The following is a 115343-nucleotide window of genomic DNA, read 5'->3' on the forward strand; positions in this document are numbered from 1 at the left end:
ATTTACCAGCCGGTAGGCGTAAACCTGGCTGGCGTTTCCATTTTCCTTACCGGGCATGAGGTGGTTGAGATCAGAGCCATCAGCGTAAAACCGTTGTTGGCGGTTGAAGCCGGGAATATTGACCACGGGAATAGCGACCACCGTTCCTCTCAGGGTTTCGACGTCCAGGTCAGCGAACAAGCGTTGGATGACGGAAATACCGTTCAGTTCGTCGCCGTGAATGGCAGCGGTCAGGCCCAGGACGGGGCCGTCATCAAGGCCACGGGCCACCATCAGAGGCACCAGCATCGGGTTCCCCATTCCGTCGCTGGCCAGTCGTAGCCAGTAATGACGGATAGATCCCGGAGGAGTGTCCTCTAAGTTAAAAGAAAGCACAATCGGCAGGTCATTAAAGCCTTTCGTTGAGATACTCGTAGATTCCATTGATGGTTTGTTGCAGAATTGGTCGGCCCGTTTGCGCTTCCGCCTGGGGGAAACCGCCAATACTGTTGGTATTTAATTCGGACAGGACGCGTTTTCCGTCATCGTCCATTAAGGTGTCTGCTCCGAAGATAACAATGCCCTTTTTCAGCAAAACAGGAGCAATTGCCGCAATCATTTCTTTCTCTTCCGGGCTGGCTTCGGCGGGTACGGAAGAACCACCCTGAGCGACATTACACAGCCACTGTCCGGGAGCAGGCAAACGGAGGCTGGCGCCCAATATCTGACCGTTAACCACCAGAATGCGTTTATCTCCGGCAGAAACGTTTTTGAGGTACTTCATGGCCAGATAGTTCCCCGCTTCAAGGTCATTGGTGGCAGATTCGAGCCAGTCATCGAGGGGGAATGAATGCCCATTTACCTCTGCGGTACCGTTCATAATCCGCACTAACCCTCTGCCGCCGTATTCCTGCAGGGGCTTAAGGACGATGGGGTGTTGGGCGGCAAAACGCTGCACCTCCAACTTACTTTGCACCCTGCGCACCGCCGCCGTAAAACCAGGAAAATTGTGCAAGAAAGCCTTACTGCCCGTTTCCAGAATTCCGGCCGGATTATTAATAATAACTGGTCCTGAAGATGGCGCATCCGTGGTCACAGAGCCTGCTGAATGTGCTGGCACAATGGACGATAAACGGGCAAAGAAAGCCTCATCCGCCGGAGGCGGTAGCCGAAGCCAGATCACATCTGCCTCCGCAGCCGTAAACTGCCTGTCCTCCCCGCAAAACTGATCACCAGAGGGGTCGTAGTTGAAGTGTTCGCTTGCCTCGCACCCAAAAAGAGGAGCCTTAAGTTCGCCGGCAAAAAAGGCCCGATTGCGTTCATCTCCCCTGCTGGCTACGAAGACAAATGCCGTGCGCGGGTCCTTCGCTAGCTTCCGGGTCAGCGCATAAAGAGAATTTTGATCGCTGTGCCCACGATGATCGGTCAGGATCAGAAACTGGTATTTCCTCATAAGAGAACTTCATTGAGCAGCGCAGCATCGTCATTCAGGCTCTTAAAGAGCCGCATACTGAACTTCCCTTTTTTAGTGTAAAGCTGCTTCGCCATTTTATCAATGGCGATTGTGGAAAGTACCGTCTGGATATAGGCTTCGATTAAATCGTCTAAACCCACGCCCATACGATTGAAATCGCGCCGATCCATCAGCAACAGCCGGTTAACGTCACTTGACCATTGGTTATCTCCTAGTTTTTCAGAGAGGTTAGTGCCCAGCATCGCCCAGGAATCGTCATTATCCGTCAGCGAGTCTGCCAGGGGTTTTCTAGCTCTGCGACTGTAGCAGGCCAAGGGCCGGATACCATTTGCCGTGCTGCTGACCATCAGCCGGATATCACAAACGTGCGTCTTCCCTTGTTTATTGGGAATGGTCCCAACGTGAAAATAACGCCCCGAGCTACTATTCGAACTCCACTGGTAATTTCCGATGAGGCTCTGAACGATATAGCGATCATAGTGAATATCTGTGTCCATAAAGGCTGCTAACTCCTGCTCATTGGTAATGGTGTACACGCCCTGCCCGGCATTGCTGTAAGGGATTTTCACCACCGCCAACCCGCCCCAGCGGGCAACCCATAGCGGAATCTCTGCTTTAGCCACATCCCGGATAGTTTCCGGCGCATGAATTCTGAGGCCGCTGCCGCTAAGTTCACCATTGAAGAAATCGTAAGCCTTTGCAGCAACCATTTTGTTCCGGCCACCGGCCAGGCAGGCTACAATCGGGTTGAGTATTTTGGTCCGGCAATTCAAGGGCAGGCGGTTCCAGGGCTTCTGCGTAACGTAGCGGAAGGCAGCCCGCAAAGGCACCCATTGCTCCTCCACTCTGGCAAAGAGCTGGTTATTTTCCAGTTTCAGGTTGCGGGAGGAAGCTCCGTCGTAATCAGTGATCAGCAGTACGTCTTCTTTAAACACATCAGCGATGATGGCTGCATAGCCCGTCGTTTCCATGGGGTTCTTATCGTAGATCACGGCCAGGCGACCTTCCACCTTTGGGCCACCGGTCTTTCGGTTTACGTAAGGAAGGAAGGTTCGCTCCACGAGGCGGCGATAGCCGCCTTCTTCTTCATGGTCATCAAGTAATGGCATCGACTTTTGCCCGCTGGGGCAAGAGTTATTCTCAATAACTACCATTCGCCGGTTCCCTTCCGCCGTAGTGGCGTGAATGAGGTCGGCACCACTCCACAAAAAGTGACGACATTCATAGTTCAGCAAGTCCAGCAATACTGCCTTATCCGTTTTGGGATTAAGGTGGCAATACCTGCTGACAATTCGCTCGGTGGATAAATTAAGGAAGAAACTTACGAGGGGGTGAATGGTAGCGTTTAACGCTTTAGGATACCAATGCGCTTCGGCTTCGAAGCTACCCGGGGTGATAGCCCGGACAATTTTGTTTTCTGTCACTTTACGTGTTTGATTAGGGACTACAAAGCTACGCGGGGTTTTCTATTAAAACTGCTTTTTTTTGCCCTGACTTTTCCCTTTCTTCACCATGAGCTTTTCCCCTTTTTCATCAGGGATTTATTATGGCCATTCGCAGGCAGGTAATTGTCTTGACAGCATAACATCTAAGCCAGGTCCATAGAATCAATTGCTTCTATGCTTACCTTAGGCTCTACCTTCTATGACCGCTAACCCCAATGCCACCCGCGCCACCCGTGCGTTGTTTCAAAACCTGCGCGAGCTGGCTAAAACAAGTACGCTCTTCGGTCATCAGGACTCCCTTGCCTATGGCGTGAAGTGGAAAGACTGGCACGAATTCCGTACCGACATAAGTGACGTTTGCGGCCAACACCCTGCTGTCTTTGGCTGGGACCTCGGCTGGATGGGTAAAACCAACCACAATCTGGACGACGTCCCCTTCAAGGCCATGATGGTCTGGATGCGTGAAGTTCACCATCGCGGAGGCATCAACACCGTCTCCTGGCATATGGACAACTTCCACGATGGCACGGCCTGGTCCATCAGCCGGCGGGTCGTGGCCAGTATTCTCCCCGGCGGCAGCAAACATCAGGACTATCTCGATAAACTGGATGCCTTTGCCGGCTTTGTTGATGAGCTGGAATTGGGCACCATCATTACCCGCGACATTCCCCTCATCTTCCGCCCCTTTCATGAACATACGGGCAGCTGGTTCTGGTGGGGAAACGCCCACTGCACCAAAGAAGAATACGTCGCTCTTTGGCGGTTCACCTTTCATTATCTGACCGACGAAAAAGGACTCAACAACCTTCTCTGGGCCTATTCTCCGGACATCTTCGAAGACGAAAAAGATTACCTGGAGCGCTATCCGGGCGATGACTACGTCGACGTGCTGGGCCTCGACGACTACCATGACGTAGGGCCCGGCGGCCAGCCAATAGAATTCCTCCGGCGGCTCCGCCTGCTGGTGAGCATGGCCGAATCGCGCGGCAAGCTCGCCGCGCTGACCGAAACAGGTGCTGAGGCCATCCCGGATCCCTGCTGGTGGACCCAAACGCTCCTCCCCGCCATTGCCGAAGATCCCGTCGCTTCCCGTATTGCCTGGGCACTGCTCTGGCGCAATGACCGGCCGACGCATCATTACGGGCCGTATCCGGGGCACGCCAGCGTCCCGGACTTCAAGGTTTTCAGCGAGCATTCAGCTATCTTTTTCCGGGACGACCTGGACAAAATTTACCGCTTACGAATAGAGCCAAAGGCCTGAGGTTTACGGCTAAATCAAATATCACCTATCGCCAATCGCTTATCGCATATCCCTTTCCTACCTTCGCCCCCATGAAAACCCAATCCGACATTCTTGCCAAGCTGGGCATTGAGAAACTCAACCCCATGCAGGAAGAGGCCCGCAAGGCTATTCTGAAAAACCCGGAGGTAGTACTCCTCTCCCCTACAGGTACGGGTAAGACGCTGGCTTTCCTGCTGCCGATTATTGAAGAACTGAAGAAGAAAACGGAGCAGGTACAGGCGATGGTAATCGTGCCTTCCCGCGAGCTGGCCATTCAGATTGAGCAGGTACTGCGGCAGATGGGGAGTGGTTGGAAAGTCAATGCATTTTACGGCGGTCGGGCAGGAGCACAAGACCGGGCGGAGCTGAAAACACCCCCGGCCATACTGATCGGCACCCCGGGACGAATCGCCGATCATTTCCGCCGCAAGAACATCAATACGGATTATGTGCGCACTCTCGTGCTTGATGAATTTGACAAATCGCTTGAGGTGGGCTTTGACGACGAGATGAAAACAATCATTGACGGCCTGCCTAACCTGCAGAAAAAAATACTCACCTCCGCTACTCAGGGAATCGAGATCCCGGAATTCCTGGGCTTAGAAGACGCCCTGACGATCAACTATCTCGGTAGCCACAGCAGTAAATTATCGCTACGCAGTGTGGCATCGCCGGACAAAGACAAGCTCTCTACGCTCCGGGCCCTGGTTGCCAATACCCGGGAAGGCAGCGGAATTGTTTTCTGCAACTTCAAAGCGACGATTGATTTTGTGAGTGATTACTTCGACGAGCACGACATCGAGCACAGCCTCTTCCACGGCGGCATGGAACAGATTGACCGCGAGCGGGCCCTGGTACAGTTTCGCAACGGCACCCACCGGGTTTTACTGGCAACCGACCTTGCCGCCCGCGGAATTGACGTGCCGGAACTCGACTACATCATCCACTACCAGATGCCGGCCCGGGAGCCGGAGTTTACCCACCGTAATGGCCGGACGGCAAGGATGCACGCCAGCGGAACGGCTTACCTGATGCATTGGGAAAAAACACCACTGCCTGACTTTGTTGAAGGAGCCATCCCGCTGGAGCTAAGTAAAAAAGTACCCGCTATCAAAGCCAGCAAGTGGGACACAATCCATGTTTCCGGGGGAAGGAAAGACAAGATATCCAAAGGGGATCTGGCGGGGCTTTTCTTCAAGCAGGGCGGCCTTAAAAAAGGAGAACTGGGTGTTATTGAGTTAGGCTCTCAACACTCCTACGTTGCCGTACCACGAGCGAAATCGCTCGCGCTGGTAAAGAAGCTCAACAACCAGAAAGTAAAAGGACGGAAGGTTCGGGTTTCGGTAATTGACTGAGTTTGTGGAGCAACATGAGTAAAAAGGACGTGATTAATTGACTTGTTGCGAGTTCGCTTTCCGAGCGAGCGACGGCAGGTTTTGTTCTGAACAAGGCGCGAAAAGGGAGCCTGGCCTAAGCCAGATGACCGATGATGCAACGCAGTTCAGGATAAAATTGGCGAATCGCAGCCGGCAGGGTGAGCTCGCAACAAGTCTAATACCATTAATTGGTAAAATACTACCAGTCAATACTTGTTAGCGGCATTTACTTTCCAAGGGTTAACAAAGAGTCGTAATTTTTCGCCAGCCTAGGATATGTTTCCGGCCCCTCACCTTTTGCCTTATGCGCTACATCAGCTTGCTTTTACTTTTTAGCAGTCAACTTTTGCTCGCCCAGGTAAGCGGCCGGGTAATTGATGCCGATAGTGGCCAGGGAGTTGAGTATGCGACGGTGAGCGTGCTAAGTGCGGTGGATTCCAGTGTTATCGGCGGCGCGGTCGCAGGTGCCATGGGAGCCTTTAAAATGAGCAAAGTAAAGGGCCGCGACGGCTGGCTGCTTCGCGCCAGCTTTATTGGTTATGACGACAGCTTCAGCGAGGTTTTTGCCGGAGGGGCTTCTTTGCCACCCAACTTCACTTTGCGCCTGCGCTCCGGCGCCCAAATTCTGGAGGAAGTACGGGTGACGGGCAAACAACTGACCGATATTCATCGCCTCGACAAACAGATCTTCGATGCCGAACAATTTACCAACGCCCGCGGCGGCTCCGCCACTGATGCCATCGCTAACCTCCCCGCCGTCAGCGTCAATTCTGCCGGAGAGATAAACGTGCGCGGCAGTACCGGCTTCACCCTGATGATCGACGGCCGCCCCGTACAAACCGACCCCGCCACCGTGTTGGCCCAGCTACCGGCTAACGCAGTGGAAAAGATTGAAATCATCACCACGCCCGGCGCGAAATACGACCCTGACGGCAAGGCGGGCATCCTCAACATCACCACCCGAAAAGGCACAACCGATGGCTGGAGCCTGGCGGCCAACGTCAGCCTGGGTGCGCCCCGCATCCGCAACTACGACAATAAGGCCGAGCCCCGCCGCTACGGTGCTGACCTGGGCGCCACCTACCGCCGCGGCGACTGGGATATTGGCGTTGGCCTCGACTATCGCCGTGACGACAACAACGGCCGCCGCGAAGGCTACGTTAATACCCTGACCGGCAATGTGCTCACTGAATTCCCCTCCGACGGAGAGCGGAGCCACGACCGCGAAAGCTACTCCGCCCGCCTGTCCGTGGCTCAGCAACTCAGCAAAACCCAAAGCCTCCGGGCAGGCTTTCTGGCGGGGAAGCGTACCGTGTGGCGCACAGCAGATATTCTCTATCAAAACCAACGGCGGGCCACCGTTAACCCCGCTGCCGTAGACCTTGAAAGCCTCTATGACCGTTTTCTGGCCAGCGGAGACGTCTCCTCCGAAGGAGAAGAAATCAACCGGCTCACTTACTACAACGAAAACCTTCGGGTTCGTCGCGGAGACTTTCTCATCGGCACACTTGACTACTCGGCAGACTTGGGGAACGATCGGAAATTAAGCCTCTCCGGGCTCTACGAACGCACCATTCTCGGCGGACCAACCAATAATGATGTCTTTGGCGGCCCTACTCTCGACGTTCCGCTGCAACAACAGTTCAACACCAATGATAATCCACTCGATGGGTTCCGGCTTAACGCTGATTATGAAGCCATGGTCGGTAACCTGAAATGGGAAACCGGCTACCAGTTTCGCTACCTGAAGCACCCGGGCGATTTCCTTTATCAGGACCGCGACCTGGAGAATAATGTCTGGATTGACAATCCCGAATTCACGAATGGGATCCTGCTGCGGCGAGACATTCACTCGGCCTACAGCCAATTCAGCGGCAGCAGCGAGCAATGGCAGTACAGCGCCGGTTTGCGGCTCGAATATTTTGATCGCTCCGTGGAACTCGACCGACCAGCCACCACCTTTACGCTTGACCGACTGAGCCTCTATCCGTCCGCCAACGCCAAGTACCGCATGAGTGAGCAACTCTCCGCCCGCGCCGGCTACAGCCGGCGTATTGACCGGACGACAACCTTCAAGATGACCCCCTTCCCCGAACGGGAACACAATGAAACCCTGGAGCAGGGCGACGCCGAATTACTTCCCGAGCTAACGGACCTGGTCGAGCTCGGCCTGATCGGTAATTTTGGCGATAATTCCCTCTTCGCCACGGCCTATTACCGTCGCACGACCGACGTCATCAACCGGGTAAACACCGTCTATAACGACACCATCCTCAACCGCATTTACACCAATGTCGGCAAAGCCGACGCCCTCGGGCTCGAACTCGGTGCCACCCTCTACCCTACTGAAGCCTGGCGGCTGTACGTTGGTGGTAATGTCTACCGCTACGCCATTGTCGGTGACCTCTTCGGTGACCGGATTGACACCAACAACTGGATCTATTCCGTCAATGCCACAAGCGATATCTCCTTCGGTAAAAACCTGGATTTTCAGTTGGGCATCAACTACCTCTCCAGGCGTGTAACGGCTCAGGGCGAAGACGGGCGCTTCTTCAACCCTTATCTCAACGTTAGCCGGGACTTTCCGAAGCAACGACTAGCCATCCGTTTACAGTGGCAGCACTTTGGCCTTGGCCTGTGGGACAACAACGAGCAGCGCATCACGACGGTCCGGGACAACTTTTTCACCACAACAAATTACGTCTATGAGACAGATCGAATACGGCTGAATGTAGCTTATCGGTTCACCAGGCTGAAGGGGGAAGTCAGGAAGGTAAAGAGTGAGTTTGGGGATAAGGAGTTTTGATGGACTGCTTCGCAGTTTTAGGAGGGAGATGTTCCATCGCCAAAGTCGGTTGGGAGTGTTCACTGAACTGTGTCTAGGTTTATTCAATATGTTGAGTAAATCTAATTCCGTGTGACCGCATGAGTTCCCGTCGAATGCTTGCCCAGCTCTGAACAGTCTTATTCCAACTGCCCTTTTTTCTTTCTAAAGATAAGAAGAGTTGAATAAGCAGTGATTTATCACTTGGCCATCCTCCTTTTGTCTTGGTGACTCGTCGGATCTCTCTATTCAGATTCTCAATAGCATTAGTGGTGTAGGTGAGCTTTTTGAGCGCAGGGCTTAAGTCCATACAGCCCATCAAGTCCGACCAATCTTTCTTCCATAAGTCTACGACCACATCATATTTGCCCTCCCAGTATTCTCCAAAGTCTTCCAGCTTACGTTTTGCTTCAGCTTCGTTGACAGCATTGTAGACATCTTTGAGTTGACGCATTACCTGTCTGGAGTCCTTTTCGTCTAGGAGTCGGAAGCAGTTACGTATTTTATGAACCATACAACGTTGAATATTGGCTTGTGGGAACGCTTCTGCTATTACATCTCGCAACCCAGCCAGGCCATCGCTACAGACATAAAAAACATCTTGTAATCCGCGATTCTTAAGCTGCTGCAAGCAACGGCTCCACTCCGTCGCGCTTTCAGAGCCCTGACCAGGAATAAGGGCTATAATGTCTCGCTTACCCTCTGTTGTAATGCCATAAATGACGTAAAGAGCCACTTTGCGCATTTGTCCGTCTCGACGAACTAGAACATGGACAGCATCAATAAACATTACGACATAACAAGTATCTAAGGGACGGTTTTGCCATTTTTCGACAAGCTCCCATACTTGGTTGATGACACCTGAAATACGAGCCTGACTCATCTCTGCACCATACATCTTTATCAAATGCAGGCGAATGTCTTCGATGGAGTTACTCATCGCATAAAGCTCAAGGATCTGATTGTCGAAGCCCAATCCCATCTGCTTTTGTCGCTTCTTAACGGTAATGGGCTCAAAGCTGCCATTACGATCACGTTGGTAGGTGATATCTACTGGCCCAGACTCCGTACGGAGCTCTTTACTTGCCAGACCGTTACGTTTATTGGCAATCCCTAAAGCTTCGTCTTCTGCTAAATGATCGGTTAGTTCTGCGGCTAAGGCACCTTCTACGAAGTTAGCGATTAGGGGCTTCAGCAAACCCTCGTCTCCCGTAAGCTTTTTTCCACTCATTAGGCCCTTGATAACCTCTTGACGATAGCTATCAAAGTCGAAGGCATCATCTTCAACATTCGCTTTTTTAGTATTCTTTTTCTTGGACATAATCTAAGATCGTGTTTTTGATCCAGACACAGTTCAGTGAACACTCCCGTCGCTTTGCTCCTTACCTCTTCGGAGCTGGAGCTCCTCCGCCCAAAACATTCCTTAGTGACAGTAGCCACCCAATTAAACCTTTCCTTTTCTCGTTCATCCAACATCCGTAAATCACCAATCTATGACCGATCACGCTAAAATTCATCATCTCTACCGTCGGGCAGGATTTGGTCTCAGTCCGCAGGAGTGGCTAAAGCTGCGAGAGATGACGTTCAAGGATGCACTCGAGGATCTTTTTGCGCGGACGCAGGTGCCAGCAAAGGTTTTACAAGCAGGGCAAACACCTGATTATACCCGAAAGAACATCAGCCCGAAGGAGCGGATGGAATTACAAAAGCAGGAGCGAAAAGACGTTTCCTTAATCAACGTGCGATGGCTAAAGCGTATGGCCAGCCCAAAGGAGGATGCGCTACTGGAAAAAATGTGTTTGTTCTGGCACGGTCATTTTGCCTGTGAGACTAAGTTCAGTCTGCTGGCCACTCAGCAACTCAATACCCTTCGAAAATATGCGCTGGGTAACTTCAGGGACCTTTTACTGGCTATTGCCCGGGACCCATCGATGATCCGCTACCTCAACAATCAGCAAAACCGAAAGCTTTCCCCCAACGAAAACTTTGCCCGTGAAGTAATGGAACTCTTCACGCTTGGCCGGGGAAACTACACGGAGACGGACGTAAAAGAAGCTGCACGGGCCTTCACGGGTTGGTCCAGTAACCTGAAGGGAGAATTTTTCTTTCGGGCCCGGTTACACGATTACGGAACGAAAACCTTTTTGGGTAAAACCGGAGAGTTCGACGGAACCGATATCCTTGACATGATCCTCGAGCAGCCTGCGGCTGCAGTATTCATCTGCCGCAAAATTTACCGCTACTTCGTCAATGAAGAAGTAGACGAAGTCAGGGTGCAAGAGCTTGCGGACAGCTTCCGTCAGAATTATGACATCGGTCAACTGATGCGGACCATTTTTAGCAGCGACTGGTTTTATGCCCCGAACAACATTGGCAACAAAATTAAAAGCCCCGTTGAATTGCTTGCGGGCTTAATGCGGCAGCTCAACGTCAGTGATATTTCGCCACAGGGCATCATTATTTTACAACTGGCGCTGGGGCAGGTGCTCTTCCGCCCGCCCAATGTGGCGGGCTGGCCGGGTGGGCGATACTGGATCGACAACTCTACCCTCTTGCTACGGCTCAATCTGGCCGCAGCCATCTTCCAGGCCGGAGAGTTCAACTTCGAACTTGCCCCCGAGTTGGAACAGGATAATAAGCGCCAGCTTAAAAAATTGGGGGCCGTGATGAACCTGGAACCCCTGAAGCAACTGGCAGCAATATCTTCCGCTGAACTATCGGAGCTTTTGCTTGCCGCCACTTCATCACCAAGTCTGAAGCTTAGTCCCGCATCCGATCTGCAAGCTCTCCAACTAATGAGTTCTCCCGAATATCAGGTCTGCTAAAACCCGAACAATATGAAACGAAGAGATTTCCTCCGAAACTCCACGCTGGCCTCCACGGCGATGTTTACCCCGAACTTCCTTCGGAGCTCGGCCATGGCTAATGCCAGCAGACTCGCCTCGCGCTCGGGCAAAATCCTGATCGTATTACAACTCTCCGGTGGCAACGACGGCCTCAATACAGTCATCCCATTTGGCGATGATCTTTATTACCAGAACCGTCCGGTCTTGGGTATCCCCCGAAAGGAAGTACTGGGCCTCAATGATCATCAGGGCTTACATCCTGCACTTTTGCCTTTACGCAAGCTGTACGACCGGGGAGAAATGACCATCATCAACAGTGTGGGTTACCCCAATCCGGACCGCTCCCATTTCCGGTCTATGGACATATGGCAAACGGGTAGCCCGGCTACTGAAAGTTGGTCTACCGGTTGGATCGGCCGCCACCTGGACACTGCAGCCGCCGGCAAGCCTGCCTACCACGCTCTGGAAGTAGATGATGGTCTGAGCCTGGCGATGAAGGGAGCCACCCGGACGGGTTTTGCCATGAGCCGGCCTGACCGGTTGCGACAGGCGGTCCGTAACCAACGGCTGCACGGCCTGACGGCAGACCACACCGCCGGCAACCCTTCCCTGGGTTACCTCTACAAAACGCTCACCGAAACAACGGAAGCAGCGGGGTACCTCTTCGAGCAATCCAAGGTAAAGAAGGCTACTGCGGACTATCCTAAAGGAGCCTTCGGCAGAGACCTCAAGCAGATCGCCGAGCTCATCACAGCAGATACTGCTACCAATATTTATTACGCCAGCCTCGGCGGATTTGATACCCACGTACAACAGCAAAACCGCCAGCAGCGACTACTCGCTCAATACGCTCAGTCCGTTGCGGCCCTCGTGGAAGACCTGAAGGCGAACAACCTTTTCAACGATGTGCTCATCATGACCTTTTCCGAGTTCGGTCGCCGCCTGAAGCAAAATGCCTCCGGCGGAACGGATCACGGCACGGCCAACAATGTCTTCCTGATGGGGGGTAAACTGAAGACGGCGGGCATTTTCAATAATGCTCCTAACCTCTCCACCCTTGACCGGGGAGATATCATTCACGAAATAGATTTCAGACGATGCTATGCAACCTTGATTGACGACTGGCTGGAAGGCGATTCTATGGCAGTACTGGGACAGAAATTTGCGAGCTTAGGGGTAGTGTAGCCTATATATTCATTGGGAGGAGGAGCTCCAGCTTCGACCAGGCAAGGGAGCGAAGCGGCTTTGCCCCTGCAACACCTGTTCCCTAAGGTCGCTACCGCTATTGCTCGGTTCGGGAGCCTTTGGCCCCGTTCGCCGTCGGAGCAGGAGCTTCTCCGCCCAACAACTCCATCACCCCGCCTCCAGCATTCGACGATGATAATTGATCTGCCCCAGGTGGTAGCTCAGGTGACCAGCCAGGTGTACAAGGAAGTATTCCGTCGTTGTCTTTTCAGCGAAGACTAACTGCGGATAATCCTGAAGAAGTTGTTCTTCCGCTACTTCGTCTAAACCCTTATTTACGTCGACGATGGTACGATCAATCATAACGAGTAACTCAGCAACGGGAATATCTTTCCCGGCAAACTCATGCGCGCGATCCCGGACGTAGCCCGTACCGCCAAACTCCGCAGCAATGTAAGTATTCAGATTTCCGATCAGGTGCAAACAGAGATTACCTCCGGAATTGGTGGTACCAGGAGCTACCCGCCAGAGGTTTTCTTCGTTTTCATAGCGGGAGATCTCCTCCCGAAGCTTTGTCAAGTCTCTGGTAAAAAGAATCTTCAGAACACCAATGAGAGAGGAAGCCATAGTTCGGTTTTTGGCGAAAGGTAAGCCATCCCCGCTTTTCAACCACCCTTGCACCTGCACGCTTGCCAGATTCTGTGACCACGTCCAGCTCCCTTTTCTTTTGCCCTAAACCTACACCAATAGTTCTCCTGGTGTCTTAAGGGTTACCCGTTCTGTGCCCAGCAAGGTGCGCTTTTGCCCGGAAGTCCGGGTGAAGATATACTGGAAGAAGAAGTTAGCGGTGTGAATTTTAGACTGGTAGAAATTAGCCTCATCCTGTCCGTCAGCGGTGGGAGCCGCCTTAGCGGCGGCCACTGCCTGCCGCAGCCAAAGCCAGCCCAGCACGTGCAGGCTGAAGTAGTCAAGGAAGATCGTCGCGTCGGCCAGGAAGACTTTTGGGTCTTCACTTTGCGCTAATCCCATCAGATGCCCCAGAACTTGTTGTACTCCCCCGAGGCTTTTGCCGAGGGTTTCCGCCATACTGCGGGTTTCGTCGTGGTTAACGGCAGTGGAGATCGTTTCCTGCATTTCCTCCGTGAGGAATTGCAGGGCTTTACCCTTATGCATCATCAGTTTACGCCCCAGAAGGTCAAGGCCGTGAATGGTCGTGGTTCCTTCGTAGATGGCATTTACGCGAATGTCGCGGTAGATCTGTTCCAGCGGAAAATCATCAGTGTAACCGGCACCACCGAGCACCTGCATACCCTGGCTGACGGCCTCGGTGCCGTACTCACTGGGGAATGATTTAGCGATGGGCGTCAGCAACTCCATCAACAGGTGAGTACGTTCTTTTTCGGCTGGGTCCTGGCTGACCTTACTGATGTCTTCCCAGAGGGAACACTGTAGCAGGAGATCAACGCTACCTTCCACGACGGCCTTCTGGAAAAGCAACATCCGGCGAACGTCGGCGTGCTCAATGATGAGCACCTGCCCGGTGTTGACGTCTTTGTTTCCGGGATGGCGCCCCTGCGGGCGCTCTTTAGCGTACTGCAGGCTGGCGTAGTAGGCCGCTGAGGCCGAGGCGGCGGCCATAACGCCCGTGCCGATCCGGGCTTCGTTCATCATCTGGAACATATTGTTCAGCCCACGGAACTCCTCTCCCACCAGGTAGCCTTTCGTCTGTCCCTGTTCGCCGTACATAAGGTGAGCGGCGACGTAGCCTTTCTGTCCCATTTTACCGTAGATGCCGGCGGTGGTAACGTGATTATCCACCAGGCCATTTTCCGTAGGCAGGTGCTTGGGCACCACGAAAAGGCTGACGCCCTTCATGCCTTTGGGGCCATCTTTTTTGCGGGCCAACAGCAGGTGAACAACATTCTCCGTTGCGTTATGATCTCCGCCGCTGATGTAGATTTTTTGTCCCTTGATGGCGTAGCTGCCATCACCGAGATCCTCGTAAGAAGTAGTGATATCTGATAACGAAGAGCCGGCCTGCGGCTCGGTCAGAGCCATGGTTCCCTGCCATTCACCGGCGGCCATTTTCTCCAGGTAGGTAGCCTTCAGCTCGTCGGAGCCAAAATTGAGAATCAGGTTAGCGGCGCCCGTGGTGAGGAAGCTGTAAGCAGCCATATTTCCGTTGGCAGCCTGAAAGATCAGCCCCGCGGCATTCAGAATGACCGTAGGCATTTGTTGTCCGTTATTTTCATAAGGCCAGGCTGCGTTCAACCAACCGGCGGCGCCCATGGCCCGCATACCCTCTCCTACTTCCGGCAATACGTGGACCTCTCCATCTTTATAGTAAGCTTTCTTTTTGTCCATCTCCCGATAGTAGGGAAACAAGTATTTATCCGACAGCTCCTTGGCGGCATCCAGGGTCATTTCGGTGGCCTCATGGTCAAAAGCTTCGTGAGCTTCGAAGGAGCGGATTTTTTTCAGGTCCAACACTTCATTCAGGATGAAACGAAGGTTACGGGTGGAGATATATTGCATGATGTTTTCGTTGGGGCGGTGAAGATAGGGAGGAGTTAGCGAATTTTCGCTGGAAGGGACAAAATTTAGGGCGCGGACGCGGGATGCAGGGGGGAGGTTGGGGGGCGGGGGAGTCACAACCAACTCACTCAACGGTAAAAACCCGCAGCCCATCCAACACCATCCCTGGCTGAGAATTACCACCATTCCAGAAGGAGACGACAACCTGATCGGCTCCAGCATCGGGGACTTTAGAGTCGATGTGTACGCTACGGCGCCAGTCGTGATTGAGGACCCGGTGCATCCGGATCATCCGGCGCTTTACCTCTACGCCGTTACGGCGGAAGGCGATGATCATCTGGGCGGAGTTGTCGCGGTTACCGCGCGGCTGATCGATTTTAACGTCGACGGAGGCACGAATCCAGGTGCGGGGAGGCAGGTCGATGTCGGTGATAAAATCCGGACTGTTCTGTTGTTTAGCCACCAGGCATAATGCACCGTTACCCGTTACGGGAGTCAGGCCACAGTCGTCGGTGGAGCGGTCCTCGAAGTCGTTCTCGTAGAGAAGCTGACCGATGGTCGCTTCCCCCGGGAAAAACTCGGGGGTGTCGAGAGCGAGGCGGTCATCATAGTTTTTGTCGAAGGTGTAAAGTGTCCGCCAAAAATAAGTTTCCGTCATCTGCTCCGTCAGGAAGAGTCCGCCCCGATGAGCCTGATGCGTGAACCAGAGGTTGTGCCAGGTGAAGAGGAGGAGCAAACCTCCTATGAAAAAGGGAAGGATTTTGGCGGAAGTTTTTCCTTGCTCCTTAGCTACGCCTTGCACCTGCGGTTGCGCCCCAAGACCCTGGACGCTCGAAGGTCCCTCTGCTCCTTCGTCGCTCCGGGACGCTTCGAGGTCCTTCTCCCAACCAAAAACCCATCCCAGAAAGGCTGCGAGCGGGAAAGACAGCGTTACGTAAGCCTGCACCATCGTCCGCTGCCCCAGACTTCCGCCATACCACCAAACACTCCAGGCGAAGGCGACGTAAATGAAAAGCACCGCGTGGAGGAAAGTCGGGAAGAAGATTTCTCTCCGCTGAAAAAAGAGCGGCAGGAAGCCCAGAGCCCCAAAAGCCATCAGCGGCGTATACACCAGCCAGCCCGCTTTATAACTGAATAGACCGTGGTAAATGTGTGCCTTCAGCCAGTCAAAACCCTGATCCTGATAACTGTATACGATCCAGTCTCCGCTGACGTATTTCCAGTAAAACAGCTGTAAAGAACCAATGGCAAGTGTCACAGCTGCCGCGCCCACCAGCTTGGCCCAATGCTGGCCAAAGAAAGCCAATCGCTCCTGAATGGCGCCCTTCTTCGTCAGGTCTAACCCCCATAGAATCGGCAGTAAAGCCGCAATGATTTCCGTCGGTCGGGTAAGCGCCATCAAGCCGATACACCCCCCAATCAGCAGCGCGCGCCGCCAGCTCGCCTTAGTGTAGAACCGGTGAGTGGTGAGCAACAAAAGCGCGTAGAGTGTGAAAACATTGTTGTGGGTCATGGCCCCGTCAATGGCCGAATAGTTCAGGTAATTCGTTCCAAAAGCGATGCAAAGCAGCGTAAGGGCCACCGCTTCTTCCCGGAAGTAGTGCCGGAGTAAAACCATCAGCCAGTACAAGCCCAGAAAACTAACGAGCAGACTCCCCAACGAGATCATGAACTGATAGGGATGAGAAAAACCATCTGCGGGATAGATTTCACTCACGCTCGCCCACCCATGTGCCACGGCAAAAAACGGCAGGTACATGACCGACTGCCCGAGGCTGTATTTCATGACCCGGTTACCACTCTCATGGGTAAAAGCCTGGTAAGGGTCACTGGTGGGACGATAATCACTGATTACGTCGTCCAGAAACTTAACTTCCTTAAGGTCCTGATAAATGAAGGCAGCCGGTAAGTACATATAGTAGCCGCTCACATCATAACTGATGGTCGCCTCGGCCCCCGCCTGCTGCCACTTGGGGTAATAGCAGAAATGTACCAGGCTAATGAGCAGGTAAGAAGCAAGAAGGGCGAGGGTGGCGGATCGCATGGGGGCGAAGATAGAGAATGGAGGAATGGGAGAATGCCAACGGGTGAGTTGGATTCTTAGAATGAGAAAAAGGATTTGTAGGATTTAAAAGCTATACCATCGAAACTAGAGTTTTCCCCCAGTAATTCCGCAGGAATTACGGCTAATAAAGGAGCTGATTGTAGAGGCATAAAGGACTAACCATCATCTCTAGCGGAGGCGGTCGGACGGATCATTTCGACGAGCGCCCTCCAGCGCAGCGAAGAGGGAGAGAGGAGAAATCTCCGACCGCTCGTAGTGGAATCGGAGGAAAAGGCCAACCGCTCTTGATGTTACATACCGGAACGGAAAACTACGGCGGCCCCGTCGTTACCGCTGGCGGACTCCTCTTCATCGCCGCCACCGGCGACCCGATGTTCAAAGCCTATAACAAGCGGACGGGCGAGCTACTCTGGAAATACAAGCTTCCGGCAGCGGGCTTTGCTACGCCTGCGATGTATGAGATTGATGGGAAGCAGATCGTGGTGATTGCCTGCGGGGGTGGGAAACTGAATACGCTGGCGGGGGATGGGTATGTAGCGTTTGGGTTAGCGGAATGAGGGAATGGGTGAATGAAGAAATGAGTGAATGAAGGAATGAGTGAATGGGAGAATGACAGTATTTCGTCTGTCCCGAAAATCATTTTCGCGCTCCCAAGGTTGTCAACACCCTCGCCCGCTCCTCCGGCGTATTCGCATTTGAAATCGGCGTTTCGTCTTCGATTTCCAGCAGCGCGACGTCGCTGTTGATGAGCATCTTGCGGGGGCAGGCCCGGCCGAGGCTCAGGAATTGCAGCAGGCGGGAATAGGCTCTTGGCTCGTAGATGGCGACGAGGGGCTCGGGGAAAGGCTTGCTGGCGCCCTTGATGGCGGTGGCAAATTTGCGGGAATCGCGGGCAGAGATTAAAGCATTTAAAGTGTCAGTTTCCAGGAGGGGAAGATCACAGGCGAGGACGAGCCAGGCGGTGTCAGGCTCCATTAGTAGGGCCGTACAGATGGCGCCCATGGGGCCCATTCCCGCGAAACGGTCGGTGATCTGGGGTACAGCAGCGTCTGCGGAATCGGTGACGGCGGCTACGGAGAGGTAGGGCTCCAGTCCGGCGGTGCGGCACATAGCGATCATCCGATCTACTTCGCTGGTTTCCTGGCGGTACACGAGCTGGCTTTTATCGGTTCCCATCCGGGAGCTTTTGCCGCCGGTGAGGATGAGGGCTTTGAGTGGTGGGCGGTGGGCAGTGGCTTCCGACCGGAGGAGGGGAAGCAACAGATTATGGCTGTCTTCGAATTTCCCTTGCACCCGCGGTCCCGCGGCTAAATGTTCCTGCAGCCAGTCGGGCATTTCCTCCGCACCGGGGCAAAAAATGACAGCAGCTACATCCGTCAACTGCTCTTTTCTACGCGCTAAAGTTCCTGCCTTTTTCGGGTCCACGAAGACGATCTGCCGTGCCGCCGGGTAGTGATTGCCATTCACCAGCACAAGGTCATACTCCTTGCCCAGCAGCTGATCGTCGTATTCATTCCAGGTGGAAGGGCTGTCGTTCATCAGTTTCTCCCCCACCCGACGGGCATCGTGGCCGGGCAAATCTCCGTGCTTCCCGCTAACGGTAAGCACCCGAAAAGATTCACTCAACTGCGGCAACCATTCTTCCAGCAGCCCGTCAATACGCGCACAGGTAGTGCCCACTAATGCGAACTCCGCACGCGCATAATTCCCCAATTGCGGGCGAAGAAGCTTGGGGTGTTTCTGATGTGTTTTCTCCGTGGACATGATGAAGCATTATTTTCTGGAAGGGTAACAGCCTGAAGGCCTTAATGGATGGATGGGCGCAGCACGCAGGTGCCATGAAAGCCTTAAAAGCAAGGGGATGCACTCCCGGAAATCAAAGTCTCAACACCCGGAACACTTCTCCCGCCGCGAATTCCGCCCGCTCCGCCGGCAGTTCCAAAAAACCATCGGAGCGCAGCAAACTGGCGGCATCCCCTGAGCCGGCGTGCGGCGTTGGGGTGGCGAGCAATTGTCCACTTTCCGGATCAGCCTTCAGGGAAACCAGCTGAAACAGCGTTAATGAAGGCTTGAAAGTAAGGGCCTCCGTTAGTGCGGCAAAAACGGTGTTTGGTTCCGTCATGTGTAATCGCTGCCGCAGAAAAGGCATTACCATTCCGAGCGTACAGTTCACGCTGGAGATGGGGTTTCCCGGCAGTCCGAAAACCATCGTGTCTCCCAGTCGACCCGCCCAGAGCGGTTTGCCGGGTCGCTGCGCGACCCCATGAAAGAGTTTCTCTACGCCCAACTCCTGCAATATACCGGGCACATAGTCCAGCTTACCCTTAGACACCCCTCCGCTGAGCATAACTAATTCGTTGTTGCGGACGATAGCGGACAGCGACTCCCGCAGCCTTTCCGGCTCGTCCGGCAAATGGTGCAAGGCAGGCTCAATGCCCAATCCCCGGAGCACCTCCCGCAGTTGAAACAGGTTGGACATCCGAATCTGGTGCGGCAGCGGCCTGGCCGCAACGTCCACCAGCTCATTACCGGTAGCAATAATAGCCGTTCGCGGCAGCGCACTTACTTCCACTTCGGCGTAGCCGCAGGTAGCCAGCATTCCGATCTCCGCTATGCCAATGCGACAACCGGGAGTAGCCAGCTCCGCCCCTTCCTCAATATCTTTACCGCGGTAATGGATGCTTTTGCCATCTTCCACTCCTTCCGGCAGGTGAAAACCGCCACCCTCCGCCCGTAAATCTTCGTAGCGGATAACGGTGGTGGCTCCCTCGGGCAGGGCAGCGCCGGTCATGATTTCAATGCACTTGGTGGCATCCGTTAAAGCGCGGGGGCTTTGCCCCGCTGCCTGCATCCAGGCTACGGGAAAGAAACGCTGCCCGGCGGCGTAGGCAGCGTAATCAATGCAGATGCCATCCATCGCCACACGGTTGAAGGGCGGTTGGTCGCGGTCGGCCCGTAGGGTCTGCCTCAACACCCGGCCTGCGGCCTGGCCTAAAGCAACGGTCTCGGTTCCCCAATCGGGGTCTTGTTGGGCTAGTATGTCGGTGGCCTCGGTGTGCGTAATGAGCATGGGGGCGAAGTTAGGGATTTGCTGCGCAGTACTTCGTGCTCTCGAGTTTCATTTCCGTACGGCAATATGTGATAGGTGATAAAATCGAACACCTGCCTCCAAGCTCCAAATAGGACGCTGAATTTAGCGCAATGAATAGTTTCTAGTCCCGATAGGGACGGGCCAGCCTCTTAGCGAGGTACGCAAGAGCCGCGCAGCGGGCGATGGAGTGCCTCGCTGGTCAGGTATTCATTTTAATCCAACCAACTACCGCAGTTAAACGGTCCGAGAGCTTGTGCCCCCGTTCGCGCTCAACGCATAAGCGTCTCGACCAACAAAAACGGGCCGCTGGCATTTGCCAACGGCCCGACTATCACACACATTCATTCACAATTCTTAGCAAGTCTGTTAGCACGCTTGCTATGTTGAACAAACCCATTTGCCTCCCAGGATGTTTGGTAAGGGTAAGGGAATAACTTAGCCGTAACAATTCCCCTTCCGTTTTGGGTAAACCTTAACGATCTCACTGGCCTTCCCCATAACGCCCATTCTTTTTATCTTCGCCTTCGTATGCTGAATAAGACACTCGCCGGATTTTTCGCCTTCTTCCTGGGTATATTTGGAGTCCACTATTTCTATATCGGGAAATGGTGGAAAGGGGTGTTACAGATGGGGGCCTTTTGGCTATTCGTTTTTCTTGAAGGAGCAGGAAACGGACAACCTAGAGACCTTTTCGGCATACTCATCGCCATTACGGTCCTCTCTGCGGTTATTACCGGCATCACCTGGTGGGCGATGCCCGAGGAGAAGTGGAGAAAGAAGTACGACCCGGAATCATTGGCCGGGGAACGGGGCTTTGGCGCTATGGGCCTGCCCGCGCCCAGTAAGAACACGAAGGCCTTGAAAGCTGAAGGTATTCGCTACTACCGTAGTGCGGACTATGACCTGGCCATCGAAGCCTTCCTCGAAGCCGCTGACGCAGACATTGCTGACCCCGGCACCCACTTCAATCTGGCCTGCTCCTACGCCCAGCTCGGACAATACCCGGAATCCATGCGGCATTTAGAGCTGTCCGTCACCTTTGGCCTGCCAAAACCGGAACGGATCGAAAAGCACCCGGCCCTGGCGGCCATGCGTAAGCATACGGCCTTCAAGAATTTCCGGGAGAACAATTACCGCCGGCTCAACCTCCTCGAAGGTGGCCCGAAAGCAGCAGAAGCACCGACCGTAATTCCCAAAGAAGAAACCCTCGAAGACTTCGCTACTCCTCCGCCCACTGTCAGTGACGCTCCGCCACGCGAGGCTTTTTCTGCTGACACACCGCCGCCTCAGCCCGACCTGCTGGAGCAAATCACCCGTTTGCGGGAACTGCACGATGCCGGCGTGCTCACTCAACTGGAATATCAGAAGCAAAAAGAGCGGTTATTGGGTTAACCGGGGCTTTGCACGCGGAGCGTGCAAGAAAACCTTCGGCACATAGAATGTGCAGCCTCCCGACAAAAAATCCACCCTGCCTCCGCTATCTTTGCCCAATGCAAAGGAAACTTCTTTTCCCCTCTATTTTCATTCTCCTCCTGCTCTCCTTCTCAGGAGCGGCACAAGGGTTAGCCGGTGCCAAAAACCTGGATCGTGCGGTACTGATGCACCTTGGCTACGGGCCAATATTCAGCAGCGGAGACCTGCAGGATCGCTTCGGTAATGGCTTTTCGCTGGATGGCGGCCTTACCTGGCTGCCCGCTAACTCAAATCTGGAGCTCGGCTTTCGCGTACAGTTTGGCTTTGGAGATCAGGTGAAAGAAGATGTCCTGGCAGGTTTACGGACCAGCAATGGCTTCGTCATCGGGAATCAGCGGGAACCCGCTGATATTCAACTTCGGCAGCGGCAGATCTTTCTCGGACCGGCCCTTGGCTACACGCTCAAGATCGGTAAAAACCAGCGAGCTGGCCTCCACCTCAAAACGAGTGTTGGCTATTTTTTCCACCGGATCCGCCTGCAGGAGGATGCCGTACAAAATGTCCCCCAGCTTAATGATGAATTGAGTGCCGGTTATGACCGGCTGACGGGCGGGCTGGCCATCCATCAATTCATTGGTTATCAGCAACTGGCCTTTGACCGAAGGCTCAACTTTTACCTGGGCGCAGAAATGACGGCAGGCTTTACCAAAGGTCTGCGGACCTTCGATATTCCGCTGGGAACTCCTCCCTCTTCGGAAGGGCGAACCGATATTGTCCTCGGCCTGAAGGCAGGTTTAATCATTCCGTTTTACTTCGGGGAGGGGCGCGAGATTTTTTATAGATAAAGTCCTTCTACCTCACATGCCCATTCTCTACCGCCTAGGAACTGCCCTATACCACACGGCCATACGGCTGGCGGGAGCAGTAGGCAACCCCAAAGCAAAGGAATGGGTACAGGGCCGCAAAAACGCGGCTCCCCTACCCGACCATCTCCGCCCCGAGCGGCGGAAAGCCGGGGAGAAACTCCTTTGGGTCCACTGTGCAAGCCTTGGAGAGTGGGAACAGGGTCGCCCCGTAGTGGAAGCACTACAGGCCGCTAACCCCGGCTGGAAGACGGTGCTGACCTTCTACAGCCCCAGTGGATATCAACGCTGCAAGAACAGCGAAATAGTCGATTTTGTGACCTACCTGCCTCCGGATAGTCCCCGAAACGCAGACCAGTGGCAGCGGGAGCTGCGGCCCGACCTGGCCGTGTTCGTCAAATACGAGTTCTGGTATTACCATCTGGAAGCCCTGTTCAGCTACAAGGTGCCCACTTTTTTGGTAGCGGCCAGCTTCCGGGCCGATCAACGGTTCTTCAGCAAATCCGGTGACTGGTGGCGGGGGGTACTTCAATTGTTTACGGGCATCATTACCCAGACGGAGTCAGACGCCAGTTTGCTCATGAATCGCGGCGGAGTCCCCGCAGAAATCGTTCGGGTGGGCGGAGACCCGCGCATGGACCGGACGCTGGCGCTGGCGGAAGCCCCCTTCGAAGATCCCCTGCTGGCGGCCTTTACGGCTCCGGCGGTAACAACGATTATTGCGGGCTCCGTCTGGCCGGACGATCTTAAGGCACTGTGGTTAGCTTGGGATAAGCTGCCGGACACAGTACGCATCATTCTGGCGCCCCACGAGCTGCATAAGCAGGAGCTGGCGCAAACGCAGGTGCAATGGAGTGCTAAGCGATATACGCAGTCGCAGGCCGAAGAGCTCACCGACGCCCGCGTTCTTTTGTTAGACACCATTGGCATCCTCAGCAGGGCCTACCGCTACGGAGAGCTGGCCTACGTGGGCGGTGCCTTCCGCACCGGCCTCCACAACACCCTGGAGCCGCTGGCCTATGGCCTGCCGACGGTATTTGGCCCCAAGCACCAAAAATTCCCCGAAGCCGCCGCAGCGATAGCGGGCGGCGGAGCCTTTTCCGTTACCTCCGGAGGAGAGCTGGCCGTCGTGCTGGAAGAATTGCTCGATGAGGAAAATCGAGCCCGGGCCAGCAAAGCCCAGCGGGCACTGGCCGGGGCTAACGCTGGTGCGGCTGCGCGCACCGCCCAACTCATCAATAATTGGGACCATGACTAAGCCACTATCACCTTGCTCTTTTTGGTCCTTTCTCTGCACCTGCGGCATCGCCCTGCTGATCTCCTTTCCACTGAGTGGCCAGCCGCTCTCTCCGGAAGCCAGCCTCAACCGGGCCTTCGAAAAAGGTAATCTCATGGTGGCCATCTCCGCCCAGAGCTGGCGCCCCGGGCTCTGCATGGCCGCCGCACGGGTACAAACCGGCAAAAGTGTAAGCCTCTCGCTGAGCCTTAGCGCCCGGAAGAGCTATACTTTTATCTCCACCGCCGAGCAGGAATCGACGGACGTAGACCTCTATTTACGGGATCAGGACGGAAAAATCATCGCCAGCGATAGCGAAACCGACGGTACTCCGGTGATCGAATTTCGCGTTCCCGAAACCGGAAACTACCAGCTTCAGCTACATATCCCTGCTTCGGACCAAGGGACGAATTTTGTCTCACTGAGCCTTTTGGAAAGCAGCGGACGACAGATCATCGAGGAGGAGTACCGGAACCTGACGGCCAGTTTCTTCGCCAGCAGCGAAGAGATCATATCGGCTTACCCCAAGGTTCGCTGGCAGTCAACTATTAACCAGTGGTGTCTCTTCGGTTTTTCGTTGGATCAAAAGGAAGGACACACCTTCCAGCAACTGCGCCTGGATGCTGCCCGCTACTACTTTGCCGCTGCCGGAGGGCCTGCATGTCAGAACATTGACCTATATTTAGCCAACCAGAAAAATGAAATTGTTGCTCTGGACAAAGCCCCCGACGCACTGCCCTTACTGGAATATGTCAGCAATAACAGTCAATCGTGTAATCTGCGAATCGAGGTCAAACGTTCCTCCGGGCCCGGCTTCATTTTACTTGGTCTCTTTCATCAGTAAACCTGATCGGGCATTTACCCCGGTCGCAATACTCCCTTTTTATTATGGCTAAAGTCCTCAAAGTAATCGAAGTACTCGCAGAAAGTAGCGACAGCTACGAAGATGCCATCCGCAACGCCGTAGAGAGCACCTCCAAGTCCGTTCGTCACGTACGTTCTGCTTACATCAATGAGCAATCCGTCACCGTGAAGGATGGCAAGGTGGATAAGTTCCGCGTCAACGTGAAAATCACTTTCGAAGTGGATGTTTAGGGAAAACAAGCTCCCTTAGCAAAAAAAACGCCACCTACTGTCATTCAGTGGGTGGCGTTTTTTTGGGGGTAGCATTGGCTTTACTTAGCGGCCAGTCGTTTGATCACTCTATCGACTTCCTCTTCCCGGCCTTTCTCGTAACCCGTAAAGGACTTAACGATATTCCCTTTTCCGTCCAGAATATACATCTGTGGGATGCTTCGGAATCCGAGCTTGCCCTGCAGTTTACCGTCCGTATCCACCAGAATGTCGTATTTCCATCCCTTGCGCTTTACGAGCGGGTTAATGCGGTTGATCATGTGCCGTTGGTCAACACTGACAGCTACGAAGCGGGCACCGTATTCGCTTTGCCACTTATTGAGGTAAGACTTCATGTGATCCAGCTCCATGTGACAGGGCATACACCAGGTTGCCCAAACGGCAATGACGGTTGGCTTACCGTCACCAACATAATCCGCCAGAGAGGCTGGTTGCTGGCTGACCGTCACGAGATCAGGAGTAGGAAAAGCTTTTTGGGCGTTAAGGCCCGCCGTCATACAAAGCAGTAGCAACGGCAACAGTAAGTTCTTGAACATCTTATTTCTTTTACGGAGAGTAAACGTCCACTCCCCGTATTAATGTTACCCGAAGATAGGTTATTGTTATCTTAATGTGTTAATACATGGAACCTATCCCATCTCCTGAACCACTTCTTTAACCTGTGGCATCATCCGCTTCAGCATTGACTCAATTCCGGACTTCAGGGTAACCGTTGAGCTCGGACAGCCGCTGCAGGAGCCCTGCATGATCACGGTCACCACACCTTCATGGTAGCTTTTGAATTCGATGTTACCACCATCCATTTCTACGGCTGGTTTCACGTAGGTATCGATGAGATCTTTGATTTGCTTGACGGTTTCCGCATCGTCTTCGCTGTAATCATAGCTATCACCACGCTCAGCTTCCAGGCGGGCGACCTCTTCGGCAAAACCTTCTTTGATGATGGCTTTATCTTCCTGCAGGTATTCTTTGATGAATTCCTTGAGCTTAAGCATGATATCGTCCCAGGAGTAGTTGAACTCCTTCGTCAGGGTCACATAGTTATTGGCGATGTATACCTTTTGTACGTAAGGAAAATCGTAGAGGGCCGATGCCAGCTCCGACCATTCCCGGGCGAAGGATTCTTCCTTAAACTCTGCCGTACCGTTGAAAAGCATACGGTTGGTGACGAACTTGAGGCTCTCCGGATTAGGCGTTTGCTCGGTATAGAGTAGTACGGGGCGCTTTTTGGTGGCGACTTCGCTCATAATATTTTTTTTGTGCCTGAAGGGGCGTTTGGCTGGTAAACGCCTGTTCCACCAAGAGGGTTTAATGCCCGTTTGCCCGAGAATTAAACAAAGGCCAACCATTTCCCGTACTTATCCCATCTTTACACCAAAATATACCTTCTAATGCGTCACTTTTTATTGCTGATTCTTCCCCTGGCTTTCTCCCTTTCTATCTCCGCTCAGGAGTTTAGTGGAGGTTTTCGTGCCGGTCTTAACTTTATTAGTTTTTCTGGCGATCAGGAAATGAGTTCTGTTACAGATGCTACATATGAGACCTTTAACCGCACCACCGGTTTCCACGTTGGGGCCACTTTCGCGTTGGCATTCACGGATCTGGTAGGCATTAAAGCAGACCTCATGTACAGCCAAAAAGGAGGAGAGATCCGGTATGAAGGCCCTTCTTACTTTTACCTTTATGCCAATCAGGATGACCTGGAGGGATCGGTTATCTTTGGTGACCGCAGCAGTGAATACGACGTCGTCAATAGCTTCATCGATATTCCCCTGACGGCCTACTACCGGCTTGGCCCGCTGGAAATTGAAGGCGGCCTGAGCGCTGCCTTCATGGTCAATAGCCGGGTCTCCGGCGGAGCGACCTACAACACGAATACTTTCGGAATCGACAACGACATTGTCTTTAACGTAGATGGCAATTATTTTCAGGACAGAGCCGGCGGAGGTGGTATTATCTCCCGATCCTCCACTCCGCTACCACGTACGGATGTATTCCCTCCCGACGTTATTTCGGCCTATTACAATTCTAACAGCGACGAGAAACTGTACAGACGGCTTGATTTTGCCGCCGTTATCGGTCTTAGTTTCTACCTCAATAACGGACTCTTCATTGGTGCTCGTTACCAACACGGCCTAACGGACGCTACTCTGGGTGAAAATGACCTCCGGATAACTAACGAAGACTTAGTTGGTGGCCGGGAGTTTAACACCGAAGACACTGACAACAGCCGGGTTATTCAGGCTAGTGTCGGTTTCCGGTTTTAGGCTCTCCTCCAATATTTCGATTCCAGTGCCCCGATTACCGGCTCTTGTGCATCTGAATAGCCTGTGCTAACTGCTCCACCTTCAGGTTCTTGGCCACAATCTTGCGGTCCGGGCCAAGCAGATAAAGCTCCGGCGTATTGTCTACATAATAGGTCTTAAAGATACTCCGATTGGTGGGGTCAAACACGTTAGTGAATGGCTGCAAACGATAAGCCTGCACGAAGCCTTTCCATTTAGCGGCATCCGTGTCAAGGGCGATGGCGTATACATCCAGATCATTCTTCAGGCTCTGATAAGCCTGCGTTAGTTTGGGAGTCTGCTCAATACAGTGATCACACTCCGGGTTGTACATAAAGACTGCGATGTAAGGCTTTTTAAGGTCGTACAGACGCTTGCCTTTACCGTCCAGCCCCGGAACGGTGATGTCAGGTCCGGCTTGCCCCTTCAGACTGTAAGCCATCTGGTCTGCGCGTTGTTGCAGTCCGAAGACAGTCATACTATCTGACCAGAACGCCCGCTCACGGGTGAAGTAGTTCTGAATCATGTGAACGTGAATGGCCTCGGCGTCCATTACCGTAGACTTTCCCGGTTCATACTGCAGGGTAATCCAGTTAGCGAAGAATTTGAAGAAGTCCGGTTTATCAATGGCTTTGGCTATCAGGAAGTCGCTGGCCGCCTTAATGGAATCGGCGTTCTGTGGCGTCAGTTCTTTGATGTACCGCTTAAGCTTATTGAAAATAACCGGCGTCCGCAGCAGGCGGTCGTCATTGAAGTTGACGCCGTTCCAAAAGTCCCGCCGGAAGGCGACCACCTGCCCTTCTTCATCAACCTGACCATCGGGTCGGCGAATATCTCTTAGTTGTGGATTTTGCCCGCCACGCTTAAAGGAGGTAAACAGAGAATTTGGTGCCTGTTTATAAAGCCCCTCCAGATGAGCCATCCGCTGATCGACTAAAGCCCGACGTTCAGCCTGTAGTCTGTCGTAATCAGGGCTACCCTTGCTTGCGGAGCGTAGCTGCGCCCCAAGATTCCGGAACTGATCCTGCTGACTGTTTTCGTACCGAAGGGCCTCGTACAAAAGCTCATTGTCCTGGCTACCTTTCACGACCATAGTTCCAACGGCATCCGGCATACTGGCCGTCATGGTGAAAGTCTGGTCCTCCGTAATCAGCATCTGCACTCCGGAGCCGTCCGAAAAGTAAGCATAGTAATGCCCCTGAGGATAGGGTTCGCTTCGCTGAAACACGATGGCGTTACCGTCAATTCTCGCCGTATCTACCCGGTATTGTTGTTCCATCAACTGACCGATCAGTAGTGCTCCGGGAAGCGGAGCGCCAGCCACTTCCACTCGTATATTAGGAGATTCCAGATTAGCAGAACCCGGCGCGGACGCTGGTGCAGTGGACGCTCCCGAGGAAGCAGAAACCGTTCCTCCCGTATCGCCACAGGCCAGGAGTAAAAGAATGGGTAGAAGTAAAGCGTAGAAGCGCATAATTTTCAATTGTGGGGCAAAGGTACGGAAGGGGGAGAATTGATATCCTGCCCTTAGTGTTCGAAGTATAAATGCTTCTATTAACTCGATATCGGAGAGGGCCCAGGCCAAATCCAGACCCTCAAAGGAACTCAGTCCTCCGCTACGCTTCGTGCTGAGCACCTTCGAGGTCTTAAAACATTGGGTAATTGTCAAGGACCTCGAAGGTGTTGGCCCGTAGCCGGAGGCGGAGTAGCCAACTCCTTTGAGGGTCCGGCTTTGGGGCATGCGATGACTCCTTCGTCGTGATCGCTTACGCTCTGAGTTCGAACAATTACGACAAAGAAAAGCTTCCCTTCCCAAAACGCACAAGGGCCATCATCCCGGAGGATAACGGCCCTTTGACGCGTAGTGGAGCGGATTACAAGATGACTCCTTCGTCGTGATCGCTTACGCTCTGAGTTCGAACAATTACGACAAAGAAAAGCTCCCCTTCCCCAAACGCACAAGGGCCATCATCCCGGAGGATAACGGCCCTTTGACGCGTAGTGGAGCGGATTACAAGATTCGAACCTGCGACCTCAACCTTGGCAAGGTTGCGCTCTACCAACTGAGCTAAATCCGCGTCTGCTGGCTGCTCAGCCAAGTGCTCTATTGCTAAAGCGATGCAAATATAGGGCGTTTCAAAAGACCCTTGCAAGTAAAATGGCTTAAAAGAGAATAAAAGTTGCAGCGAAATGAGGCAATTTATTGATTATCAATTTAATGGAAGACAAAAAAAAATCATCCTACATTTGAGCCATGCCGAAAGAATACCCAAAGTATGCTTTTTACCTGCTCATAGTTGCTGGTTTCAGCCTGTGGGTAATTAATTGGTGGGCGGGCCGCCCACTCTTCATTGATGAGGCCAACGTAGCCCGTAATTTATATGATCGCTCCTTTAGCGGGCTGTTCCACCCGTTAGACCACCAGCAGTATGCTGCACCGCTTTATCTGGTGATGGCAAAAGCCTGCGGAGAACTTCTCGGATACGGAGAACTGTCGCTCCGCCTCCCGGCCATGCTGGGTGGTGGTCTGGCCGCTCTGGGGCTCTGGCTCGCCGGACGAACGCTGAAGCTCGGGTGGTGGGCGCTTCTGCCCCTGGCCCTACTGTTCGTCAATCCCTACGTCCTTCGCTACGTAGGAGAGATAAAGCCCTACGCCATTGATCTCGGGCTGGCCTCCCTGCTCATCGCCTTCGCGCTGAAGAATCCGCAGCCGGACGGGAAGTGGCTACTCATTGGTTTGTTGGCTCCCTGGATTTCTTTGCCCGCCACCTTCGTTTTGGCAGCGGTGGGGATCAGCTCTTTCCTCAGGGTGCTGATCAAACCGTCCGCGCCCCGGGCTGAGCTACCCCAGCATAACAGAAGGTCCGTGCTTAAGTGGATAGGACTCGCCGTAATTTGGCTCTTCTCCTTCGCTGTCTTGTATACATTGGTAATCCAGGCATCAATCGGCAACCAATACCTGCATCATTATCATGGTCGTTATTTCTTCCCGCCCCTTAGTGGTGAGGCAAATTTGCTCAAAGCACTTGGTCTGCTCTATTCACTACCCAAACTGGCCTTTGGCTTTACGGGCATAGCCATCGTTGTGGGTGTTCTCCTGGCCGGCCTGGGCCTGTTCAAAAAGTATAGCGACCAGAAGCTACTGCTATTTCTTCCGCTTCTCATCGTAACCATTGCCTCCTACTTCACCCTTTATAGTCTCATCCCCCGCCTGCTCCTCTTCACCCTTCCGGGCTGGTGGCTCCTGGCAGCCATCGGGAGCAAGGAACTGTGGGAAGATTACAGCGGCCGCCCCGTAATAATGTATGGTCTGCCACTTAGCTGGGTCTTCGTATTGGGGTCCACTAATGTAGCACGCCACTTCCTGCAACCGATGACTTTTTCGGATTCCCGGGACTTAGTTACACAGATAAGCGAAGGATATGTCCCCGTTATCCACCGCAGTGTGCAGCCTGCCTGGGACTACTACCGGCGCATACATCCGGCATTTAAGGACCGCCTGGAAGAAGAAGTTCCCGCAACGGAGATTGAACAGCAAACCTTCCCGGGCAAATACGTCCTGCTGTATACGGTGCTTACACAGCAGAGCATCCGGGATCGTTTGGAAACGGATAGAATCTGGGCGACGGAGCGCGGGTGCAAGGTGAGGACAGAGGCCATATATCGGGCCGCTGCGGTATATCTGGACTGTGAATGACCGAATAGGCTGTCTACCCTACTCTTCCAATAAACGCTGAACGCTCACATCTTCGAGCACCGGGCCTACCCGACTTAGTTTTAACTCGGCCATCGCGCGTCCGGCTCTTGTGCAACACTCCCAGCCTAAGCCTTCGTTGTAGCTGGCCAGGAATCCCGACCAGAAGGCATCTCCGGCACCGGTGGTGTCTTTGACGTCCACTTTTCTGGCGGGCAGGTGAAAGGTTCCCTCATCGTGCATCACGAACACGCCGTCTTCTCCCAAAGTCAGGCAAACGAGATGTGCGCCCATATCTTTAATTTTCTTTGCGGCGGAGTGATAATCAATCACCATTTCACCGAAGAGGCGCTCGAAGTCTACTTCGCTGACTTTTACCATCGCACCGAGTCCCGCCAGTTCCTCCAGTGTTTTGCGACCGAGGGCTACGTTGTCCAGCCAGATTTTGTCGGCATAATTGAAGTCGGTGCTCAGGCGAATGCCTTTGGCCGCAGCCTCCCGCATGGTGATCAGGATACTGGTACGGGCGGGGTCCTGGCTGAGGGCGAAAGCAGTGGTGTGCAAAACTCTGGCGGCAGACAAATCCAGCGCTCTGAGTTGTTCCAGCGTGATCTGTCGGTCGGCCAGCCGGTAGGGTTCGAAATTGCTCACGGCCCGGGACTTGGTTACGAGGATGAGCGTGGTCGGGTCTTCATGACGGGCAACGGCAGAGGTATCTGCACCGGATTCTTCTACGGCGTCAATCAGGAGGCTGCCGGCGTCGTCTTGCCCGACGGTGGCGACCAGGCTCACCGGCTGGCCCAGCCGGGCCAGGTTCATGGCCAGGTTGGCCGGGCTGCCTCCGGGCAACCGCTGGTAACGGTCCGCCGAGCGGAAGTCATCAGTATACTCCGTACTGATCAGGTCAATGAGGAGTTCACCTACGCATATAATTTCTGAAGGGGGCATGTCGGGGGGAAGGCTTATGAAGGGCTAACTTACGGAATAGGTGGCGTACGTACTGCTTCGCAAACAAGCTCGTGTGTATAACAAGCTCTACATTCGTAGCGCGGCTGGAAGCCGCTTTGGCCGGTCGCTGCTGGAAGCAGCGTACACCGGTAACCTCACCCTGCACCTGCGGCCGCGCCTGCAAGCTACTGAAAGCCTTATTCCCACTAAACACGGGATGACACAGAACAATTAACCGTCCATTGTGCTTTTGTCTCTATATTCAACGTAAAGACAAAGCGGCATGAAAGCTACTTCCAAAAGAAGCCAGAAACTAGAAAAACTACGGACACATTCTTTTGACCTCCTGGTCATCGGTGGTGGCATCACCGGTGCCGGCGTAGCCCTGGACGCCGCCAGTCGCGGTCTCGATGTTCTGCTCGTTGAACGGCATGATTTTGCTTCCGGCACCAGCTCTAAATCCACCAAGCTGATTCACGGCGGATTGCGTTACCTCAAGAATCTGGAAATTGGCCTCGTCCGCGAAGTAGGGCAAGAGCGCGCCGTTGTTCATGAAATTGCGCCCCACCTCGTCCGCCCCGAAAAGATGCTACTCCCTTTGGTTGAGGGAGGTTCACTGGGCAAGATGACCACCAGCATGGCACTCTGGGTCTATGATTTTCTGGCCGATGTGGAAGGCGATGATAAGCGGGTCATGCTGACCAAAGAAGAGACCGCTGAATACGAACCGCTGGTACGCACAGACATTCTCAAAGGAGGAGGCTTCTACGCCGAATACCGGACCGATGATGCCCGACTAACCATCGAAAACATCAAAACCGCCGAAAAGCACGGCGCGACCGCCCTCAACTACGTAGAGGCGACCGAATTTGTCTACGATGATGACGGGCAAATCACCGCCGTCATCTGCCACGACCGTTTCAGCGGCGAGCACATCACCGTACAAACGAGCCACGTCATCAGCTCCACCGGGCCCTGGGTCGATGAGCTCCGGACCGTCGACAAAAGCATGACCGACCGCCACGTATTTCTCTCCAAAGGAGTGCACATCGTGGTGTCCCGGGAACGACTCCCCCTGAAGCATGCGGTTTACTTTGACGTGCCGGACGGGCGAATGTTCTTCGCCATTCCCAGACTCCGCTGCACCTACATTGGCACAACGGACACCGCCTACAAGGGAGACCCCGACGCTATCCCGACTTACCTCGAAGATGTGGAGTACATCCTGCACGGTACGAACCTGATCTTCCCGACGGTCAACCTGAAGCTGGAAGACGTGGAGTCCAGCTGGGCCGGCGTTCGCCCCCTGATTTATGAAGAGGGTAAGTCCGGCGCAGAAATGTCCCGCAAAGACGAAATTTTTGAGTCCGAGTCCGGTCTGCTCTCCATTGCCGGCGGCAAATTAACCGGCTACCGGAAAATGGCGGAACGGGTTGTTGACCGTGTCGGCAAACAAATGAAAGAAGACGGCAAGAAGCTGAAGCACACCACCACCAAAGACATTGACCTCACCGGTGGCCCGTTCAAAGACTTTGCGGCCGTATTGGCCTACGAAAAAGAGATTGCCGCGCTGCTGGAAGCAGCGAGCCTGTCCCCTGACCGTGCCGCCTATCTGGTGAGCAACTACGGCAAGCAATCCCCCGAAATCATTGAAGCGGCTACTCACCGTAAGGAAGGTACCGACGTTGGCCGGCTGGCCGCCGCAGAAGCTGCCTGGTGCATCGAGCACGAGTTAGCCCTCTACCCCATTGACTGGGTCGAGCGGCGCAGCGGCCGCCTGTATTTCGACATGCCAAGCATCGAGCCCGTGCTCGAGGAAGTGCTGGCCGTCTTCGCCGAAGCCTACCAATACACCGAAGAAGACACCAATCGGGAGCGCGAGCGTATCCGCAAAGCCATCAAGTGGGTGAGTGAGTTTGAGGCTGCCCCGGAAGGAGTGGTGGTGCCGGAGATTGTGGCGGTTTAAGGATAAACCTCTCCCCACCCCCTCTCCGAAAAGCCTTGCCTCCGGCGCGACGGAGAGGGGCTATGAAAACGCCGGGCGTTTTTGGTGGTAGACCATTGGAATTTCGTAGAAAAAACAGCTCGAAGAGCTTCGTAACACAGCACCGACTTTAGTCGGCTGGAATATTGAAATCAACGTGGTAATGATCATCGTGTAGATCGTCCACCAACTTAGGTAGTGCTTTAGCTAAATAAATGCCTCTGGCACGTACCGCTTGTCCGCTTTTCGTAGCGTAAAAGTCATCCTTGAGATCGATCTTGAGGATGACTTTTTTTATGCGCAGACCATTCTTTCGGGCCGCATCATCGAGCGCGAGAATATGCTTACCCATGGTTTCAAAATCGATGGCTACGTTTTCACTCCACCGTCCTTTTTCGTCGAAGGAGAGCAGGTAATGCCACACGCCTAGCCGGTCCAGCCAACGGTATTGTTGCCCGTTCTTGATCTTAGGCACCATAAAATCCACCGACATTCCGATCTGATGCGTGCGGTGCGGCCAAAGCCGCCCACCACAGCAACGGGCGCTTTCCATAATCCTAAACTGAATGCCGGGGCAACTCGTCTCGCAGGCAGCATACGCCTCCACTACCGTTTGATGGACTTTGTGGTGGGCGTAGCCCCGATCCAGTACGAAATAACTCAGCGAACTGAAGTACCGGAAGTTCTCACCTGACCATGGCAGCAGCCAGCCATTTTCCAGGGTCCCACCGGAGACGGAGCCTTTGGAAGCACTCTTGCCTTCGTTTTGGTGAAGGAGTTCCGGAAGGGATAATACAATAAGGAGAATGGCGAATACTGCCAGGGCAATCTTTTTACGCTTAGTCATGCGGGGGGGGGAAGGCTCTGCTAGCTAAACGTCTGCCGGGAAGCCATAGTGCCCCATTACTAAATCAGCGACTTCATCAGCAGTCAGCGATTCATTGTTGATCTTAAATATTTTACGCTCCGGCATTTCTCCCGGCAACGTATTCTCCCGATAGTTTTCATCATCGGACAAAAGGCACTTTTCGGAATGAGCGATGTTTCTTTTCGAAGGTTTCTCCGCCAGACGATCCGGATGCCGGTTCCGCTTCAGTCTGGTTGCCTGACTGGCCGTTAACTCAACATAATGGACTTTAGCCCCGGCATCGGTGAAGATTTTCACTATTTGATCTACGTACTTTCTGTCCTCCGGCAAGCCCATTGCCCAGCAAAAGGTAAAGATGAAGCCGGGCAAATCGCTGTCGGCTACCACCTCGAAGACGCCAAACCGGACCAATCGATCAATCTTCCGGAACGGATCGGTTCCGAAGTCGAAGAAGCGGTTAGCCAGTTCCAGCGAGACGTGGTTATGCATCAGCTTATAGCCCGTTTTGGCGGCCAGAGCTTTACCGACGGTCATCTTGCCAACGGCGGGAGGGCCGAAAATGAGGATGAAGTTCATGCTGTTGGATGTCGGGAATGAGCCATAAAGTTGCGAATCGCACCGGCGTACGCTGCTTCCAGCAGCGACCGGCCAAAGTGACTTCCAGCCGCGCTGCCAATTTTATTGCGCGCGCAGAGCGCTCTTTGGCCCGTTCGCGCGCGGAGCGGCGCGTACGCCGCAACATTCCCTCACACGGTTTATCTTTGCGCCCCGATACCAACAGTTTAAAACTACCAACCTTTGCTCGACCAGCTCGCCGCCATCTTTCATCGCTTCAAGAACCTCGAGGAACAACTCTCTGACCCGGAGGTAATCACCGATGCCAGTAAGTTTACCAAAGTCAACAAAGAGTACGGTAAGCTACGGCCCATCGCGGACACCTACCTGGAGTACAAGGACCTGCTCGACAACCTGGAGAGCGCCGAGTCCATGCGCAAAGACCCCGACCCGGAGATGCGGGAAATGGCCCAGATGGAATTCGAAGAACTCCGCGACCGTAAAGAAGTGATGGACGAGGAGATCAAAGTAATGCTCATCCCGAAAGATCCGGAAGATGAGCGGGACATCATCATGGAGATCCGCTCCGGAGCGGGCGGCGACGAAGCCGCCATCTTCGCCGGCGATCTCTACGATATGTACAAGCGCTACTGCGAAGGGAAGGGCTGGAAACTGGAAGTCATCGATGAAAACGAAGGCACCGCCGGCGGTTACTCGAAGCTCGTCTTCGAGGTCCATGGCGATGATGTGTACTCTCACCTGAAGTTTGAATCCGGTGCTCACCGCGTACAACGCGTTCCTAAGACGGAGAGCCAGGGCCGGGTGCATACCTCTGCCGCCACGGTAGCCGTCTTACCCAAGATGGAGGAAGAGGACATCAACATCAACAAGGCCGATCTGAAGATCGACACCTTCCGCGCCTCCGGCGCGGGTGGGCAGCACGTCAACAAGACGGAATCCGCCATCCGGATTACCCACCTGCCTACGGGCATCGTCAGCGAAAGCCAGGATGGCCGTAGCCAGCACAAGAATAAGGAGATTGCCATGGCGCAGCTCTACCAGCGCATCAAGGACGCCCAGGACTCCGCCGCCCAGAGTGAACTCTCTGCGGCGAGAAAATCCCTCGTCGGCAGCGGTGACCGCTCCGAGAAAATCCGCACCTACAACTACCCCCAGAACCGGGTAACCGATCATCGCATCAACCTCACCCTGCACAGCCTGGACAAGATTGTCGCCGGCGGGCTGGAGCCCGTTATCGAAGGCTTGCAGGTAGCGGAGAATGCTACGAAGTTGAAGGAAGGAGGAAGTGTGGGAGAAGGGTGATATTTCGGATGTAGAAGTTTCGACTTACTCCCCCAGCGTATTAAGGTATAGCGCCAGCACTAAGCCAATGGCGGTAGCCAGCCCGGTCCAGTACTTATCATCTTTGAAGGCCTTCGGGAAAACCTCCAGTGCAAGCGAGCCGACCACTGCTCCTCCCGCAAAACACTTGATGTAATTAAGGTACTCGCTGGGAACATCCGTTAGCAGATAATGTCCCAACAGCGCTGAGGCAGAAAGAATTACTGCCGTAAACACCCAAAGGAAAAGGATTTTCTTTTTGGAATGCTGGTTCTCCGCCATTTCCTTAGCGCCACCCGCTGCCTCCGGCAGGTTAGACAACAGGATTGACCCCGACAAAGCAGCAACGGAAGCCGGGCCGGCACTAATGAGAGCTACGCCCAAAGCCAGATTTTCCGGGATGCCATCAAGGGTAATGGCGGCAAGTAAGCCGCCGCCACTGTCAGAGCCCCATTTTTCTTTGACCAAATAGTCCAATACCGTAAAAGTGACGGCTCCGGCAAAAACGGCAGCCAGGGTAATGGGTACCGAATTTTCCTCGAGTGCAGGATTGATCAATTCCAGTAAAGCCGAAACTAAAAGCGCTCCGCCGGCTAAAGCGACCAAAAAGCCCTCCAATTGCTTAGACAGGCTTCCGTAAATGCCCCAGATTGCGCCTGCAATCAGTGCTCCGGAGACAACAATTATTACTATGGCGGTCATCATTATTGCAGCGTTTATAGCGGTCTGTCTGATAAGTTCCAACGCAACATTAAAGATAGATGTTCCGAATTAGGGCCGTACCCAAAATGCCCAATCAAAGCGTTTATGATTCTCACTGCTTCCCCCACCCTACCCTGCAGTTTTGCTGAAAGAAACCCTTGCACCTGCGGTCCCGCGCCCCTCCAACCAACCCCTCTCCTTATCATAGCGTTCTCTAGGTATGCGTATTTATCTAACGGGCTTCATGGGTTGCGGAAAGAGCTGGACGGGCCGTCGGCTGGCCAAGCTGATCGGCTGTGATTTTGTGGACCTGGACGACTGGATCGAGATTGCCGCCGGGCAATCCATCAACGAAATATTTGCCACTCAGGGAGAAGAAGCCTTCCGGGAATGGGAACGCAGCTCCCTGCGGCAGCTGGCTGAAAAGACCTCCTTCGTGATGGCCACGGGTGGCGGAGCGCCTTGTTTTCATGGCAATATGGACTGGATGAACGAGCATGGCACCACCGTTTTCCTCGACCCTCCGCTGGAATGGATGCTCGAACGACTGGAAAAAGGCCGTGCTCACCGCCCCTTACTGCAAACCAGCGAAGAACTCGCTGATTTCGTCCGCCAAAAACTGGCCGACCGGCGCCCCGTTTACGAAAAAGCCCACATTCACTTGCAGCCGACAGACCCAAATACCTACATTCCGCGTTTGCTCTACGACCAATTGCTGTCCAGTACGTAATACCTGTCAGCTGTCCATCAAACACGAATTAAGCTACTACACAACTTATGCGTTTATTATTCGCCAGCCTTCTTGGCCTCTGCCTACTCTCCTCCACCCTCTCCGCCCAAAAAGAAACCACCGAAACCGGGATGTACTTCATCGGCTTCTCCGATAAAAAAGATACTCCCCATACCCTGGAGGATCCTTCAACTTACCTGAGTGAAAAGGCGCTGATTCGCCGCGCGCTGCACGATAGCCAGGTGAACGAAATGGATCTCCCCGTCAGCCCTGCCTACGTGACGGCCATCGCAGAAACGGGGGCTAAAATCTGGCTGACCACCAAATGGATGAACGGTGTGGTGGTGGCCGCTGCCGGACCACAGGTGGAGGACATCCGGAAACTTTCCTTCGTCGAAAAGACGGAGTTGGTCGCTCCGGTACAATATGACCGTCCCTCCGCCAGGCCCGTCATCCCGAACATGGACCGTCCGGCGCCCGAACTGGAGCCCGTCCCCGTCCGGAAAAACTTGTACGGTTACGGCTGGAAGAACCTGGACCAGATGGAAGGTGACAGTCTGCACATGTGGGGTTTCCGGGGAGAGGGCGTGCTGGTGGCCGTGTTCGACGGAGGCTTCCCTTACGTAAACTACAAAGACTTTCTGGGCTATCCGGATGCCTCCATGGTCCCCGCCAGCTACGACGTAGTGGAGCAGGACAGCACTGCCTACGACAGCGGAACCCACGGCGCTACGGTGCTGAGTACGATGGCGGCTTACCACCCTTTCTTCTTCATCGGGACGGCTCCGGATGCCCGCTACATCCTCTTCAAAACGGAGAACGGCAAAGGGGAGCACCGGCTGGAGGAGATCAACTACGTGGCCGCACTGGAAATTGCTGACAGCATCGGGGTAGACGTCGTGAACAGCTCTTTGGGCTACACCACCTTTGGGATCAAGGAAATGAATTACACGAAGAAGGACCTGGACGGAAAAACCAGTCCGGCCAGTATCGCCATTGACCACGCCTTTGAACGGGGAATGATCATCGTCACCAGCGCGGGCAACAGTGGCAATGACAAATGGAAGTACATCTCTACGCCGGCCGATGCCAAGCATGCTTTTTCCATCGGAGCACTTAATTCAGACGGCAGCCGGGCCTATTTCAGCAGCTTTGGCCCGACGGCTGACGGACGGATCAAGCCCGACGTTAGTGCCCTCGGCGTTGACGTAACCGCCATCACGGCCTCAGGCCGTGGCATTACCAAGGCTAATGGTACGAGCCTGGCCTCTCCGCTGGTGGCGGGTTTGATTGCCTGCCTGCGGCAGGCAGTGCCCGGTGCGACTAATCAGGAATTACTGGATGCCATCCGGCAAACGGCTAATCAGGCGGATGAGCCGGACAATGAAAGAGGCTACGGGCGCCCTGACTTTGCCGCTGCTTACCGACTGCTGATGATGAGCCGGAAGTAGTCTTCAGCCCCGAATAACCAACAAAGTTATAAGCCAGAAAAAAGGATCAAGCAATGGGTTGCTCGTAAATTGCTTACACCGGTCGCCGAAAAAAATCTTTGCAGATTTTAGAGGCCCGTAAACGGGGCAGATTAAGACATTAAGCTTTTTCAACATACCTAAAAAGCTAATTTAAAGCTCTTTAATCAAAAAAATTACATCCTGTCTTTGGGGCTTTGTTCGTCATTTTTTCGCCCGCTAATTTGGGTAGCCGCAACGGTTGTGTTAGTTTTACCCTACGATAGTGATCAACCTTCTGCAAAACCAGCAGTTAGCTTAGCACCATCGATTAAAGTATTCGGCGTTTCGCCGTCAAGCCTTTATTTGGTATCAGTAAGTTGGAACGAGCCCCGCCGGTATATCTGGCGGGGTTCTTTGTTTTTTTGGCTCATAGCCAGAACACGGACGCTCGCAGGTTGCTTCGCGACGCTACGAGGTCCTAACAAAAGAGCCAGAAGACCTCGTAGCCTCCTGAAAGGACCTTCGAGCGGTCCCGGTGGGAAGGCAATACTAGCCTCCCAGCGGGAAACATGAGGTTACCTACCGATCAAAAGCCAGCCGCTCCCCTTTAATTTCTTCAAAGAAGAGTCCCCGATCGTAGGCGAGGTGGCCGGACACGATCGTCTGCCGAACCCGACCCGTGAGATTCCAACCTTCGATGGGAGACCAGCCTACCTTGTAGAAGATATTGTCCTGAGCCACCGTCCACTTTTCTTTAGGATCGTAAATAACGACATCAGCCCACATGCCTTCGTCGAGGTAACCACGGCGGTCTACCTGAAAGCAGATCGCGGGCGCGTGGCACATTTTTTCGACGATCTTTTCCAATGAAATATCACCGGCCTGCTCCAGTCGCATCATCATGTCAAGCGAATGCTGCACCAGCGGCAGGCCACCGGGGGCTTTGAAGTAATCCGTCCGGGCTTTCTCCTCGGCGGTGTGTGGGGCGTGATCGGTAGCGATGACGTCGAAATGGTCGTCGAGCAGGGCGGGTAGCAGCGCTTTGCGGTGCTCTTCGGCCTTGATGGCGGGGTTGCATTTGATCTTATTGCCGAGGGTCAGGTAATCCTCCGCGTTGAAGGTCAGGTGGTGGACACAGACTTCAGCGGTGATGCGCTTTTCTTCCAGCGGGATATCGTTGCGGAAGAGGGCTACTTCATCGGCCGTACTGATATGCAGAATGTGCAGGCGGGTGTTGTGTCGCTTAGCCAACTCGATGGCCAGTGAGCTACTTTTCAGGCAGCCTTCCGCTGAGCGGATGATGGGGTGCTGGGTGACGGGAATCTCGTCGCCGAAGCGTTCTTTTGCCGCAGCGGCATTGGCCCGGATGGTGGCTTCATCTTCGCAGTGTGTAGCGATGAGCAGCGGGCTCTGTGAGAAAAGACCGTCGAGGGTTTTCTCATTGTCAACCAGCATATTACCGGTGCTGCTTCCCATGAAAATTTTGAGCCCGCAAACCCTGGTGGGGTCCGTCTTCAGGGCCTGTTCCAGGTTATCGTTAGAGGCCCCCATGTAGAAGCTGTAGTTAGCGGGGCTGACGGCTGCGCCGATGTCGTACTTGGCCTGCAGCAATTCCTGGGTAAGCGAAGCGGGCTTGGTGTTGGGCATCTCCATGAAGGAGGTGGTACCGCCGGCTACCGCGGCCCGGCTTTCCGTTTTAATGTTCGCTTTATGCGTCAGACCGGGTTCCCGGAAGTGCACCTGATCATCGATTATACCCGGCAGGACGAAGCAACCCTCGGCATTGATCTCCCGGTCTGCGGGCCGGTCGATGGAGCTGGCAACGGCTTCGATGAAGCCGTCTTTAATAAATACGTCCGCCACCTGTCGCTGTCCGCGGTTAACGATGGTTCCTCCTTTGATGAGAATAGTGCCTTTGCGCATGAGTTGCTTGTTTGACGGCGAAGGTAATATGCAGGGGGGCGGGGTGCAAGTTGCAGGGTGGAGGTTGCGGGTTGCAGGTTGCAGGTTGCAAGTTGCAGGATGCAGGGGGCATGGTGCAAGTTGCAGGATGCGGGCAGGGAAAGGATAAATTGGCGGCGCGTCCGCAGGTGCAGGGGGAGTTGCAGGGTGCAGGGGGTAGGTTCCAGGTTGGAGGGTACAGGTTATTGAACACCCTCGAACACTTCCTCATTCACTCAGCTGGCGGACCGACGACCTTCGTTCCTCAGGAATCGGGCCGACGGCTTTGGAGCAGGTGAAGCCGTCCACCGGCTCGAAGCGCAGCGTAGGCCGTCGGCCGGCTGGGCGGAATTCACGATGCGACCTTCACTCCGCCTATTGTCTGCAAAAACGACATTCACGTTTACTGAAATTTGGGCGGGTAGATTATTCTCCGTTAGCTCAATAAAGCCCTCATACCTGTTGCCACTTACATCGCCAACGTAGTCATTGCATAAACTTAGGTTCTGATGTTCGTCACATCCAACGGATAAGCAGGCAACAGACATCATCACGGCAAAAATTATCTTCACTCTTCTATCTAAGTTAATGTGTCCGATATTCCAGATCAGATTAGGAAAATTATTCAGCAAAGCCCCTAAGTCCCTCCCCTGCACCTGCGGCCCCGCGCCCGTGGGAACCAATTTTCAGGTTGCAAGTTGCAGGTTGACGCCCCCCGAAACCTGCAACTTGCAACCTGCAACCCGCAACCCGCACCTTGAAACCTGCAACCTAAGACACCTTAACCTCTCCTTAATTGCCCACCCCTAAGATTTTAACAGTCAAATGTGCAACCTTTGGCCATCGGTAACCGCCCTTATCAGCAAATCACCCGAAACTATGCCTTTGGCCTGATGGTCCACCGGCTCTCGTTTTGCCCCTTACTTTAAACCTTACAACCATTAAAACTCACTTCCATGAGACTTCTGACTGTTCTTTGCTTTTGCCTTTTTGCTACATCGTTTGTTTCCGCCCAGAATGAGGGATATGCTGAAACAACGGTACTGGCCCATCAGGCCCAGGAAACCACATACGACGCCGACCTTGGTCTTCACCAGGGACGTGAGCGCACGCTGTTGGGCGATCTCGACCTCAGCGGTGCCTGGGGTGGCCCGACTTACAATTACTCCATGACCGGAGACGACTGGGCGCTGGTTCGCGGTGGCTTCGGCGGACTGGAGTTCGGCGAAGAGTTCTTCCTCGGCTACGGTGGTTGGAAAGGCCGTGAATCCTTCACGGTGGACAACCCTACGGATGCTTCCCCTGATTTTCAGTTCCAACATTCCGGTTTTATCCTCGCCTACTCTCCCCTTAGCGATAAAGTGATTCACCCACGGATCACCACCATCATCGGCCCCGGTAAGATTGATATTAACCCACAGTTTGTACCTGCGGGGGAAGACAGCCGCGACCGTATGCTGGTCGGCCAGGCTATGGTCGGCTTCGAGCTCAACCTCTTCCAGTGGTTCCGCCTTGGTGTTGACGGTGGTTACCGTTTTGCTTCCGGAGTTGATACCCCGACCATTACGGCTCAGGATGTTTCCGGCACCGTACTGCAGATCGAAGCCCGCTTCGGCTTTAGCTGGTAACGTTACGAGTGCTTTAAACACAAAATCGCCCTAACCTGCTGAAGCAAGGTTAGGGCGATTTTTTTTTGGCCCAGGATTAGTGGCTCACCAGGAGTAGGGTGTTCCATCGGGTTTTTACCACGATTCCGGAGGAATCGGGGCCGGAAAAAGGCCAAATTACAGAGGCAAGGCATGCCTTGCCTCTGCAATCTCCGTCCCTTCCGTCAGTGGTCCTACCTCGCCACCGTAAACCGAGCCGTAGCCTGATAAGCCTGCTGGCCATCGATCCGGAGCAGGTAGGCACCTGTGGGCAGGTTCCCGACGGGAACGCCAAGACGTTGATTGCCGGCGCTCAGCTCCATCTTCTGCTGTAAAAGTGTACGACCACGCAGATCAACAATGCGGAGAGTGGCTGGCCCGGAAGCAGCTGTCGTCAGGTCAACGTTAACCTGATCTGAAGCGGGGTTCGGGAACAGTGTCAACTGCTCCATGACCGTGGAGGTGGTAAGCGGAGTATCGTCCTCAATGGCCTGTCCTTCTTCCGTTAGCAAAGCGACACAAGAGCTGCCTTCATAGATACGGATATTGCGGAAGTAAGACGTACCGTTCTGCGCGCCGCCGTCATGGTCAGCCGTAAAGAACAAGCGGTTAAAATCGCCCCGGTAAAACTGGCCGACGGGAATAGTGAAAGATTCCCAGGTTCCGATGTTCGTGTAGGTGTCAAAATTACCCCGCCCCCAGGTTTGGCTACCATAGAGCCGGAAAGTCTGGTTAGAGCTGATCCTGTTATCATTATCAAAACCGATGCCATGAATTTCTCCCTGGCGGGTTGATCCGAATTCAAATTCAATGATCGTGTTGGCGGTCACTGTATAGTCCAGCATCAAAGCTTTCCAGGCGTTATTCTCCAAGCGGATGGTGGTACTGTTCATAACAGTCACCGGACCGCGGTCCTGGCTGGAGCCGTAAGAAACAGGTGGGTAGTCAATGAAGCTGATAGCGTTACAGGCAGTATCATCGCCGCCATTATCGTCATCACCACCTTCATCTCCACCACCGTCGCCGTCGCCATTGCCGTCATCGCCGGAGTTGGTGATACAGAAGTTTTCCGTCGTGGTAAAGCGGAAGCTGCCACCCGAAACCACGTCAGTGCCCTCAACATTGATATTAAAGGAGCCATTACCGTAAGCGCAGCAGATGCCGTCGCCGTAGGTATCGTTAATCACAAAGTCATAGCAGCCGGCGGGCAGGCAGAGCTCCTGAGTAAAGGTTGCTCCAAGGGTCGCATATGGGCCTCCACTGGCAAGGGTTGATCCCGCTGCGTTTTTCAGCGCCCAGGTGGTTTCCCCTGGGTAATTGTCCGTCTTAATGGTAATGGTCGTTACCGCATCCGTACAGCCAGAACCACCGCCGGAACCACCGCCCGAGCCACCGCCGGAACCGCTGCCGCCGTTACCGCCGCCGCCAGTTCCACCACCTCCACCACTGGAACAGTTGGACAGGCAAGAGCCGTTATAAGCCCGGTTACGCATCAGGTTTCCGGGTTGGGTACCGAATCCTTTGTTGAAGTTTACGCCAACAGAGGTGAGGTGACAGTAACTCATAATCGTGCCGCCGCCACTGGGACGAGACTCCGTAGCAGCACAACCACCTTCGGTAGTCCGGCAGGCATCCAGGGCCGTATTGTTACCATTCCACACACAAGCATGGGTATGCTGAGAGCCAAAGTTATGACCAATCTCGTGAGCCATTACGTTGACCGACCAGCTGTAAGAAGGTACACTCTGGTAGCTGTTGTTGATCGAGCTGAAGCCATACGCAAATTGGGTTGCGCACAGTACATCAACGTAGGCAACTCCACCACTGGCCTGAAAGGAGACCAGGTGAGCGATGTCTCCATTGAAACTACTACGGTTATTCATGAAGGCATTCAGATTTCCGGTACTGCTGCTGCTGTTGTAGGGGTCGTTGCTTGTCCAAATGTACAACTCACTCATCACCAGATTGATATTCTCATTGGCGTAGAGGGTAGCTACCTGATTGAACAGGCCGGTCATGAAGACCGTAACGTTGGCAGAGTTACTTCCCCGTTGGGTGTAGATGCTATTGTCAACCTCCAGATAGACATTGACACAGTTATTGGCATCCTTCTGCTGAGTATCAAGGTCCAGCAATTCTTTGGGGCTGTAGGGTATTCCACTATCCTCCGTTGCACATTCGCCCAGGTCAGGCGTAGGCAGGTCTTTATCGTTGTAGAGGACGTGGCTGGAAGACTTCGTCAGTTTTCCCAGCACAAAGTTGCCTTCGGCGTTGGCAATCATTCCACTCACCTCATCTTCAAAGACGGAGAGGGCCACAACGCTTGATTTGTCTCCGGCAACAACGCCACGGTAGTGCAAACCGTAGCCGGCCTTAGTGTAAGTGTTCCCTTCGCTTTCACTGATTCGAAACCCATCAGCGAAGAGGTTTGCCCTTACCAGGTCGAGGCGGTCACCACTTCCGGGCAGGGTAATCTGCAGGGTCGCCGGGGCACTTTTCCGAAGATCGGTCAGGCCTGCGGCATCAAGTTCAAATACGTCGTAATCTACGCCTGCCTGATCGAGAACTTCGATGGGCGCATGGCTTTTAGTCTGGGTAAAGAGGTTAAAGGATTCTTCAAATCCGGTTTCATCGGTGATCTCCTGTACCTGATCAGCAGGGCGAAGTGTCTGGGCAAAAAGCCCGTTCGTGATCATCGCCGTGCAAAGCAGTGAAAACAGTAAAATAGCGTTATGCATATGTCAAAAATTGGTTTGTGTGAATAGAAGGTTCAGGCCCCGCACTACGGTGGGAGCACAAGTATTCAAATGAATACTGTCTGGAAAGAGTCTATGAGGAAAATGCTTCTGTTAGTTTCCGAGGTCCGTGATCAGTGGACACTTAAAAAAGTATGGTCATGAATGTAGACGAACACAAGAACCCAATGGGGGAACTTGCCCTGAAAGCAAAAAATAAAGAGGTTGGTTTCCGAGGTCCCTTTCAAGGACACTTAAAAAAGTATAGCCAAAAACAAAGCTCTGCAAGTCCCGGAGAAATGGGACTTACGAAAAAAATTAAAGAAAGGGGTGTTGGTTTCCGAGGCCTTAAGAGGCACTTAGCAGAGGTGCAGGGGGAAAACTTCTCCACTTGCTGTGGCACCTCAAACGTATGTACATTTCATTAAGTTGTTTACGCAGCAGAAAAAAATGCCTCTCTTTTATTATTTAACAATTAGGCCCTGGCAGAGCCAATCCGCAATTAACTGACGGTTACGGGGTTCCACGATTCTGAGCTGATCAGACGGATTGGTAATATTTCCCAATTCGATAAAGACACCGCTCGTTTTGGTTTCGCGCAAGACATAAAGGTCTCGTGGCCCGACCGTACCGGCGTATCCCCTCCCCTTACGAACCTGATCATACTTTTGCCGCACTACCGTTTGCATTCGATCTGCCTGTTTAGCACCAATCAAATCCGTTTCGTGATGATAAAAGAACAGGTCGATTTTTTTGTTACTGGCACGACTGTCCACGTGAATGGAAACCATCGTCTGATCACTGATCCCCTTGGCCAGATTCTCATCATACAATCGGTTGATGATGTTGGACCGTTGTGCCAGTCGGTTTTTTTGTCCATGAGGGATAGGGTTTCCGCCCCAGGCGGTCTCATCCTTGTCTCCTTTCAGGTAACGATCATCCCGGATCCCGTCGGTATCCCGGACGATCATGTAGGGTGTCCCGCCGTGCTTCAGGATATTTCGGGTCAGGCGCAGAGCGACATCGTAGGCATACTCATCTTCGTGCAGGAAATGCCCTGCCCGCTTCCCTATCGTTCCGGGGTCCGGGCCGCCGTGCCCGGAGACGATGTAAAAGATTCTGCCCGCCAGCTTATCATCTACTTTAGGGACATAAGCGTACTTCTCCCCGAAAATTTTAAAGGTTCTGAAGGCCGTTGTAGTCTGCTGCTCCGGAACTGCTCCTTCGGCGGAGACCAAACCTCCTTCCGGTTTACTAATTTCACCACTGTCCGTGATTTCTTCCGGAGCTGCCTTTAGCTTTTCCTCAAAACAATTATCGATATGGAAAGGAAGGTACAAGACATTGTCTTCCCGAAAGTCCTTCGGGCGAACGCCTTTTGCCAACAACTCCTCGTTATAATACTGGATACTCAATGCCCGGGCATAATCGTCGTTGCCCGTTGAGCTTCGAATACTCTTGCCATTATAGTTAATGGTTTCAATCGGCATTTCATACGTTCGTCCTACAAAGAGGTTCGCGTTTTGCTTAAGACCGTTCAGGCGATAGAACTCCTGCAGGTTACAGGGGTAATCCAACAATTGGTATCGTCGCAGGATAGCATAGACGCCATCACCTTTCTGCGCAACAACCTTGAGTTGTTCCGCCTGAAGGGTTGACAGGGCCACCAGAAGCAGGCAAAGGAGGAGTAAGTGTTTGTTCAAAAGAAAAGACAATTATTAATTCAGCAAAAGCCTGACGGAATGATGGCGCAAGATAGTAAGCGTCCAACTTACCTTTGCAAAATGGACACTCTCCGTCAGATCGGCCACCTCTTTTGGTGGGAGCTTAAAACAGAATGGCGCAACCGCTATGCCCTGGGCAGCGTATTGCTGTACGTCGTTGCCACCACGGTGGTGATTTACTTCGCCGTCCGGCAGTTTAGCCCCATGACCTTTAACGCACTATTTTGGGTAGTGTTGTTTTTCGGAGCCACGGTGGCTTCAGGGCGCAGTTTTCTGCGGGAAGGCGGACGGCGGCATTACTACTTCTACACGCTGGCCAGCCCGGAGGCCCTGCTCGTCAGTAAACTCCTCTACAACACACTGATCATTTGGCTTATCAGTGGTCTCAGCTGGGCACTGCTTAGTTTTTTTGCGGCGGAGAACTACGTGTTCGAACCCGCCTATTTCACGCTGGCCTTACTGCTCGGAGGCATCGGCCTATCGGCCATCCTGACCTTTGTGGCGGCCGTAGCCGCCCGGGCCGGCGGTAACGGAACCCTGATGGCGGTTCTTTCTTTTCCGCTCATCATCCCGCTGCTTTTTCTGTTGGTAAATGCCGGTGGTTATGCGGTTGGGCTCACTTCGGGCCAGGAATCCTCTTATCTGCTACTCGCAGTAGCGATCGATTTGCTGGCCATGGCGGTTGGCCTGGTGTTATTCCCCTTTGTGTGGCGGGATTAAGCGGGCGCGGCCGCGGGTGCAAGGGGGAGTTTTTGGGAGCAAAGAAGCTCCAGCTCCGAACACGAATGGGGCCACAGGCTCCCGGAGCAGGTATGCGCAGTAGCTTTCTTATTGTTGGAAGCCATGGATGAGACAAAATCGCTTCGCTCCCTTGCCCGGTTCGGAGCTGGAACTCCTCCGCCCAAAGACGCTATCTTAGCTCCTATGAAAATCATCCAGCACCCCGACATCCCCACACCAAAGGGGCACTACAGTCCCATTATGGAGCACCAGGGCACTCTCTATGTCTCCGGTCAGCTCCCAACGCTCCCCGATGGGAGTATGCCGGACGGCCTCGAAGCACAACTTCTGCTGGCACTCGGGAAAGTCGAACAACTTCTCCTCTGTGCGGGCAGCGACCGCAACCATGTGATTCAGGCTCGTATCTATATCCCGGACGTGGCTTACTGGCCAGAGGTTAACCGTATTTATGCCGGCTTCTTCGGAGCCCACAAACCCGCACGCTGCGTGGTCCCCAGCAGGGAATTACACCATGGAGCTCTGGTGGAAGTCGAGGTAGTCGCTTGTGCAAAGAGCGATAGCTGAATACTTCATTGCCTCCTACCCTTCTCTGCACCTGCGTACGCGCCCGCTTAGTGACATTTGACCCAACAAAATGCCCGTAGAAGCAATCGACTTCTACGGGCATCTCTGTTTATGCGTCTTGCTGAAAAGCCAGCGTCTACTTCTTCACAAACCGTAAAGACCCTAACGCACTCCGCAGTAAGTAAACGCCCGGAGGCAGGCTGCTAACGGATAGTCGTCCGCCAGCCTTCAGTTGATCGACGCGCATTACCTCCCGACCGCTCAAGTCCAATACCTGTAGGTTATTGACCTTTGCATTGTCCGTTTCCGGAAAGCGGACGGTAAGCATATCTACCACGGGGTTCGGAGACAAAGACCAAAGCGCTTCGCCTGCCAGGGAAGCCGTTACAACTTCAGAGAAAGAAAATTCTCCATCAAAGTCCGTCTGGCGCACCCGGTAATGGTTTAAGCCGGCGTAGGGTGAAGCATCCGTCAGCTCATACTGCCCGCTCTCATTGGGCACTACACGACCGATGGCAGCAAAAGTCGCCCCATTGTCCGTTGACCGCTCAACGGTAAAGTAATCATTGTCCGTCTCCATTACCGTAGCCCACTGTACCAGGATCGTCTTGTCCTGCGGTGTAGCCGTTACGGACAGCCAATCAACCGGTAACAAAGCCTCAAAAGCAGGCAAGGTGTAGCCCCGGTTCGATAAGATGGTATGCACCATAAGCACTTCTGCGTTAGTGCAGCCAGGTAACACCCGGGAAGCTTCGTATACAGCAACCGCCGCGTCGTTCTGAGAAGAGCTTCCACTTGTCATGGCAATCCCGGACCAGAACATCATGTCCGTCTTCATCTTACCTACGGCGTCCCAAATCTGCATCATAGCGGAGGCCCAGATTTGGCCATCGTTGTGGATTTGGCCAACCAGACCACTTGGGTAAGAACGAGAATCATCCACTCTGCGCCCGGACCAGAATTCGTTGTGTCCATCCCAGGTAAACACGTGGTCGTAGCCGTCGTCGGCGGGGTCCCACAACCCAAAAGAGCGGTTGTAAGATGCTGCCCAGTAATCACCGGACCCTTCACTCAGACCATTTACCTGAGAAAGGCCACCGTCAGTAAACCAGTCATGAAGGCCGTGGCCAAGCTCATGGTGAATTACGTCAGAATCCTCTGCATCATCGACTCCGCCGTCTCCGAAGATAATTCGTTGGGTAGTGCCAGTATAATAGGATTGGTCATCATTGTTAACACCCGATGGATCGAATTGGACCCCACCAGTATATTCTGACGGGCTCACATCGAGGCCTAGTGTTTCGTTCAGGTAACGCATGGAGGCATCTACGTGGTAGTAGACATTGGCCGCCTCAAAAGCATTATCCGACCGATTGAAGTTCCAATTGGGGGTGGCTTGAGAAAACAGTCCTCTAAACGGGCTCTCATGGTCTACTATTTCAGCGTACGGACCAATCAAATGGTATTGCCCACCACTAAAAGTGATATCGAGTAAGGTAACCGAAACCTGCTCAGCGACCAGATTAGGGCTGTTAGCATCGTTCGCATCACTGTACCCGCTGGTGAAATAACTTACCCCCGCAGTGGTAAGTGGATCCGGGTCAAAAACGTTTCCGGTGCCGTTTACCATCATGGGAAAGGGCAGCGCTTCGGGCTCCTGCCCGTGTCCATGCCCGTGTTCTTCATCGTGCCGGTAGTAAAAAGCGATATCAGACACTTTTAACAGCTCCCCGGTTTGTGCATCTACGAAAGACTCCCATTCGCCCTGTGGAGCATTGCTGGAAATAACAATACGGTGGGCCAGATAAGGCACTTCCTTTAGGGCTACAATAACAAGATCCTGAGTTTCAAAGTGGATGTCACCCGTAATCTGAAGATGCTGAGCCGCTACGTTACGTGCAGCCGTGGAATTAATGGCGGGGCTGACGGAGGCGAGGTTCACCCCGGCAACGAATTCGTTATTCACCATGCCTACGGACTGATCAGGGAAAACCGTGAGGGAGATTCCTCCCTTCCAAACCGGTACTCCTTTCCAGGTCTGTTTTAGCCGGACCGTTGTTCCGGCCGGGCGCTCGCGGGCGACCTTGAATTCGAGGTTTTCGAGGTCCGCAGTAGTAAGGCCTAGTTTAGCCGTTGACCGGCCAAGGTATTCCATGGCCATCTCCAGAGGCGATGCCTTAGCCACCTTTTTGTCGGTTTGATAAATGACTAAGGCCTTACCGGTGGTAGCGTCGAGCCGTTCTTTCCCTGTAACGAAGCTGCCTTTTTCGGCCTCTACTCCTAAAGTAAGTCCGCGGTCAGCCATTGGCTTTTGTGCAACTAAAGTTGCGGTAAGCCCAACCAGGCTTACTAAAAATAGTAATCGTTTCATTTTAAATTGTACCTGAGTTCCCTGTAAATAATGCCTAAAAGTAGCCCAATTCAACCTATCTGATGATGGTAACTAAATTTAAAGTCGGACAGAAGACACTGGCGCCTTTGAAGTTCAGGTAAATTCTGCAAGGGAGGCGGGGCGATTCCGCGGGTGCAGCGGACGGTTTTTAAAGAGCAGGGTTAATCACTACTCTGACTACCGCAGCAAGGTATATCTTTGCGTATGACATTTGCCGAACTCAACCTGAACCGCCCACTCTGGAATGCCCTTGAAGAACTCGGACTGGAGACGCCTACTGCCATTCAGGCCAAGGCCTTCTCCCCCATCATGGCTGGTCGGGATGTTATCGGCATCGCCCAAACCGGAACGGGTAAGACCTATGCCTACCTCCTACCTGCGCTCAAGTTGTGGCAATTCACGAAGTCGCCTTTCCCTCAGGTACTCATCATCGTACCTACCCGGGAACTCGTACAGCAAGTGGTTACCGAGATTGAAAAACTCACCCAATTCATGAGCGTCGAAGTTGCTGGCGTCTATGGAGGAACCAACATCAAATCGAATAAGGCAGAGATTGAAGTCGGGGTAGACTTCGTAGTGGGAACCCCGGGTCGCCTGGTAGACCTGCTCAAAGACGGCGTTCTGAAGCTGAAGAACGTCAAGCGCCTTATTCTGGACGAAGTTGACGAGATGCTTGACCTCGGATTTCGGACACAACTCAACGACATCGTTGACTTCCTGCCCAAAAAAAGGCAACACCTTTTCTTCTCCGCAACCATGGTGGAAGAAGTGATGGGAACCATCAGGCAGTTCACTGACTACTACGAAGTAATTGAAACGGCGCCCTCCGGTGCACCACTGGAAAATATTGACCAGTTCTCTTTTGAAGTCCCCAACTTCAACTCCAAGGCCAACCTGCTGGAATACTTGCTAAAAAACCGAGCAGAAATGACGAAGGTGTTAGCTTTCGCCTCTACCCGAAAAATGGCCGATGCGCTCTATGAGCGATTAGAACCTGTATTTGGAGAAGCAGTAGGCGTAATTCACTCTTCAAAGTCGCAAAACAACCGTTTTAATACGGTAGCCACCTTTGAGGATGGTACCTATCAATGCCTGATTGCCACCGATATTGTAGCCCGCGGACTGGACGTCTCCGGCATTACCCACGTCATCAACTTTGATGTATCGGACAATCAGGAAAAGCACATTCACCGCGTCGGCCGTACCGGCCGCGCCAAAGAGAAGGGTGTAGCGATCACCTTCTTCTCAGAGGCCGAAAAAGAAGCTAAAGCAGCCATCGAGGAATTGATGGGGCGCCCCATTGAAGTTCGTCCGCTACCGGAAGGCGTAGAGCTGTCCGACGTCCTCATCCCACTGGAAATGGAACCAGAGTATGTGGCGGAGAATACCGAGTTTTTCGACATTGACCCGGAGCGGGCTGCCTTTCATGAAAAGGCGGAGCGAAACCAGAAGGTGAACGTTCGAATGGGCAAACGGGCAACGATGATGCTGAAGTACAAGAAACCACAGTCGCGGGGGGCGAAGCCTAAGGGGAATAAGAAGAATAAGAAGAGGAAGTAGTCTTTTGGTCTTTTGGTTCTTTGGTCTTTTGGGCTACCGCATTTTGGAGGCTTTGGAGGCTTTGGAGGCTTTGGAGGCTTTGGAGGCTTTGGAGGCTTTGGAGGCTTTGGAGGCTTTGGAGGCAAAATAAAGATCGGACAATTACCGTGGATCAAGTGACCGTCAAAATCATACCGGGTACTGCACCAAGATGGTACTGAGCGGAAATCATCTTCCTGCCCACCGGTAATGAATCCGTATTAAAAACAGCCTTCGGAATCGTTAAGCCGGATTCATTCAGACCTAAAGATTGGGTCCCAAATATTTTGATAGTCGTTGAGATTCCCAACTTGTGAGCATTGGCAATATCCTCATCAACAAGTTGATGCTCTATCATAGGAAACTGAGTTGCTCCGTCCTGCAAAAGCGGAGGATGGCCGGACAGTGCCTTCCGGCTAATAACCAGCAATTCAGCTAGCGCTCTGGACTTGACGGTCCCCGTACTACCGTATTCTATGGCAGCAAGGTGCAGACTGATTTCCGCTGGAATCAACAGAGCATCTTCCCGCAGCTGAGGTAACAGATTTAGAGTTATGGCCACCTGAGGTTCCTTTTGCAAAGCGTACTGCATTGTTTCGCTTAGCAGGATGTCATATCTTTCTGGGTCATTCAACTGAAGCGTCGTCGCATCTGCCTGGTAAAGCGCCCTAAGATAAGGTCTGAAATCATCGCCCTCAAAAACCCTCCGGACGGTCTTGAAGCTAACTTCATTAATTTCCACCAGCGTAAGCTGAAGTTCTTCCGGAGAATACCTGAAAAGTAAAGGAAGGGCCAGAGTCGCAAAAGGGCCAGATCCTGCATACAGCAATTCTATTGGCTTGAGCCCCTGGTTGAGCTGATAATCAATCGCTTCTGCGAGACCTTTCACAAATCGCTTAGTGCGCAGTATGTCATCAACACAACGTACGGCCCACTCCGTTCCAATAGCCAACCCCTCAGACAAATGAACATCATTTCTCAGGGAATCGTCATCTAACCCCAGTTGGGTTAGGTCAAGTAAACAGACCCGGAAGTCATCGATAGCCTGATAGAGTTCAGCGAAGTCTACTTCGTCCGCCAAAAATACGGTAGCAATATCACGGAGATTATTCATTGACTACTCCACAATCTCATAGTCAATCTGCAATTTCCGTAGTGAGCGGAAAGCGGAACTTTCGTTAAAGCTTACTTCAATATCCACGGGCGAGCCTTCGATCAGGATATTGGTGAGTTCATTGGCGAGGTTGTAGTCGAGGCCATCGGCAATGTCCTCCAAAGTCCGGGCGATAGCCCGGCGGTCGGGGCGATCCTGTCCGCAAGAAAGTAAATTGAGCTGCATTTTGTTTTGTTTATTGGCAAATATAAACAATTTAGCGCAAATACGCCATTGAACTATCATTTTGTGTACACAGCGAGATGCACGAGCCGTCAATTAACTTTTTCGGCCTCCGCCATCACTACGAGCCGGTCGAAGAACCAAGACGGTAGTCTGGCCCCCGGGATTAAAATTCCTCCTGCCACCTCCCCCTGCTCTTTCACCTTTCCCCTTGCACCTGCGTTCTGCGCCCAAAAAACAATGAGCATCCAAAAAAGAACATTGCCCCTCGTCGAGCCGCTCTATCTTTATGCCGAAATCACCAACCATGAAAATGCGCCTTGCGCTGGCACTGCTAATTCTTGTGCTGCTAGTATACCCATCTGTTCCTGCTGACTCCTACCCAATCGATGGCTACGAACGCTCGGGCATCTCCCGGCTGCAGTACCTGACGACGATGGACAGCAGCCGGCTCGTTCGGCAACTACGCCCGGGTGCCCGCCATCCCTTGGAATATGTACGCCTGAACCTGATGGCTAAGCCCGTGCAGGAACTCCCCGAGCCGGATGAAGCGCTGCAGAAAGAGCTGGAAGACATCCTTCCCATTTTCCATAAGAGTTATTCTCTGGCGGTGTACGACATGACCCCGGGCCGGGAACCCCGCTACGCCGTTCGCAACCCCGATGCTGGTTACCAACCCGGATCTGTCGGCAAACTGGCCGTGGCCACTGCCTTTTTCTGTGAGCTCGAAAACCTGTACGTGGACGACGTTGGCAAGCGCTTTGATCTGATGAAAAAGAAGGTCGTCAAAGCCGGCCCCTTCGGCGTCTATGATCATCATACCATCCCCAGGTTTGACGTGGAAAAAGAACGCTATGCCAGAAGCAGAGTAAATGAAGGAGATGAGTTCACCCTGTATGAATGGGTTGATCACATGCTGTCCGTGAGCAATAACGGTGCGGCAAGTATTGTCTGGCGGGAAGCCATCCTGATGCGCGTGTTTGGAGACAAATACCCCGAACTGACGTACGAAGAGATGATGGACTACTTCAAGAAGGTGCCCTGGGCCGAGAAACGGGACATTGCCGAGGACGTGGTGAACGGGCCACTGAGGGACATGGGCATCGAGCACGAAGAATGGCGGTTGGGCACAATGTTTACGCGGGGGGCCAGTGGTATTGTGCCGCCCAAAGGCGGTAGCATCGGTACCGTTCATGGCCTGATGAAATGGATGACAGCGCTGGAGTCTGGCAAAGTCATTGACGCCCCTTCCAGTCTGGAAATCAAGCGTTTAATGTACATGACCGACCGACGGATTCGCTACGCTTATTCGAAATCGCTGGACGATGCGGCCGTGTACTTCAAGTCCGGCTCTCTCTACGGTTGTAAACCCGGCACCAGTTGCGGTAAATACCGGGGTAACCGGATGAACTACATGAACTCCATTGCCATTGTGGAGCAACCCGACGGTACGCGCTACGCCGTAGCGCTGATGAGTAATGTTCTGAGCCGAAATTCCGCTTATGATCATCAGCTGCTGGCTACCCGGATCGATAATGTCCTGAGAAAAACAAATAATGCAGATCCTTCGGAGAGTTTGGGGGACGGGACGGAGTAAGGGAGTAAAGGAGAAGGGATAAAGGGAGTAAAGAAGGGGGCGCGGTCGCAGGTGCAAGGGAAAAGTTTAAGGAGCAGAGAGGTCCTGCCCATAACTATCGGATAAAGACATCCTCGAATTGTCTAACACAACTATGCTGCGCCAAACGGGTTTTCCTTACTTTCGCCCAAAATTTATACCCCCATGAGTAAGGAACCATTAAAGACCGTCATCATCGGCTCCGGCCCTGCCGGCTACACAGCTGCCATTTATGCCGCCCGGGCAAATCTCAGCCCCGTGCTGTATACCGGTAAAGAGCCCGGAGGACAGTTGATGATTACTACTGACGTAGAGAACTTCCCTGGCTACCCGGACGGTATTCAGGGGCCTGCCATGATGGAGGATCTACGCAAGCAGGCAGAACGCTTCAACACGGAGGTTAAATATGAGTTGATTGACAAAGTTGACTTCAGCGGACCTATCCATAAAATTTACACGGAAACCGGTGAAGAGATTCAGTCACACACCGTCATTATCTCTACGGGTGCCAGTGCCCGCTGGCTCGGTCTGGAAAGTGAGCAACGCCTGATGAACAATGGCGTAAGCGCCTGTGCCGTCTGTGACGGTTTTTTCTACCGTGGTAAAGAGACGGCTATCGTTGGTGCTGGTGACAGTGCTGCCGAAGAAGCACTTTACCTGAGTAACCTGTGCCCGACCGTTCACATGCTCGTCCGCCGCGATGAAATGCGCGCGTCTAAGATTATGCAGGACCGGGTCAAGAAGCAGAAGAACATCAAGATTTACTGGAACACGGAGACCGAAGAAATCCTTGGTGACGATGCCGTAACGGGTGTTCGGGTCTTTAACAATAAGACTGGCGAAAAGCAGGATATCCCCGTTGAAGGCTTTTTCGTTGCTATCGGTCACGTTCCTAACACAGCGATGTTTAAAGACTGGCTCGACATGGAAGATACCGGCTACCTGATTCACCAGCCGAACTCAACCAAGACGAATGTTCCGGGAGTATTTGTTTCCGGCGACGCGGCCGATCACGTATACCGCCAGGCCATTACGGCTGCAGGAACCGGTTGTATGGCCGCCCTTGATGCAGAACGTTACCTGGGAGAGATAGGGATTATTTAAAAGCCTCCGGCTTTTTAGACACGCTTCGCGCTTTTAGGGCTTCGGTAAAGACTGGACCGGAACTCTAAAAGCGCAGCGTCTAAAAACCGCGAAGCGGTGTCTAAAAGAAAGAGGAGCGCAGCGATCTCTTTCGTCTAAAAGGCGAAGCCGTCTAAAAAGGAGCGCAGCAACTGTCTAAAAAGCGAAGCGTCTACCGTACCTTTGCGTCGTTTTTAAGCATACACACTACCAATTAAAATTTCAACCATTATGGCTTCTTTTGATCTCATCGTTATTGGCAGTGGCCCTGGCGGCTACGTTGCAGCAATTCGTGCTTCACAATTAGGCATGAAAGTAGCCATTGTGGAAAGAGAAAATCTTGGTGGAATCTGTCTTAACTGGGGTTGTATCCCGACGAAGGCACTCATCAAAAGTTCCCAGGTATTTGAGTACGTGGAGCATGCGGCTGATTACGGCATTAAGGTCGGTAAGCCGAAGATTGATTTTGGTGCTATGATTGGTCGTAGCCGCGGCGTTGCCGACGGGATGAGCAAGGGCGTCAACTTCCTGATGCGTAAGAACAAGATTGAAGTGATTGAGGGTGAGGGTAAGCTCCTTCGCGGTAAGAAGGTGGAAGTCAAAGCCGCCAGCGGTAAGGCTACTGTTTACGACGCGGAGCACATCATCATCGCCACCGGCGCGCGTGCCCGCGCGCTGCCTAACCTCCCCATCGACGGAGAGAAGATCATCGGCTACCGCCAGGCGATGACCCTGGAGAAGCAACCCAAGCGTATGGTCGTAGTGGGAGCCGGTGCCATCGGTGTCGAGTTTGCCTACGTTTACGCCAGTATCGGCACGGAAGTGACGGTAGTGGAGTTCATGCCCGGAGGCCTCGTGCCGCGCGAAGACGCGGACGTGAGCAAAGAGCTGACCAAAATTTACAAAAAGAAAGGCATCAAGGTACTGGCTAACACCAGTGTTGAGTCCGTTGATACGAAGAACAAGACCCTCAAAGTGACGACCAAGGACCGCAAAAGCGGCAAAGAATCCGTCATTGAGTGTGATGTGGTCCTCTCCGCCGCCGGCGTAGCTCCGAATACGGAAAACATTGGCCTGGAAGACCTGGGAATTAAGACCGAGCGCGGCCTCATCGAAGTCGATGAGATGTACCGCACCAACGTCCCCGGCGTTTACGCCATCGGTGATGTACTTCCCACTCAGGCACTGGCTCACGTGGCAAGTGCTGAGGCAATTACCTGTGTGGAAGCTATTGCCGGCCTTAATCCGGAAGCCATTGATTACAACAACATTCCCGGTTGTACCTACTGCATCCCCGAAGTTGCCAGTGTTGGCTACACGGAAGCTGCCGCCAAAGAGGCGGGCTACGAACTGAAGGTTGGGAAATTCCCCTTCAGTGCCAGTGGTAAGGCGAGTGCCGCAGGTGCAAAGGAAGGTTTTGTGAAGCTGATCTTTGACGCCAAATACGGTGAGCTCCTTGGTGCCCACATGATCGGTGCCAACGTCACCGAAATGATCGCCGAATGTGTCTCCATCCGTAAGCTGGAAACCACCGGCCACGAGATCATTAAGACCGTTCACCCCCACCCGACCATGAGTGAGGCAATCATGGAGGCTGCCGCAGCGGCTTATGGGGAGGTGATCCATTTGTAGGGTTACCCCAGGAACAAATGTGAGGCTTCGTGTTTCCCACCAAGACTCCGTCAATACTTCAAAACAGATCGAATAGCAAAGCCACCAGTTCTTAGGTCTCTTAAATGCAGGAAGTAAGTCCCGGGAGGTAGTCCACCCAGTGAAATGGTTGGGGAGTTACTGGTCGTCTGTCCTTCAAGAATTTTCCTTCCATCTTGCGAGAAGATAGCAAGTCGGAGGTTACTTCTATTACTTACCCCGTCAAGGTTAATTGTCAGTAGATCAGCGGTTGGGTTGGGAAATACATTTAGTGCTTGGTCAAGAACTGTGTTTAGAACATTCACCGTGGTATCGGGCAAGGCGGCACAGTGAGCGACTATAACATCGGGATCGCCGACTGTTCCAGTATTTGTTGGATCACTCGGATCGAAACGAAATAGTTCTTGCCCATATAATGTATCCCTTGCCGAGAAGTATAGGAATCCATCATGTGTATACAAGCTTGATGGAGCAAAGGCGGTTTGACTATTTGAGATACTTCGTACTAAAACGGTACCGTCAGTACTGCCATCGGAAACATACAGGTCACGGTTTCCATCACTAGCCTCAGCGGTAAAATACAGGCTTCCAGAAAGCAAGGTTAGCTCCCGAGGAAAAGAAGCGTCAGGGCCTGCCCGAAGATCAATGAGTTGACGCGCTAATTGACCAGGGCCCGGGATGATCCACAACTCCGCTCCCGCAGCCTCAGTGGTTGCGGTAAAAAATATTGTGTCTCCCTTCGCCACTGCATTCATAGCAAACCTACCGGCACCGTTGAACAGCGCCGTCCGCCTGATAATTTGATTTGTGGAGTCAATACGGTAAAGGTTAGTTGAACTGAATTGGTCAGCAAAAAAGTGGAGCTCTCCCTGATAAGTGAATATTTTCCGGATATTATCAAAGCTTACATTATTGAGTAAGCGGGTACCACCGACTGTGCCATCCGTTCTAAACAGGTATTCATTAAAAGAATCAACTATTACCTTGATATATCCAACTCCATTGACAACTTTGCTAATTTGAATACTTCGCGGATCGAAGATATTATTCAACGGCAGCACTACTGTACCTTCAGAAGTGCCATCGGTACGGTACAGAACTAGGCCGTTACTACTACGATTCGTGAAGAGGGTAACAGAGTCCGTTAAGGACATAAAGGGGCTATTCGAAGAATTAAACCCAATGTCACTCAATCGCTTTAGAGAATCAATCTGACCACTTAATGGATTGTATCGATACAAAATTTGCCCTTGCGATACGCCACTAAAAGCAGTGATTAATAATTGATTGCCAACTCGCCCGGGTGGTGATAAGCTTTGAATTCCTAACTCTACGGAATTGGTAACAATCTCTTTTGTCCCAGATTCAGTGCCGTCACTTTCTATCAAAATACCCGTTCCGCTCGCTGTGAAATAAAATTTATCCGCAAGCTCTAACTGGCCGAATATAGAATAGCCCTCACGGCCCAAAATAATATCCCGGACCAACCGAGTAGTCGCAGCAGAGCCACCACTTTTATGCAATTCACTACCATTGCAGCCGTTATTGGCCCGAAAAAACAAGGTATCCCGGAAGGTAAAGAAGCTTCCAGGGTTAGAACCGGCTTCTTTAGTATTAATATCTGATAGTAGCCGGGTCCCCACTTTACTGCCGTCAGAAATTAGAACTTCTTGTCCGAAGTTTATGGTACTGGCCGTAAACATTACTCTTTCACCAACTTTAGTAAGTTGGTCAATAAGCGCGTCATCTACTCCCGGAATTAAATCATCTACAGCCTTAGTTCCTTCTACCGTACCATCGCTTACCCAAAGTTCTTCGCCGGTTTCAGTACGAAATGCTTTAAAATAGAACTTACCATTAACCAGTTTATTACTAGTGCCTATGTTAGCAATGGAGGCTCCGGCGGGTTGAACGACACCAAGAACAAAGGTGCCAGCTTCCGTCAAATCCGAACGATATAGACTCACACTTCCGTCTGTAGTCTTTCGCCCTAAAAAAAACAGAAGACCGGACTCTGAATCATAGGTGTGAGCAAAATATCCAACTGAGTCTTGGCCAGGATTCAGATTTACCACCGTGTCCAAACGAGTAGCAGATGTATCGGTGCGTAATAACTCATGAGCAAAGTTTTCCCCATTACGAGTATAATAAACCTGATCGCCAGAGATAAAAGCAGTGCGTAAAAATAGCGTATTCGTATCGCTGGAAAAAGTGGATAAGCTTCGGAATTCAGACAAACCAGGATCCGCAAGCAGGTGTGTAAAACTATCCCTGCTAAAACCAGACAGTAGTACTTTATTGCCAAAGGGAGTTACTTCAAGCCCAAAGTCTGTCTGCAAAGGCAAATCGACGGGTGTAGTATTTACTCCTTCGTTGAGGTAAAGAGAAGCGGGTCGGCCTTCAAAAAAATCAGCCGGGTAAACCAGATACGCAAATGTGCCTTGAGTTGCGATTTGACTAACAAACTGGTTATCGGGCAAATCTGTCAAATAGTGAGTCCCCTCACTCGATCCGTCCGTCCGGAAAAGCTGGAAAGTATAAGCCTCATTCCTATGAATGAACAACACTTCTTGCGTTCCATCATCTAAGGGAGTAAAGTTGTTAATTCCTGAGGAAGATCCAGAGGCACCTAGTTGCGCAAGCGTAAACAAGCTATCTGAAGTAAGGTTAGCTCGGTGAAAGGTTTCTTCCGCTCTTTCAAAATTAAATGTTCGAAAATAAACATCATCTCCGATCAACTTACTATCCCAGATTATGTCGTCGATTTGAATTGGTATATCTGTACCAAAACGTTTTAAACTGTCACTAGCAGTATCCAAAAAGAACAACTGAAAGGCAGTGTCGTCAGGACGGGCAAAAAACACTCCGTAATTGGCATTTCCCATTAATTCATCCGGCCGGCTTCCCCCATTGGTTTGATTAATATTAGCAACAAGGTGCTGCGCACTAACGTGAGTGAAGAAAAACAGAAACAAAATGGACATCCAAGCGCGAATCATATCAGGTTTTTTGGTGTGTAAGAGAACAGACTTCAACGAACTATATCGTCAAAGCAGGGTGAATATAGTGATTTTTAATAGCGACAATGGTATTCCAGCTCATTTCACCGACTTGAGCCCGTCTGACCAGAACAACCATCAACACAAAAGAAGCCAGCCAGACGACGTCTCACCAGAAAAACTAAAAAGCCGTCACTGACTTCAGTCAATGACGGCTTTTACTTTTCACTTACTGCCGGGAATGAAGCCCGATAGTATTTCCCTCCGTGTCCTGTAGTATCGAGACGAAGCCGAACTCACCGATGGACATCTTAGGACGGAGAACTTTACCTCCTGCCTGCTCTACCCGCGCTTCTTCCGTTACGCAATCGCCCGAAACGAAGTAGACGACGGTGTTGTTGCCACCGGCTACCCGGTCAGCTTTTTCAACCAGTGCTCCCGAGATGTTCAGCCCTTCGAAGTCAGCCGGGAAAGCGGATTGTTTGCCCCACTCTGCCGGAAGGTCCGTCAGCTGGGTGTTGAATACGGTTTGGTAAAATTTTTTGGCGCGGTCTATGTCTGAAACATAAATATCGAACCAACCTACAGGATTTGTCATCTTCATCGTTTAATGATTAATGTACTTTGCTATATCGCACTGCAAATATGCCGCGACACCAAAGCCTGTAATTGTAAAAATGGGACAAGCCTATTTTTTTCGGTCGAAAATCAGCGACATTTTGAGGTGATCACCGTAAAAATCTTTGGGTGTCTGCCCGGTAAACTCCTTAAAGTCCTTAATGAAGTGTGCCTGGTCATAAAATTCGTTTTCGTAGGCCAGGTCGGTAAGCTTAACCGTTTCCTCGTTCAGCAAAGTCTTGAGGGTTGCCTGTAATCTTATCGTTTTGGATAGTTGCTTAGGGCTTAAACCAATGGTTGAGGAAAATTTGCGGAGCAGGTTCCTTCGGTTGACGTTGTTCTGCTTTGAAAGATCATTTACGGATAGTCGCCCGTTGGCCGTCAGGATGGTTTCAATCGTAGACTTAACGATCAGGTCTACATTTTGGGCGTCCGTTAAGCGCTCCAGTAAGAAACGCTCCATGAGGCTGATCCTCTCTGAAGTAGTGCTGGCTTCCAGAACCTGCTGCCCGATTTCCCGTCCGGCACCACCAAAAAGCTTCTCCAGAGGAACGGCCGTGTTCTCCATGTCTTTGATCGGATAAGGGGCAAAGGGTAAAAAGCCATTGGGATGGAAGCAGACAAAGAAGGTTCCGGTTTCTCCCATCGGCTCCACCTCATAGGGCTGAGTGAGTTGTCCGATCAAAAAGAATTCCGGCAAAATTTGAGCATCCCCGCTTTTAGGATGATGCTTGTAAGGATCCCCGTAATGGAAAATTAACTTCATGCAACCGTCCGGGACGATGGTATTTCTTACTGGTGTGTTTTCCTGCTCACTTTCCAAAGTCCAATAGCACTTGACGAAGGGAGCTAAGTCAGGGCAGGGCTTGAAGATTTGATGGTCCATGGGGGCTGAACTTTGAAGAGGCTTTTAAGAGAACAGATTGATAAAAGCGAAATACGGCATTTTACCCAAGAACGCCAACCAAATCATCTGCTAACCGCCTGAGGGCGTCTATCAGTAGCGATGGTTGACCGAGTTGGCGAAGCCGACGAGGAAGCCCATCGCACGCAGGTTCCCGGCTCAAGCCGGTACTGTGTTGCGAAGCTCTTCGAGCTCTATTCGCTAATAGATCGGTACTCCTGTGGACGCCCTTCCTGAGCTACAACCGTTAGCCCTGGAAGGGCGTCTACACGTAGCGATGGTTGACTGAGTTGGCGAAGCCAAGGAAGGAGCCCATTGCAAGGAGAAGCAAACCCTATCCCAACATCCCCTCCAAACTCCGCTCCCACTTCAAATATGCAGTTTCCAGCGCCGAAACATTCTCTCCCGGCGTAACCCGCTCTAACACCTCCTGCCGGCCCACGGCGCTGCCCAGATCAGGGGCAAGGCCAACGGAGACAGCAGCCGCCAGCGCAGCCCCTACCGCTCCCGTCGTATTGTGCACCTCGATGGTGGCACCAGTCAGGGTAGCAATGGTGGAGCTGAATACATCGCTCTGAAAGAGGTTGTCATTACCGACGCGGATGGTGGACAGGTCAACGCCCAGCTCCTTGAGCACTTTCATGCCGTAGACGAAGGCGAAGGCGATGCCTTCGAGCCCGGCGCGCACCAGGTGCGCGCGTTCGTGACGGTTCAGGTCGAGGCCCAGCAGGTGAGCACCGATGTTTTTGTTGCCGAGCATCCGCTCGGGGCCATTTCCGAAGGGCAGGAAGTGAAGACCATCGCAGCCAGCGGGAGCACTTTGGGCGAGGGTTTCCATATCTCCGTAAGTGAGGCTGTCTCCGCCAATCATATTTTTCACCCAGCGGTGCAGAATGCCCGCGCCATTGATACAGAGTAATACCCCGATCCGGGGTGCTCCCCCCTCATGATTAACGTGGGCGAAGGAGTTGACGCGCTGTCCGGGGTCGAAGGCCAGGCGGTCCGTGACGCCGTAGACAACGCCGGAGGTGCCACCGGTAGCGGCGACCTCGCCGGGGGCGAGGACGTTGAGACTCAGCGCATTGTTGGGCTGGTCACCCGCACGGTAGCCAACAACGGTGCCGGGGGCAAGGCCAAGTTCTTTGGCGGCTGACTCGGAGAGGCGGCCCTGTTCACCGACGGCAGGCACGCGGGGTGGCAGCAGATCGGCATTGAGCTTCATTTCGTTGAGGATGAGGTTGGCGGGCGTGTTGTCCGCAAAATCCCAGAGGACGCCTTCGCTTAGCCCCGTAACCGTCGTAGTCGCCTTTCCGGTCAGGCGAAGAGCGATATAGTCTCCCGGCAACATGGCAAATTTAGCGCGGGCGTAGTTGTCGGGTTCGTTGTCAGCGACCCACTTCAGCTTGCTGGCGGTAAAGTTGCCGGGGCTGTTGAGGCAGTGCGTCAGGCAGGTGTCCGCGCCGATGGCGTGGAAGGCACGATCGCCGGTTTCGACGGCCCGGCCGTCGCACCAGATGATGGAGGGGCGAACGACCTGATGATTGTCATCCACCAGCACGAGACCGTGCATTTGGTAGCCGATTCCCACGGCTTTTATGTCCCTTGCCTGCACCTGCGTCCGCGCCAGAATATCCTGGGTCGCCTGCACCACATATTTATACCAGTCTTCCGGATTTTGCTCGGCCCAACCCGCTTCCGGCGCGTCCATGCCCATTTCCGTCTCCGGTGCCGTTACGCGGGCTAAAACCTTGCCGGTTTTGGCTTCCACGAGGGCTGCTTTGATGGAGGAAGAACCGAGGTCGTAACCGATAGTGTACATGGTGAATAGATGAATGAGAGAATGGGTAAACGGGGTAACGAGGATAATTTTCGCCAATATACTAATCGGTGAATAAGGCAATCGTTTGTTGCCTTTAGAAGAGCAACATTTGGGCGCGGACGCGGGTGCAAGGAGAGGCCCCAGAAAGCAAAGCCGGACCCTCAAAGGAATTGGCTGCCTCGCCTTCGGCTACGGGCCAATACCTTCGAGGTCCTAGGATAAATCCTGCAGTATAAGGACCTCGAAGGTACCCAGCACGAAGCGGAGCGGAGGACTGGGTTCCTTCGAGGGTCCGGTCCGGCAACGGTATTCAGCTACCTCAAAAGCATTTTACAAGAGGGCTAAATACCTTCGAGGTATAACAGGAGGTCCGGGAAAACAAAGCCGGACCCTCAAAGGAATTGGCTGCCTCGCCTTCGGCTACGGGCCAATACCTTCGAGGTCCTAGGAAATAAATCTAAATTTCCAGATCCCCATCATTGAATAATAAGTCCTCTATTTCATGAGCGGCAACAAAAGCATCAATACCGCCAAATTTATCCCAAAGAATATCCCTGGCTAGAAATGTGGACATCATTGGTGTAGTTAATTCATGAAAAGATGTCCATGGGTATTCTTCTAATCCTCGACAATAGCCGTGTTTAATTGGATTTCTGTGAGTGTAAAGAACAACGTTCTTAAAATAACGCAAATCCATGACTTCCTGTCGCTCAAAACTTCGTTCGAACAAGCCGCTTACCGTTCGGTATTTTCCATTGAAATATTTCGCATATGCATTTTGCAAATGGCTGAACTGACGGCCGATTCTTCTCTCGTCGGTTAAAAACCATTCCTCTAGTTCTGTTCTACCTTTAATACAAACTACCAAATGAAAATGGTCCTCCATTAATGCATAAGAAAATAAGGAACCGACAGGCAGGACGTATTTCCTAAGTAAATTCAAGAATCGCTTAAAATCTTGCTCTTCCTTGAAAATAGTACGTCTATTCACTCCCCGATTAAATATGTGATAGTACTTCGATGGGGAAATGGTTGTTTTTTGCTTTTGAGGCATGATGTAGCAACTAATGATCCAGGACCTCGAAGGTACCCAGCACGAAGCGGAGCGGAGGACTGGGTTCCTTTGAGGGTTCGGTCCGGCAACGGTATTCAGCTACCTCAAAAGCATTTTACAAGAGGGCTAAATATCTTCGAGGTATAACAGGAGGTCCGGGAAAACAAGGCCGGACCCTCAAAGGAATTGGCTGCCTCGCCTTCGGCTACGGGCCAATACCTTCGAGGTTCTAGGATAAATCCTGCAGTATAAGGACCTCGAAGGTACCCAGCACGAAGCGAATCGGAGGACTGGGTTCCTTTGAGGGTCCGGGCTTCTATAGAAAAACTCTCCACCACGCCGTAACTTCACCCTCACACCCAATACAAACCATGCTCCTCCGCCACTTTCTCCTCTTCGGCTGCCTTTTACTCAGCAGCACCCTTTTCGCTCAGTCTGAAACGAATCCAAAATCCAAACTCGACGCCGTAAAATACCGCCACGTAGGCCCCTTCCGGGGAGGCCGGGCCAACGATGCGGTTGGCGTTCCGGGCGATCCGATGACCTACTACATGGGTAATACCGGCGGCGGCGTTTGGAAGACAGAAGACGCGGGGCAGCACTGGAGCAACATCTCCGACGGTTTCTTCGGCTCCAGCTCCATCGGTGCACTGGCCGTTGCGGCCAGCAACCCCAACATCGTCTACTGCGGTACGGGCGAACACGCCGTGCGGGGTGTGATGACTTCCTCCGGAGACGGCGTCTATAAATCAACCGATGCCGGTAAAACCTGGAAGAAGATCGGGCTGGAGAACAGTCGCCACATCGCCCGCATCGTGGTGCATCCTACGGATGAAGACATCGTCTACGTCGCCGTGCAGGGCTCCCTGTACGGCCCGTCTAAGGAGCGAGGTATTTACAAAACGACTGATGGCGGTAAGAACTGGAAGCAAATTCTGGCCGTCGACGAGCGAACAGGCTGCTCAGAGCTGAGCATGGTAACCAGCAATCCGCTCATCCTCTACGCCACCATGTGGGAATACGGACGCAAGCCCTGGCAGGTCATCAGCGGAGGCCCGGGCAGCGGGGTTTATAAAAGCACCGACGGTGGTGAGAGCTGGAATAAAATTCAGGACGGCCTGCCGAAAGAACTGGGAAAAATGGCGATCTCGGTCGCTCAGAGTAATCCGGACAAAGTCTACCTGCTGGCAGAGTCCGACTCCGAAAAACAGTTAGGTGGTCTGTTTGTGTCCAACGATGCTGGCGGCAGCTGGTCGCGAGTTAGTGGAGACCATCGCCTGATCCAACGCGCCTGGTACTACATCGAGGTCTTTGCTGACCCGAATAACGAAAACACGGTTTACGTACTGAGCGCGCCGATGCTAAAATCCATTGACGGCGGTAAAAACTGGGAGGTGATGTCTGGTCCTCACGGCGATTATCACAATCTATGGATCAACCCTAAGAACTCGAAGAACATGGTCGTAACCGACGATGGAGGCTGTGGCATCACCTATAATGGCGGCAAGAGCTGGTCTCGGCAAGACAATATGCCTACGGTACAGATTTACCGCCTGAACGTAGACAACCATTTCCCTTACCGCCTATATGGCGGTCAGCAAGACAATACTTCCGTCCGGCTGGAAAGCCGGGACCTGAGGGGCGGTGGCATTGGCCCGCGTGCCATGACGCCTTCCGCCGGAGGGGAGAGTGCCTTTCTGGCCTTTGACCCTGATGACCCAAGCTACGTGCTCGGTGGCAGTTACCTGGGCACCATCGGTTCACTGGATACCAAGACGAGTACTTACACCAACATCATGTCATCGCCCATTCAATACCTTGCGCTTGATGCCAAAGACATGAAGTACCGCTTCAACTGGAACGCGCCCATTATCTGGTCACAGCATGAGCCGAACACTTATTACCATGCTGCACAAGTCCTGCTTCGCACCCGCGACCGCGGCAAAAGCTGGGAAGAGGTATCGCCTGATCTGACACGTAACGAAAAAGAGAAACAGGGCAAGGGCGGAGTTCCCTATACCAACGAATCGGTTGGAGCCGAAAGCTATGGCACCATTGCCTACGTTATGGAGTCTCCCCACGAGAAAGGGGTGATCTGGACGGGTAGCGACGACGGGCTCGTTCAACTCACCCGCGATGGTGGCAAAAACTGGAAAAATGTTACTCCCACCGGCCTGGCGGAATGCCTGGTTAACGCCATTGAGGTCTCCCCACACGATCCAGCAACGGCTTACATCGCCACTACCCGCTATAAATTCGATGATCATAAGCCAGGGCTTTACGTTACTCACAATTACGGTAAGAGTTGGTCGGCCATCAACGCTGGCATTCCTGATGGCGCCTTCACGCGCGTCATTCGTGAAGATGACAAGGTGAAAGACCTCCTCTTCGCTGGCACGGAAACCGGCGTCTATGTCTCCCAAAACGGCGGCAAACAATGGGACGCCCTGCAACTGAACCTTCCCGTGACACCGATTACGGATATGGCCGTTCGCCACGACGACCTCATTCTCTCTACTGCTGGCCGTGGCTTCTGGATTCTGGATGATCTTGGTCTGATCCGTCAGCGCCCGGCACCTAAAAGCAGTATGCACCTGTACGATCCGGAGCCAGCTGCTCTGGTGGGTGGATACAGTCAGCTAAATGGTAATAACCCTGGATTCAAAGGAAGCCACCCTCTACGCGGTGTTAACCCCGCTAACGGCCTGGTGATCTACTATCAATTACCTGCGGAAAAAGACAGCAGCGAATTAATGCTGGAGATCAGGGATGGTAACGGAGAGCTGATACGCAGCTTTTCGTCTGTAGCTACGGGCTTCTCCCCCTGGGATGGTGGCCCCGGCCGCCCGGCTACCCTTTCCGCTAAACCGGGTTTGAACCGATTCGTCTGGGATTTACGCCATGCTCCTCTGATTGGTGTCAACCAGGTCTATATCGAGGGGAGTTACCGGGGGCACAAAGTTCCCGCAGGCGACTACCAGCTGATACTGAAGAGAGGCTCCACAACAAGGTCAACAACGGCAGAAGTTCTCCCCCATCCGCTTCTGAAAGTTGAACCTGAGGCAGCAATAGCCTATGACAAGCACCTCAAGGGCATGGCCGCTGAACTTAATAAGATGCATCTGTTGACCAATCAGCTTTTCAGCGCAGCGCAGCAATTATCAGCTGCCACCAAAAAGTTACCAAAATCCATGGATGCTGATCAATTGCGTAAACAGGCTGCGGCCCTTTCCAAAGAATTAAAGGCATGGGATGAGCTTATGGTTCAGCGCAAATCCAAAGCTTACGATGACGTTGAAAATTACGTAAATGGCTTCACGGCTGACTATCTGTTCCTCTTGAACCAGAGCGAAAACAACATTGGTCAGATTGGCGAGCCTTCCTTAAACCGTATGCAGGAATTAAATGCTCAATGGGCCAAATATGAGCAGACCGGAGAGGTGCTGATGGAGCGCCTCGAGGCTTTCAATAAGCGCTTATGGGCGATGGGAGTCGGGGCGATCCAGGTGAAAGATTAAGCTTACAAATCGTAACAAGCATTTAAATTAATTGGGCTACTTGCCTTTAAATATACCCAGCAAGCCTATATTTAAGGGTGACTAAGAAAAAAAACATCCAAACTAACACTAAGCGAATTGAGCAGGAAGACAAAAATCTTCTTGAGTTTTTCCTTACCGAAGTATTCATCAAAAGTATGGTGCAGGGCGTAAGCCACGTAGCCGGCGGTATCGCCCAGCCGTTTGTTCGCCCTACTATACCGCCTCGAACATCAGACTCCCCTCCAGCTCCGTAAACTGAACGGGTAGCACACCACTACCCTGCTGCTCATTGGTATACACACCATAGATGGTATCCACGGCTTCCATGGTGAGCTTATTGTGGGTCACGATGATGAACTGGCTCTCTTTGGAGAACTTCTTAATGATCTTGTTGAATTTGGCAATGTTGGCATCGTCCAGCGGAGCATCGACCTCATCGAAAATACAGAACGGGGCCGGCTTCAACAGGTAAAGCGCGAAGAGCAGGGCCGTAGCCGTAAGCGTCTTCTCACCACCGGAAAGCTGGCTGATGGTCGTAGGCCGTTTGCCCTTGGGCTTGGCAACGATTTCAATCTTCGATTCAAGCGGGTTTTCCGGATCCAGCAGGATAAGATCACAGTTGTCATCCTCGGTGAAGAGGCTACGGAACACATCGATGAAGTAGGTCCGGACCTGCTCGAAGGCTTTAAGAAACTGTACCGTAGCGGTTTCTTCTATTTCTTTGATCGTTTTGATCAGGGTTTCCTTGGCGCTCACGATATCATCCCGTTGTTTGGTGATCGTATCGTGGCGTTCCTTCATTTCGTCGTAGGCTTCAACGGCCATCGGATTGATCTCGCCGTAGTTACCAATGCGCCCGCGTAAGCGATCCACTTTCATTTCCAGGTCCCCAACGGCACCTACCCATTCTTCAATTTCCATCTGCCCCAGTTCTTCGAGGCCAATGTTAAACTCGATCTTGAGCCGTTCCGCCAGACCGTTAATCTTGAATTTGATATCAGTAAACTTCTCCTTGAGCTGATTAACAAGAATCTGTCCGTCCTGCCGGCGGCGGTTTTCCCGCCGCAGGTCATCCTCCATAGCGTTAATGGTCGTTCGGGCAGAGAAGTAATCCGACTCGGCAGTGTTGAGTGTTTCCTGGTAGGCCGTGCGATCCGCGTACATCTTCTCCAGGTTTTTCGCCTGAAGTTTCTCCTGCTCCTCAAACTGCAGGCTCTCTTTGGCCAGCTTTTCGAGCTGCTCTTTATTGGTGCTATCCAAATCTGCCAGCTCTTTGAGTCGGTTACGGCGGAAGGTCACTTCCTGTTCCAGTGTCTGCACCAGGTTCTGCTGGCGGATGAAGTTGATGTTTTCTTCGTTGTAAGCTGCACTGGCGGCACTGAGTTGCTCACTTAGCTGCCGGTAATTTCCGTCGGTTCCCGCTAACTGCTCCCGGAGTGCTTCTACGGCGGCGGAAGCATTCTCCAGGTCTCGTTCAATCAGCGAGTTAGCCTTAACGATCTCCTTCACCTGCTTATCCAGCACATTGTTTTTCTCTTCCGTTTCCGTGAAGTAATTCGTGAAGCTTTCCACCCGGGCCTTCAGCGCTGCGCGCTTCTGCTGAAGACGGCTGAGTTCGCGCTGCTTCTCCTGAATGTCTTTATCGACGCGGCGTTGCCGCAGCTCGTTGAGCTTATTGCGCTCTTTGTAGAGATCCTTCTCAATGGCACGCGCTTGCTCCTCAGCGGCAGCGATGGCTTTTTCCAGAACCTCCAGGTTCTTCTTCCGACCAATTTTCTTTCCTTCAAAGAGACCAACCGAACCGCCACTGACCGAATATGGGCGGCGAATGAAACGACCGCTGCGGGTCAGGACCGTCAGCCCTTCGGCGGGTTGCTCCGGCAGCTTATCCTCATCCGTCACCAAGACGTTGTGCAGTAGATGATCCAACAGAGGCTGAAAGACTTTGTCCACTTTCACGACGTCCGTCGCCGGGCGGGTTCCACCGGGGAGGAGCGCTACCCCACCCTGATATTTCGGGATGGCGTCCAGCAAGAAGAAATTAGCCTTGCCTTTCTGGCTTTTGCTCAATAGAGCAATCGCTTCCCGGGCTTCGCTGGCATCCGCTACGACATAGTAGTTCAGTACACCTTCCAGGTAATTCTCGATGGCGACACGATAGTCCTGATCCACCAACACCAGATCCGACAGCAATTGAGGGTCTTCTTTCCACTGCTTACTCTGGCTCAGAAAGCGGATGGACTCGGGGAAGCCCTCCAGGCTATCAATCATGCTTTTAGTAAGCTTGAATTCGTTGCGGCGGGCATCCAGTCCACGATTTATTTTGCTCTGCTCGTTCTGCAGTGCTTCAACGGCTTCCGTGGCTTCTTCCAGGGCTTCGCGGCGTTCGGTTTCTGCTTGCTCTAGTTTTTCAAGAGCGAGCAATTCCTTTTCCTCTTCGGCTTCCAGCTCTTTGAGGGAAGCTTCCAGGCTGTCTTTTTCACCGCGACGATCATCCATCTCGCCAGCATTTCTTTCGATCTGGAAGCGAAAGTTTTCCACCTTATTACCGTTGATCGCCCGGTTCTTTTCCAGTTCAAAGATCTTTCTTTCTTCTTCCTGCTGTTGTTTCAGGCCTTCCTCCAGGCGTCCCTTAATGGATTCATGCCCGCTACGGATTTCCTTCAGGGCTTCTTCTGCGGCGGAGAGCGAAGTCTGCCGCTCGGTTTCCTTCGCTTTCTCTTCTTCAATTTGAGCTACCATCCGGTCAATCTGCCCGGTGTAGTCCGTCAGTTGGCCAGTGGCGGTTGCGATATCCTGCTGCAGTTTCTCCGTCTGGCGGCGTACGAAGGTCTTCCGCTGCGCCAGCATTTGCTTTTCATTCTCCAGCCCACGAAGCTCATTGACCAACTCGTTGAGTTTCTTCTGTCGCTCGCCGAGTAGTTTCTCTTTATCGACGTGCTTTTTACGCTCTTCTTCCAGCGTAGCCTCCAGCTGGCGAATCTTTACGTCTACGTTCCTGTACTGGTCTTCGGCAGTTGTGATTTCGCTTTTCAGCTTACCGTAATCTGCGCGCAGAGCAGAAACTTTCACCTGAGTCAGCTGCAGGCTCAAACCTTTGTATTGTTCCTTGAGTTCCAGATAACGACGGGCACGCTTAGCCTGTTTCTCCAGGCTGACGAGGTTGTTGTTAATCTCGTGCAGCAAATCCTCAATCCGGTCCAGGTCACCTTCCGTATTCTTGAGCTTATTGAGTGTTTCTCGCTTGCGGGCTTTGTATTTGCTTACACCAGCGGCCTGCTCAAACATTCTCCGACGGCTGTTATCCTTATCTGCCAGGATGTCATCCACCATACCCAGAGCAATGATGGCGTAGGAGTTTGAGCCAATTCCGGTATCGAGCAGTAAGCTGGTAATGTCCTTCAAACGGCACTGGACACCGTTCAGGCGGTATTCTGAGTCTCCACTGCGGTAGAGCATCCGGGTGATCGTCACTGATCCGTACTCCGTTGGGAGTAGGCCTTTGTCATTGTCAAAAGTCAGACTGACACTCGCCAGATTGCCCGCTTTCTTCTTCTTGGTACCGTTGAAGATTACGGAACTCATCTTATCCAGTCGTAGTTCCCGACCTTTCTGCTCACCCAATACCCAGCGTATGGCATCAACGATATTGGATTTCCCGGAGCCGTTAGGGCCCACGATACCGATCACGTCCTCGTCAAAATTGACGACCGTCTGATTGGCGAAGCTTTTAAAGCCCTTTATTTCGAGTTGGCGTAAGCGCATATGAAAGGCGAAGGTAATTGGCTTCTGTCTTTCTTGGGTATTTTAAACAGGGTAGTTTTCCCGACGATTTCCACAGGGTTTTACACATTTTGCCCAAGGATGCTTGCTGAGCGTATCACTAACCCACGGGACCGCATGGCTATCATTAACTTACACCGGCAGTAAGTACAGGCAGGTGGGCAGTCATTTCAGGGCTATCCGGTTGGTGCCCATGCCACCAGGCAGAAGGAGGCCTTTTGGAGACAAAGCCTGCCCTGCTTTTAAACCTCCCCTTGCACCTGCGGCCGCGCCTCCATCCATACTCAGGTGGGCGCAGCCGCAGGTGCAATGAAGGACTTCAGAGTGCAGGGAGTCCTGAGCGTGTTGTTTTTTTATCCGCAGAAACAATCTGGCATCTCCTCGATCAAGTTGAAAACCGATTCAAAAATTCTTTCCCCCCCAACGCCGTACCTTAGAGCCGGAAAATCACCAACAGACGTATGCCCCAGACAGAAACGGTAGGGATCATCGGAGCCGGATCCTTCGGAACAGCCATGGCTAATCTGTTGGCACTCAACACTGATGTGCTGGTTTACAGCCGGAATCCGGAGTTGGTAGAACAGCTGAAAAAGGATCGTTTTCGCTTCGGGGTGCCCTTACACGAACGGGTGACGGTAATTAACGATTTTGAACAATTGGCGGACCGTTGTCAACTTATTCTGCCCATCGTTCCGTCCAATAATTTTCGGGAAATGATGCGCTCCGTGACGGATTACCTCACGCCCGGTCACGTACTGATCCACGGCACGAAGGGTTTTGACATTGGCGATGTGGTGCTGGAAGACATCCCCAAGACCGGGATCGAGCGCCGGCAGGTACAAACCATGACGGAAGTAATTCTTGAAGAGAGCGTCGTGGTGCGTGTGGGTGCATTGACCGGTCCGAATCTGGCGCGGGAATTGTTAGACGGACAACCCTCCGCCTCCGTTATCGCCAGTAAATTCGACGAAGTCATTCAACGGGCTGATGCTGTCCTGAGCTCTCAACAGCTACACGTTTTCCATACGCATGATCTGCTGGGTGCAGAGCTTGCCGGCGTCCTTAAAAACGTTGTTGCGCTCGGGTCCGGCATCCTGAAAGGTCATGGTTTGGGCAAAAACATTCAGTCGATGCTCATTACCCGCGGCCTTCACGAAATGATCCACTTCGGGCGCGCTCTGGGCAGCAGCAACAAAGCCTTTTTAGGAACGGCAGGTATCGGAGACCTGATCGCCACGGCAACGTCCAGCAAAAGCCGGAACTATACCTTTGGCTACCGCATTGGTTGTGGTGAAAAACTGGAGGAGGTCCGCTCCACCAGCCAGGAGCTTGCCGAAGGCGTCCGAACCCTGATGATTACCCGTAACCTGGCCCGTGGCATGCGCCTCAGAGTTCCGATTACGGAGATGTTATACCGTATTGTTTTTGAAGATTTCCCCGTTAAAGATGCGATGGATTTCCTCATAACTTATCCGTACGAAATAGACGTAGACTTTTTATAAGCTATTTACATGAATTTGAAGAAAGCACTTCCCCACCTACTGGCCATCGGCATATTTCTACTTACTGTCGTTGTTCTGTTCAGTCCGCAATTCCAGGGTAAAACCCTCCGGATGGGTGACATTACGAGTTTTAATGGCTCCGCCAAAGAATACGCGGACTACCAAAAGGAAACGGGTGAGCGGGCAAACTGGACGGGCACCAGTTTTTCAGGTATGCCAACATTTCAGATCTCAAGCGTGAGGGCCGGCAATCAGATCGGGCTACTGGAAAAACCGCTTCAGGGGTTTTTACCTCGTCCGGCGGGCTATTTCTTTGGAGGAATGCTCTGCTGCTATTTATTGCTGGTCTTATTGGGAGTAAGCCCCTGGCTCAGCATTGTTGGTGCTTTCGGGGCAGCTTTGGCCACGAATCATATTGTGCTCTTTGAAGCGGGCCATATGTCTAAAATCGTGACGATTTTCTACCTCCCGCTGATCGCCTCGGGTATACTGCTGGCTTACCAGAAAAAGTACTTGCTGGGTGGAGTGATTTTCGCCATTGCTCTGGCTCTTTCCATTCGGGCCAATCACCCGCAAATGTTGTTCTACTTCGCCATGACCCTACCGATTTTCGGTGCGGTGCGTTTTGCCTCAGACCTTAAAAAGGGCCAGCTCGGGCATTTTGCCAAAGCTGCCGGTGTATTGGTTATCGGCGCAATTCTTGCCCTTGGCTCGGGAGCAAGTAACCTGATGACGACCCTGGAATACACGGCTTCTTCGATGCGGGGCGGTCAGGTTTTAGAGACCCCTTTAGCCGCTCCAAACGGTAAAGACGCGCCAAAAAAAGGCTTGGAGTGGGACTATTCCATGCAGTGGAGTAACGGCTTTAAAGACCTGGTAGCCACTTACGCTCCGCTCGCTGCCGGTGGTGGCAACGGTCAGGAGATTACGGCCGATACTGATCTGGGTAAGGCCCTGCGCAGAGCGGGCCTTAACGTCAGGGGAGAATTTGCCGCCCCCATGTACCACGGTTCTCTGCCGTTTACGGAAGGCCCCTCTTACCTGGGGGCAGTCGTATGGGCACTCTTTTTGTTTGGCCTCTTTACGGCCCGCCGGAGCATCGCTATCTGGCTGGGAGGCGGTACTTTGTTATTGTTTTTATTGTCTTTAGGTAAGAACTTCGAAGGCTTTAATCATCTGCTCTACGATATCCTTCCCTTTCTCAACAAATTCCGTGCACCAAGCTCGGCCCTGGGCGTCGCTTCTTTCATGATGGTTTCTTTGGGCGTGATTGGTATTCATGATTGGCTCAAAAAAACAGACGATCAGCCGGAGGCCGCCAAAAAGCAGTTGCTTTATTCAGGCATTACCGCTGCGGTGCTAGGACTCATTGTAGCCGTATTGCTTCCTGGCTTCATTACTTTCGCGGGGGCTAATGACACGGCTTTACTACAACGGTTTACGGGCGGGCAAATTGAGGTAGCGTCACTACTGGATGCTCTTGAATCCACCCGCGCCTCCCTTTATAGCGCGGACGCCTGGAGAAGCTTCCTTTTCGTCGGCCTGACTTTTGGCGTACTCTTCCTGATGTGGCGAAAAACCGTTAGTCCGCTGATTGGCGGCCTGGTACTGGCCGCTTTCCTGCTTTTCGACTTCTCCGGGGTAAACGGACGGTATATTGCAAAAGAAGACTGGAGAAAAACTCCACGAAACGCAGCGCCATTTCAGGCAACGGCAGCAGACCAGCAGATTCTGCAGGATACTGACCCACACTTCCGGGTTCTCAATGTGGCGGTCAACACCTTTAATGATGCCTCAACGAGCTACTTCCATAAATCAGTCGGCGGTTACTCCGCCGTTAAGATGCGTCGCTACGATGACCTGATAAAAGGTTACCTGAGCAAGCGGGACCCTAAGGTGCTTAGCATGCTCAACACGAAGTACTTCATCCTACCCGGTCAGGATGGACAAGTCCAGGCACAACGAAACCCCAACGCCTTCGGCCCCGCCTGGCTGGCGAGTAACCTTCAGATGGTCAACTCCAATGACGAGGAATTTGCGGCTTTAGGAAGCGTTCCTGACCTGAAGGCAACGGCCATCGTCCACAACGAATTTGCCGATGAAGTCAGTGGTCTCTCCCCCAATGGGCAGGGTACGATAACGCTCACGAAATACAGCCCCAACGATCTGAGCTACCTGTTCGATTCCCCTTCGGAGCAACTGGTCGTATTCTCGGAGATCTGGTATGGCCCTGATCTCGGTTGGGAGGTAACCATTGACGGGGCACCGGCAGAGTTAATCCGCACCAACTACCTGCTGCGTGGCCTGCGGGTTCCGGCCGGACAGCATGAGATTAAGATGAGTTTCCGCCCTTCCAGCTACAGTACGGGTAAGTTAATCTCCATGATCTGCAGCCTGCTCCTGCTCATTGGATTAGCGGGCTACATTGGCAAAACGATAATGGACCGGAACCAAGGACAAAAGACGGCTACGCCTACGGAGGTACTCTGACGTTAGCGGCTCTTCCGGGTTTTTATCACTATCTGCCGGCGATCTGCTTTAGCGACATCGACAAAAAACTGCCGGTAGTCTGCGTAGGCTTCAGCAGGCAGCTCAACGGGAACGAGCTTGAGTGTACGTATCCAGGTCAGCTTTCCGGGGCTGCTCTTCACTTCGGCACGGTATTCTCCGGCAGCATGCTCGAGGGTGGTCAGGGCTTCCCCCAGGCTTTCAATTTCCATCTCCTCGGGGTAGGTAAGGTTAACCGTATCAACATAAAAACGAGCAGAAAGCTGGTGGATGGGGTACCTGCGTTCCGTTAGTTTATCCGGCACATTATCGAAAGAATAGAACTTATTGATGGGGACGAACATTCGGGTACCCAGCTTACGGGAATAACGGCGAAGGTTGGTTTGGTAGGTCATTTCAACCTTAGGCTCATCAGCGGCAACGGTAAGCGAATAGTTAGTGCCGTTTACGTCAGGCAGGGTACCACGTCGGTTAAACCATTCCAGTTGTTTTGCCTGGTTGCGTTCGCTGTTGGCAAAGCCACGATACATTTCCTGGGAAGCCCCGTAGAAGCTGCCGTGCAATTTAAAGTCAGCGTTACCATCCGGCTGAATGGAAAGATCAACGGTCCGGGTGTAGCCATTGTCTGCCGGTTCGCTTTTAGGAGTTCTTACCAGTTTACCGCCATTCGGGGTTACCAGCAGAACGTTTCGGTCTTGCGTTCCTTCACTAATATATCCCGTTGGAAAATCATTACTCGTACACTCCAGGTACATGTCCTCAGATGGAACATACAATATCATATGGTTGAAGGCGGAGGTAGCAAAGTCTTCTTGCACCGGAAAAAATTGCCGTTTGCTAGAAGAAATGAGCACGTGGTAGGACTCAATTCCGATTTCATCCAGCATCGCCCCCATATAATTGCTTAACGCCTTACAATCTCCATACCGGTTAGTTTCTACATATTCTGCCGAAAATGGCTGAAAGCCCCCAATACCCAGCTGCACCCCAACGTACCGAGTTCTGCCCTGAAGCAGTCGATAAAGCGCGTCGATCTTTTCCTTGTCCGTAGGGAGGCCAGCAGTTGTTTCCTTTACCAGGGCTTGTAGTTGTGGAGGAAGTTCAGAACGCCCTTCGACCAGCTGCCACATGAATTCCCCGAAGCTCTCCCAGCTCTGCATATCCCCTTTGTATTCTCCCGTATCGAAATTGCGAAGAACCGTCCGCAAATAAGGAAGTGTTTGACTCATGGGCGGCGCAAGAGCTTCCGATTTCCGGGCGGGCATATTTTCGGCCAGCCAGCGATAGACCCGTCGGCCATTTTCTGTAGCTGTTTCAGGGTCGGGCAATTCATTTGAACGAAAGAGGAGTTCATTATCCATTGGTACCCGAGCGGTAAAGGAAGATGACATTACGGACTGATTGTATCCCATCGGAAGCCATTGCGGAAACTCAAAGACGCCGAAATTTTTCAGCTTCTTCTCATACTCGAAGGCTACTGTATAAGGATAGCTCAAATGCGTGAGTGTTGTCGTCTGTACCCGGGAATCTGTGTAAAACTGTCCGCCACTAATGGCGCTCACGTCTTCAATTTCTGATTTTTTCGCGGAACGAACTTTGTCCCCCATCGCATCATACAGCGTAGCTTTAAAGCTGGTGATCTTCGAATCTTCGTCATAGAAGACAACGAACTGATTTTCCCGGTCGTGGTCATCATTCAGGATTGTAATCACCTTCCGTTCGTAGATCGTTGCCGTATTTGCCGATAGTACGGTGTAAACTATTTCGTGGCTGCGAACAACTGAACCGGCGTTCTCCTTTAGTTCGTCGGGGATGGCCAGAACGGACATATTGAGGTCTTGCCCCATAAGCGCAGATCCGGCCAAAAGGATTAATAAGGCTATTAGATTTTTCATTATTTAGCGCGCTTTAATACAATGGTAGACTCCTGCAACTCGATAATTCGCTTGAACATCGTACGCAAAGCGCCGTATTCTGAAGCCTCGTAAACCGTCCGGTCAATGCTCACGGTAAAGTTGATCGAGATGGTTTTATCCTCTTTTTCCGTAGCAGCGAAAGTGCAGCTCATGGTGCCATCTTCGGAGCGTAACCGGATGGATTCCGGCAATTCTTCCACAGCATAGCCTTCGGGAACAGAGATTGTGGTGATGTAGCGCTTTATCCAGGGGTAGGCAAAGTCTACCGGATACAAGCGGTATTCTGCATCCGCCAGCTCATTATGCAGCACGGGGCTTAAAATGGGTTGTACGTACAGATAATCATCCATCGCCTGCCCCATGGGGACCTTAAGTTTAAAATCCATCGAAAGCGGGCCGCTCTTCACTTTTTCTTCTTTTACCAAATGGTTGATGACTTCCGCTTCGGGGAAGCTTTCCATCATATTTTCCACGATGGGTAGCTCCGCGTCTTCTTCCATCTCCTGTATGCGGTTCCGGCCGTTGAAGGCATAGTAGCTGGACATACGGCTTTGAACATCAACATCCGCCATCCCTTCCTCGTCCAGCGCTACATTGGCCATAATGGTTTGCGTGGCCCTGGGTACATCAATGCTGATCCAGTGTGGGTTGTCGGGGTTGGCCACAAATACCCGGTGATTGAGTGCTGCAACCCGGGGCAGGCCCGGCGGGCGGTTCAGGTCGTTAGGGTCCAGAATAATGTCATTGCCGTCTACCGTAGCGAGTACCATCAGGTGGTCAAACTGGCTGATTAGCGGGTAAAGCTCCAGAGGGGAACCATAATTCCGCAGAGGTACCAGAATTGGCTGTGACTCAATGCCCGCATCCCGGAGTAAGGCCAGTAGCAGCATACTGATTTCACCGCTGGTCCCCTCTGCGGCATCGTATACTTTGTTGGGGGTCCGCTCGGAAGTCCAGCTGTAGCTCCCGTTCCAGGATATTTTACCGGCGACGAAGTCATACAGTAGTTTGGCCTTATCCGTTTCGGTGCTTGCTTCGGCCAGGTAAGGCTCTACGGCTTTCCAGACTTTACCAGAATTTCCTTTATTGCGGTAGGCTTTGCCGAATTGGGCCCAACCGTCCATTTTCGTTGTCGTGTCTTTCCAGTCGGAGAATACTTTGTATACCGGCCGACCAGGATATTGAACCGTCTGTAACTGCAGGCGTACCTGCGGAATATAATCGCTGAAATTATTAACGTAGGGCTGTTCCTTATAGGCCGGTAAATCTTTATACGCCCACTTGATAACCGAGTGCTTAATTTTTTCACTGCCATAGAGCCGGTTGGCCGTGCTTACGTTACTAACGGTATAATTACTGGCATTTCCCAGGCTAACGTAGTTAAAATAATAGGGGATAGAAGCGTTGTACTCTGCCCAACGAACAGGAATACTTTCCTGAAAATAATACCGGCTGGGAACCGTAATCCCTTTATCCGTTTTCAGATAGGTATATTCGATGACAGCCCCTTCTGCTACATTGGGGAAAGTAAAGCGCCAGATATCCCGGTCATCGTCATAGCGTTCACGAATAAAGTCCTTACCGCTTAGTTTGAGAACTCCTCCTTCAGGCAGGTGAATAAAGGCCCTGAGCTGAGAAATTTTTTCGGACTCTCTATAATAGCTTAACTCCACGTCTGCCCGGTCAAACGCTGACTCGCGAAACAGTTTTACCCGTCGATGTCGATACTCATGTAACATCGGCGCACCATCAGGGTCCTGCTTAATCTGCATATCCATCAAATCATACAGCACGTAGGCATCAGCCGTGGAATCTCCGGGAGCTTCAGTGAGCCGGCGATCTTCTACCGATATTTTGCCAAGTTTGATTTTTTCCGGTGATTCTTGCGAGTAGGCAAAGGAGGTGACCGTAAACAGGGCCGTCAATAAAACAGAGAGGCGGAAGAACATTGAAAGGTAGTTATAGGGTGGTTTATGGCTTATACAACCAGCGAAAAAGCTGATAAATAAGCTATTCAGTACAGAGGTAAAGTTAATAAAACCAAAGAATACGGAGACCACTAATTACCACGTGCGTATCACCACACTAATATGTATTTGCCGCCGTTCACTCGAAAAGCGAACTTGCCACAAGTCTATATTCAGGGCACAGATGCAGGTGCAATGAGCGTACTGTAATAGCAGAGGGAAGCTCTTTACATTGCTCTTAAAAAAGCGCTCTTTGCACCTGCAGTCGTGCCTTACCTTATTATTTCACCAGGCTCGCATAATCCAGCCAGTACACCATTTTCAGGGAGATAGAGCTATTGCGTGGCGTATCTTGCCAGAGGTCATTAAAGCTTTTGCCATAGCCCTCCGCTCGGGTCAGATCGAAGTCCGTAACGTTGGATTTGTAGATAAAAAAGATATCGCTACCCGGCGCAAAGCGCCAGCGATAAATCAGGTCAACGTTGAAAGCATCAAAATCCTGGTCGTGGTTATTTTCGTAATCCGTATACTTTAAATTTCCTTCTTCTCCTAAGAGAAAAAAGTCGTTGTAGCTAACACCTGACCAGTAGTGGCGCACCCGCAAATTAAGCGTCATATTGGCCGTAAAACTATACTTTCCGGAAAAGCCCGCTTCCACACTCGTTACGTCTCGCTGCCCCATGAAAACATCCGTCCGTTGCCCACCGTCCGGCAGCTCCACCTGCTGGCGATTGACGTAGCCTACCTCATTTTTTTCTCTCCCGCGGAAAGTAAATGCATTGAGGCTCAAGCGGTCACTCAACCGCCAACGGGCATTGATATTCATGTACAAATCAGAGCGGTCAGCTCCGAAATATCCATTTGTATTCGCGTTCATGCTCAGCCGTACCGCCTTACGGCTGTCGGTTCCGATCCAACCGCCCAAATTGCGAAAGCCCGGATTGCGAAGGACCCGGCCGGGGACTCTGGGTTCGAAGTAGTCATATTGGTCCGAAAGGCTCATTTCTGACCAAAAATTCACGTTCCAGAAGTGCTTCGTCTGCCCGTACACCCATACTTCAGCAAGCGATTCGGTAAACTCATTGGTATAAAGAGATTCATAAGCGGAACTAAAGCCCGTTCCTCCATTCAGGAAATACCCGTTTAGAAAGGGCTCGCGATGGTTGTAGCTAAGTTGGCCACTGAATCTTCGGGAATTATTGGAAAAGAGGATGCCTAAATCATTGGGATCGTAGGTGTCACTCTCTTCGCCAGCGAATAGAGACCAGGTCCAGTTGCCGGAAATTTTCCGCAGACTTAATTCTGCTACATGTCCTCTCGAAGTTTCTTCCGGCAGGAATCGCTGGCTTAAGCCCAGCTTCCCCCTGATGGCATACTTGTTGGCATTATTATGAATATCAAAGAGGAGACCCGTTACGTTCGCATCCGTTGCTTCTCCTTCCCGCATTACGTTGGTATTGATCAGCGTTAGTGAGGAGTTGTTCTTCAAATTTTGATCAACTACGGCTACGTTATAGTTCGTCAGCGGGTTGGTTAACACCCTGCGCTCCTCCCCTTCCAGATTCCGGATGGTGGCGTAATTAGCTTGTTCTACAGCATTGAAAAAACCAATGCCCGTGCCACCTGCCGTCCGGCCACTGATTTTTGTCGCGTTGTATAATTTCGCTCGCTGGGGATTATCCACTACGGTTTCCCCTTCCAGTATTTCTCTACCCGGGGCACCGGCAAAATGGTTGCGACCACCTACACGCCGGCTATAGAAAAAGCCGCCTTTATTGAAAAGCTCGGTGCCTTCAGTAAAAAAGGCCCGCTGCTCATCAAAGCGTTGTTCGAAGGGGCCGAGGTTGAGTACCTGGTCGTCGCTACGCGCCTCCCCGAAGTCCGGGATCAGGGTCATATCCAGGGTGAAGGCATCACTCAGGCCTACCTTGAGGTCCATGCCCCCCGTAATGCTGCTTCCCGTTGCGGCCTGACCGGCCTCAGCTTGCCGGGACTTAAGCCCATAGGCCGCCAGAAAGGGTGTTGCCTGAATGCGAACGGGCGCCTTCACATTGCGAATCCCCGTCAGTTTTCCACACTGATTAAGATAGCCGTCAATGTTGGGGTCAATCTCTGTCCAAAAGCTTTTCTCGCGGTTCCGCTGAACGTTACGAACAAAATTAATCGTCCATTCCTGCTCGTTCGTTTTCGGGAAACGGATGGCAGAATAGGGAATGAAGTATTCTACCGACCAGCCGTTGGCCAGCCGGGCAGATTTGCTGACCCATACTGCGTCCCAGTTAGAATCTTCCCCCTGAGTTGAGTATTGAGAGTCAAACTGAACATCCGCAGGCGTTGTCAGAAACGCAAAGCCATTCTGGCCACTGTTGTAGGGATCAAGGGAGATGGCAAACCAATCCGTGTTACCCAGATCATCCCGCTCAGTGAGCTCTGCCAGAATACTGTCCGGGCTGGCGTCATAAAGCATAGCACTAACGTAAAAACCCCGATCGTTGTACAAAACCCGTACCTCTGTTTTCTGTGCGGGTTTGACCCCCGGAACGGGCTGTAGATTGGTGAAGTCTGCCCCGATCGGAGCCGCCTGCCAGGCAGCTTCATCAATGATACCATCGATCTTGATGGCCTCATCGGTACGGACAGCCTCCAGGCTTGGTTTCTCCTGGGCAAAGACCATGAGTGAGTAGAAAAAAGAGAAAAGGAAGGCAATAGAAAATTTCATAAGTCGGGGCTAAGAATAGAATAGTGTGGTGACAGGAAGGACGCTTCGATAAAGCCATGGTTGCATCCACGAAAGCTATATTCAAGGTAGCTGACGGCTTTCCGGACTATCAATCGGTGAAATGATTATGTCTGTCGGCAAATTAGGACCTACCTTGCAGCGAATCACCAACTGCAAAGCCTGCAGAGTTGATTTTGACAAGCGTTAATATCTTTTTACAAAAACCACCACCCATCGAACATTTTGCCATAACCACCATGGCCGGCCTTGAGGACCTGCTGGTAGAAGAATTGAAAGCCATTGGTGCCGAAGACATCCAGCCCGGCCTGCGGGTCGTCAACTGTAAAGGGGACAAAACCTTCCGGTACCGGGCCAACCTTGAGCTACGTACCGGCATTCGTGTATTGGTGCAAATGGGGCAGTTCCGGGCGAACAATGAACAGACGATGTACAACCGCCTGCGGGACATCGACTGGAGCCCCTGGCTAAAAAAAGATGGGAACCTTTGGATTGATGCTTCCAGCCAATCCGACCGATACAGTAACAGTGTATATCTGTCTCAGCTTTTCAAGGACGCCATTGTGGATCAGTTCCGGGATAAAACCGGAGAACGCCCCAGTGTGAGTAAGGAGGACGCGGATATGACCTTTTACCTGCACGTTGGCCGGGACAATACCGTGACGGTAAGCCTGAACAGCTCCGGAGACAGTCTGCACCGGCGGGGCTACCGCCGCCGGACGGGCGGCGCGCCCATCAACGAAGTACTCGCCGCAGGCTTATTGGGCCTGACCGGCTATGACGGAAGCGTTCCTTTCGTAGACCCCATGTGTGGTTCCGGGACGATAGTAGCCGAGGCTGCCATGATTGCCACCCGCCAGGCCCCGGGCCTGCGGCGGGAATTTGGTTTCCAGCGCTGGCCAGACTTTGACGCCGGGCTATGGTCTTCCGTCCGCCAGGATGCCCTGAACCGAATTCAGAAGCCCGAGCACCCCATCGTTGGATCTGACATCGACGAGCTAACACTCAATCTGGCAAAAATATCGCTGGAACGCGCCGGCTTACTCCGGCACGTTGAACTCCGTAATGCAGACTTCGCTGACCTGCAGGCACCGCGCCCGGTAAAAGAGGAAGATGGTGGTTTGCTGGTCACTAACCCTCCCTATGAGGTAAGATTGAAAACAGGAGACATCACCACTTTTTACGCTCAAATCGGAGATACGCTCAAGCAAAACTGGAAAGGATATACCGCCTGGATCATTTCGGGCAATCAGGATGCGGTGAAATCTGTTGGCCTTCGTACCAGCCGGAAAATCCCGATGATGAACGGCCCGATTGAAGTCCGCTTCTGTCGTTATGATTTGTATGAAGGGACGAAGAAGGAGAAGAAGAAAGAGGAGTAGACAGCTTTCCGATACAGCCTCCTGAAATTAATTACAAGACTGAAATAAATTGAGTTCTCCGCAGTAGTCGAGGGAGAAGCCTATTCCTATGTCTTGTCCTCAAAGTCTTAGTTGTTCAAAATCGTCTGTTTTAGGAAACAGAGTCAAATTCCACGAAAAAAATTTCATTTTTTTTGCGTTTTTTCCTCAATCGATTGCAGATGAACAACCATGCGGGTTTTCCTTGAAAAGCGCATAAAATAAGGCCTCCGGGTGGATTGAAGCAGTAGAATCAGCAGATAATTTTCCTTATCTTGGCTATAGATCATACAAAGCCATCTTTTAAATCGCTTTTCGAAGCGAACACGCATTCATCTATTGTCGACCATGAAGCAAGCATGCCTGCTCGGTGCTGCCTTATTACTGGTACTCACTGTTCCTTCTACCCTTTCTGCCCTTAATGTTCCGGAAGGTCCTCCATCTTCTGTTCGCACAATAACGGGTCAGGTAACCGACGCTGAGACCAACGAAGCCCTCATTGGGGTTAACATACTGGTTAAAGGATCCACTAGTGGTGGCATTACCGATTTTGACGGTAATTATTCCATTACGGCGGAGACGGGAGATGTCCTGATATTCAGTTACCTCAGTTATATCTCTGCTGAATACAAGATCAGTAATCAGGGTGTACTCAACGTCAAACTTGAGCCTGATGCCCAGCAGCTCGACGAAGTTGTAGTGGTAGGTTACGGTACAACGAAACGATCAGACGTAACGGGCTCTTTAAGTAGCATTACTTCAGAAGAGCTACGGGAAGTTCCCGTTACTGGCCTGGATCAGGCCATTCTGGGTAGGGCTGCGGGTGTACAGGTAACCCAAAATTCAGGCGCCCCCGGTGGAGGTGTCTCTATCCGGGTTCGTGGCATTGGCTCTACGCTAACTGCGGAGCCACTATACGTTATTGATGGTATCCCCGTTGTCAATGACAACAGCGTGAGCCGATCACAGTATGACGGTGTAGAAGGCAACGTTCAGGCTTCTAATACGCTGAACACCATTAACCCAAACGACATTGAATCCATTGAGATCCTCAAGGATGCTTCTGCCACCGCTATTTATGGTGCCCGCGGTGCAAACGGTGTCGTGTTAATTACTACTAAACGAGGAAAAGCCGGGCGAAGTAAAGTAAGTCTGGAGTCTTACGTAGGCACGCAGAAACTTGATCGTCAGGTAGACGTGCTTAATCTAAGAGAATACGCGGCCTATTATAACAGCAATAACTTCAATGCCATCGAAGAGTTTCAGGATCTGGACCTGCTGGGAGAAGGCACCAACTGGCAGGAAGAGATCTTCCGCCGGGCATTCAATTATAACACCCAGCTTACCCTGTCCGGAGGTGGAGAACGGACTCAATTTGCTGTATCCGGTGGTTTCAACCGTAACGAAGGCATCGTGATTGGCTCCGCATTTGAGCGCTTTAGCGGTAAGATTAATCTCGACCACCAGATCAATGACCGCGTCAGGCTGGGTAACAGCCTGTTGGTGGCCCGCACTAAAGAAGACATTACGCTACAGGACAACAGTCGCGGGGTGGTTTATACCGCCCTGCTTTTTGTCCCTGCAGCACCCGTCCGGAATGCTGATGGGAGCTTTGCCGCTCCGCAGGATGAAATTGAGCTCAACTTCATCAATCCGGTAAGCCGCGCACTGGAGACCTCGGACATTAACCGCAAGACCCGCCTGCTGGCAAACTTTTACTTTGAAGCTGATCTTCTCCCCTTCCTGACTTACCGGACGGAATTCGGCACCGACCTCCTTTTTGCGGGCCAGCAAACCTTCCAGCCCGCCTACGAGCGCGGGCAGATCAGCCAGCGTTCCAGCCTCCAGGTTTCCAAAAACGAAAACCGATTCTGGATCAACAAGCACTTGCTGACCTTAAAGAAAACCTTTGCGGACAAGCACAACATCAACCTGCTGGCGGGCTTCGAGGCCCAGGAAGGAGGCTATGAGTTCCTTTTCGCCAGCCGCAACGACCTGCCCAACAACACGAACCTGGCCATTAACCTGGGGGATGCCGGACAGCAGAACAATGGCGGGGGTTCGGGTGACTTTGCCCTGGTTTCCTATTTCGGACGGGCGAATTACTCCTTTAGTGACCGCTACCAGCTAACGGCGACGGTCCGGGCTGACGGCTCCAGTCGTTTCGGGGCAAACAATCGCTACGGAGTATTCCCTTCGGCAGCTTTCGCCTGGCGGCTAAGCAACGAAAGCTTCCTGGCTAATTGGGAAAAGCTGGATAATCTTAAGTTTCGCGTTGGTTACGGAGCAGTGGGTAATCAGGAAATCGGTTTCTACAGCTTCACCTCTAACGTAGGCGCCGTTACGGCCGTACAGGGAGACCAGATCATTACAGCTTTCGCCCCCAGCAACATCCCTAATCCCGATGTAAAGTGGGAGAGTTCTTTCCAGACCAACTTCGGCATTGACCTCGGGCTGTTCAACAACCGGATTGAGATCATTGCAGATTATTACAGCCGCCGGGCAGATGGCAACCTCTTACCGGCCCTGCTTCCCGCCACTACGGGCGGTTTAAGTGCCCCCATCGTAAACGTAGGAGAGATCGTAAACAATGGTTTTGAACTCACTCTGAACACCCAAAACACAACGGGCAAATTTGACTGGAGTACTTCCTTCAACTTTAGCCGGTCCACCAACGAAGTAACTAACCTGGGCTCCAACGGCAGCCTGGTGGCTACCGTTGAAGGACTACCCGTTACCCGGACGGAAGTAGGCCAACCAATTGGTCAGTTCTATGGCTTCGTCGTCGACGGTATCTTTCAGGAACCCAATGATGTGACCGAAGCTCCTTTTCAATCCATTGACACCCGGGCGGGCGACATTAAGTTCAAAGACCTCAATAATGACGGTATTATTAATGCTGAGGATCAAACCTTTATCGGTAATCCACTGCCCGACTTTACCGCCAACATTTCTAATCGGATCAGTTATAAAGGCTTCGACCTGAGCTTTTTGTTTCAGGGCGTTTTTGGCAATGACATCCTGAACATGGTTCGCCGCCGCACCGAAAGCTTCGAAGGCTTCGGCAACCAGTCCACCACCATTCTCGATCGTTACACGCCAGCTAACCCCAGCAACACCATCCCGCGCGCTATTGCTGCTGACCCCAATGCGAATACCCGGATTTCCACCCGCTTCATCGAAGATGGTAGCTTCATCCGCCTTAAGAACCTCTCCCTCGGGTACCGGCTACCGCAGAACGTCATTAAGCGCTTGAATATGGAGAACCTGCGGTTTTATGTCTCAGGCCAAAACCTGATCACCTTTACTGACTATACGGGTTACGACCCTGAAGTAGGCTCTTTCAACCAAAACCCCCTGATTAACAACGTAGACAATGGGCGCTACCCTATTTCCCGCGCCATCACTTTCGGGCTGAACGCCAATTTTTAAACTTTAAAGTCGTGCAAAAAATGAAACTGTCCAAAATCTCGCGTGCTGCGTCCACGCTGTTTATATCGGCTATTCTACTCGCTTCCTGTGGAGAAGAATTTCTGGATCGCCAGCCCATCGACCAGATATCTACTGAGTCCTTTTACCGGACGGAGGCGGATATGGAGTCTGCTTTGCTGGCGGCCTACACCGCCATCCAGTCTCAACAGTATTTCGGCGAAGGTTGGCGCATTGATGAAGTACCCAGTGACGATTCCCGGCAAAATTTCGGCTCGGCCATTGACAACTTCAGCGTTACCGCCGGAGCCGGAGAAGTCCTCAACTACTGGACCGGGCGCTACCGCCTGATCACACTTGCCAACGTAGTGATTGATAAAGCCCCGAATGCTGAAATCAGTGAAGAAGTAATGAACCGCGTGATCGGCGAAGCCCGTTTCCTGCGCGCAATTGCCTACTATGACCTGGTTCGCATCTTCGGCGACGTGCCATTGGTTACGATCCCGCCTGGTTTAGAGCAGGACCTGCTGCTGCCCCGCAGCCCGGTGAGTGAGGTGTACGACCTGATCAAAGAAGACCTCGCCAATGCGGCCAGCTTTTTGCCCGCTGAACGCGACAATGGCCGGGCTACCAGCGGTGCCGCCAAATCTTACCTGGCCAGTGTGCACCTTACCCTGCGGGAATATGAATCGGCACGGGACCTGGCCCTGGACGTAATCAATTCCGGGGTTTATGAGTTAATGCCGGATTACGGAGATCTCTGGGTAAGAGAAACGGCAGACAATAACCGGGAATCCGTTTTTGAAGTCCAGTTCGCTGGCTGCGAAAGCTGGGGCACGGGAAATATGCGCCAGGCCTTCTTCGCCCCCTGGAACCAGGGCATCACGAAAGGAACCGATGGTTGGGGATCACTTGTTCCTACTGACCCGAGAGAAGACAACCCCAATACGACGGCCACGGACATTTGGGAAGAAGGTGATCAACGCCGGTACTGGTCGATGATGGAGCCCGGAAATTATTACCCTACGCTCAACCCCGGGGACGGCGGTTATCAATATCCTGACGATGGAGCCGGAGGCGCCAGCAGCAACATCAAAAAGTACGTCATCGGTGGTGGAAGTGATGTATGCTTCATGAGTACCTCACAGAACGGTAGCATGATGCGCTACTCCGAAGTAATCCTGATCTACGCGGAGGCAATCGTAGCTCTGAGCAGTGGTTTATCGCTCAATCAAAGCGTCGTTGACCTTGTTAACGGTCTCCGCACCAGAGCCGGCGTAGAGCCGCTTGAATTTCTGGATCAGGAGATTATTGAATTAGAACGCCGTCGGGAGTTCATGTTTGAGTCCAAGCGCTGGTTCGATATTCTGCGCAAAGGAGAAGCTGAAGCTGTGATGTTGTTGCGCCTTCACGGACGAACGCTGGACGAAACAAAATTACTCTTCCCGATCCCGGCCAGTGAACTGGAGATCAACCCGAATCTGACTCAGAATCCAGGCTACTAATGTTCATTCACTGCCTGACACTGTGAATGGTCAGCAGGGCGCAGCCGCAGGTGCAGGGGGAGGTTTTTTAAAAGCAGAGATTGAAAGCTTTTCTCTCCCCTGCTCCCCAATCCCCCCACTGCACCTGCGGCCGCGCCCTACGCTACTTTTTATCTCTACCCAATCTACCTTCATGTTTTTACTCAAGTCTTTCCCTTCCTGGCCTCTCTGTTTCCTGCTGCTCATAGGCATCTTGGGGCTGAGCAGCTGTGACGACAAGCCCGACCCGCCCCAGTTCATTTCGATTGAGCCTGAACGGGGGGAATCGAAAACCCTGGTGGTTATGAAGGGCGAAAACCTGGCCAATATCAAAGAGCTTCTCTTTAATGATGAGCTTATTCCCTTCAACACCGCTTATAATTCCGACGTAGCCCTCCTGTTCCGTGTTCCTACGGACATTTCGCTGGGAGAAAAGGTGGTCACCGTCCGGACGGACGGAGGTTCTTTCACCACCAACTTTCTCGTTACCGAAAAAGCCCCCATTGTCATTCGGCTATCTCCCCGGATTGCGAACGAAGGCGACCTCATCACGCTGATCGGGGAGAATTTCTTCGCTCCCCTCGACGTGACCTTCAAGACCGGCGAGTTCGTAGACGGAGCCTTCAATGACAGCATCTCAGCAGAAATCGTCTATGAGTCGCTCGACAGCCTCATCGTCAGAGTTCCCGAAGGCGCCAAAACCGGGTTCATCCGCGTTGACGCCAATGGCGGCAGTGCGCAGACCAACGTTACTTTCCAGATTTTTGAGCGGAAGCTCATTTCTGATTTTGACGGCAATGGTATAGTGGCCAATGATGAATTCAGCTTCCGTGGTTTCACCGACCAGGGAAATGGAGCTCCTTATATCCGAAGCAGTCTGCCGGCTCCGCTGGAGGGCAACTTTCTGCAACTCAGCGGGACGGATGCCCTGGGCACCGTCTGGCTCGGCGGGGCTGAGTCTCCGGGCGGAGACATGGTGGATTCCTTTGGCATCACTACTGACGTCAGTTCCACTTTCCTCGAGATGGACGTCAACAGTAACGGTCGTACAAATACCTGGTTGCTGCTCGTATTACGGGAACAAAACGGTAGCACTTCAGACTTTACTGCCCGCATTCAGCTTAACGACGAAGGCTGGACCCACGTAAGCATTCCCCTCGTCCGCTTCAAAGATGCAGCAGGGTTTGTGGTTGATCCCCAGAAGGTAAATCAGATCAAATTTCACCTTGAAGACCGGGACGACACCGACCAAAGAATTGAGGCGAACATCGACAATGTCGAATTCGCCGAACGCATATAAATTAATATGGCCGCGCGTTCCGGACCGACTTATCATTCAGCTCTTACATCAACTAATTACTATGAAAAAGCTTCTACTTATCTGCAGTCTTGCCTTCTTTTCGATGGCTCTGGCAGCACAGCCACTTTTCGTCGATGAATTCGACGACGGAACGGTAACTCCCGACACGGATAAATTTGACATCTCCGAGCTCAATGGCGAAATGATCGTCGCTGGCAACGGCACTAATGGTGCCTGGGATGGCGTCTGGTATCAACTCCCTCAAAATTTCGACCTTACGGCCAGCCCTAAGTTGTACGTTCGCGCTAAGACCTCCGTACTGGGAACCAGCCTGCGGATGGATCTTGCCGATGGAACTAACTTCACGAGTGTAGCCCCCATTACCCAGACGCTGACCGATGAGTACCGCGTATTGGAGTACGACTTTTCCACCGTAGATGTGGGAGAGATTGACCTGACCTCGATCACCGCTATTTTCTTCTTTATTGACGGTGGAGTAGGCGGTTTTACCGGCCAGGTTGCTTTTGACTACTTCGCCCTGGGCGAAGAGCCGGAAGGAACGATTATGTCCGACATTTACCAGGACCATATGGACACCGACTCTTCCCTGACAAGTTTCACCAACGACGTACCGGGTTACACCCGAATCCGGACGGAAGATGACAACGGCGACAGCACCGTCGTCACCATAGTTGGTGACGGTACGGCAGGCCCCTGGACCCCGCACGTTTACGCCCTGCGTCCAGCTCCGGAATTCATCCAAACCTCCATTGATATTACCGACAACCCGAAGTTTTACATCAAGGCTCGTACTTCGGTTCCTGGAACTTCTTTCCGGATAGATGCTCAGGACAACGACAACATCGCATCCATCGGTCTTGCAGTAACGCGCATCCTTACGGAAGAATGGGCGGTATACGAGTACGATATGACTGGTGCCTTTCAGAATTTCGAGAATGATGCCTGCCCTGATGCCATGGCGAACCCCTGTGACGTAGACCTGGAAGCGATCAAGGAAATGCTCATCTTCATCAATGGTGGTACCGGGCAGTTTGCCGGCACGATTGATATTGACTGGATCAGCTTCGGTGTAAACCTCGATGGTGAAGGCCCACAGGCACTGCTTATGTATCAGGATGAATTCAGCAACGATCAACTCACCTTTACGGGCGAAGCACCCGGGGTGGCGGTCAGTGAAGTTGATGGCGCACTAACCCTTACCGGTGACGGTAGCTCAGGGCAATTCGCAGCAGTTACCTACAATTTCCACGAAGCGACGGATGATCAGGACACGGCCTACGTAGAGCGTACCGTTGATTTCTCCGCTGAAGCAGGCCAGGGCAAAGTATTCATCCGTGCCCGGACAAACGGAGAGGCGCACCCCATGAGAATTGACCTGGTGGATAGCTCAGGGCTGGCCACTAACCTCGTGGGTCTGACCAAACGAATCACCAGTGAGTGGAGCGTTATCACCTACGATTTCACCGGTAATTACGGAGACGCTGGCTACGGTGGTGCAGAAGGCTGTACACCTGAAGACCCTTGCCTCATCGATGAAACTCAAGTGAGCTCGCTTTTCTTTTATGTCCGCCCCGGAGAAGGACTCTTTGACGGTCAGATTGAAATCGACTGGGTTAGTGTTGGCCAACCACTGGAAGAACAGATGGAAACGGCCGTCGGGGTAGTGAACTATAGCGACACCCTGGTGGGTGCCGGAGAATTTTTTAGTGGAGCTCCTGGTGGAATTACCTACAACGTATCTGAAGAAGGCTTCTTCACCATGACGGGGGATGGTTCCTCTCCTACCTATCAGCAAATTCGTTACCAGTTGCGGGATGATGCAGGAAACGCAAACAAGGCCGACGCTGCGGGCTCCGGAGACAAGCTCTACATCCGTGCTCGCATCCGGAATGCAGACAGTGCTCCCTTGCGCATTGATCTGGCCGATGAGGCTGGCTTCGAAAGCACTAATGCCGGAGCAGCCAACGTCATTACCGGAGCAGAATTTGCCACTTACGAGTACGACTACGCAGGCCGCTACGAAGACGGTGGATACGGAGGTACCAGCTGTGCGGAAGCAGCCGCTCCCTGTGATGTTGACGCGCAGCGGGTAACGGAGATCGTCTTCTACCCTGCCCCGGACAATGGCGCCTTTTCTGGTGACATTGATATCAACTGGATTAGTTTCGGCCAGGAGATCAGCGTTAATGTGAGCAACTTTGCAGAACTCGACAAACTGATGGTCTTCCCGAATCCGGCTACTGATGAGCTCGGTGTAGAATACAACCTGCCCGCCAGCAGTCAGGTAAGCGTAAGCCTGTTTGACGGTCTTGGCCGTCGGGTATTGGTTCGCGACTTTGGCCTGCGCGCCGCCGGAAACAACTTCAACCGCCTTAACGTGCAAGAGTTACCAACCGGGACTTACCACCTGCAGGTAACGGTTAATGGTCAGCCCGTTCGGGCACAGACCATCCTTAAGCGGTAAACCATTTTAGAAATGAAACGATCGTTGACCCTGGTGGCCGGCGCTCGTTTCATCTTTTAAGCTAGTTATTTGACATCAGCATTCCAGGCCGTGAGGTTTGGGGTGCTGTTTTTTTGCGGCCTGTCGCTAAGCAATGGTTTTATGGGGTTTCTTCGTGGAAGTTTCTCCTATATGAGCACAAGCACTTTGGCGAGCGCTGACCGCAGGTGCAAGGGAAGGATTACCGGAGCACGCACCCAAAGCAGCCTACACCGGGTGACGCTCCTTTTCAATAGCGTACACCACCAGACTGCCCCGCCGGGAATGTTCCTTCATCCCATTCGCCATCATAACCCGGGCGGAAGCGATGTTTTCTTCTTTGCAGTCGCCGTAGATGAGATCAACATTAAGGGTGTCAAAACCAAATTCCAGCACGCTGGCCACGGCCTCCGTCGTCAGGCCCTGATTACGAAAAGGCTCCCCTGTCCAATAGGCTAGCTGGGCATGAGGGTTAACTTTATCAAGAAGATGCAGGCTAATCTCCCCGATCAGCTCCTGGCGGTCTTTGTGGATCATCGCAAAGATGAAGCCCGTTTTAGCGTTGAAAGCTTTCAGGACGGCCCCAATGCGGAAAGCGGCATCAGGCTCGCGATAGGGATAGGGAATGTTCACGATATTCCCCCCCACGGCAGGGTCGTTGGCATAACGGACCAGGGCCGGCAGGTCTTCGACTGCAAGCTTTCTCAACGTGAGTCGTTCGGTACGTAATTGCGGAAAAACAAGCATAAACAAATGTACTACCGCCTCACCATTATCGGCTTAACAATGCTTTGCCTCCCTGCATGAATACTAAGCCAGTAAAAACCATTAGGGATAGAATCCGGAAGACGCATTTCTCCATTCAGTAGTTCGCCCGACCAAAAGACCCGCCCCAATTGATCATACAGTTGCACCGGTGGTGATATCTCTCCAAATGGCAGGCCCGTTACCCAAATCCGGTAACTGGCCGGATTAGGAAAAACCCGTACCCCGGAAGCCTTGACCCTAGCGTTTTGACTACTAACGGAACGTCCCGGATAGGTAACAGAGCCACTTGTCACAACAGCATCCGTTTCGTTTAAGGAATAAGTTGTAGTCACGTTAGGGAAATTGGGGTTAAACCAAATTTCGGTCCCTCCCGGAAGCTCTTTAATAATTCTAAAAGTAATGAAAAAGGCCAGAGAATCCTTCTCCGCCTGAATGATATTAATACCACCTAACGATGGCGTCATCAACACCCTAAGCTGTCTTTCTCTGATAACGTTATAAAGAGTAGAGCCTGCTTCTAAGAGCGTCGGAGAAAATGTAATGGTGTCAAATTTCAGGTAAGCGGAGTCCCAAAGAATACTCAATTGCATGCTTACTGATGAGTCCGGCCAATCGATGTAAACGGGCACATCGACAAAAGAATCATTCTCTCCCACTACCAAATCTGGAATGGTAAAACGCTGGGCAGAGAGCGGATTACTACTTCCCAAAAAGAAGATTATTTGAACAAGAAGGATTGCTTTCAGGCTAATGAAATTCATGGATGGGTGTTTATTTTCAGGGCAAATAGACCAAGGCTAAAGATGCTAAGCAAAAAGGTCGTGTTCTTAATAAAAACGACCGGCCAAAGCTTATTCCAAAATGTGCTAAAAATGGATAGCACGCCTGGAAGTTACTTTGGCCGGTCGCTACTGGAAGCAACTTAGGCCGGGCTTACTTCCCGCCAGAAGCGGTAGGCTTGGCTAACTCGTGCGCCTTCCGTGGTAGCATCTCGTCCCGCATGGCCGTATGCATTACGAAGGAAGCAATGATGGTCGCTGCCTGGGCAAGATCGTCTCCGGAGAGATGATCGAAGTTATCCATGTTGGAGTGGTGCGTACGGGCGAAGTAGGCCATCGGCTCCTGAATGAACTGAAAACCGGGGATGCCCACCGCGTCAAAGGTCAGGTGATCCGTACCGCCAGTATTGCCGAGGCTGACCGTATTGGCGTCCAGGTCTTTGAATGGCTGCAGCCAGGCGCGGAAGATCGGTGCAACGGCTTCGTTGCCCTGCAGGTAGATGCCACGCACTTTTCCCGTTCCGTTGTCCAGGTTGTAGTAAGCAGAGATTTTCTCCTGCTCCGGCTTCAGGCTCTGGGGCGTGTAGGTACCGGGAGCAAATTCTGCGAAGTGATCTTTGGCGTATCCGCGCGAGCCGAGGAGGCCCTGCTCTTCTCCCGTCCAGAGGGCGAGGCGGAGTGTCCGGCGGGGTTTCACCCCGCTTTCTTTGATGGTCTCCAGCAGGATACGGGCCGCTTCCATCATTACCGTGGAGCCGGCTCCATTATCCGTTGCACCGGTAGCCGTGTGCCAGGAGTCGAAGTGAGCACCGAACATGACGACTTCGTCCTTCAGGTCCGTACCGGGGATTTCGGCGATGATGTTGTGCTCCATCTCGTCCGGATTAGTGTAGGTGGCTGCCAGGTCAACGGTCAGCTTGACCTCAACACCGCGCTGGAGGTTACGCAGGATGCGGTTATAGTGCTCAACGGCTACGGTGAATTGTGGAACGACGGCTTTGTCCTTGTCCCGGGACCGACCCTCAGCCGTACGCGCTCCGGAGACGAATACCGTGCCGTGGTCGCCCTTGTAGCTGCGGTCAAGAATTGCCAGCGGCTGCTCGTCTTCCATCATTTTCCAAAGCGCAGTACGGAAACTCCGGGCGTTCAGGTTGTAGTTGCGGCGTGGGCGGGGCGTTGGCACTGGCGCATTGGCCAGCCCGAGCAAACTCTCCGCGTCGTGGCGCTTAGCGTTGGGTTCCCAGATTTCTTTCACTTCGCGAATGGTGTCCAGCAGGATAAACTTACCCTTGAGTTTACCTTTGAATTTAGCGAGGTCTTCCTCAGTAGAGGCATCCATGTAAACAACCTCGCCGGTTCCCTTTACGGAAGGAGACCAGGCTTTAGGGTAAGCAATGACCGGCCAGTAGCCTGGTGCATTGGCGTGCATCTCGAAGTTAGACATCTCCCAGCCGCGGCCGAAGGGGCCCCAGCTTTCGAGGTGAACATTCTTCATGCCCCAGTCTTTGAGCTCTTTTTCGGCCCAGCTGGTGGCTTTGTCCAGCATGGGTGAACCGGTGAGGCGCGGCCCGTAGACGTCGGTCATCCAGCCAGCAATTTCCAGGGCCTTGCTCTGGTCAAGGCCATGCTTACGGATGATGGTATTGAGGTCTTCGTTGACGGCCTCCTGGGCGGTTACCTGGCTGAAGCAGGCGGTGATCAGGAGGGTAAATAACAGGAATTGGTTTTTCATTGTGTTTTTTTAGGTACATTGATTGAGGCGAGAGACCCGAGCGAAGGTGCTCTCCTACCGCACAAAGTAATGATTTTGAGTGATGATCATTGTGTGACTTCCCTCCGATTGAGGAGGAGGTGGCTGCACGACAAAATTTAGTGCGCGCATAATAGCGAGAAGGAGCAGAGGAAAAAGAGGAGCGCTATATGATGGGTTTTTCGGCAGAGCGGTCGCGGTGCAACTTTTATTTTATAACCACCAAGTTGCGCTAAGGTTATCACACAGGTCTAAGGAGGCTTTTGCGCAGGGCTTAGCTTCTAATCCCACTCCTGACTGGCCGGATGTGCGAAGATGATTGCTGCGCAGCTGTTGATCATTGATTTGCACTAATTGTTTGTCGGAAGGCTTCAGGAGTGAATTTGAATTTACAATTTTCCGGGGACTTAAGTCTTGTTCTATTAATTAAATATTCCATTACTAAGGACCAAACTACCGGTGTACGTACCACTTTAAGCCAAGCAGTAATCTACCGGGGAGAACACGTACCGTACGGGTTTCGAAATAATTTTGACTGATCGTTGAATAAGCCCGAGTATCAGCATTCAGGTTAAACAGGTCTACTGCCTGGAGAACAAGCTCTACGTTTCTGAAAACCTTTTTACGTGTATACTTTACATCGAACTGGAAATAAGTATTCGTTTCAGTTCCATAATCGTTGTACCTCAAATTATTGTAAATCGCTAATACACTTCCGGGACGTACGTACCTGACACCAATCTGAGGTACAATCGTAATACTCTCATTTGAAAAGCCATCAACAACTTTTCTGTTTTGATAAAAGGCCTCCGTCCTTATGTCCATAAGAAAGCTACCGATATCTTTAAAAGTCACCCCGCCACTGAGTGAGATAAACCTGTCAGATAGGGCTGTATCGTCTAGTTGAAAAGAAGAGCTGTTTATAAATAGCTTAAGTTGAAAAGAAGACGCTCGGTTGTTTTTGTAAAAAAACAAGTCACCGACACACTCATTATTTATTTCTGCGTAGGAGAAAGTAGTTACCTGGAAGCGATCAAATTGCCGGGTAACAGGCCGGGGAGCCTGATAAGCGGGACTGTACGCAAATTTGAGATTAAATAGTGCCCCTCCTCCTAAAGAAGCCGTTATTGGTTTAAAAAAGGAGAGAGCAAGGGTCTTTTTTAATGTCGGACGAATAGATGTAATACCTCCAGACGAAAGCTCTACCTGACTTTGCTGTAGTGCCAGGGTATTGGTTTGCTCCAAATTGGGTAGTTGAATTCCTACCTGATAGCTGGTTGAAACGTGGAGACTTCTGCTCAACTTATAGAGAAAAAAAAAGCCCGGGTCAATACGAAAACCGCTGGCCTTTTGCTGTGCTGTAGCCGTTTGATAGGTCTGGACATTAGCTCTCAGACTGTATCGAATTTTCTGATGGTCCATCCGCGCACGTAGCCATAAAGAATTAGCAGCGAGAGACCACCTGCTCTGTCCCGAAAATGGTCGTTGGTCCGCAGCAGCCGTTACCACCTCTAAATCGTCCTGATAAACCAGAGAAGCGGCATCGGCCTCCACTAATAATTCACCAAATTTTCGACTCAGCCGCAGGTGATTTTCCATGCTGGCACCTTGGTATTCGGACTGCTGCAGGGATAAAAACTGAGACTGGCCAGCCAGAAACTCACTAGGTAGCGCGATAGAATCGTTACTCTGTATTGTTTGCGCCTTGTCGAACCGATCCACACTCCCTCGTCCAAACACGGACAACCACCAGCCAGAAGAATAATTCCACTTAAGCTGATAGAAAGGGCGCAGATTGATGTGGTTGTTCGATTCTTGTTGACGGTTATTGAACTGGCTACCGGTTAATAACAAGCTTTCTGTCTGACTCAATCGCTGACGGTCTGTGTTTAGAGGAAGGCGCACTTCTAGTTCACCGTACTTGCCTAAAGTAGCAGCAAAGTCCATTTTAGCATTGATGGCTACTTTACCGGGCATGCCCACTCCCCGTACGTTCAGTTGGGTGCCTTGTTGAAAATAATTTCGGACTCCCTCTTGCTCCGTTACGCCATCTGTGTGCTCGAATTTGATATGTGCATTCAGTCGCCGATCCCCACTCGCAGGTTTGGCTTCATAATATAGTTGGAACTGCTGCTGCCTGGTAGATTGCCCTTCAGGTATAGGTAGGTTACGGCTAAAGTTGGATTCAAAGGGCCTGAGCCAGACATACTGCCGACTAAACAATCCCTCTCTTACTAAGTCTTCCAGCCCCCCGTCATCACCCTTCCGTATTTCCTGATCATTTTGTAAGCCAGCTACCTCAACACGCCAACCTCGACCAGGGCCCACATTCAGATAGCTACCCCCCAAATGATAAACGCGGTTGTAGCCCCCAATCGCCCGAAGGCTCAATTGTCCCGTGTTTTGGCTTTCCTTTCGCAAGCTGATACTTAATACTCTTTGGGTATTACTGCTATCCGGGTTTATCCGTCCTAATGGAGTATAGTTCTCTACTATCTGTATACCATCTATGTAATCATAGAAAATACCATCTGTCAGTTTTTTCTGGTCTTCCCCGGAAAGGTTGAGGTTATCGATCAACACCAAATCAATGGACTTTCCCTCAAATTTGTAGCGATTCGCCTGAAGCTCTAATCCCGGTACAGACTCCAGTATATCCGTAACGGACTGTTCATGGCCCCTTTCAAGACGCTCGTAATCAATTTGCGTTGTATCTCCCCTACGCTGTAAAATGACCGCCCGGTCAATTACTGAAATTTCATCTAAATCAACCGATAAGGGCACAAGGGTATCCGGGCCAAGCGTCAAGGCACCTCCTTCAGCGCAGTTGAGCTCATACACCGTATCCTGGTAACCTAGCTGTGATAAGCGAATGGCAAACTTCCCCGCCGGAACCTGATCAAATCGATACTGCCCCCTTTCATCAGAGACCTTGAAGCCTAACAATCGTACTTTAGTACTGTCCAAAGCCTGAACCGTTACTCTGCCATCCCTGCTACCTCCTAAATGAGCCATGCCCTCCACCATGCAAGTCTGAGCAAAACAAGGAATAGTGAGGCTCAAAACAAGGAAAACACAGACGACCAACCAATTCATCACCTCTACTTGGGAAATACAAGCCAAACACCGGAAGGGGCATTCTTATCGACAATTATTGCCTCATCAGGCCCCATATCTTTACGCTCTTCAATTGTGCGAAATACGCTTGCCCTATCGTCTGGGTCAGAATGTTCAAGTGAAGGCACCTCAAAGCCAAAATCACCCGTGGATACATCTATTGCCTTTATTTCATAATCCTGATTTCTGTATAACAATACCATGCCTGGAGCAGGAGCCCCTTCATCGAAAGGGCCATCTATATAAGGAATTTCGGTGGTCACCCACGCTTCACTACCCTTACAACTAACCGATTTTTGACATTTGAATCCTGCAACAACCCTGTATTCAGGTTCGAGCGTAAAACGGCATGTTTTTTCCTGACCGATAATATTTAACTTACCAGATATTCCGTACCCATCAATCATCTGCCCAGTCCTGTATAAAAAAGTTCCGTCACTAAAGTTTTTGTAGGAAACTTCCGATGTATATCTGCCTTTATAAGTCCCTGTTTTGCTTACGTATTTGAGCATCAGACTGTCATATGAAAACCTTGACTTATCACCAGATAAAACCAGGCTGTACCTTTTTGCCAGAATAGAGAAGTCAGGAATAGGATTTAGTTCTTCATACGGAAGATCCCCTAATACACCTTGTTTCATTTCGTATACAATCTTGACATCCTGAGCATATAGTACACTATGCGCAACTCCTGCAGTAAGCAACATACACGTTAGAAAAAATTTGCTTAACATATTTTTTTTGGATTTAATTTTGAGTTAAAAACCACTCAATTTGATTTTTAAGACAAAAAAAATATTCGTGATTTTCTATAAATTATGATGGCTTTTTTGAGCCTCATCAATGTTACAGCTCGTGTAAAATTAGTACAATAGATTGCAAGCTACCTATAAGAAGGCAACCGTCAAAATATTTACATTTTGAATTAGAAATAAATTACCAATTCACAGCCATTACCATAGAGCTATGACAACTTAAAAACAATACGGAAGTGAAGTCCGTTACTCTGGTTCATTTCAGAAGTCAAATAACGCACTTACTTCCGTATTTCGAAGTATTTAACTCAAAATCTCACTAAGAAGGACATTAAATCTCTATAGTAGCCTGATTGAGAAATCAATACAACTAGCAATCCTTACCACTAGTGACGGTACCACCATCATCTATAAGAATAAAGCAGTCTGCACCATCTTCGTATTCAGTCCTAGTGCATTCTTTACTCTCTCCTTTCCCTGTACAAACCTTGATTGTTGACATAGTCCTGTCGAGGATCTCAAAGGAAACCGGTTGTGGAGAGTTATTTGCGACTGCTACTGGCCCTAAAGCTGAGGAAAATAAACCCAGAAAGAGCATAGAAAAAAAGAATTCATGTTAATAAATTAAGGTGAAGAATCAGCAGACCATTTGACATGCCTGCAAGTTTACAGTTTACAGTAAACCGAATTTCACGATTTACCATTGCAAATGTACATAACATATTTAATTATTACAAAATCGTTTAATATTCGAAACTATTTTGGATAAAGCCCTACACCTGATTAAGCGCATCAATAGGGAGCCACATTGATGTGAAGAGCATTGACGAACATGACGATGTAGCAAGTACCTGGCTGGCGTTCATACCACTTCTCAACCTGCTCCACGTAGCGTTAATCACTTCAGACAAACGATTAGTGTTCATTACAGCGCCGTACGTCTTCTTAAAATACAGACCAATATTCTCCCCCCCACGAGAGAGTAAAAAGTAATAGGCTCTATCCTAAAAGAATTTCTTCCCCAATATCAAACACAAATAGGAAAGAAACACCCCCCAGGCACTTAGCTCCGGGCGGGGAGCTTTATCTTTCCCCAAGCGTTTGATCTGGGCTTCGTACCAGATAATGTTCATAAAACCGTCGACGGCCTTTACGCCCGTCGTCTGATGCTGAGCGGGGAATTCCTGCCGGCTTCCGGAGAAAATCTCTTCGGGTAAGTTTGGGTAGAGGGTGAAAGGGCGGGCCAGCCCGACGACGTCCAATGCGCCGGAGGCGGCAGCCTCCTCCATCCCTGCGGCGGTGCGGAAGCCTCCGGTAAGCATTAGGGGCGTATCGGTTATTTGGCGGGCCTTTTCGATGTAATCCATAAAATAGGCCTCGCGTTTTGCGGTACTGTCACGGCGGGCGCCCATCATGGCAGGAGCTTCGTAGGTACCCCCGGAAATTTCGATCAGGTCAATGCCTTCGGCGGAGAGGAGACGGATGACTTGCATGGATTCTTCTTCCGTGAAGCCGCCGCGCTGAAAGTCGGCGGAGTTCAGCTTGATGCCAATGGGGTAGCTCTCCCCCACTCTGCTGCGAATATTACGGTAGACTTCCAGTACGAAGCGGGCGCGGTTGTCCAGGCTTCCGCCCCAACGGTCTTCCCGGACGTTGGCATCGGGGGAAAGGAACTGGCTGACCAGATATCCGTGAGCGCCGTGGATTTGCACGCCGGTGAAACCGGCGTCTTTAAGGATTTCTGCCGTCCGGCCGAAGGCATCAATGGTCGCCAGGATTTCCTCCTCCGTCATGGCGCGAGGGATTTTCCCGGTGGCGTCCTTGCGCCCGCCCAGGCGCAGGGGCACTGCTGAGGGCCCGACTAATTCTGCATTCACCTGCTCCATAGCCTGCCGGCCGGGATGATTGATCTGCGGCCAGAGGTGCGTACCGGTGCCTTCCACCGTTTTGGCCCAGGCCTGGAGTAGCTCGAAGTTGCTGCGGTCTTCCACCACAACATTCCTGGGTTCGCCAATGGCTTTGCTGTCTACCATCACGTTTCCGGTGATGAGTAAGCCGGCTCCACCTTCAGCCCATTTGCGGTAAGCATTAATGAGCGTCTTTGAGGGAGCGTGCTGGCGGTCGGACAGGTTTTCGCTCATCGCCGATTTGGCGAGGCGGTTCGAGAGGCGGCTCCCACCGGGGAGAAGGAGTTCTTGTTGCAGGTGATTCATATTGGTTGGGCTTCCTGGGAGGAACGTTTGTATCAGGTAAATTGTTAGGGCGCGGACGCAGGTCCAGGGGGAAGTTTTTGGAGCAGAGGATGGGGCTTGAAAACACCGCTATTTTCTCAACCATCATTGCACCCGCGGCCCCGCCTGAGCTCGCCAATGGGCGCTGGTGCCCCGGAATCAAAACAGGCCACCGCAGAAATCACTACGGTGGCCTGAAAACGGAAACTTAGTCTGCTAATGGCAGGTTTAGCCTAACTGCTCCAGTAGCAGCTCCGCCACCTTTTCGGAGGAGGCAGGGTTCTGTCCGGTGATAAGCAGGCCATCTTCCACGGCATAAGCTGCCCAGTCATCTCCTTTGGAATACTGGCCGCCATTCTGCTTGAGCATATCCTCGACGAGGAAGGGAACGACGTCCGTTAACTGCACGGCTTCCTCTTCGGAGTTGGTAAACCCGGTCACCTTTTTACCCTTCACCAGGGGTTGGCCATCCGCTCCTTTCGTGTGCCGGAAAACGGCTGGCGCATGACAAACGGCGCTTACCGGCTTACCACTACCATAGAAGTCCTCAATGAGGGCAATCGAGTTTTTATCCTCCGCCAGGTCCCACAGCGGGCCGTGGCCGCCGGGGAAGAATACGGCGTCATAGTCCTCGGCTGAAACTGAAGACAACTTCACGGTATTAGCCAGTACTTCCTGAGTCTCTTTATCCGCATAAAAGCGAACCGTTGCCGGCGTCTGTGAATCCGGGCTTTCGCTTTTAGGGTCAATGGGCGGCTGACCACCTTTAGGGGACGCCAGGGTGATATCCATACCCTTATCTTTCAAAAAGTAGTAAGGCGCGGCGAATTCCTCCACCCAGAAGCCGGTCTTTTCTCCGGTGTCTCCCAATTGGTCGTGGCTGGTCAGTACAAATAAGATCTTTTTCATTTTTAAATAATTTTGGTTGTTCGTAAAGGAAGCAGCTCCGCCAGGCGCAGCTACTGATTATTTTGGTTTTACCCTTCAGGGGTCTGGCCTCGGGCATAGTACCCGGGGCTTAGGTAGCGGTAGCAGGGGACGAGTGCTTAGTCCGCTGATACAGAAATCAGTTAGGTGGATTTAGTAGGACATTTCGACAATCTGCTCCACATCCGCAGGGCTAACGATGCCTTTTTCTCCTAGTTTAGTCATCCCTCTGGCGGCGAGGCGGTCAGCAACTTTAGCTGCCGTGCCTTCGCTTTCGGAGGTATAGTCCGATAACTTTGTTTTAATGCCCAGAGATTGGAAAAACTCCGTCGTTTTTTCAATTCCGGCTTTGGCTTTCTCTTCGGTAGTACCTTCGGTAATGCCCCATACGCGCGTTGCATACTGGGCTAATTTTTCCTTCTTCGCCTCCAGGTTATGGGTGTAATGAGAGGCCGTCAGAATGGCCAGTGTTCTGGCGTGATCGATGCCATAGAGCGCCGTTAGCTCGTGGCCCATCATGTGTATGGCCCAGTCCGTCGGCACTCCTTTCTGGATCAGTCCGTTGAGCGCCATTGTACAGCTCCACATGAAACTGGCGGCGGCTTCGTAGTCTGCCGGATTATCCAGAATAACCGGTGCAACTTCGATCAGCGTCTGTAAGATGCTCTCCGAAAAGCGATCCTGTAGCAGGGCCCCGACCGGATAGGTCATGTACTGCTCCAACACGTGGGTGAAGGCGTCCGCCAGCCCGTTAGCAATTTGGCGCTGTGGAACGGAAGCTACCACTGAAGGGTCGAGGATGGAAAAAACCGGGAACAGGCCTTCTCCGCCCATCGAAAGTTTCTCCTGGGTTTCGGCTCTGGTGATGACGGCTCCGGAATTCATTTCCGTGCCGGTTGCCGGCAGTGTTAATACCGTACCGAGCGGGATGCCCTTACTCGTCCGGATGCGCTTACTGAGAATATCCCAGGGTTCATCTCCTTCATATAATGCTGCGGAGGAAATAAACTTGGCACCGTCAATCACGGAGCCTCCACCAACGGCCAGTAGAAAGTCGATGTTTTTAGCTTTGACGATGGCCAGCGCTTCCAGCAAGGTCTCATACTCCGGGTTAGCAGTAATGCCACCAAACTCTTCATAGTCAATCCCATCCAGGGCAGCCACGACCTGATCATAAATGCCGTTTTTCTTAATACTCCCGCCGCCGTAAAGCATTAGAACTTTTGCGTTTTCTGGGACTTCATCAGCTAATTTGCTAATCTGATCTTTGCCAAAAATTATTTTGGTCGGATTCTTAAACTGGAAATTTTTCATCATTATTTTATTAGGTATACGTAAGGGAGGGCCCCTCTTGTTCTGTTATACCGGCAAAATTATGGCTGAGACCTGAAGTAAAAATTGATCTATGATAAGATGGCAAAAAAAAGTGGATCCGGGAAATTCCTGCCAGGTCCTCCCTTACTCTTTCGCTAACCTCTTTCTTATCCTGCTCAGGGTTTCGGTTGCAATGCCCAGATAGGAGGCAATATGATAGTTTTTTACGCTGCGGTCCACTTCGGGGTAAGCCTTCAGGAACAAAAGGTATCGCTCCTGGGCAGAATCCGCCATGGTAGAAAGGATTCTGTTCTGGAAACTCGCGAAGGCCCTTTCCAGCTTTCTCCGGAAAAAAGACTCTACCTGGGGCACATCACGATAGATCGACTCCAGTTGCTGATAGGTCATACGGTAAACGGTAGCATCCTGAATACATTCGATATTCATGATAGCTTTCCTTGAATTAATGAAAGCCGTATAGTCGCTGATCCACCAGTCATTTACCGCAAACTGCAGGGTGTGCCCTTTGCCTTTTTTATCTTGGAAGAAGGTGCGTAAGCAACCGTCTTCAACGTAATACTGATAGGGCACCTCCTCCCCCACCTTTAGGATGATGTCTCCTTTCCGGTAAGAAACCTTCTCTAATCTTGAATCGATCAGATCTAAATCGGCCTTACTTAAATCCAAGTCTTTGAATATTTTCCTGGCAACCATAGCTGTACTAATTACTTGATTTTGTGTGACAACTGAAGTAGGAAAGCATCCTATATCACCGGCGAACTACTCCTTCTCTGCCGTTTTCGCGATCTCATTTCTAATTCGACTCAGGGTCTCAGTAGTTACACCGAGGTAGGAGGCTATGTGATAGTTTTTCACGTGTCTTTCCACTTGCGGGTAATCCTCCAGAAAGGCGAGGTAGCGTTCCTGCGCCGAGTTGGCCAGGTTCGAAAGGATTCTCTTTTGAAACGTGGCGAAGGCTCGCTCCAGCTTTTTGCGAAAAAAACTCTCAAGACGTGGAAACTCCTGAAAAAGTGATTCCATCGTTGATCTGGAGGTTTGATACAAAACTGCATCCTGAATGCACTCGATGCTCATGATGGCAATCCCCCCCGTAAAGTAGGCCGTGTAATCGCTTGCCCACCAATCCTTTACCGCAAATTGCAGGGTGTGCTCCCTCCCCTTTTTATCGATGAAGAAGACTCGTAAACACCCACTTTGGACGTAATACTGGTGTTTGACGGCATCTCCAATATCCAGAATGACGTCTCCCTTTTCATAATTAACCTCTTTAAAACCAGCCTCGATATGGTCCAGTTCCTCCTGGCTCAAACCAGCACCTCTAAATATCTCTGCGGCATTCATAACAGCTAATTTTCAGGGATAATCTGGTAAAACCACTTCAAAGCAGACTGAAGGCTATTGAAGGATCGAGTAAGTATGAAGGCGCATTAGCACCTTAGTCATCCACTGATCAAACAATGGATTGTCACAAAAGTAAGTTCTTTTCCGTCAATGAGCACTATTTAGGTGTGCAAACACTATTCAAATTCTGCGGTCTTCGATGATCAGCCCATCAAATCTTATTAAAACAGGCGTAGCTGCGGCTTCCGGCACAGCTCAAAAGCTGAAAAGTCATAAGCTGGCCATTCTGCCTTTCCGTTGGGGAAATACATTCGTTCGGCCAACTTATACTGCTGCCAAATCATCTCGGCGATCTGCCCTTCTCCCCGATGACGATGGCCAAAGCGTTTTTCCTCAAGGGTCCCTCCCCGACAATCTTTAATGCGATTGAGGATGCGCTCCGCCCGATCGGGCAAGGCCTGGTGGACCCAGTTGGTAAAAATCTCTCCGATTTGATCGTTGAGCCGGACGATGGAATAACCGATGCGTCGGGCACCGGCGTTGCGGGCGCGTTCGGCAATGCCCAGAATTTCGTGTTCGGTCAACCCGGGAATAATGGGGGCAATATTGACCGTAACCGGAATACCGGCCAGCGCCAGTTCTTCCACTGCGCGGAAGCGCTGGGCAATACTCGCCGTGCGGGGCTCCAGCACTCGCCTAACGTCTTCGTCGAGCGTCGTGATGCTCAGGCAGGCATGAACGAGATCGTCCTGGGCCATTTCCTCCAGGATGTCAATATCCCGAACGATGAGACTGTTCTTCGTGATCAGCCCCACCGGGTGGCGGAGATCCTGTAAGACCTCCAGGCACTGGCGGGTGAGTTTCATCTTCCGCTCGGCGGGTTGATAGCAGTCCGTATTGCCGGACAGCATGATCGGCATGGGTTGGTAAGACTTTTTAAGCAGCGCCTCGCGCAGCAGTCGGGGAGCTTCGTCTTTGTAGAGAATCTTTTGCTCGAAGTCAATACCTGCGCTGTAGCCCCAGTAGGTGTGAGTGGTGCGGGCAAAACAATAGACACAACCATGTTCGCAGCCCTGATAAGGATTAAGACCATAGCCATTGCCCAGGTCCGGGCTGGTGATTTTGTTGAGAATCGTCTTTGGGTGAGTCGGGATGAATTCCGTCCGGAGTTCGTCTTCCGGGTCGGGCAATTCATCGTAGCGAAGGTTGTGGTACGGATTAACGGTATTGATCTGAGCACCACGGCCAGCCCGGTAGGTAGAGGGATTTTGCACACATCAAACATAGTTATTGTTTCATGTTCTTCAAAACAAAACAAATAAAAGTTCTCGAGCTTCGGCTGATGTCTCGTGAGCACCCTGCTTTATTGTCCCTTCCCTTGCACCTGCGCTCCGGCGCACAGAAACCGTCAGGCCACTGCTGAGTAAACGGAATTCACATGCTCTTTTTGCGCCGGTGCGCAGGTCCGGAGGATGGTTATTGAAAGCAATGTGACCGTAAAACTATCACGCCAAAAGCGACGGTTTTCGGAGTATAGTACCGACATAAACCATTACGCCAATTGCGAGACCTGGCAGGGGGAAATCACCAATGACGAGTTCCCCGACAATGATCCCACCAATGTAGGAGCAAAACAGAAAGAACCCGACATTGCTGGTTGTAGGAGACCAGTAAAGGAGAACACATCCAATTTCAATCAGACCAATGAGAACAGCATGGTCTGCCATTCCCAATTGCTCAAGCAACAGGTGGATCTCCGCGTTCGGAAAAAACTTGATGAACCCTGAGCCCAATACTGCCAGAGAGGGAAGCAAAGAGAGGACATAACCAGTAATTCGCCGGCGCTTGCTTATTCCAGCATCGTGTAATTCAAACATTTTCTACGGGATTTAACGGGGGGTCCGGGGTTAAACCTTTCCTTACCAAAATGGTTCTGACATTTCCGTGCCGGCAGGAACAAGCCATACTGCAGCTTGCTAACTTCAGCTAAACACATCAATACCAATGGACCTCCCAACTCTGGTTACCTTTTTTTCCGGCATCTCTTTTTTGTTCTTCGGCACAGCCTGCCTGACCACTCCTTACATGGAGCGTGAATTTATCCGGTACGGCTATGACCAACAACGGGCCCTGACGGGTTATTTGCAGATACTTGGCGGGCTGGGACTGCTGGCAGGCTACTGGGCATTTCCACCCTTAGCCGCTGCTGCTGCAATGGGATTGTCCTTAATGATGATGGTTGGTTTCGGCGTACGGCTAAAAATCAGGGATAGCTTCTGGCAATCCTCTCCTGCTTTCATCTATGCCGCCATCAATTTGTATCTATGCCTTTACTACTTCGGGCTGATTAGCCATCAGGTATGATTCAGATCAAATCATTACCAAAAGCGATGATGAGGCACATCGTCAGAAAAAGCGCTGCGGGAAAGGACTTGAACAATGGGTCACTTATTTTAAAGTGCATGAGCACGGAACCCGCCAACAGACCTGCCAGCCCCAGGGCCGCATAGAACTGGAATGCGGGGTACCAAATGCTTATTATCAGCAGTAGAGCAAGGATGACCTTCAACGTACCAACTGCGTACATCATCCACACTGGTAAGCCATAAGCTTTAAACTCCTCGGTGAGGGTGGTGGCATCTCCGCCACGCCAGCGGGTATTTTTCTTATTCTGAACAAGCCAGACATTTAGGATACTGAGGCCAACAATGACCTTTAAAGCGATAATTATGTAATTCATTTCTCAGGTATTTGTGCCACATCTAATACTGGCTATGGCCGCCGGATGTTCATAACACGAAAATCCCAATTGTGTTACAATTTACCGGTAAGACACCTGATAAATAGTCACATAGCATCAACAATTACTCCACCACCCTGATGTTAAACTCCTCCCTGATTTCAGCAATTGGCTTGTCCAGGTAAGGCTGATAATCAGACCAGGCCCAGGGCTTCTTCATCTGCCCAGACCTGATGATGACCGTCGGGATAGCCCACAGAAACCGGAGGATATTTCCCGCAATGTGCCTAAAGCTGTAGGCTCTGAATAGCTGAAAGGCGTTGACCTCATTGTAGCCACGAATTACCTTCCAGAAGCTCAGGGTGGTTCCGAAGGTCGTCCAGACTTTCACGACTCCTTCACCGTAAAGCGTAGTATCACAGCCAAACACAACGTGTGCGATATCGTGGGATGACAAGAAAGTTCTTGCTTTCCCGGACATGGGCCTGGTGGAGAAAAACTTCTTGTTTTTCTGTTGAAAAATATCCAGACCTTCCCGAAGAGTAATTTGATCAGCCATTTTTTGGGGCCTTGAAGGAGAAACAGGCTAAGTGAGCTGTACGAATTTACGGAATCTTCAAAAAATAAGGGGGTGATGCACATTAGTGTCTGCCGTCACATCAGTACAAAATGATTTTCCCACCAACGGTCAGAGAATAAGGACGAAGTTGAGAGACCATGTAGGGGCTGCCTTTAATCCGCTCCAGATCACTCTTTGCGTATAGCCCCTTTAATGACAAGCTGTGCTGTAGAAAAATGGCTGTTTTCAGTCCGAGTTGAATAGTAACACCAGCTACTGCGGCAAAATCAAAGTCCTGAAATTCAATCTCTGCCTCCGTGTAAGCGGGGCTTTGAATCAGCTGATCAAAAAAGCCCCGGTTTAGGGTCCGGGAACTGATTAGCCGGGTCAGCTTCATCCCTGCCTGTAAGGTTGTACTTCGATATAAGGCATGGTTATCTTTCCTTTTCGTTGCTCTTTCATCCCCCAGGCGATAGTTGAATAATAAGGGGATCTCGACCATAGCTAATTTCAGAACGGTAGCATTGCCTCCTTCCTTGTCTACTTCCTGCAGGTTCGGACGCGCGCCCTCCTGAGAAAAACCGATTCCAACGCTTATAAAGTACTTAGGCTGCAGCAGGTACTGAGTCTCAATTCCAAAACGTAGCCCGGTGTTGTTGTAGCCGAAGAAGTTGTCCCCATGAATCTGGCTAAAATTGGCACCAACGTAGCCCGCAGCGGCAAACTTTTGATTTCGGTCAGGCTGGGCGCTCAGGCCGCCGGCCATAGCCAGGATTAAAAAGACAGCAATTACTCGAACCATTTTTAGTGCTTTAGGGTGGAAGGTAAGATGGCTGTTATCAATTGAATATCCCATCAGGCGAAGCTTCAACACCACACACTCATCGATTTCGATATAAATTGATCGGTTGCCACTGTACCTAAGACGGGCAGACAATAATATCCCTATTCCATCATAGTTACCGGCAAGAGAGTACTTTATCACCCCGTTTTGTCTTCTCTACGCTATAAAGCTGATAAGAGTTGGTGGAGGCCAGCGGGCGATGAAGGCACTACGGCTTCATTCAGAACTGTCCGTTGAATGGCTAAGCTGACACCTTAGTCGTCAGACCAACGCGGTTGCCATCCGTACATCTGTTGCATTGCTAAGCTTAGCATATATGTCAACACTAATGTATCTGCCATTTTTAATCTCGCAGTCCTTCATTGTTCCTTCATGCTCGAAATCAAGTTTTGCCATCGCCTTTCTACAATTTTGATTAGCTGAATCTACAAAGCCTTCAATCCGGTGCAGCCCTAATTCATCAAATCCATAACTACAAATCAAAGGCATTACCGTCGTCATTATTCCTTGCCCCCAGAAATCAGGAAGGAGCCAAAGTCCAATCTCTGCCTTTTTATTCGTTAAAGAGAGGTCGTTGAGTCCCCCAGCGCCAAGAAACGTTTCTCCATCAGCGGAGCAGATGGCCCACCAAACCTGTTGTGCATTTTCGTACCAGGCCATTTGCTCTTTCGTTGCCTCCAGGCTATCATAACTGACCCCGTAGAACTCTGTAACCAGCGGATTGGAAAGACCAGCATAGATGTTTTGAATATCTGCCCCGACTACTTCCCTTAGCAGAAGTCGCTCTGTTTGTATGGACGGAATTTCTCTTTTCACCTTTCTTGTTTATACCTGTTACTTCACGGGTTCTGGTCTAATTCATCTTGTACCGTTCTCTGTATTCTGTTGGGCTAAGTCCTTCCTTCTTTTTAAAAAGTCTTGAAAAATAAGACGGGTATTCAAAGCCTAACTCGTAGGCTACTTCGGAGATAGACTTATGAGGATCCAGGAGAATGTTCTTCGCTTCATCGATAAGGTAAAGTTGAAGATGCTCAGTCGATGTTTTTCCTGTTTCCTTTTTAAGCGTATCGCTAAGGTAGCGCTGCGAAACGGGCAGTTCAGCCGTAATTTGCTCTATGCTGGGAATTCCTTGTTTTTGCAATAGCCCAGAACTAAAGTATTTATCCAGTTGCCGGTTGAACTGCTCCAATAAGTTGTTAGAAAGCTCCTTCCGATTAATGAACTGTCGCTCATAAAACCGGTTGGCATACTTTAACAAAGTACTCAACTGAGAAACAATGATGTCTTTGCTGAATTCGTCCTGATTGTTTTGATACTCAATATTAATACTTTCCACGATCGCCTCGATCTGTTTTTCCTCTTTGGGGGACAGGTGCAGGGCTTCATTGGCGGAATAGGAAAAGAAACCGAACTTATTTATCTGATGGGCTAATTCTGTTCCTTTGAGGAAATCCTCATGAAAGTTAAGAGAGAAACCTTTCTGTTCGTACACTACGCTCTCGTCCCATTGCAGTACTTGCCTCGGAGCGATGAAGATCAAAGCACCATTGGTAAAATCATATTTTGTTCTCCCGTAATTCAGGTTACCCTTCACCACTTTCTTCAGGCTTATAGAATAGCAGTCGTTAGTAATGGGTGGGGAGCTCTCTTTAGGGCATGGTAAAAAACCGTCACCCGTAGCGGAAAAGACACTTAACATTGGGTGTTCCGGGGCAGGTAGCTCCAAATACTCTAGGTAAGCCGATAGAGTTTTAAAATGCTGCATCTTATTTTTATAGTTCTTCTTCTACTGACAATAACTGCTTTTGGTAGCCATCCATTCTCGCATGCGCGTTGCCATCAATCAACAAGATAACCACCAGCATCGCAATAGTTGTGATCAGGCTCGCCCTCCAGACGGGTGTACTTAAAAATATAAGGCCCAGTGCACAGGCGGCAATGATGACCGGAATAGCTGTAAAAACTACGTTTGCATATTCCTTCAGGGTTCCTTCCGTCCGTTCCAGTTCTGACGCGACAAAGGCAGATGCATCGCTGTTGTAAGCCTTTTCGAATTGCGTGACCCGGGATTTATTGGCAAAGAACAACCCGAGCCCGATGATTAACAGCAAAGCCCCGGCCACCAGGGTGGGAATGATGTAAGCCCTTGCCAACTCCGTCTTACCCAACTGCCAGAAGCCCAGACTTGTCGCCATGAATATCACGCCGAAAAGAATGAAAAACGGTGTTGAAAAAAGTTCTGCTTTTGCCCAGTCAAGGGCGGCTTGTAATATGTCCATATCCGGATCTTTTAAAGAGTTTTGGTTCAAAAAACACATTGACAACCAGTCACTGCTTCGGACACTTACCACAGCTTAACCATGGAAGCTCTACTCTGAGCCTTTCTTGCCATTTCTTGTGAATGCATCCTTTCTTCCTTTGAGCCTTCATGAAGAAGAGGACAATACAAAGGTAGGATTGAAGGGGCCTTTACCACTTATACAAAACTTCGAATCTTGTGTATTTTTTGGTTTCCTCCTTCTGGGTAACGATCATAGCAAATAATTCCGGCATCGGGCTCAGCCACCAAACGACAACATCACTTACAGAATCCCCTACGCTTTCCGCCCCTTCAGCCGTATGGCATTCCCGATCACCACCACATCGGAGAAAGCCATAAAGAGTGCGGCCCACATCGGGTTCAAAAAACCGAGGGCTGCGAGGGGTATGGCGACAATGTTGTAGCTAAAAGCCCAGAAGAGACTCTCTTTGATGGTACGCAGGGTTAAGGCCGCTACTTTGCGTCCTTCGGTGAGGAGACTGAGGTCATCACGGAGTAATACGACCTGAGCGGCGTCCAGGGCGGCGGCGGAGGCGCCGCCGAGAGAGATGCCCAGATCTGCGCGGGAAAGCGCAGCAGCATCGTTGATGCCATCACCGACCATGGCGGTGGGTTTCTCAGCGCTGAGGGCAGCTATCTTTTGCAACTTTTCATCGGGGAGCTGTTCGGCGAAGACGGTGTCAATACCAAGCTCTTTGGCGACAGCATCGGCTTTGCGTTGTTGGTCTCCGGTGAGGAGAATGGTTTCAATGCTCTCTTTAGCCAAACTTTGCACCAGCGTCCGCGCCCCCACTCGCACTTCATCGGCAAGGCTGAGCCAGGCCAGCAAATGGTCGTTCTTTAGCAGTACCACGGCTGCCTCTTTCGGCACCTCTACCCCTGGCGGGAGTTTTCGCGCGGCCCCCAGGTAGTATTGGTCACCGGCTTCATTGGTGGCCCGCAGTCCTAAACCGGGTGTTTCCGTCACGGTCAGCTGCCCGCCGGCTTCGTTCATGTCCTCTTTCAAAAGGTAAGCACGTACGCTCCCGGCAATCGGGTGACTGGAGAACTGCTCCATATCGTAGATGAGCCGGCGCACGGCCCCTGGGTCTTCTCCCTCGCTTACCATGAACTGGTCTACCTGCAGGTCGCCCGTGGTGAGCGTTCCCGTCTTATCGAACACCATTCTTTCGATGTCCGCGAAACGTTCCACGGTGCTACCGCCCCGTATCAATACTCCAAGTCGTGCCAACCGGCCCACGCCTACCATCACGGCCGTTGGCGTGGCCAGGCCCATCGCGCAGGGGCAGGAGATCAGCAACACGGCGATGGCATTCATCAAAGCCTGAGTGGCCGTTGCGTAGCCCGTGCCCCAACCCAGCAGAAAAGTAAGGATGGCAATGCCAATCACTACGGGCACAAAGATGGCACTCACCCGATCTGCCAGACGTTGCAGGCTGGGCTTGTCGGCCTGAGCCGTTTTCACCAACTCGATGATTCTGGCAAGTGTACCGTCTTTATAGCCCGCCGTAACGCGGTAAGTAGCTTGCCCGGAGGCAATAATGCTTCCGCCCAGCACAGCCTCCCCCACTCCGCGCTCTACGGGCAGGCTCTCCCCGGTGAGCATGGCTTCGTTGACGGTAATATTGCCATCAATCAGTTCTCCGTCCAGGGGAATTTTGTCTCCGGTGTTGACGCGAAGGTGCTGCCCGATGCGGACTTCCTCCACCGGCAGCGACACCATCGTTCCACTCTTTGTCATCACATGAGCGCTTTCCTCCTGCAGGTCGGTCAGTGCGCTGATGGCCGTTGTGGTACGCTCCACGGCGCGGGCCTCCAGCCAGTTTCCCACCAGTACGAGGGTGATAATGGTGGCGGCCGTCTCGAAGAAATAATAATCAGGATTCTGCCACACGAAGCCCACCATGCTGTAAGCAAAAGCTGCCGTAGCGCCGAGGAAAATGAGCACATCCATATTGAGCATCCGTTCCCGGAGGCCGGCCAGGG

General features: G+C 51.9%; 85 protein-coding genes, 1 tRNA gene and 1 pseudogene (2 of these 87 cut by a window edge). 35 read left to right on the forward strand and 52 right to left on the reverse strand.

The features are described from left to right. The 3 genes in view from BM123_RS12655 to BM123_RS12665 are tightly spaced (each overlapping or abutting the next) and all read right to left on the reverse strand, a layout consistent with a single transcriptional unit that may run on beyond the window. Nucleotides 1–423: the start of a succinylglutamate desuccinylase/aspartoacylase family protein gene (locus BM123_RS12655; protein ID WP_090169050.1), read on the reverse strand. It extends 564 nt beyond the left edge of the window; the window shows 423 of its 987 coding nt (coding positions 1–423); the start codon lies at nucleotides 421–423; its stop codon lies beyond the left edge, outside the window. Then, nucleotides 389–1432 carry an ATP-grasp domain-containing protein gene (locus tag BM123_RS12660; RefSeq protein WP_090169052.1) on the reverse strand — a complete coding sequence of 348 codons (1044 nt, stop codon included), beginning with the start codon at nucleotides 1430–1432 and terminating at the stop codon, nucleotides 389–391. The genes BM123_RS12655 and BM123_RS12660 overlap by 35 nt, the downstream gene beginning before the upstream one ends. Further along, on the reverse strand, nucleotides 1429–2877 hold the full coding sequence (locus BM123_RS12665; protein WP_090169054.1) for an ATP-grasp domain-containing protein: 1449 nt from the start codon (nucleotides 2875–2877) through the stop codon (nucleotides 1429–1431). The genes BM123_RS12660 and BM123_RS12665 overlap by 4 nt, the downstream gene beginning before the upstream one ends. Nucleotides 2878–3097: 220 nt before the next feature. On the opposite strand from BM123_RS12665, the gene BM123_RS12670 reads away from it, so the two are divergent. The 3 genes from BM123_RS12670 to BM123_RS12680 all read left to right on the forward strand — a co-directional run bounded on the left by BM123_RS12670 (nucleotide 3098) and on the right by BM123_RS12680 (nucleotide 8362). Continuing rightward, nucleotides 3098–4159: a glycoside hydrolase family 26 protein gene (locus BM123_RS12670; RefSeq protein WP_090169056.1), complete on the forward strand. Its 1062-nt coding sequence runs from the start codon at nucleotides 3098–3100 to the stop codon at nucleotides 4157–4159. A 71-nt stretch (nucleotides 4160–4230) separates the two neighbouring features. Next, entirely contained in the window at nucleotides 4231–5535 is a 1305-nt protein-coding gene (locus BM123_RS12675) for a DEAD/DEAH box helicase (RefSeq protein WP_090169058.1), read from the forward strand. A 325-nt stretch (nucleotides 5536–5860) separates the two neighbouring features. Next, complete coding sequence (locus tag BM123_RS12680) at nucleotides 5861–8362, forward strand: outer membrane beta-barrel family protein (protein WP_090169060.1); 2502 nt, start codon at nucleotides 5861–5863, stop codon at nucleotides 8360–8362. A gap of 79 nt (nucleotides 8363–8441) precedes the next feature. Here BM123_RS12680 and BM123_RS12685 read toward each other — a convergent pair whose 3' ends face one another. Next, nucleotides 8442–9701: an IS256 family transposase gene (locus tag BM123_RS12685; RefSeq protein WP_090169062.1), complete on the reverse strand. Its 1260-nt coding sequence runs from the start codon at nucleotides 9699–9701 to the stop codon at nucleotides 8442–8444. Nucleotides 9702–9873: 172 nt separating this feature from the next. Here BM123_RS12685 and BM123_RS12690 point away from each other — a divergent pair, with 172 nt between their 5' ends. Next, on the forward strand, nucleotides 9874–11205 hold the full coding sequence (locus BM123_RS12690; RefSeq protein WP_090169064.1) for a DUF1800 domain-containing protein: 1332 nt from the start codon (nucleotides 9874–9876) through the stop codon (nucleotides 11203–11205). 12 nt (nucleotides 11206–11217) lie between these two features. Continuing rightward, nucleotides 11218–12411 (forward strand): DUF1501 domain-containing protein, encoded by a 1194-nt coding sequence (locus BM123_RS12695; RefSeq protein ID WP_090169065.1) that lies wholly within the window; start codon nucleotides 11218–11220, stop codon nucleotides 12409–12411. Between the two features lie 168 nt (nucleotides 12412–12579). On the opposite strand, the gene BM123_RS12700 is transcribed toward BM123_RS12695, so the two are convergent. From BM123_RS12700 to BM123_RS12710, 3 genes are all read right to left on the reverse strand, one after another. Continuing rightward, nucleotides 12580–13038: a DUF1572 family protein gene (locus BM123_RS12700; RefSeq protein WP_090169067.1), complete on the reverse strand. Its 459-nt coding sequence runs from the start codon at nucleotides 13036–13038 to the stop codon at nucleotides 12580–12582. Between the two features lie 111 nt (nucleotides 13039–13149). Next, nucleotides 13150–14946 (reverse strand): acyl-CoA dehydrogenase, encoded by a 1797-nt coding sequence (locus BM123_RS12705; RefSeq protein WP_090169069.1) that lies wholly within the window; start codon nucleotides 14944–14946, stop codon nucleotides 13150–13152. 124 nt (nucleotides 14947–15070) lie between these two features. Then, nucleotides 15071–16990, reverse strand: a complete 1920-nt coding sequence (locus tag BM123_RS12710) for a glycosyltransferase family 39 protein (protein WP_090169071.1) — start codon at nucleotides 16988–16990, stop codon at nucleotides 15071–15073. A gap of 317 nt (nucleotides 16991–17307) precedes the next feature. Here BM123_RS12710 and BM123_RS12715 point away from each other — a divergent pair. Continuing rightward, nucleotides 17308–17568: pseudogene (locus tag BM123_RS12715) on the forward strand (pyrroloquinoline quinone-dependent dehydrogenase); the annotation flags it as partial. A 79-nt stretch (nucleotides 17569–17647) separates the two neighbouring features. Here BM123_RS12715 and BM123_RS12720 read toward each other — a convergent pair. Then, nucleotides 17648–18775 carry an NTP transferase domain-containing protein gene (locus BM123_RS12720; RefSeq protein ID WP_090169072.1) on the reverse strand — a complete coding sequence of 376 codons (1128 nt, stop codon included), beginning with the start codon at nucleotides 18773–18775 and terminating at the stop codon, nucleotides 17648–17650. A gap of 112 nt (nucleotides 18776–18887) precedes the next feature. Continuing rightward, nucleotides 18888–20081 carry a molybdopterin molybdotransferase MoeA gene (locus BM123_RS12725; protein WP_090169074.1) on the reverse strand — a complete coding sequence of 398 codons (1194 nt, stop codon included), beginning with the start codon at nucleotides 20079–20081 and terminating at the stop codon, nucleotides 18888–18890. 549 nt (nucleotides 20082–20630) lie between these two features. On the opposite strand from BM123_RS12725, the gene BM123_RS12730 reads away from it, so the two are divergent. From BM123_RS12730 to BM123_RS12750, 5 genes are all read left to right on the forward strand, one after another. After that, a complete protein-coding gene (locus BM123_RS12730; RefSeq protein WP_090169076.1) occupies nucleotides 20631–21494 on the forward strand; it encodes an NINE protein in 864 nt (287 codons plus the stop codon). A 98-nt stretch (nucleotides 21495–21592) separates the two neighbouring features. After that, a complete protein-coding gene (locus BM123_RS12735) occupies nucleotides 21593–22360 on the forward strand; it encodes a hypothetical protein (RefSeq protein WP_090169078.1) in 768 nt (255 codons plus the stop codon). Nucleotides 22361–22376: 16 nt separating this feature from the next. Next, nucleotides 22377–23636: a 3-deoxy-D-manno-octulosonic acid transferase gene (locus tag BM123_RS12740; protein ID WP_090169080.1), complete on the forward strand. Its 1260-nt coding sequence runs from the start codon at nucleotides 22377–22379 to the stop codon at nucleotides 23634–23636. Beyond that, a complete protein-coding gene (locus BM123_RS12745) occupies nucleotides 23629–24498 on the forward strand; it encodes a PPC domain-containing protein (RefSeq protein ID WP_090169082.1) in 870 nt (289 codons plus the stop codon). Before BM123_RS12740 ends, BM123_RS12745 begins: the two co-directional genes overlap by 8 nt. Before the next feature lie 44 nt (nucleotides 24499–24542). Next, nucleotides 24543–24749: a dodecin family protein gene (locus tag BM123_RS12750; protein ID WP_090169084.1), complete on the forward strand. Its 207-nt coding sequence runs from the start codon at nucleotides 24543–24545 to the stop codon at nucleotides 24747–24749. Nucleotides 24750–24829: 80 nt separating this feature from the next. Here the strand turns inward: BM123_RS12750 and BM123_RS12755 are convergent, their stop codons facing one another. Further along, a complete protein-coding gene (locus BM123_RS12755; RefSeq protein WP_090169087.1) occupies nucleotides 24830–25324 on the reverse strand; it encodes a TlpA family protein disulfide reductase in 495 nt (164 codons plus the stop codon). 93 nt (nucleotides 25325–25417) lie between these two features. After that, on the reverse strand, nucleotides 25418–26035 hold the full coding sequence (locus tag BM123_RS12760) for a NifU family protein (RefSeq protein ID WP_090169089.1): 618 nt from the start codon (nucleotides 26033–26035) through the stop codon (nucleotides 25418–25420). 144 nt (nucleotides 26036–26179) lie between these two features. On the opposite strand from BM123_RS12760, the gene BM123_RS12765 reads away from it, so the two are divergent. Next, entirely contained in the window at nucleotides 26180–27055 is an 876-nt protein-coding gene (locus BM123_RS12765; RefSeq protein WP_090169091.1) for an outer membrane beta-barrel protein, read from the forward strand. Between the two features lie 34 nt (nucleotides 27056–27089). On the opposite strand, the gene BM123_RS12770 is transcribed toward BM123_RS12765, so the two are convergent. Both BM123_RS12770 and BM123_RS12775 read right to left on the reverse strand, forming a co-directional pair. Then, nucleotides 27090–28547 carry a TlpA family protein disulfide reductase gene (locus BM123_RS12770; RefSeq protein WP_090169093.1) on the reverse strand — a complete coding sequence of 486 codons (1458 nt, stop codon included), beginning with the start codon at nucleotides 28545–28547 and terminating at the stop codon, nucleotides 27090–27092. 528 nt (nucleotides 28548–29075) lie between these two features. Further along, a tRNA-Gly gene (locus BM123_RS12775) sits at nucleotides 29076–29151 on the reverse strand. A 176-nt stretch (nucleotides 29152–29327) separates the two neighbouring features. Between BM123_RS12775 and BM123_RS12780 the strand changes: the two genes are divergently transcribed. After that, nucleotides 29328–30770 (forward strand): hypothetical protein, encoded by a 1443-nt coding sequence (locus BM123_RS12780; RefSeq protein ID WP_090169096.1) that lies wholly within the window; start codon nucleotides 29328–29330, stop codon nucleotides 30768–30770. A gap of 18 nt (nucleotides 30771–30788) precedes the next feature. On the opposite strand, the gene BM123_RS12785 is transcribed toward BM123_RS12780, so the two are convergent. Further along, complete coding sequence (locus BM123_RS12785; RefSeq protein WP_090169098.1) at nucleotides 30789–31715, reverse strand: carbohydrate kinase family protein; 927 nt, start codon at nucleotides 31713–31715, stop codon at nucleotides 30789–30791. Nucleotides 31716–31788: 73 nt separating this feature from the next. Here BM123_RS12785 and BM123_RS24230 point away from each other — a divergent pair, with 73 nt between their 5' ends. Both BM123_RS24230 and BM123_RS12790 read left to right on the forward strand, forming a co-directional pair. Next, entirely contained in the window at nucleotides 31789–31950 is a 162-nt protein-coding gene (locus BM123_RS24230; RefSeq protein ID WP_175489367.1) for a hypothetical protein, read from the forward strand. 48 nt (nucleotides 31951–31998) lie between these two features. Further along, nucleotides 31999–33681, forward strand: coding sequence for a glycerol-3-phosphate dehydrogenase/oxidase (locus tag BM123_RS12790; protein ID WP_090169099.1), 1683 nt, complete (start codon nucleotides 31999–32001; stop codon nucleotides 33679–33681). A 148-nt stretch (nucleotides 33682–33829) separates the two neighbouring features. Here the strand turns inward: BM123_RS12790 and BM123_RS12795 are convergent, their stop codons facing one another. Both BM123_RS12795 and BM123_RS12800 read right to left on the reverse strand, forming a co-directional pair. Next, on the reverse strand, nucleotides 33830–34546 hold the full coding sequence (locus tag BM123_RS12795) for a hypothetical protein (RefSeq protein WP_090169101.1): 717 nt from the start codon (nucleotides 34544–34546) through the stop codon (nucleotides 33830–33832). 24 nt (nucleotides 34547–34570) lie between these two features. Further along, nucleotides 34571–35143 carry an AAA family ATPase gene (locus tag BM123_RS12800; RefSeq protein WP_090169102.1) on the reverse strand — a complete coding sequence of 191 codons (573 nt, stop codon included), beginning with the start codon at nucleotides 35141–35143 and terminating at the stop codon, nucleotides 34571–34573. A gap of 222 nt (nucleotides 35144–35365) precedes the next feature. On the opposite strand from BM123_RS12800, the gene prfA reads away from it, so the two are divergent. Then, a complete protein-coding gene (gene prfA / locus BM123_RS12805; protein WP_090169104.1) occupies nucleotides 35366–36445 on the forward strand; it encodes a peptide chain release factor 1 in 1080 nt (359 codons plus the stop codon). A gap of 24 nt (nucleotides 36446–36469) precedes the next feature. On the opposite strand, the gene BM123_RS12810 is transcribed toward prfA, so the two are convergent. Then, nucleotides 36470–37168: a ZIP family metal transporter gene (locus BM123_RS12810; RefSeq protein WP_090169107.1), complete on the reverse strand. Its 699-nt coding sequence runs from the start codon at nucleotides 37166–37168 to the stop codon at nucleotides 36470–36472. A gap of 217 nt (nucleotides 37169–37385) precedes the next feature. On the opposite strand from BM123_RS12810, the gene BM123_RS12815 reads away from it, so the two are divergent. Both BM123_RS12815 and BM123_RS12820 read left to right on the forward strand, forming a co-directional pair. Further along, nucleotides 37386–37895: a shikimate kinase gene (locus BM123_RS12815; protein WP_090169109.1), complete on the forward strand. Its 510-nt coding sequence runs from the start codon at nucleotides 37386–37388 to the stop codon at nucleotides 37893–37895. Between the two features lie 47 nt (nucleotides 37896–37942). Beyond that, entirely contained in the window at nucleotides 37943–39346 is a 1404-nt protein-coding gene (locus BM123_RS12820) for a S8 family serine peptidase (protein WP_090169111.1), read from the forward strand. Between the two features lie 579 nt (nucleotides 39347–39925). On the opposite strand, the gene BM123_RS12825 is transcribed toward BM123_RS12820, so the two are convergent. Beyond that, entirely contained in the window at nucleotides 39926–41269 is a 1344-nt protein-coding gene (locus tag BM123_RS12825) for a dihydroorotase (protein ID WP_090169113.1), read from the reverse strand. 974 nt (nucleotides 41270–42243) lie between these two features. Between BM123_RS12825 and BM123_RS12835 the strand changes: the two genes are divergently transcribed. Next, on the forward strand, nucleotides 42244–42915 hold the full coding sequence (locus BM123_RS12835) for a hypothetical protein (RefSeq protein ID WP_090169117.1): 672 nt from the start codon (nucleotides 42244–42246) through the stop codon (nucleotides 42913–42915). 212 nt (nucleotides 42916–43127) lie between these two features. Here the strand turns inward: BM123_RS12835 and BM123_RS12840 are convergent, their stop codons facing one another. Next, nucleotides 43128–45671 carry a zinc-dependent metalloprotease gene (locus BM123_RS12840; RefSeq protein WP_090169119.1) on the reverse strand — a complete coding sequence of 848 codons (2544 nt, stop codon included), beginning with the start codon at nucleotides 45669–45671 and terminating at the stop codon, nucleotides 43128–43130. A 158-nt stretch (nucleotides 45672–45829) separates the two neighbouring features. On the opposite strand from BM123_RS12840, the gene BM123_RS12845 reads away from it, so the two are divergent. Next, nucleotides 45830–46096, forward strand: a complete 267-nt coding sequence (locus BM123_RS12845) for a hypothetical protein (RefSeq protein WP_139211877.1) — start codon at nucleotides 45830–45832, stop codon at nucleotides 46094–46096. A gap of 36 nt (nucleotides 46097–46132) precedes the next feature. On the opposite strand, the gene BM123_RS12850 is transcribed toward BM123_RS12845, so the two are convergent. After that, a complete protein-coding gene (locus BM123_RS12850) occupies nucleotides 46133–47371 on the reverse strand; it encodes an N-acetylmuramoyl-L-alanine amidase (RefSeq protein WP_090169123.1) in 1239 nt (412 codons plus the stop codon). Nucleotides 47372–47452: 81 nt separating this feature from the next. Between BM123_RS12850 and BM123_RS12855 the strand changes: the two genes are divergently transcribed. Then, nucleotides 47453–48112: a heme exporter protein CcmB gene (locus tag BM123_RS12855; RefSeq protein WP_175489368.1), complete on the forward strand. Its 660-nt coding sequence runs from the start codon at nucleotides 47453–47455 to the stop codon at nucleotides 48110–48112. Nucleotides 48113–48316: 204 nt separating this feature from the next. Beyond that, nucleotides 48317–48697 (forward strand): RidA family protein, encoded by a 381-nt coding sequence (locus tag BM123_RS12860; RefSeq protein WP_090169127.1) that lies wholly within the window; start codon nucleotides 48317–48319, stop codon nucleotides 48695–48697. Between the two features lie 136 nt (nucleotides 48698–48833). Here the strand turns inward: BM123_RS12860 and BM123_RS12865 are convergent, their stop codons facing one another. Further along, entirely contained in the window at nucleotides 48834–51068 is a 2235-nt protein-coding gene (locus BM123_RS12865) for a T9SS type A sorting domain-containing protein (RefSeq protein WP_090169129.1), read from the reverse strand. Nucleotides 51069–51293: 225 nt separating this feature from the next. Here BM123_RS12865 and BM123_RS12870 point away from each other — a divergent pair, with 225 nt between their 5' ends. Next, nucleotides 51294–52649: a DEAD/DEAH box helicase gene (locus BM123_RS12870; protein ID WP_090169130.1), complete on the forward strand. Its 1356-nt coding sequence runs from the start codon at nucleotides 51294–51296 to the stop codon at nucleotides 52647–52649. A 151-nt stretch (nucleotides 52650–52800) separates the two neighbouring features. Here the strand turns inward: BM123_RS12870 and BM123_RS12875 are convergent, their stop codons facing one another. The 3 genes from BM123_RS12875 to BM123_RS24235 all read right to left on the reverse strand — a co-directional run bounded on the left by BM123_RS12875 (nucleotide 52801) and on the right by BM123_RS24235 (nucleotide 54251). Beyond that, nucleotides 52801–53781: an SAM-dependent methyltransferase gene (locus tag BM123_RS12875; RefSeq protein ID WP_090169132.1), complete on the reverse strand. Its 981-nt coding sequence runs from the start codon at nucleotides 53779–53781 to the stop codon at nucleotides 52801–52803. A 3-nt stretch (nucleotides 53782–53784) separates the two neighbouring features. Then, the gene (locus BM123_RS12880; protein ID WP_090169133.1) at nucleotides 53785–54006 is read right to left on the reverse strand and encodes a hypothetical protein; all 222 of its coding nucleotides are present in this window, start codon (nucleotides 54004–54006) and stop codon (nucleotides 53785–53787) included. 89 nt (nucleotides 54007–54095) lie between these two features. Beyond that, nucleotides 54096–54251, reverse strand: coding sequence for a hypothetical protein (locus tag BM123_RS24235; RefSeq protein WP_175489369.1), 156 nt, complete (start codon nucleotides 54249–54251; stop codon nucleotides 54096–54098). 59 nt (nucleotides 54252–54310) lie between these two features. On the opposite strand from BM123_RS24235, the gene BM123_RS12885 reads away from it, so the two are divergent. From BM123_RS12885 to lpdA, 3 genes are all read left to right on the forward strand, one after another. Continuing rightward, nucleotides 54311–55600: a serine hydrolase gene (locus BM123_RS12885; protein WP_090169135.1), complete on the forward strand. Its 1290-nt coding sequence runs from the start codon at nucleotides 54311–54313 to the stop codon at nucleotides 55598–55600. A gap of 183 nt (nucleotides 55601–55783) precedes the next feature. Further along, nucleotides 55784–56722 carry a thioredoxin-disulfide reductase gene (gene trxB / locus BM123_RS12890; protein WP_090169137.1) on the forward strand — a complete coding sequence of 313 codons (939 nt, stop codon included), beginning with the start codon at nucleotides 55784–55786 and terminating at the stop codon, nucleotides 56720–56722. Between the two features lie 249 nt (nucleotides 56723–56971). Then, on the forward strand, nucleotides 56972–58372 hold the full coding sequence (gene lpdA / locus BM123_RS12895; RefSeq protein WP_090169139.1) for a dihydrolipoyl dehydrogenase: 1401 nt from the start codon (nucleotides 56972–56974) through the stop codon (nucleotides 58370–58372). Between the two features lie 50 nt (nucleotides 58373–58422). Here lpdA and BM123_RS12900 read toward each other — a convergent pair whose 3' ends face one another. From BM123_RS12900 to BM123_RS12920, 5 genes are all read right to left on the reverse strand, one after another. Continuing rightward, nucleotides 58423–61389, reverse strand: coding sequence for a T9SS type A sorting domain-containing protein (locus BM123_RS12900; protein ID WP_090169141.1), 2967 nt, complete (start codon nucleotides 61387–61389; stop codon nucleotides 58423–58425). Nucleotides 61390–61618: 229 nt separating this feature from the next. Then, nucleotides 61619–61993 carry a VOC family protein gene (locus BM123_RS24590; RefSeq protein ID WP_245748536.1) on the reverse strand — a complete coding sequence of 125 codons (375 nt, stop codon included), beginning with the start codon at nucleotides 61991–61993 and terminating at the stop codon, nucleotides 61619–61621. Nucleotides 61994–62077: 84 nt separating this feature from the next. Beyond that, nucleotides 62078–62893 (reverse strand): helix-turn-helix transcriptional regulator, encoded by an 816-nt coding sequence (locus BM123_RS12910; protein WP_090169143.1) that lies wholly within the window; start codon nucleotides 62891–62893, stop codon nucleotides 62078–62080. A gap of 352 nt (nucleotides 62894–63245) precedes the next feature. Further along, nucleotides 63246–64730, reverse strand: coding sequence for a xylulokinase (locus BM123_RS12915; RefSeq protein WP_090169145.1), 1485 nt, complete (start codon nucleotides 64728–64730; stop codon nucleotides 63246–63248). 457 nt (nucleotides 64731–65187) lie between these two features. Continuing rightward, nucleotides 65188–65721: a hypothetical protein gene (locus BM123_RS12920; RefSeq protein WP_175489370.1), complete on the reverse strand. Its 534-nt coding sequence runs from the start codon at nucleotides 65719–65721 to the stop codon at nucleotides 65188–65190. A gap of 434 nt (nucleotides 65722–66155) precedes the next feature. Between BM123_RS12920 and BM123_RS12925 the strand changes: the two genes are divergently transcribed. Beyond that, the gene (locus BM123_RS12925; protein WP_090169148.1) at nucleotides 66156–69302 is read left to right on the forward strand and encodes a WD40/YVTN/BNR-like repeat-containing protein; all 3147 of its coding nucleotides are present in this window, start codon (nucleotides 66156–66158) and stop codon (nucleotides 69300–69302) included. Nucleotides 69303–69536: 234 nt separating this feature from the next. On the opposite strand, the gene smc is transcribed toward BM123_RS12925, so the two are convergent. After that, complete coding sequence (gene smc, locus BM123_RS12930; RefSeq protein ID WP_090169150.1) at nucleotides 69537–73088, reverse strand: chromosome segregation protein SMC; 3552 nt, start codon at nucleotides 73086–73088, stop codon at nucleotides 69537–69539. A gap of 479 nt (nucleotides 73089–73567) precedes the next feature. Between smc and BM123_RS12935 the strand changes: the two genes are divergently transcribed. Continuing rightward, nucleotides 73568–74608, forward strand: coding sequence for an NAD(P)H-dependent glycerol-3-phosphate dehydrogenase (locus tag BM123_RS12935; RefSeq protein ID WP_090169153.1), 1041 nt, complete (start codon nucleotides 73568–73570; stop codon nucleotides 74606–74608). A 9-nt stretch (nucleotides 74609–74617) separates the two neighbouring features. Continuing rightward, nucleotides 74618–77098, forward strand: coding sequence for a YfhO family protein (locus BM123_RS12940; RefSeq protein WP_090169156.1), 2481 nt, complete (start codon nucleotides 74618–74620; stop codon nucleotides 77096–77098). A gap of 2 nt (nucleotides 77099–77100) precedes the next feature. Here BM123_RS12940 and BM123_RS12945 read toward each other — a convergent pair whose 3' ends face one another. The 3 genes from BM123_RS12945 to BM123_RS12955 form a co-directional block, all read right to left on the reverse strand. Further along, the gene (locus BM123_RS12945) at nucleotides 77101–79011 is read right to left on the reverse strand and encodes a DUF3857 domain-containing protein (protein ID WP_090169158.1); all 1911 of its coding nucleotides are present in this window, start codon (nucleotides 79009–79011) and stop codon (nucleotides 77101–77103) included. Next, nucleotides 79011–80981, reverse strand: coding sequence for a DUF3857 and transglutaminase domain-containing protein (locus BM123_RS12950; RefSeq protein WP_090169160.1), 1971 nt, complete (start codon nucleotides 80979–80981; stop codon nucleotides 79011–79013). Before BM123_RS12950 ends, BM123_RS12945 begins: the two co-directional genes overlap by 1 nt. A 298-nt stretch (nucleotides 80982–81279) precedes the next feature. Further along, nucleotides 81280–83718 carry a DUF5916 domain-containing protein gene (locus tag BM123_RS12955; RefSeq protein WP_090169161.1) on the reverse strand — a complete coding sequence of 813 codons (2439 nt, stop codon included), beginning with the start codon at nucleotides 83716–83718 and terminating at the stop codon, nucleotides 81280–81282. A gap of 194 nt (nucleotides 83719–83912) precedes the next feature. Here BM123_RS12955 and BM123_RS12960 point away from each other — a divergent pair, with 194 nt between their 5' ends. The 5 genes from BM123_RS12960 (at nucleotide 83913) to BM123_RS12980 (ending at nucleotide 93873) form a co-directional block, all read left to right on the forward strand. After that, nucleotides 83913–85118, forward strand: coding sequence for a THUMP domain-containing class I SAM-dependent RNA methyltransferase (locus BM123_RS12960; protein ID WP_406603248.1), 1206 nt, complete (start codon nucleotides 83913–83915; stop codon nucleotides 85116–85118). A 366-nt stretch (nucleotides 85119–85484) separates the two neighbouring features. After that, entirely contained in the window at nucleotides 85485–88568 is a 3084-nt protein-coding gene (locus BM123_RS12965; protein ID WP_090169165.1) for a SusC/RagA family TonB-linked outer membrane protein, read from the forward strand. Between the two features lie 20 nt (nucleotides 88569–88588). Then, nucleotides 88589–90070 carry a RagB/SusD family nutrient uptake outer membrane protein gene (locus BM123_RS12970; RefSeq protein WP_090169166.1) on the forward strand — a complete coding sequence of 494 codons (1482 nt, stop codon included), beginning with the start codon at nucleotides 88589–88591 and terminating at the stop codon, nucleotides 90068–90070. Between the two features lie 172 nt (nucleotides 90071–90242). After that, the gene (locus tag BM123_RS12975; RefSeq protein WP_090169168.1) at nucleotides 90243–91388 is read left to right on the forward strand and encodes a glycan-binding surface protein; all 1146 of its coding nucleotides are present in this window, start codon (nucleotides 90243–90245) and stop codon (nucleotides 91386–91388) included. A 61-nt stretch (nucleotides 91389–91449) separates the two neighbouring features. Next, a complete protein-coding gene (locus BM123_RS12980; protein WP_175489371.1) occupies nucleotides 91450–93873 on the forward strand; it encodes a T9SS type A sorting domain-containing protein in 2424 nt (807 codons plus the stop codon). 246 nt (nucleotides 93874–94119) lie between these two features. Here BM123_RS12980 and BM123_RS12985 read toward each other — a convergent pair whose 3' ends face one another. From BM123_RS12985 to BM123_RS13040, 12 genes are all read right to left on the reverse strand, one after another. Then, entirely contained in the window at nucleotides 94120–94599 is a 480-nt protein-coding gene (locus BM123_RS12985; RefSeq protein WP_175489372.1) for a GNAT family N-acetyltransferase, read from the reverse strand. A 50-nt stretch (nucleotides 94600–94649) separates the two neighbouring features. Continuing rightward, a complete protein-coding gene (locus BM123_RS12990) occupies nucleotides 94650–95420 on the reverse strand; it encodes a T9SS type A sorting domain-containing protein (RefSeq protein ID WP_090169173.1) in 771 nt (256 codons plus the stop codon). Nucleotides 95421–95592: 172 nt separating this feature from the next. Beyond that, complete coding sequence (locus tag BM123_RS12995) at nucleotides 95593–97170, reverse strand: M28 family peptidase (protein WP_090169175.1); 1578 nt, start codon at nucleotides 97168–97170, stop codon at nucleotides 95593–95595. Between the two features lie 471 nt (nucleotides 97171–97641). Continuing rightward, nucleotides 97642–100284 carry a peptidase associated/transthyretin-like domain-containing protein gene (locus tag BM123_RS13000; RefSeq protein WP_090169177.1) on the reverse strand — a complete coding sequence of 881 codons (2643 nt, stop codon included), beginning with the start codon at nucleotides 100282–100284 and terminating at the stop codon, nucleotides 97642–97644. A 5-nt stretch (nucleotides 100285–100289) separates the two neighbouring features. Further along, nucleotides 100290–101039 (reverse strand): hypothetical protein, encoded by a 750-nt coding sequence (locus BM123_RS13005; RefSeq protein ID WP_139211879.1) that lies wholly within the window; start codon nucleotides 101037–101039, stop codon nucleotides 100290–100292. A 1025-nt stretch (nucleotides 101040–102064) separates the two neighbouring features. Then, nucleotides 102065–103273 (reverse strand): NADH:flavin oxidoreductase/NADH oxidase family protein, encoded by a 1209-nt coding sequence (locus BM123_RS13010; RefSeq protein WP_090169180.1) that lies wholly within the window; start codon nucleotides 103271–103273, stop codon nucleotides 102065–102067. Nucleotides 103274–103519: 246 nt separating this feature from the next. After that, a complete protein-coding gene (locus BM123_RS13015; protein ID WP_090169182.1) occupies nucleotides 103520–104200 on the reverse strand; it encodes a type 1 glutamine amidotransferase domain-containing protein in 681 nt (226 codons plus the stop codon). Between the two features lie 171 nt (nucleotides 104201–104371). Then, on the reverse strand, nucleotides 104372–105532 hold the full coding sequence (locus BM123_RS13020) for an iron-containing alcohol dehydrogenase (RefSeq protein ID WP_090169184.1): 1161 nt from the start codon (nucleotides 105530–105532) through the stop codon (nucleotides 104372–104374). 144 nt (nucleotides 105533–105676) lie between these two features. Then, nucleotides 105677–106219: a Crp/Fnr family transcriptional regulator gene (locus BM123_RS13025; protein ID WP_217642164.1), complete on the reverse strand. Its 543-nt coding sequence runs from the start codon at nucleotides 106217–106219 to the stop codon at nucleotides 105677–105679. A gap of 93 nt (nucleotides 106220–106312) precedes the next feature. Then, the gene (locus BM123_RS13030; RefSeq protein ID WP_090169190.1) at nucleotides 106313–106894 is read right to left on the reverse strand and encodes a Crp/Fnr family transcriptional regulator; all 582 of its coding nucleotides are present in this window, start codon (nucleotides 106892–106894) and stop codon (nucleotides 106313–106315) included. A gap of 221 nt (nucleotides 106895–107115) precedes the next feature. Next, nucleotides 107116–108168: a PA0069 family radical SAM protein gene (locus BM123_RS13035; RefSeq protein ID WP_090169192.1), complete on the reverse strand. Its 1053-nt coding sequence runs from the start codon at nucleotides 108166–108168 to the stop codon at nucleotides 107116–107118. Nucleotides 108169–108399: 231 nt separating this feature from the next. After that, on the reverse strand, nucleotides 108400–108771 hold the full coding sequence (locus tag BM123_RS13040) for a hypothetical protein (protein WP_090169194.1): 372 nt from the start codon (nucleotides 108769–108771) through the stop codon (nucleotides 108400–108402). Between the two features lie 127 nt (nucleotides 108772–108898). Here BM123_RS13040 and BM123_RS13045 point away from each other — a divergent pair, with 127 nt between their 5' ends. After that, a complete protein-coding gene (locus BM123_RS13045) occupies nucleotides 108899–109258 on the forward strand; it encodes a DoxX family protein (RefSeq protein ID WP_090169196.1) in 360 nt (119 codons plus the stop codon). A gap of 1 nt (nucleotide 109259) precedes the next feature. Here BM123_RS13045 and BM123_RS13050 read toward each other — a convergent pair whose 3' ends face one another. From BM123_RS13050 to BM123_RS13080, 7 genes are all read right to left on the reverse strand, one after another. Further along, entirely contained in the window at nucleotides 109260–109634 is a 375-nt protein-coding gene (locus BM123_RS13050; protein WP_090169198.1) for a DoxX family protein, read from the reverse strand. A gap of 124 nt (nucleotides 109635–109758) precedes the next feature. Then, nucleotides 109759–110193: a Coq4 family protein gene (locus BM123_RS13055; protein ID WP_090169200.1), complete on the reverse strand. Its 435-nt coding sequence runs from the start codon at nucleotides 110191–110193 to the stop codon at nucleotides 109759–109761. 100 nt (nucleotides 110194–110293) lie between these two features. After that, nucleotides 110294–111178, reverse strand: a complete 885-nt coding sequence (locus BM123_RS13060) for an outer membrane beta-barrel protein (RefSeq protein ID WP_139211880.1) — start codon at nucleotides 111176–111178, stop codon at nucleotides 110294–110296. 120 nt (nucleotides 111179–111298) lie between these two features. Beyond that, nucleotides 111299–111853 carry a GNAT family N-acetyltransferase gene (locus tag BM123_RS13065; RefSeq protein ID WP_090169203.1) on the reverse strand — a complete coding sequence of 185 codons (555 nt, stop codon included), beginning with the start codon at nucleotides 111851–111853 and terminating at the stop codon, nucleotides 111299–111301. A 37-nt stretch (nucleotides 111854–111890) separates the two neighbouring features. Continuing rightward, entirely contained in the window at nucleotides 111891–112802 is a 912-nt protein-coding gene (locus BM123_RS13070; RefSeq protein ID WP_090169205.1) for a helix-turn-helix domain-containing protein, read from the reverse strand. Between the two features lie 7 nt (nucleotides 112803–112809). Further along, nucleotides 112810–113316: a hypothetical protein gene (locus tag BM123_RS13075; protein ID WP_090169207.1), complete on the reverse strand. Its 507-nt coding sequence runs from the start codon at nucleotides 113314–113316 to the stop codon at nucleotides 112810–112812. Between the two features lie 315 nt (nucleotides 113317–113631). Then, on the reverse strand, nucleotides 113632–115343 hold the 3' portion of the coding sequence (locus BM123_RS13080) for a heavy metal translocating P-type ATPase (protein ID WP_245748540.1). The gene runs 481 nt beyond the window's last position; 1712 of the gene's 2193 nt are visible here — the last part of the coding sequence; its start codon lies off the right edge, out of view; it ends in the stop codon at nucleotides 113632–113634.

The organism is Neolewinella agarilytica (assembly GCF_900110645.1).
Taxonomy (GTDB): Bacteria; Bacteroidota; Bacteroidia; order Chitinophagales; family Saprospiraceae; genus Neolewinella; species Neolewinella agarilytica.

What these genes read in the sequence shown, in the direction of transcription:
- BM123_RS12865 (WP_090169129.1), bottom strand. Translation starts at nt 51,068, where the DNA reads ATGAAACGATTACTATTTTTAGTAAGCCTGGTTGGGCTTACCGCAACT.
- BM123_RS12975 (WP_090169168.1), top strand. Translation starts at nt 90,243, where the DNA reads ATGTTTTTACTCAAGTCTTTCCCTTCCTGGCCTCTCTGTTTCCTGCTG.
- BM123_RS12880 (WP_090169133.1), bottom strand. Translation starts at nt 54,006, where the DNA reads ATGCAGCTCAATTTACTTTCTTGCGGACAGGATCGCCCCGACCGCCGG.
- BM123_RS12995 (WP_090169175.1), bottom strand. Translation starts at nt 97,170, where the DNA reads ATGAAAAACCAATTCCTGTTATTTACCCTCCTGATCACCGCCTGCTTC.
- BM123_RS12885 (WP_090169135.1), top strand. Translation starts at nt 54,311, where the DNA reads ATGAAAATGCGCCTTGCGCTGGCACTGCTAATTCTTGTGCTGCTAGTA.
- smc (WP_090169150.1), bottom strand. Translation starts at nt 73,088, where the DNA reads ATGCGCTTACGCCAACTCGAAATAAAGGGCTTTAAAAGCTTCGCCAAT.
- BM123_RS12690 (WP_090169064.1), top strand. Translation starts at nt 9,874, where the DNA reads ATGACCGATCACGCTAAAATTCATCATCTCTACCGTCGGGCAGGATTT.
- BM123_RS12765 (WP_090169091.1), top strand. Translation starts at nt 26,180, where the DNA reads ATGCGTCACTTTTTATTGCTGATTCTTCCCCTGGCTTTCTCCCTTTCT.
- BM123_RS13010 (WP_090169180.1), bottom strand. Translation starts at nt 103,273, where the DNA reads ATGAATCACCTGCAACAAGAACTCCTTCTCCCCGGTGGGAGCCGCCTC.
- BM123_RS12800 (WP_090169102.1), bottom strand. Translation starts at nt 35,143, where the DNA reads ATGAACTTCATCCTCATTTTCGGCCCTCCCGCCGTTGGCAAGATGACC.
- BM123_RS12925 (WP_090169148.1), top strand. Translation starts at nt 66,156, where the DNA reads ATGCTCCTCCGCCACTTTCTCCTCTTCGGCTGCCTTTTACTCAGCAGC.
- BM123_RS12705 (WP_090169069.1), bottom strand. Translation starts at nt 14,946, where the DNA reads ATGCAATATATCTCCACCCGTAACCTTCGTTTCATCCTGAATGAAGTG.
- BM123_RS13045 (WP_090169196.1), top strand. Translation starts at nt 108,899, where the DNA reads ATGGACCTCCCAACTCTGGTTACCTTTTTTTCCGGCATCTCTTTTTTG.
- BM123_RS13000 (WP_090169177.1), bottom strand. Translation starts at nt 100,284, where the DNA reads ATGAATTGGTTGGTCGTCTGTGTTTTCCTTGTTTTGAGCCTCACTATT.
- BM123_RS12660 (WP_090169052.1), bottom strand. Translation starts at nt 1,432, where the DNA reads ATGAGGAAATACCAGTTTCTGATCCTGACCGATCATCGTGGGCACAGC.
- BM123_RS12780 (WP_090169096.1), top strand. Translation starts at nt 29,328, where the DNA reads ATGCCGAAAGAATACCCAAAGTATGCTTTTTACCTGCTCATAGTTGCT.
- BM123_RS12785 (WP_090169098.1), bottom strand. Translation starts at nt 31,715, where the DNA reads ATGCCCCCTTCAGAAATTATATGCGTAGGTGAACTCCTCATTGACCTG.
- BM123_RS12965 (WP_090169165.1), top strand. Translation starts at nt 85,485, where the DNA reads ATGAAGCAAGCATGCCTGCTCGGTGCTGCCTTATTACTGGTACTCACT.
- BM123_RS12875 (WP_090169132.1), bottom strand. Translation starts at nt 53,781, where the DNA reads ATGAATAATCTCCGTGATATTGCTACCGTATTTTTGGCGGACGAAGTA.
- BM123_RS12720 (WP_090169072.1), bottom strand. Translation starts at nt 18,775, where the DNA reads ATGTCCACGGAGAAAACACATCAGAAACACCCCAAGCTTCTTCGCCCG.
- BM123_RS12710 (WP_090169071.1), bottom strand. Translation starts at nt 16,990, where the DNA reads ATGCGATCCGCCACCCTCGCCCTTCTTGCTTCTTACCTGCTCATTAGC.
- BM123_RS12740 (WP_090169080.1), top strand. Translation starts at nt 22,377, where the DNA reads ATGCCCATTCTCTACCGCCTAGGAACTGCCCTATACCACACGGCCATA.
- BM123_RS12680 (WP_090169060.1), top strand. Translation starts at nt 5,861, where the DNA reads ATGCGCTACATCAGCTTGCTTTTACTTTTTAGCAGTCAACTTTTGCTC.
- BM123_RS12935 (WP_090169153.1), top strand. Translation starts at nt 73,568, where the DNA reads ATGCCCCAGACAGAAACGGTAGGGATCATCGGAGCCGGATCCTTCGGA.
- BM123_RS12845 (WP_139211877.1), top strand. Translation starts at nt 45,830, where the DNA reads ATGAATGTAGACGAACACAAGAACCCAATGGGGGAACTTGCCCTGAAA.
- BM123_RS12910 (WP_090169143.1), bottom strand. Translation starts at nt 62,893, where the DNA reads ATGGACCATCAAATCTTCAAGCCCTGCCCTGACTTAGCTCCCTTCGTC.
- BM123_RS12825 (WP_090169113.1), bottom strand. Translation starts at nt 41,269, where the DNA reads ATGCGCAAAGGCACTATTCTCATCAAAGGAGGAACCATCGTTAACCGC.
- BM123_RS13070 (WP_090169205.1), bottom strand. Translation starts at nt 112,802, where the DNA reads ATGCAGCATTTTAAAACTCTATCGGCTTACCTAGAGTATTTGGAGCTA.
- BM123_RS12750 (WP_090169084.1), top strand. Translation starts at nt 24,543, where the DNA reads ATGGCTAAAGTCCTCAAAGTAATCGAAGTACTCGCAGAAAGTAGCGAC.
- BM123_RS13050 (WP_090169198.1), bottom strand. Translation starts at nt 109,634, where the DNA reads ATGAATTACATAATTATCGCTTTAAAGGTCATTGTTGGCCTCAGTATC.
- BM123_RS13075 (WP_090169207.1), bottom strand. Translation starts at nt 113,316, where the DNA reads ATGGACATATTACAAGCCGCCCTTGACTGGGCAAAAGCAGAACTTTTT.
- BM123_RS12755 (WP_090169087.1), bottom strand. Translation starts at nt 25,324, where the DNA reads ATGTTCAAGAACTTACTGTTGCCGTTGCTACTGCTTTGTATGACGGCG.
- BM123_RS12855 (WP_175489368.1), top strand. Translation starts at nt 47,453, where the DNA reads ATGGACACTCTCCGTCAGATCGGCCACCTCTTTTGGTGGGAGCTTAAA.
- BM123_RS24590 (WP_245748536.1), bottom strand. Translation starts at nt 61,993, where the DNA reads ATGAAGATGACAAATCCTGTAGGTTGGTTCGATATTTATGTTTCAGAC.
- BM123_RS12820 (WP_090169111.1), top strand. Translation starts at nt 37,943, where the DNA reads ATGCGTTTATTATTCGCCAGCCTTCTTGGCCTCTGCCTACTCTCCTCC.
- lpdA (WP_090169139.1), top strand. Translation starts at nt 56,972, where the DNA reads ATGGCTTCTTTTGATCTCATCGTTATTGGCAGTGGCCCTGGCGGCTAC.
- BM123_RS12760 (WP_090169089.1), bottom strand. Translation starts at nt 26,035, where the DNA reads ATGAGCGAAGTCGCCACCAAAAAGCGCCCCGTACTACTCTATACCGAG.
- BM123_RS12900 (WP_090169141.1), bottom strand. Translation starts at nt 61,389, where the DNA reads ATGATTCGCGCTTGGATGTCCATTTTGTTTCTGTTTTTCTTCACTCAC.
- BM123_RS12675 (WP_090169058.1), top strand. Translation starts at nt 4,231, where the DNA reads ATGAAAACCCAATCCGACATTCTTGCCAAGCTGGGCATTGAGAAACTC.
- BM123_RS12980 (WP_175489371.1), top strand. Translation starts at nt 91,450, where the DNA reads ATGAAAAAGCTTCTACTTATCTGCAGTCTTGCCTTCTTTTCGATGGCT.
- BM123_RS13055 (WP_090169200.1), bottom strand. Translation starts at nt 110,193, where the DNA reads ATGGCTGATCAAATTACTCTTCGGGAAGGTCTGGATATTTTTCAACAG.
- BM123_RS13030 (WP_090169190.1), bottom strand. Translation starts at nt 106,894, where the DNA reads ATGAATGCCGCAGAGATATTTAGAGGTGCTGGTTTGAGCCAGGAGGAA.
- BM123_RS12915 (WP_090169145.1), bottom strand. Translation starts at nt 64,730, where the DNA reads ATGTACACTATCGGTTACGACCTCGGTTCTTCCTCCATCAAAGCAGCC.
- BM123_RS12840 (WP_090169119.1), bottom strand. Translation starts at nt 45,671, where the DNA reads ATGCATAACGCTATTTTACTGTTTTCACTGCTTTGCACGGCGATGATC.
- BM123_RS12835 (WP_090169117.1), top strand. Translation starts at nt 42,244, where the DNA reads ATGAGACTTCTGACTGTTCTTTGCTTTTGCCTTTTTGCTACATCGTTT.
- BM123_RS12670 (WP_090169056.1), top strand. Translation starts at nt 3,098, where the DNA reads ATGACCGCTAACCCCAATGCCACCCGCGCCACCCGTGCGTTGTTTCAA.
- BM123_RS24235 (WP_175489369.1), bottom strand. Translation starts at nt 54,251, where the DNA reads ATGCTCATTGTTTTTTGGGCGCAGAACGCAGGTGCAAGGGGAAAGGTG.
- BM123_RS12685 (WP_090169062.1), bottom strand. Translation starts at nt 9,701, where the DNA reads ATGTCCAAGAAAAAGAATACTAAAAAAGCGAATGTTGAAGATGATGCC.
- BM123_RS13020 (WP_090169184.1), bottom strand. Translation starts at nt 105,532, where the DNA reads ATGAAAAATTTCCAGTTTAAGAATCCGACCAAAATAATTTTTGGCAAA.
- BM123_RS12790 (WP_090169099.1), top strand. Translation starts at nt 31,999, where the DNA reads ATGAAAGCTACTTCCAAAAGAAGCCAGAAACTAGAAAAACTACGGACA.
- BM123_RS13005 (WP_139211879.1), bottom strand. Translation starts at nt 101,039, where the DNA reads ATGTTAAGCAAATTTTTTCTAACGTGTATGTTGCTTACTGCAGGAGTT.
- BM123_RS12695 (WP_090169065.1), top strand. Translation starts at nt 11,218, where the DNA reads ATGAAACGAAGAGATTTCCTCCGAAACTCCACGCTGGCCTCCACGGCG.
- BM123_RS12810 (WP_090169107.1), bottom strand. Translation starts at nt 37,168, where the DNA reads ATGATGACCGCCATAGTAATAATTGTTGTCTCCGGAGCACTGATTGCA.
- BM123_RS12970 (WP_090169166.1), top strand. Translation starts at nt 88,589, where the DNA reads ATGAAACTGTCCAAAATCTCGCGTGCTGCGTCCACGCTGTTTATATCG.
- BM123_RS13040 (WP_090169194.1), bottom strand. Translation starts at nt 108,771, where the DNA reads ATGTTTGAATTACACGATGCTGGAATAAGCAAGCGCCGGCGAATTACT.
- BM123_RS12950 (WP_090169160.1), bottom strand. Translation starts at nt 80,981, where the DNA reads ATGTTCTTCCGCCTCTCTGTTTTATTGACGGCCCTGTTTACGGTCACC.
- BM123_RS12870 (WP_090169130.1), top strand. Translation starts at nt 51,294, where the DNA reads ATGACATTTGCCGAACTCAACCTGAACCGCCCACTCTGGAATGCCCTT.
- BM123_RS12795 (WP_090169101.1), bottom strand. Translation starts at nt 34,546, where the DNA reads ATGACTAAGCGTAAAAAGATTGCCCTGGCAGTATTCGCCATTCTCCTT.
- BM123_RS12815 (WP_090169109.1), top strand. Translation starts at nt 37,386, where the DNA reads ATGCGTATTTATCTAACGGGCTTCATGGGTTGCGGAAAGAGCTGGACG.
- BM123_RS12940 (WP_090169156.1), top strand. Translation starts at nt 74,618, where the DNA reads ATGAATTTGAAGAAAGCACTTCCCCACCTACTGGCCATCGGCATATTT.
- BM123_RS12770 (WP_090169093.1), bottom strand. Translation starts at nt 28,547, where the DNA reads ATGCGCTTCTACGCTTTACTTCTACCCATTCTTTTACTCCTGGCCTGT.
- BM123_RS12945 (WP_090169158.1), bottom strand. Translation starts at nt 79,011, where the DNA reads ATGAAAAATCTAATAGCCTTATTAATCCTTTTGGCCGGATCTGCGCTT.
- BM123_RS12725 (WP_090169074.1), bottom strand. Translation starts at nt 20,081, where the DNA reads ATGCTCATTACGCACACCGAGGCCACCGACATACTAGCCCAACAAGAC.
- BM123_RS12745 (WP_090169082.1), top strand. Translation starts at nt 23,629, where the DNA reads ATGACTAAGCCACTATCACCTTGCTCTTTTTGGTCCTTTCTCTGCACC.
- BM123_RS12700 (WP_090169067.1), bottom strand. Translation starts at nt 13,038, where the DNA reads ATGGCTTCCTCTCTCATTGGTGTTCTGAAGATTCTTTTTACCAGAGAC.
- BM123_RS13015 (WP_090169182.1), bottom strand. Translation starts at nt 104,200, where the DNA reads ATGAAAAAGATCTTATTTGTACTGACCAGCCACGACCAATTGGGAGAC.
- BM123_RS12860 (WP_090169127.1), top strand. Translation starts at nt 48,317, where the DNA reads ATGAAAATCATCCAGCACCCCGACATCCCCACACCAAAGGGGCACTAC.
- BM123_RS12955 (WP_090169161.1), bottom strand. Translation starts at nt 83,718, where the DNA reads ATGAAATTTTCTATTGCCTTCCTTTTCTCTTTTTTCTACTCACTCATG.
- BM123_RS12990 (WP_090169173.1), bottom strand. Translation starts at nt 95,420, where the DNA reads ATGAATTTCATTAGCCTGAAAGCAATCCTTCTTGTTCAAATAATCTTC.
- BM123_RS12735 (WP_090169078.1), top strand. Translation starts at nt 21,593, where the DNA reads ATGCAAAGGAAACTTCTTTTCCCCTCTATTTTCATTCTCCTCCTGCTC.
- BM123_RS12730 (WP_090169076.1), top strand. Translation starts at nt 20,631, where the DNA reads ATGCTGAATAAGACACTCGCCGGATTTTTCGCCTTCTTCCTGGGTATA.
- trxB (WP_090169137.1), top strand. Translation starts at nt 55,784, where the DNA reads ATGAGTAAGGAACCATTAAAGACCGTCATCATCGGCTCCGGCCCTGCC.